Origin of the sequence: Alcanivorax sp. IL2 (assembly GCF_047495475.1) — a bacterium.
Taxonomy (GTDB): domain Bacteria; phylum Pseudomonadota; class Gammaproteobacteria; order Pseudomonadales; family Alcanivoracaceae; genus Alcanivorax.
In genome coordinates this window covers 803,462-916,262 of record NZ_CP179932.1, presented here as the reverse complement: position 1 = coordinate 916,262, position 112,801 = coordinate 803,462, and the positions used below count along the sequence as shown (strand labels likewise).

General features: G+C 59.7%; 112 protein-coding genes and 1 tRNA gene (2 of these 113 cut by a window edge). 43 read left to right on the top strand and 70 right to left on the bottom strand.

Translation table 11 applies throughout. From position 1 onward, the window contains the following. From yghU to ACMG4N_RS04270, 3 genes are all read right to left on the bottom strand, one after another. A protein-coding gene (gene yghU / locus ACMG4N_RS04280; RefSeq protein ID WP_414432970.1) for a glutathione-dependent disulfide-bond oxidoreductase crosses the window boundary here: on the bottom strand, nt 1-738 show its 5' portion. It extends 135 nt beyond the left edge of the window; only the first 738 of its 873 coding nucleotides appear in the window; its start codon is at nt 736-738; its stop codon lies off the left edge, out of view. A gap of 104 nt (nt 739-842) precedes the next feature. Beyond that, nucleotides 843-2,642, bottom strand: coding sequence for an ABCB family ABC transporter ATP-binding protein/permease (locus ACMG4N_RS04275; protein ID WP_414432969.1), 1,800 nt, complete (start codon nt 2,640-2,642; stop codon nt 843-845). Between the two features lie 109 nt (nt 2,643-2,751). Next, nucleotides 2,752-3,708, bottom strand: a complete 957-nt coding sequence (locus ACMG4N_RS04270; protein WP_414432968.1) for an MBL fold metallo-hydrolase — start codon at nt 3,706-3,708, stop codon at nt 2,752-2,754. Between the two features lie 240 nt (nt 3,709-3,948). Here ACMG4N_RS04270 and ACMG4N_RS04265 point away from each other — a divergent pair, with 240 nt between their 5' ends. Next, nucleotides 3,949-4,350, top strand: a complete 402-nt coding sequence (locus ACMG4N_RS04265; RefSeq protein ID WP_035245434.1) for an MAPEG family protein — start codon at nt 3,949-3,951, stop codon at nt 4,348-4,350. Nucleotides 4,351-4,471: 121 nt separating this feature from the next. Here the strand turns inward: ACMG4N_RS04265 and ACMG4N_RS04260 are convergent, their stop codons facing one another. Further along, a complete protein-coding gene (locus ACMG4N_RS04260) occupies nt 4,472-5,830 on the bottom strand; it encodes an amidohydrolase (protein WP_414432967.1) in 1,359 nt (452 codons plus the stop codon). A gap of 143 nt (nt 5,831-5,973) precedes the next feature. Then, nucleotides 5,974-7,050 carry an AraC family transcriptional regulator ligand-binding domain-containing protein gene (locus ACMG4N_RS04255; RefSeq protein WP_414432966.1) on the bottom strand — a complete coding sequence of 359 codons (1,077 nt, stop codon included), beginning with the start codon at nt 7,048-7,050 and terminating at the stop codon, nt 5,974-5,976. 108 nt (nt 7,051-7,158) lie between these two features. On the opposite strand from ACMG4N_RS04255, the gene ACMG4N_RS04250 reads away from it, so the two are divergent. Further along, nucleotides 7,159-8,064 (top strand): metal-dependent hydrolase, encoded by a 906-nt coding sequence (locus ACMG4N_RS04250; protein WP_414432965.1) that lies wholly within the window; start codon nt 7,159-7,161, stop codon nt 8,062-8,064. Nucleotides 8,065-8,177: 113 nt separating this feature from the next. Here ACMG4N_RS04250 and ACMG4N_RS04245 read toward each other — a convergent pair whose 3' ends face one another. Continuing rightward, nucleotides 8,178-8,723 carry a TetR/AcrR family transcriptional regulator gene (locus ACMG4N_RS04245; RefSeq protein ID WP_414432964.1) on the bottom strand — a complete coding sequence of 182 codons (546 nt, stop codon included), beginning with the start codon at nt 8,721-8,723 and terminating at the stop codon, nt 8,178-8,180. 97 nt (nt 8,724-8,820) lie between these two features. On the opposite strand from ACMG4N_RS04245, the gene ACMG4N_RS04240 reads away from it, so the two are divergent. Beyond that, entirely contained in the window at nt 8,821-9,771 is a 951-nt protein-coding gene (locus ACMG4N_RS04240) for an alpha/beta hydrolase (RefSeq protein ID WP_414432963.1), read from the top strand. Nucleotides 9,772-9,894: 123 nt separating this feature from the next. Here the strand turns inward: ACMG4N_RS04240 and ACMG4N_RS04235 are convergent, their stop codons facing one another. Then, nucleotides 9,895-10,317 carry a helix-turn-helix domain-containing protein gene (locus ACMG4N_RS04235; protein WP_414432962.1) on the bottom strand — a complete coding sequence of 141 codons (423 nt, stop codon included), beginning with the start codon at nt 10,315-10,317 and terminating at the stop codon, nt 9,895-9,897. A gap of 63 nt (nt 10,318-10,380) precedes the next feature. On the opposite strand from ACMG4N_RS04235, the gene ACMG4N_RS04230 reads away from it, so the two are divergent. Continuing rightward, nucleotides 10,381-10,881 (top strand): DUF2938 domain-containing protein, encoded by a 501-nt coding sequence (locus ACMG4N_RS04230; protein WP_414432961.1) that lies wholly within the window; start codon nt 10,381-10,383, stop codon nt 10,879-10,881. A gap of 126 nt (nt 10,882-11,007) precedes the next feature. Next, nucleotides 11,008-11,370 carry a DUF6164 family protein gene (locus ACMG4N_RS04225; protein ID WP_414432960.1) on the top strand — a complete coding sequence of 121 codons (363 nt, stop codon included), beginning with the start codon at nt 11,008-11,010 and terminating at the stop codon, nt 11,368-11,370. A 47-nt stretch (nt 11,371-11,417) separates the two neighbouring features. On the opposite strand, the gene ACMG4N_RS04220 is transcribed toward ACMG4N_RS04225, so the two are convergent. Both ACMG4N_RS04220 and ACMG4N_RS04215 read right to left on the bottom strand, forming a co-directional pair. Next, entirely contained in the window at nt 11,418-12,263 is an 846-nt protein-coding gene (locus ACMG4N_RS04220; RefSeq protein ID WP_335626798.1) for a lysophospholipid acyltransferase family protein, read from the bottom strand. A gap of 157 nt (nt 12,264-12,420) precedes the next feature. Continuing rightward, entirely contained in the window at nt 12,421-12,693 is a 273-nt protein-coding gene (locus ACMG4N_RS04215) for a hypothetical protein (RefSeq protein ID WP_052042477.1), read from the bottom strand. A gap of 237 nt (nt 12,694-12,930) precedes the next feature. Between ACMG4N_RS04215 and ACMG4N_RS04210 the strand changes: the two genes are divergently transcribed. Then, entirely contained in the window at nt 12,931-13,104 is a 174-nt protein-coding gene (locus ACMG4N_RS04210; protein WP_198030612.1) for a hypothetical protein, read from the top strand. 232 nt (nt 13,105-13,336) lie between these two features. Here the strand turns inward: ACMG4N_RS04210 and ACMG4N_RS04205 are convergent, their stop codons facing one another. Next, nucleotides 13,337-13,936, bottom strand: a complete 600-nt coding sequence (locus ACMG4N_RS04205) for a TetR/AcrR family transcriptional regulator (RefSeq protein ID WP_297764864.1) — start codon at nt 13,934-13,936, stop codon at nt 13,337-13,339. A 139-nt stretch (nt 13,937-14,075) separates the two neighbouring features. Here ACMG4N_RS04205 and ACMG4N_RS04200 point away from each other — a divergent pair, with 139 nt between their 5' ends. Next, nucleotides 14,076-15,086, top strand: a complete 1,011-nt coding sequence (locus tag ACMG4N_RS04200) for an SDR family NAD(P)-dependent oxidoreductase (protein ID WP_414432959.1) — start codon at nt 14,076-14,078, stop codon at nt 15,084-15,086. Nucleotides 15,087-15,096: 10 nt separating this feature from the next. Here the strand turns inward: ACMG4N_RS04200 and ACMG4N_RS04195 are convergent, their stop codons facing one another. Together ACMG4N_RS04195 and ACMG4N_RS04190 are read right to left on the bottom strand one after the other, a co-directional pair. After that, complete coding sequence (locus ACMG4N_RS04195) at nt 15,097-15,996, bottom strand: DMT family transporter (protein WP_414432958.1); 900 nt, start codon at nt 15,994-15,996, stop codon at nt 15,097-15,099. 294 nt (nt 15,997-16,290) lie between these two features. Beyond that, nucleotides 16,291-17,178 carry a metal-dependent hydrolase gene (locus tag ACMG4N_RS04190; protein ID WP_414432957.1) on the bottom strand — a complete coding sequence of 296 codons (888 nt, stop codon included), beginning with the start codon at nt 17,176-17,178 and terminating at the stop codon, nt 16,291-16,293. A 427-nt stretch (nt 17,179-17,605) separates the two neighbouring features. On the opposite strand from ACMG4N_RS04190, the gene ACMG4N_RS04185 reads away from it, so the two are divergent. Continuing rightward, nucleotides 17,606-19,207 carry a GMC family oxidoreductase gene (locus ACMG4N_RS04185; RefSeq protein WP_414432956.1) on the top strand — a complete coding sequence of 534 codons (1,602 nt, stop codon included), beginning with the start codon at nt 17,606-17,608 and terminating at the stop codon, nt 19,205-19,207. Between the two features lie 58 nt (nt 19,208-19,265). Here ACMG4N_RS04185 and ACMG4N_RS04180 read toward each other — a convergent pair whose 3' ends face one another. The 4 genes from ACMG4N_RS04180 to ACMG4N_RS04165 form a co-directional block, all read right to left on the bottom strand. Then, the gene (locus tag ACMG4N_RS04180) at nt 19,266-19,613 is read right to left on the bottom strand and encodes a hypothetical protein (RefSeq protein WP_035245456.1); all 348 of its coding nucleotides are present in this window, start codon (nt 19,611-19,613) and stop codon (nt 19,266-19,268) included. 148 nt (nt 19,614-19,761) lie between these two features. Further along, nucleotides 19,762-20,952, bottom strand: coding sequence for a zinc-binding dehydrogenase (locus ACMG4N_RS04175; protein ID WP_414432955.1), 1,191 nt, complete (start codon nt 20,950-20,952; stop codon nt 19,762-19,764). Between the two features lie 84 nt (nt 20,953-21,036). Further along, nucleotides 21,037-21,534: a hypothetical protein gene (locus ACMG4N_RS04170; RefSeq protein WP_414432954.1), complete on the bottom strand. Its 498-nt coding sequence runs from the start codon at nt 21,532-21,534 to the stop codon at nt 21,037-21,039. 64 nt (nt 21,535-21,598) lie between these two features. Next, entirely contained in the window at nt 21,599-22,405 is an 807-nt protein-coding gene (locus ACMG4N_RS04165) for a hypothetical protein (protein ID WP_414432953.1), read from the bottom strand. A gap of 479 nt (nt 22,406-22,884) precedes the next feature. On the opposite strand from ACMG4N_RS04165, the gene ACMG4N_RS04160 reads away from it, so the two are divergent. Both ACMG4N_RS04160 and ACMG4N_RS04155 read left to right on the top strand, forming a co-directional pair. Continuing rightward, nucleotides 22,885-24,207 carry an ankyrin repeat domain-containing protein gene (locus tag ACMG4N_RS04160; RefSeq protein WP_414432952.1) on the top strand — a complete coding sequence of 441 codons (1,323 nt, stop codon included), beginning with the start codon at nt 22,885-22,887 and terminating at the stop codon, nt 24,205-24,207. 5 nt (nt 24,208-24,212) lie between these two features. Further along, a complete protein-coding gene (locus tag ACMG4N_RS04155; RefSeq protein ID WP_414432951.1) occupies nt 24,213-25,382 on the top strand; it encodes an ankyrin repeat domain-containing protein in 1,170 nt (389 codons plus the stop codon). Nucleotides 25,383-25,576: 194 nt separating this feature from the next. On the opposite strand, the gene ACMG4N_RS04150 is transcribed toward ACMG4N_RS04155, so the two are convergent. The 6 genes from ACMG4N_RS04150 to ACMG4N_RS04125 all read right to left on the bottom strand — a co-directional run bounded on the left by ACMG4N_RS04150 (nt 25,577) and on the right by ACMG4N_RS04125 (nt 32,737). Continuing rightward, nucleotides 25,577-25,981 carry a hypothetical protein gene (locus ACMG4N_RS04150; protein WP_414432950.1) on the bottom strand — a complete coding sequence of 135 codons (405 nt, stop codon included), beginning with the start codon at nt 25,979-25,981 and terminating at the stop codon, nt 25,577-25,579. Between the two features lie 121 nt (nt 25,982-26,102). After that, nucleotides 26,103-26,303 carry a hypothetical protein gene (locus tag ACMG4N_RS04145; protein WP_290519017.1) on the bottom strand — a complete coding sequence of 67 codons (201 nt, stop codon included), beginning with the start codon at nt 26,301-26,303 and terminating at the stop codon, nt 26,103-26,105. 334 nt (nt 26,304-26,637) lie between these two features. Then, nucleotides 26,638-29,781: an efflux RND transporter permease subunit gene (locus tag ACMG4N_RS04140; RefSeq protein WP_414432949.1), complete on the bottom strand. Its 3,144-nt coding sequence runs from the start codon at nt 29,779-29,781 to the stop codon at nt 26,638-26,640. Nucleotides 29,782-29,792: 11 nt separating this feature from the next. Continuing rightward, nucleotides 29,793-31,001 (bottom strand): efflux RND transporter periplasmic adaptor subunit, encoded by a 1,209-nt coding sequence (locus ACMG4N_RS04135; protein ID WP_232222153.1) that lies wholly within the window; start codon nt 30,999-31,001, stop codon nt 29,793-29,795. A 142-nt stretch (nt 31,002-31,143) separates the two neighbouring features. Further along, on the bottom strand, nt 31,144-32,376 hold the full coding sequence (locus ACMG4N_RS04130; protein WP_035250551.1) for a TolC family protein: 1,233 nt from the start codon (nt 32,374-32,376) through the stop codon (nt 31,144-31,146). A gap of 67 nt (nt 32,377-32,443) precedes the next feature. Then, complete coding sequence (locus ACMG4N_RS04125) at nt 32,444-32,737, bottom strand: hypothetical protein (RefSeq protein ID WP_035250560.1); 294 nt, start codon at nt 32,735-32,737, stop codon at nt 32,444-32,446. 138 nt (nt 32,738-32,875) lie between these two features. Here ACMG4N_RS04125 and ACMG4N_RS04120 point away from each other — a divergent pair, with 138 nt between their 5' ends. From ACMG4N_RS04120 to ACMG4N_RS04105, 4 genes are all read left to right on the top strand, one after another. After that, entirely contained in the window at nt 32,876-33,298 is a 423-nt protein-coding gene (locus ACMG4N_RS04120) for a PaaI family thioesterase (protein ID WP_035250562.1), read from the top strand. A 191-nt stretch (nt 33,299-33,489) separates the two neighbouring features. Continuing rightward, nucleotides 33,490-33,939 carry a response regulator gene (locus ACMG4N_RS04115; protein WP_035250564.1) on the top strand — a complete coding sequence of 150 codons (450 nt, stop codon included), beginning with the start codon at nt 33,490-33,492 and terminating at the stop codon, nt 33,937-33,939. Nucleotides 33,940-33,984: 45 nt separating this feature from the next. Beyond that, nucleotides 33,985-35,430, top strand: a complete 1,446-nt coding sequence (locus ACMG4N_RS04110; RefSeq protein ID WP_232222154.1) for an ATP-binding protein — start codon at nt 33,985-33,987, stop codon at nt 35,428-35,430. After that, on the top strand, nt 35,420-36,103 hold the full coding sequence (locus tag ACMG4N_RS04105) for a DUF6901 family protein (RefSeq protein ID WP_035250567.1): 684 nt from the start codon (nt 35,420-35,422) through the stop codon (nt 36,101-36,103). Before ACMG4N_RS04110 ends, ACMG4N_RS04105 begins: the two co-directional genes overlap by 11 nt. 26 nt (nt 36,104-36,129) lie before the next feature. Here ACMG4N_RS04105 and ACMG4N_RS04100 read toward each other — a convergent pair whose 3' ends face one another. Further along, nucleotides 36,130-37,191 (bottom strand): transporter substrate-binding domain-containing protein, encoded by a 1,062-nt coding sequence (locus ACMG4N_RS04100; RefSeq protein WP_232222155.1) that lies wholly within the window; start codon nt 37,189-37,191, stop codon nt 36,130-36,132. A 29-nt stretch (nt 37,192-37,220) separates the two neighbouring features. Here ACMG4N_RS04100 and ACMG4N_RS04095 point away from each other — a divergent pair, with 29 nt between their 5' ends. After that, nucleotides 37,221-37,691 (top strand): hypothetical protein, encoded by a 471-nt coding sequence (locus ACMG4N_RS04095; RefSeq protein ID WP_414432948.1) that lies wholly within the window; start codon nt 37,221-37,223, stop codon nt 37,689-37,691. Between the two features lie 321 nt (nt 37,692-38,012). Here ACMG4N_RS04095 and ACMG4N_RS04090 read toward each other — a convergent pair whose 3' ends face one another. Both ACMG4N_RS04090 and ACMG4N_RS04085 read right to left on the bottom strand, forming a co-directional pair. Next, complete coding sequence (locus ACMG4N_RS04090) at nt 38,013-41,090, bottom strand: efflux RND transporter permease subunit (protein WP_414432947.1); 3,078 nt, start codon at nt 41,088-41,090, stop codon at nt 38,013-38,015. Between the two features lie 12 nt (nt 41,091-41,102). Then, a complete protein-coding gene (locus tag ACMG4N_RS04085; protein WP_414432946.1) occupies nt 41,103-42,263 on the bottom strand; it encodes an efflux RND transporter periplasmic adaptor subunit in 1,161 nt (386 codons plus the stop codon). A gap of 123 nt (nt 42,264-42,386) precedes the next feature. Between ACMG4N_RS04085 and ACMG4N_RS04080 the strand changes: the two genes are divergently transcribed. Then, complete coding sequence (locus ACMG4N_RS04080) at nt 42,387-43,034, top strand: TetR/AcrR family transcriptional regulator (RefSeq protein ID WP_277672507.1); 648 nt, start codon at nt 42,387-42,389, stop codon at nt 43,032-43,034. A 229-nt stretch (nt 43,035-43,263) separates the two neighbouring features. On the opposite strand, the gene ACMG4N_RS04075 is transcribed toward ACMG4N_RS04080, so the two are convergent. The 5 genes from ACMG4N_RS04075 to ACMG4N_RS04055 form a co-directional block, all read right to left on the bottom strand. Then, on the bottom strand, nt 43,264-44,226 hold the full coding sequence (locus tag ACMG4N_RS04075) for an outer membrane beta-barrel protein (RefSeq protein ID WP_414432945.1): 963 nt from the start codon (nt 44,224-44,226) through the stop codon (nt 43,264-43,266). Between the two features lie 110 nt (nt 44,227-44,336). Further along, nucleotides 44,337-45,704: a cell envelope integrity protein CreD gene (creD, locus tag ACMG4N_RS04070; RefSeq protein ID WP_414432944.1), complete on the bottom strand. Its 1,368-nt coding sequence runs from the start codon at nt 45,702-45,704 to the stop codon at nt 44,337-44,339. 141 nt (nt 45,705-45,845) lie between these two features. Next, nucleotides 45,846-47,255 (bottom strand): two-component system sensor histidine kinase CreC, encoded by a 1,410-nt coding sequence (gene creC / locus ACMG4N_RS04065; RefSeq protein ID WP_272974786.1) that lies wholly within the window; start codon nt 47,253-47,255, stop codon nt 45,846-45,848. A 6-nt stretch (nt 47,256-47,261) separates the two neighbouring features. Further along, a complete protein-coding gene (creB, locus tag ACMG4N_RS04060; RefSeq protein WP_272974785.1) occupies nt 47,262-47,924 on the bottom strand; it encodes a two-component system response regulator CreB in 663 nt (220 codons plus the stop codon). Nucleotides 47,925-48,011: 87 nt separating this feature from the next. Continuing rightward, the gene (locus tag ACMG4N_RS04055) at nt 48,012-48,455 is read right to left on the bottom strand and encodes a GAF domain-containing protein (protein WP_277672510.1); all 444 of its coding nucleotides are present in this window, start codon (nt 48,453-48,455) and stop codon (nt 48,012-48,014) included. 120 nt (nt 48,456-48,575) lie between these two features. On the opposite strand from ACMG4N_RS04055, the gene ACMG4N_RS04050 reads away from it, so the two are divergent. The 4 genes from ACMG4N_RS04050 to ACMG4N_RS04035 all read left to right on the top strand — a co-directional run bounded on the left by ACMG4N_RS04050 (nt 48,576) and on the right by ACMG4N_RS04035 (nt 52,002). Further along, the gene (locus ACMG4N_RS04050) at nt 48,576-49,193 is read left to right on the top strand and encodes a TetR/AcrR family transcriptional regulator (RefSeq protein WP_277672511.1); all 618 of its coding nucleotides are present in this window, start codon (nt 48,576-48,578) and stop codon (nt 49,191-49,193) included. Nucleotides 49,194-49,286: 93 nt separating this feature from the next. After that, the gene (locus tag ACMG4N_RS04045) at nt 49,287-50,252 is read left to right on the top strand and encodes an NAD(P)H-dependent flavin oxidoreductase (RefSeq protein ID WP_414432943.1); all 966 of its coding nucleotides are present in this window, start codon (nt 49,287-49,289) and stop codon (nt 50,250-50,252) included. Between the two features lie 12 nt (nt 50,253-50,264). Next, nucleotides 50,265-50,648 (top strand): nuclear transport factor 2 family protein, encoded by a 384-nt coding sequence (locus ACMG4N_RS04040; RefSeq protein ID WP_414432942.1) that lies wholly within the window; start codon nt 50,265-50,267, stop codon nt 50,646-50,648. A 184-nt stretch (nt 50,649-50,832) separates the two neighbouring features. Then, entirely contained in the window at nt 50,833-52,002 is a 1,170-nt protein-coding gene (locus ACMG4N_RS04035) for a YheT family hydrolase (protein ID WP_414432941.1), read from the top strand. A 212-nt stretch (nt 52,003-52,214) separates the two neighbouring features. On the opposite strand, the gene ACMG4N_RS04030 is transcribed toward ACMG4N_RS04035, so the two are convergent. The 3 genes from ACMG4N_RS04030 to glnK form a co-directional block, all read right to left on the bottom strand. Continuing rightward, nucleotides 52,215-53,414 (bottom strand): class I SAM-dependent rRNA methyltransferase, encoded by a 1,200-nt coding sequence (locus ACMG4N_RS04030; RefSeq protein WP_272980087.1) that lies wholly within the window; start codon nt 53,412-53,414, stop codon nt 52,215-52,217. Between the two features lie 183 nt (nt 53,415-53,597). After that, a complete protein-coding gene (locus ACMG4N_RS04025; protein WP_297764773.1) occupies nt 53,598-54,857 on the bottom strand; it encodes an ammonium transporter in 1,260 nt (419 codons plus the stop codon). Nucleotides 54,858-54,929: 72 nt separating this feature from the next. After that, nucleotides 54,930-55,268, bottom strand: a complete 339-nt coding sequence (glnK, locus tag ACMG4N_RS04020; protein ID WP_008930504.1) for a P-II family nitrogen regulator — start codon at nt 55,266-55,268, stop codon at nt 54,930-54,932. 371 nt (nt 55,269-55,639) lie between these two features. Between glnK and ACMG4N_RS04015 the strand changes: the two genes are divergently transcribed. Continuing rightward, nucleotides 55,640-55,888, top strand: coding sequence for an accessory factor UbiK family protein (locus ACMG4N_RS04015; RefSeq protein WP_297764770.1), 249 nt, complete (start codon nt 55,640-55,642; stop codon nt 55,886-55,888). Nucleotides 55,889-56,092: 204 nt separating this feature from the next. Beyond that, entirely contained in the window at nt 56,093-57,583 is a 1,491-nt protein-coding gene (locus ACMG4N_RS04010) for a YifB family Mg chelatase-like AAA ATPase (protein ID WP_414432940.1), read from the top strand. A gap of 645 nt (nt 57,584-58,228) precedes the next feature. Here ACMG4N_RS04010 and ACMG4N_RS04005 read toward each other — a convergent pair. The 3 genes from ACMG4N_RS04005 to ACMG4N_RS03995 form a co-directional block, all read right to left on the bottom strand. Next, a complete protein-coding gene (locus ACMG4N_RS04005) occupies nt 58,229-59,425 on the bottom strand; it encodes an acyl-CoA dehydrogenase family protein (RefSeq protein ID WP_414432939.1) in 1,197 nt (398 codons plus the stop codon). Between the two features lie 19 nt (nt 59,426-59,444). Then, entirely contained in the window at nt 59,445-60,200 is a 756-nt protein-coding gene (locus ACMG4N_RS04000) for an SDR family NAD(P)-dependent oxidoreductase (protein WP_414432938.1), read from the bottom strand. A gap of 73 nt (nt 60,201-60,273) precedes the next feature. After that, nucleotides 60,274-60,765, bottom strand: coding sequence for an NUDIX hydrolase (locus ACMG4N_RS03995; RefSeq protein ID WP_414432937.1), 492 nt, complete (start codon nt 60,763-60,765; stop codon nt 60,274-60,276). Nucleotides 60,766-60,834: 69 nt separating this feature from the next. Between ACMG4N_RS03995 and ACMG4N_RS03990 the strand changes: the two genes are divergently transcribed. Next, nucleotides 60,835-61,488, top strand: a complete 654-nt coding sequence (locus ACMG4N_RS03990) for a hypothetical protein (protein ID WP_297764757.1) — start codon at nt 60,835-60,837, stop codon at nt 61,486-61,488. On the opposite strand, the gene ACMG4N_RS03985 is transcribed toward ACMG4N_RS03990, so the two are convergent. After that, nucleotides 61,473-62,501 carry an AraC family transcriptional regulator gene (locus ACMG4N_RS03985; RefSeq protein ID WP_297764754.1) on the bottom strand — a complete coding sequence of 343 codons (1,029 nt, stop codon included), beginning with the start codon at nt 62,499-62,501 and terminating at the stop codon, nt 61,473-61,475. The two genes, ACMG4N_RS03990 and ACMG4N_RS03985, sit on opposite strands and share 16 nt — an antisense overlap. Before the next feature lie 133 nt (nt 62,502-62,634). On the opposite strand from ACMG4N_RS03985, the gene ACMG4N_RS03980 reads away from it, so the two are divergent. Then, a complete protein-coding gene (locus ACMG4N_RS03980; RefSeq protein WP_297764751.1) occupies nt 62,635-63,699 on the top strand; it encodes a fatty acid desaturase family protein in 1,065 nt (354 codons plus the stop codon). Nucleotides 63,700-64,067: 368 nt separating this feature from the next. On the opposite strand, the gene ACMG4N_RS03975 is transcribed toward ACMG4N_RS03980, so the two are convergent. Beyond that, a complete protein-coding gene (locus tag ACMG4N_RS03975) occupies nt 64,068-64,757 on the bottom strand; it encodes a pseudouridine synthase (RefSeq protein WP_414433300.1) in 690 nt (229 codons plus the stop codon). 116 nt (nt 64,758-64,873) lie between these two features. Between ACMG4N_RS03975 and rep the strand changes: the two genes are divergently transcribed. Next, on the top strand, nt 64,874-66,895 hold the full coding sequence (gene rep / locus ACMG4N_RS03970) for a DNA helicase Rep (RefSeq protein ID WP_414432936.1): 2,022 nt from the start codon (nt 64,874-64,876) through the stop codon (nt 66,893-66,895). Between the two features lie 188 nt (nt 66,896-67,083). On the opposite strand, the gene ACMG4N_RS03965 is transcribed toward rep, so the two are convergent. The 6 genes from ACMG4N_RS03965 to ACMG4N_RS03940 all read right to left on the bottom strand — a co-directional run bounded on the left by ACMG4N_RS03965 (nt 67,084) and on the right by ACMG4N_RS03940 (nt 72,807). After that, a complete protein-coding gene (locus tag ACMG4N_RS03965) occupies nt 67,084-67,431 on the bottom strand; it encodes a c-type cytochrome (RefSeq protein WP_297764746.1) in 348 nt (115 codons plus the stop codon). A 2-nt stretch (nt 67,432-67,433) separates the two neighbouring features. Continuing rightward, nucleotides 67,434-67,892 (bottom strand): c-type cytochrome, encoded by a 459-nt coding sequence (locus tag ACMG4N_RS03960; protein WP_035248751.1) that lies wholly within the window; start codon nt 67,890-67,892, stop codon nt 67,434-67,436. A 99-nt stretch (nt 67,893-67,991) separates the two neighbouring features. Continuing rightward, nucleotides 67,992-70,586 (bottom strand): CHASE2 domain-containing protein, encoded by a 2,595-nt coding sequence (locus ACMG4N_RS03955; protein ID WP_414432935.1) that lies wholly within the window; start codon nt 70,584-70,586, stop codon nt 67,992-67,994. A 3-nt stretch (nt 70,587-70,589) separates the two neighbouring features. Then, a complete protein-coding gene (locus tag ACMG4N_RS03950) occupies nt 70,590-71,672 on the bottom strand; it encodes a FecR domain-containing protein (protein WP_297764741.1) in 1,083 nt (360 codons plus the stop codon). 4 nt (nt 71,673-71,676) lie between these two features. Next, complete coding sequence (locus ACMG4N_RS03945) at nt 71,677-72,366, bottom strand: response regulator transcription factor (protein WP_062814841.1); 690 nt, start codon at nt 72,364-72,366, stop codon at nt 71,677-71,679. A gap of 117 nt (nt 72,367-72,483) precedes the next feature. Then, nucleotides 72,484-72,807 carry a DMT family transporter gene (locus ACMG4N_RS03940; RefSeq protein WP_414433299.1) on the bottom strand — a complete coding sequence of 108 codons (324 nt, stop codon included), beginning with the start codon at nt 72,805-72,807 and terminating at the stop codon, nt 72,484-72,486. 279 nt (nt 72,808-73,086) lie between these two features. Between ACMG4N_RS03940 and ACMG4N_RS03935 the strand changes: the two genes are divergently transcribed. Continuing rightward, nucleotides 73,087-73,163: transfer RNA gene (locus ACMG4N_RS03935), tRNA-Arg, on the top strand. Between the two features lie 58 nt (nt 73,164-73,221). Here ACMG4N_RS03935 and ACMG4N_RS03930 read toward each other — a convergent pair. Beyond that, nucleotides 73,222-74,238 (bottom strand): AraC family transcriptional regulator, encoded by a 1,017-nt coding sequence (locus tag ACMG4N_RS03930; RefSeq protein ID WP_297764725.1) that lies wholly within the window; start codon nt 74,236-74,238, stop codon nt 73,222-73,224. Between the two features lie 92 nt (nt 74,239-74,330). Between ACMG4N_RS03930 and ACMG4N_RS03925 the strand changes: the two genes are divergently transcribed. Then, complete coding sequence (locus tag ACMG4N_RS03925) at nt 74,331-75,239, top strand: fatty acid desaturase family protein (RefSeq protein WP_414432934.1); 909 nt, start codon at nt 74,331-74,333, stop codon at nt 75,237-75,239. A gap of 365 nt (nt 75,240-75,604) precedes the next feature. Further along, a complete protein-coding gene (locus ACMG4N_RS03920; protein ID WP_414432933.1) occupies nt 75,605-76,912 on the top strand; it encodes an OmpP1/FadL family transporter in 1,308 nt (435 codons plus the stop codon). Nucleotides 76,913-76,968: 56 nt separating this feature from the next. Here ACMG4N_RS03920 and ACMG4N_RS03915 read toward each other — a convergent pair whose 3' ends face one another. The 5 genes from ACMG4N_RS03915 to ACMG4N_RS03895 form a co-directional block, all read right to left on the bottom strand. After that, nucleotides 76,969-78,582: a PepSY-associated TM helix domain-containing protein gene (locus ACMG4N_RS03915; RefSeq protein ID WP_414432932.1), complete on the bottom strand. Its 1,614-nt coding sequence runs from the start codon at nt 78,580-78,582 to the stop codon at nt 76,969-76,971. After that, nucleotides 78,579-78,836, bottom strand: coding sequence for a hypothetical protein (locus ACMG4N_RS03910; RefSeq protein ID WP_414432931.1), 258 nt, complete (start codon nt 78,834-78,836; stop codon nt 78,579-78,581). Before ACMG4N_RS03910 ends, ACMG4N_RS03915 begins: the two co-directional genes overlap by 4 nt. After that, complete coding sequence (locus tag ACMG4N_RS03905) at nt 78,833-79,102, bottom strand: hypothetical protein (protein WP_297764710.1); 270 nt, start codon at nt 79,100-79,102, stop codon at nt 78,833-78,835. Before ACMG4N_RS03905 ends, ACMG4N_RS03910 begins: the two co-directional genes overlap by 4 nt. A 61-nt stretch (nt 79,103-79,163) precedes the next feature. Next, complete coding sequence (locus ACMG4N_RS03900; RefSeq protein ID WP_297764708.1) at nt 79,164-79,766, bottom strand: hypothetical protein; 603 nt, start codon at nt 79,764-79,766, stop codon at nt 79,164-79,166. Beyond that, nucleotides 79,766-80,377, bottom strand: coding sequence for a hypothetical protein (locus ACMG4N_RS03895; protein WP_297764705.1), 612 nt, complete (start codon nt 80,375-80,377; stop codon nt 79,766-79,768). Before ACMG4N_RS03895 ends, ACMG4N_RS03900 begins: the two co-directional genes overlap by 1 nt. 265 nt (nt 80,378-80,642) lie before the next feature. Between ACMG4N_RS03895 and ACMG4N_RS03890 the strand changes: the two genes are divergently transcribed. Next, the gene (locus ACMG4N_RS03890; protein WP_297764702.1) at nt 80,643-81,341 is read left to right on the top strand and encodes an HNH endonuclease; all 699 of its coding nucleotides are present in this window, start codon (nt 80,643-80,645) and stop codon (nt 81,339-81,341) included. Nucleotides 81,342-81,386: 45 nt separating this feature from the next. Here the strand turns inward: ACMG4N_RS03890 and ACMG4N_RS03885 are convergent, their stop codons facing one another. Beyond that, on the bottom strand, nt 81,387-81,617 hold the full coding sequence (locus tag ACMG4N_RS03885) for a hypothetical protein (RefSeq protein ID WP_035248566.1): 231 nt from the start codon (nt 81,615-81,617) through the stop codon (nt 81,387-81,389). 213 nt (nt 81,618-81,830) lie between these two features. Between ACMG4N_RS03885 and ACMG4N_RS03880 the strand changes: the two genes are divergently transcribed. Together ACMG4N_RS03880 and ACMG4N_RS03875 are read left to right on the top strand one after the other, a co-directional pair. Next, entirely contained in the window at nt 81,831-82,925 is a 1,095-nt protein-coding gene (locus tag ACMG4N_RS03880; RefSeq protein ID WP_297764697.1) for an alpha/beta fold hydrolase, read from the top strand. Then, nucleotides 82,891-83,562 (top strand): class I SAM-dependent methyltransferase, encoded by a 672-nt coding sequence (locus ACMG4N_RS03875; RefSeq protein ID WP_297764693.1) that lies wholly within the window; start codon nt 82,891-82,893, stop codon nt 83,560-83,562. Before ACMG4N_RS03880 ends, ACMG4N_RS03875 begins: the two co-directional genes overlap by 35 nt. Nucleotides 83,563-84,011: 449 nt before the next feature. Here ACMG4N_RS03875 and ACMG4N_RS03870 read toward each other — a convergent pair whose 3' ends face one another. The 6 genes from ACMG4N_RS03870 to ACMG4N_RS03845 form a co-directional block, all read right to left on the bottom strand. Continuing rightward, nucleotides 84,012-84,602: a GNAT family N-acetyltransferase gene (locus ACMG4N_RS03870; RefSeq protein ID WP_297764690.1), complete on the bottom strand. Its 591-nt coding sequence runs from the start codon at nt 84,600-84,602 to the stop codon at nt 84,012-84,014. 313 nt (nt 84,603-84,915) lie between these two features. Next, entirely contained in the window at nt 84,916-85,659 is a 744-nt protein-coding gene (locus ACMG4N_RS03865) for a sulfite exporter TauE/SafE family protein (RefSeq protein WP_297764688.1), read from the bottom strand. Beyond that, nucleotides 85,659-86,456: an SDR family NAD(P)-dependent oxidoreductase gene (locus ACMG4N_RS03860; protein ID WP_297764685.1), complete on the bottom strand. Its 798-nt coding sequence runs from the start codon at nt 86,454-86,456 to the stop codon at nt 85,659-85,661. The genes ACMG4N_RS03865 and ACMG4N_RS03860 overlap by 1 nt, the downstream gene beginning before the upstream one ends. After that, nucleotides 86,456-87,391 (bottom strand): SDR family oxidoreductase, encoded by a 936-nt coding sequence (locus ACMG4N_RS03855; protein WP_297764682.1) that lies wholly within the window; start codon nt 87,389-87,391, stop codon nt 86,456-86,458. The genes ACMG4N_RS03860 and ACMG4N_RS03855 overlap by 1 nt, the downstream gene beginning before the upstream one ends. Then, a complete protein-coding gene (locus ACMG4N_RS03850) occupies nt 87,373-88,281 on the bottom strand; it encodes a bile acid:sodium symporter family protein (protein ID WP_297764679.1) in 909 nt (302 codons plus the stop codon). Before ACMG4N_RS03850 ends, ACMG4N_RS03855 begins: the two co-directional genes overlap by 19 nt. 1 nt (nt 88,282) lies before the next feature. Beyond that, entirely contained in the window at nt 88,283-89,575 is a 1,293-nt protein-coding gene (locus tag ACMG4N_RS03845; RefSeq protein WP_414432930.1) for a flavin-containing monooxygenase, read from the bottom strand. Nucleotides 89,576-89,735: 160 nt separating this feature from the next. Between ACMG4N_RS03845 and ACMG4N_RS03840 the strand changes: the two genes are divergently transcribed. After that, nucleotides 89,736-90,713 (top strand): AraC family transcriptional regulator, encoded by a 978-nt coding sequence (locus ACMG4N_RS03840; protein ID WP_414432929.1) that lies wholly within the window; start codon nt 89,736-89,738, stop codon nt 90,711-90,713. 133 nt (nt 90,714-90,846) lie between these two features. Here ACMG4N_RS03840 and ACMG4N_RS03835 read toward each other — a convergent pair whose 3' ends face one another. From ACMG4N_RS03835 to ACMG4N_RS03820, 4 genes are all read right to left on the bottom strand, one after another. Then, on the bottom strand, nt 90,847-91,719 hold the full coding sequence (locus ACMG4N_RS03835) for a crotonase/enoyl-CoA hydratase family protein (RefSeq protein WP_414432928.1): 873 nt from the start codon (nt 91,717-91,719) through the stop codon (nt 90,847-90,849). Nucleotides 91,720-91,732: 13 nt separating this feature from the next. Then, nucleotides 91,733-92,491, bottom strand: a complete 759-nt coding sequence (locus tag ACMG4N_RS03830) for a helix-turn-helix domain-containing protein (protein WP_414432927.1) — start codon at nt 92,489-92,491, stop codon at nt 91,733-91,735. 44 nt (nt 92,492-92,535) lie between these two features. Beyond that, nucleotides 92,536-93,024 carry a DUF962 domain-containing protein gene (locus ACMG4N_RS03825; RefSeq protein ID WP_414432926.1) on the bottom strand — a complete coding sequence of 163 codons (489 nt, stop codon included), beginning with the start codon at nt 93,022-93,024 and terminating at the stop codon, nt 92,536-92,538. A gap of 156 nt (nt 93,025-93,180) precedes the next feature. Continuing rightward, nucleotides 93,181-93,588, bottom strand: coding sequence for a CBS domain-containing protein (locus tag ACMG4N_RS03820; protein ID WP_297764657.1), 408 nt, complete (start codon nt 93,586-93,588; stop codon nt 93,181-93,183). A gap of 155 nt (nt 93,589-93,743) precedes the next feature. Between ACMG4N_RS03820 and ACMG4N_RS03815 the strand changes: the two genes are divergently transcribed. Together ACMG4N_RS03815 and ACMG4N_RS03810 are read left to right on the top strand one after the other, a co-directional pair. Then, the gene (locus tag ACMG4N_RS03815) at nt 93,744-96,470 is read left to right on the top strand and encodes an AAA family ATPase (protein ID WP_414432925.1); all 2,727 of its coding nucleotides are present in this window, start codon (nt 93,744-93,746) and stop codon (nt 96,468-96,470) included. Further along, entirely contained in the window at nt 96,463-97,281 is an 819-nt protein-coding gene (locus ACMG4N_RS03810) for a mechanosensitive ion channel family protein (RefSeq protein WP_035248595.1), read from the top strand. Before ACMG4N_RS03815 ends, ACMG4N_RS03810 begins: the two co-directional genes overlap by 8 nt. Before the next feature lie 15 nt (nt 97,282-97,296). Here the strand turns inward: ACMG4N_RS03810 and ACMG4N_RS03805 are convergent, their stop codons facing one another. From ACMG4N_RS03805 to ACMG4N_RS03775, 7 genes are all read right to left on the bottom strand, one after another. Further along, on the bottom strand, nt 97,297-97,533 hold the full coding sequence (locus ACMG4N_RS03805) for a hypothetical protein (RefSeq protein ID WP_156964892.1): 237 nt from the start codon (nt 97,531-97,533) through the stop codon (nt 97,297-97,299). Between the two features lie 75 nt (nt 97,534-97,608). Beyond that, nucleotides 97,609-98,484: a metal-dependent hydrolase gene (locus tag ACMG4N_RS03800; protein ID WP_297764649.1), complete on the bottom strand. Its 876-nt coding sequence runs from the start codon at nt 98,482-98,484 to the stop codon at nt 97,609-97,611. Between the two features lie 144 nt (nt 98,485-98,628). Continuing rightward, nucleotides 98,629-99,594, bottom strand: coding sequence for a sensor domain-containing diguanylate cyclase (locus ACMG4N_RS03795; RefSeq protein WP_297764646.1), 966 nt, complete (start codon nt 99,592-99,594; stop codon nt 98,629-98,631). Beyond that, nucleotides 99,594-100,118: a methanogen output domain 1-containing protein gene (locus tag ACMG4N_RS03790; RefSeq protein ID WP_297764643.1), complete on the bottom strand. Its 525-nt coding sequence runs from the start codon at nt 100,116-100,118 to the stop codon at nt 99,594-99,596. The genes ACMG4N_RS03795 and ACMG4N_RS03790 overlap by 1 nt, the downstream gene beginning before the upstream one ends. A 183-nt stretch (nt 100,119-100,301) precedes the next feature. Continuing rightward, on the bottom strand, nt 100,302-100,901 hold the full coding sequence (gene rsmD, locus ACMG4N_RS03785) for a 16S rRNA (guanine(966)-N(2))-methyltransferase RsmD (protein ID WP_297764641.1): 600 nt from the start codon (nt 100,899-100,901) through the stop codon (nt 100,302-100,304). Continuing rightward, entirely contained in the window at nt 100,891-102,309 is a 1,419-nt protein-coding gene (locus ACMG4N_RS03780) for a M16 family metallopeptidase (RefSeq protein WP_414432924.1), read from the bottom strand. Before ACMG4N_RS03780 ends, rsmD begins: the two co-directional genes overlap by 11 nt. Further along, nucleotides 102,306-103,634, bottom strand: a complete 1,329-nt coding sequence (locus ACMG4N_RS03775; protein ID WP_335626753.1) for a pitrilysin family protein — start codon at nt 103,632-103,634, stop codon at nt 102,306-102,308. Before ACMG4N_RS03775 ends, ACMG4N_RS03780 begins: the two co-directional genes overlap by 4 nt. A gap of 242 nt (nt 103,635-103,876) precedes the next feature. Here ACMG4N_RS03775 and ftsY point away from each other — a divergent pair, with 242 nt between their 5' ends. The 8 genes from ftsY to trmB all read left to right on the top strand — a co-directional run bounded on the left by ftsY (nt 103,877) and on the right by trmB (nt 110,470). Beyond that, nucleotides 103,877-105,073 carry a signal recognition particle-docking protein FtsY gene (gene ftsY, locus ACMG4N_RS03770; protein ID WP_335626752.1) on the top strand — a complete coding sequence of 399 codons (1,197 nt, stop codon included), beginning with the start codon at nt 103,877-103,879 and terminating at the stop codon, nt 105,071-105,073. A gap of 125 nt (nt 105,074-105,198) precedes the next feature. After that, nucleotides 105,199-105,882 (top strand): cell division ATP-binding protein FtsE, encoded by a 684-nt coding sequence (gene ftsE / locus ACMG4N_RS03765; protein WP_035248610.1) that lies wholly within the window; start codon nt 105,199-105,201, stop codon nt 105,880-105,882. Then, nucleotides 105,872-106,900 (top strand): permease-like cell division protein FtsX, encoded by a 1,029-nt coding sequence (gene ftsX, locus ACMG4N_RS03760; RefSeq protein ID WP_414432923.1) that lies wholly within the window; start codon nt 105,872-105,874, stop codon nt 106,898-106,900. The genes ftsE and ftsX overlap by 11 nt, the downstream gene beginning before the upstream one ends. Before the next feature lie 325 nt (nt 106,901-107,225). Next, the gene (gene rpoH / locus ACMG4N_RS03755) at nt 107,226-108,089 is read left to right on the top strand and encodes an RNA polymerase sigma factor RpoH (protein ID WP_414432922.1); all 864 of its coding nucleotides are present in this window, start codon (nt 107,226-107,228) and stop codon (nt 108,087-108,089) included. A gap of 92 nt (nt 108,090-108,181) precedes the next feature. Next, on the top strand, nt 108,182-108,550 hold the full coding sequence (locus tag ACMG4N_RS03750) for a DUF423 domain-containing protein (RefSeq protein ID WP_414432921.1): 369 nt from the start codon (nt 108,182-108,184) through the stop codon (nt 108,548-108,550). Between the two features lie 8 nt (nt 108,551-108,558). Continuing rightward, entirely contained in the window at nt 108,559-108,756 is a 198-nt protein-coding gene (gene thiS / locus ACMG4N_RS03745; protein ID WP_414432920.1) for a sulfur carrier protein ThiS, read from the top strand. Nucleotides 108,757-108,808: 52 nt separating this feature from the next. After that, complete coding sequence (locus ACMG4N_RS03740; RefSeq protein WP_414432919.1) at nt 108,809-109,588, top strand: thiazole synthase; 780 nt, start codon at nt 108,809-108,811, stop codon at nt 109,586-109,588. A 165-nt stretch (nt 109,589-109,753) separates the two neighbouring features. Next, nucleotides 109,754-110,470, top strand: coding sequence for a tRNA (guanosine(46)-N7)-methyltransferase TrmB (gene trmB / locus ACMG4N_RS03735; protein WP_414432918.1), 717 nt, complete (start codon nt 109,754-109,756; stop codon nt 110,468-110,470). A 43-nt stretch (nt 110,471-110,513) separates the two neighbouring features. Here the strand turns inward: trmB and ACMG4N_RS03730 are convergent, their stop codons facing one another. Together ACMG4N_RS03730 and ACMG4N_RS03725 are read right to left on the bottom strand one after the other, a co-directional pair. Next, nucleotides 110,514-111,131, bottom strand: a complete 618-nt coding sequence (locus ACMG4N_RS03730; RefSeq protein WP_297764619.1) for an outer membrane beta-barrel protein — start codon at nt 111,129-111,131, stop codon at nt 110,514-110,516. A gap of 87 nt (nt 111,132-111,218) precedes the next feature. Further along, nucleotides 111,219-112,520, bottom strand: a complete 1,302-nt coding sequence (locus ACMG4N_RS03725; RefSeq protein WP_297764615.1) for an MFS transporter — start codon at nt 112,518-112,520, stop codon at nt 111,219-111,221. Between the two features lie 90 nt (nt 112,521-112,610). On the opposite strand from ACMG4N_RS03725, the gene ACMG4N_RS03720 reads away from it, so the two are divergent. After that, nucleotides 112,611-112,801 carry the start of a hypothetical protein gene (locus ACMG4N_RS03720; protein WP_297764612.1) on the top strand. It continues 325 nt past the right edge of the window, so the window shows 191 of its 516 coding nt (coding positions 1-191); its start codon is at nt 112,611-112,613; its stop codon lies off the right edge, out of view.

Here is a 112,801-nt window from a genome sequence, read left to right as displayed (position 1 = left end):
GATCTGCTCGGTCCAGCGCAGCACATTCTTGTAGGTGTGCGCTTCGATAAACTCCGCCGCTTCATAGACCTTGTTGGTGACCAGAGCGCCGTACCAGGGCCAGATGGCCATATCGGCAATGGTGTATTCATCACCGGCGATGTAGTCGTTGTCGGCCAGCTGGCGATCCAGCACATCCAGCTGCCGCTTGATCTCCATGGTGTAGCGATTGATCGGGTATTCGTACTTTTCCGGAGCGTAGGCATAGAAATGACCGAAGCCGCCACCGAGCAGCGGCGCACTACCCATCTGCCAGAACAACCAGCTGAGCGTTTCGGTGCGTTTTTCCGGGTCCTTGGGCAGGAACTCGCCAAACTTTTCTGCCAGGTAAAGCAGGATATTGCCGGACTCGAACACCCGGCGTGGCGGGGTAACGCTGTGATCCATCAAGGCGGGAATCTTGGAGTTGGGATTCACCTCCACAAAGCCGCTGCCAAACTGATCGCCATTCTGGATATTGATCAGCCAAGCATCGTATTCCGCATCCGTGTGGCCTTTCTCAAGCAGCTCTTCGAGCATCACCGTGACCTTTACCCCGTTGGGGGTGGCCAGGGAGTAAAGCTGCAGGGGATGCTTGCCCACTTGCAGGGCCTTGTCATGGGTGGGCCCGGCGATAGGGCGGTTGATATTGGCAAAGGCGCCGCCATTGGCCTGGTCCCACTTCCAGACACGGGGTGGGGTGTAGGTGGGGTCAGACATAGTTGCTCCCGATCGATGACAGGCATGGCCTGTGCACGTTGAATGTTGCCTCATCATGGCCAGCCCGGGCGCCGGGAACAAGCTGAAAAAAATGAACAAACGCTTCAGATTAATCGATCGGTTGACCCACTCTCATGCTGCTGCACGTCCCACAGGTGCGCATACAAACCGCCCCGGGCCAGCAACTCAACATGGCTGCCCTGCTCCGCCACCTGGCCGTTGTCCAGCACGATGATGCGATCCGCATCCATGATGGTGGACAGACGATGGGCAATCACCAGGGTCGTCTGCTGGTGGGAAATCTCGCGGATGGCCTTGAGAATGATCTTTTCCGAATGGCTGTCCAGGGATGACGTGGCTTCGTCGAACACCATGATCGGCGGATGCTTGAGCAACGCCCGAGCGATGGACACCCGCTGCTTTTCGCCACCGGAAAGTTTCAGACCCCGCTCACCCACCATGGTGTCCTCCCCCTTCGGCAGGGAAGCGATGAAATCCGACAGGTAGGCCAGACGAATGGCCTCGCGCACCTCCTCGTCGCTGGCATCAATACGACCGTAGCGGACGTTCTCGAAGATGCTGGTGTTGAACAACACGGTATCCTGGGGCACCACGCCAATCTGCTGACGCAGGGAGGTCTGGCTGACCTGGCGAATGGACTGACCATCAATGGTGATGTCGCCACTACTGACGTCATAGAACCGGAACAGCAGCTTGAACAAGGTAGATTTACCCGCCCCGCTGCTACCGACAATCGCCACCTTCTGTTTTGACGGCACGGTGAAGCTAACGCCGCGAATAATCTCCCGCGTATCGCCATAGCCGAAGTGCACATCATGGAAGCGGATCTCGCCGTCGCTCACTACCAGTTCGGTGGCGCCTTCACGGTCCACCACGCCGGGTTTTACGTCCAGCACCGCAAACATGTTTTCAATATTGGTCATGGCCCCTTTCATTTCCCGGTAAACAAAACCGAGAAAGTTCAGCGGCATGAACACCTGCATCATGAAGGCATTGATCAGTACGAAGTCACCCAGGGTCATTACCTTGTCGGTCACCTGCACTGCCGCCAGCACCATGGCCGCCGTCATGGCCGCCGCGATAATCAGCGATTGCCCTGCATTGAGGGCAAACAGTGACAAGCGGTTTTTGCCCCGTGCCAGCTCCCAGCGCTCCAGGTTCTCGTCGTAGTGACGGGCTTCAAATTCCTCGTTGGTAAAATATTTCACCGTTTCGTAATTGAGCAGACTATCGATGGCACGGGTGCTGCTGGAGGATTCCGCCTGGTTGGCCTCGCGGATAAAGGCCAAACGCCATTCCGTGGCGAACACGGAAAAGCCCACGTAGGCCGCCACCGATACCGCTACGATCAATGCGAACCAGACATCGTAATTCCACAGCAACAAGCCGATCACCATGCCGATTTCCAGCAGGGTGGGCAGGATATTGAACACCATGAAACGCAGCAGAAAACTGATGCCATTGGTGCCCCGCTCGATATCACGGGACAGCCCGCCGGTACGACGGTTGAGATGAAAATCCAGGTCCAGGGCATGCAGATGCCGGAACACCTGCAGGCCGATCCGGCGCATGGCGCGCTCAGTGACCCGCCCAAATAAGGTATCGCGCAGCTCACCGAACAGCACATTGGAAAAACGCACCACCCCGTAGGCCAGCAGCAGCCCCAGCGGCAGGGTGATCAGCTCACTGACATCCTTGGCGTCCAGCCCGTCGACGATGTGCTTGAGAATAAACGGCAGCCCCACGCTTGCCAGCTTGGCCAGCACCAGGCAGACCACCGCCAGAGCAATACGGGTACGGAACTCCAGCAGGTAGGGGAACAGGGTTTTCAGCACGGACCAGTCGATGGGCTTGGGGGTAACGTCCTGGCTCATACCGCGCATAAAAAGGCCTGTCTCGGAGAAAAGTGCCCGCAGTATAACAATGCCCGGCCACAACCGGGGGGCGTATCACGGCTTAAGATCGAATGGACGCCCGAGCTGGTATTCACAGTTAGTGGCGTGCCTGCAGCCACACCGCCAGGCCCTGACTGTTGAGCTGGATATCCAGCCCCAGCACCGCCTGCAGCTGTCCGTCGGACATGTCACAGCCGTGCTCCCGGGCACAGCGAAACAGATACTCTCTCATGGCAGTCATCAATGCCTGTTCCAGGGCATCACCGTCGGCGGTTTCTGCCACGGTTTCCGCCAGCGCCACATAGTCGTCCACCATGGTCAGCAGTCGCTCGCCCAGGGGTTGCGGGTTTTCCACCATGCTGTAATGGGTGAGGTAAATACGCTGGGGCTCCAGGGCCAGCAGCTTGCGGATGGAGGCCTTCAATGCCGGCGGATCAAACTGCACCGGGGTGGTGGTCGGGCAGATGAAGGGGCCGTTGACGGTGGTCAGGGGCGGATAGGACAGGCCAAAGGTGTCACCGGTGAAAATGCCACGGGACGTGGGGTCATACACACAGAAATGATGGCGGGCATGCCCGGGGGTATCGATGAATACCAGCTTGCGACCTCCCACGGTGGCCTCATCGCCGTCGTCCATGGTGCGCACCCGGCGTTCATCCACGGGAATGATATCGCCGTAGATCTCGGCAAACTGGGCCTCACCGTAGACCGCTGTGGCACCGGCCTTGAGTTTGGCCGGATCAATCATGTGGCGAGCGCCGCGGGGATGCACCAGCAGAGTCGCCACTGGCAGCGCCTGCATCAGGCCACCGACGCCACCGGCGTGGTCCAGATGCACATGAGAGGGAATCACATATTTCACTTTTGCCAGATCAATCTTGCGCGCTTTGAGCAGCGCCAGAATGGTCGGCACGGTGTTGTGGGTACCGGTTTCGATAATGGCGTACTCGTCGCCACCGCGCAGCAGATAACAGGCCGCAAGTCCTTCGTGCACCATGGCCGTATCGATACGGGTAATGTGCTGGCCGAGGTCGTCAAAAGTCTGGAACGCCATGCATGGCTCCTGAGGTCGATGAGTCCAACGACTATAGGCCACGCAACCGGGGCCAGCCACCCGCCCTTTGCTCAACCGGCCGCTCTTTTCAATCGGGGACACGCATCCGTTTTGGTACTGATGGGAAGACTGGCAGGCAGCGCCTGACGTAGCTGGTGCCAACGGGAAACGCCGGGCTTCACGCCATCTTGCCCTGCCACTCACTACGCTGTGATTTTATGCGTGGAAAAGGGCCACCCCATGACCGGAATGACTGCACTTCTGATTTATATCGTCTGGACGCTGATTCTTGCACTCAGCTACGCCACCTATCGGTTGCCACTGGTACTCACCGGCAAGAAGGCCGCGAATCATTGGGAGCGAGGCAAGGCGGTTGATGACCCGGCCATCCTGGTTCGTGCCAAGGCGGCACATCTCAATTGCCTGGAGAACCTGCCGCTGTTTGCGGCCCTGGTGTTGGTGGCAGCGGCCACCGGACAGAGCGATACCGTGAACGCGCTAGCAGGCTTTATTGTGGCGGCACGCATCGGGCAAAGCCTGGTGCATCTGATCGGCACCAGCTTCCCGCTGGTATTCATCCGCGCCAGCCTGTTTCTCGCCCAGGTGGCCCTGATGCTGTACCTGGCCTTTGCGTTGATGTAATCCCTTCGACCGGGGACACTCACACAACGACTCAATTCATGCGTGTCCCTGATTGCTGTGTTGCAAACAAAAAACAGCGGCCCAGGCCGCTGTTTTTGTATCACCACCCAGTGCATCGAGATTACTCGGCGTCACCGGCAAGAAAGGCATCCAGCAACAAGGTGCTGTTGGCCTGCACCGCGGTGGTAATCGCCAGGCCCGGATTTTCGATGCGGAATTTCGGGTTGTGATTGAGCGGCGGCAGTTCGCCGGTGCTCATGTATTTCTTCATCACATCCGGGGCGCCACCGCCCACTTCCACAAACAGGGTTTCGGCATCTTCAATGCCCGCCACCAGCATGGGGAAATCCTCGGAGCCCATCACCGGGGGGATGCCGGGCATGATCCGCTTTTTGCCCAGGGCGGCCACCAACGCTTCATTGGCCTTGGCTGCCAGGGCAGGCTCGTTAATCACCGGCTCCGCATAACCCAGCATGGTGATGGTGGGCTCGCGCTCCTTCGGCACTCCCGCTGCCACGGCAATACCCTTTGTTTCCCGGTCGATGGCATCCAGCATGGTCTGCCGCACGCCCTTGTCGAACCAGCGCAGGTTCAGTTTCAGGGTGCCGGTTTCCGGAATCACGTTATGGGTTTCGCCCACCTGCATGGCGCCCACGGTCAGCACCGCCGGGTCCTGGGCCGGGATGTTGCGGCTGACGATGGTCTGGTAGGCCATCACCGCCCGCGCGCCCATCACCACCGGATCAATGGTGCCTTCCGGGCGAGAACCGTGGCCGCCGATACCAGTGAGATGCACATCCAGTTGATCACTGCCGGCCATGCGGCGGCCAGCTTTCACCGCCACCGTGCCTGCCGGCCACACCGGGTAGACGTGGGCGGAAATCAGCAGGGAGGGCTTGGGGACCTTGTCGTACAGACCATCGTCGACCATGGCCTGGGCACCGGCGATCAGTTCTTCCGCCGGCTGGCCCACCAACACCAGGGTGCCGGACCAGGCATCGCGGGTTTCCATCATCACTTTGGCGATGCCCAGCAACCAGGCGGTATGGGAATCATGGCCACAAGCATGGGACACGTAGCTGGTGCTACCGTCATCCAGCTCCACCTGTTTCTTGCTGGCATAGGACAGGCCGCTCTCCTCTTTCACCGGCAAGGCATCCATGTCGCTGCGGAACATGATCACCGGGCCATCGCCGTTTTTCAGCACCGCCGCCAGGCCAGTTTCCGCAATCCCGGTATGCACCCGGTAACCGAGTTTCTTCAGCCGCTTGGCCACCAGCGCAGAGGTATCGTGCAGATCGAAGGCCAGCTCCGGGTTGGCGTGCAGCTGGCGGAACACCTTCTCCAGCTCCGGCTGCTGTTCCGCGGCCAGCTTGCCCACCTTTTCGCTCAGTGATGTGGGAATACCGGCCTGTGCCAGGCCGCAGGCCATCACTGCGCCAGCCAGAAGGCTGCTACGCAGCCCATTGATGAGTGACATGTGCTCTCCCGTTGTTTTTTGGAATATTGTTCCATTAATTGATCACAGGATGGGGGAGCGGGTCAAGCGCACACGCTTTCATCGGGGACACGCACACATCCGGAGGTCACCGGGATGCCACCGGAAAGGAGGAACAAGGTGAGTCAGTCGCCAGTCTGGCGCTTGCGCCATTCCCGGGGAGACAGCCCAGCCCAGCCTTTGAAGGCACGGGTGAAATTGGCCGGGTCGCCATAGCCAAGCGCCTCACCAATGCGGCGAATCTCCAGGTCAGGGTCGGCCAGCATCTGACAGCTGTCCCGTCGACGGGCGGCTTCCAGCAGCTGCTGATAACTGTAGCCCTGCTCCTGCAGGCGCCGACGCAGGGTGCGGGGCGTCAGATGCAGGCTATCGGCCAAGGCCTCCGGGGATGGGTACCCGTCAGCGCCCAGGGTCAGAGCGGCACGGGCACGGCGCAAGGTATCATCGGCGTCATCCACCAGCGCGCTTTCCCGTTCACACTGGGCCAGCGCCAGTGTCAGGGCTTCCGGGTTGGCGGTGGGCAGGGGCTGATCCAGCAGGGAGATATCCCCCGCCAGGGAAATACCGGCCTGGGGCATGCCAAAACGCACCGTGGGCAGCCGCCTTCGCCAGCGATCAAAGCCCGCCGGCTCCTGGCCATACAGCCAGATTTGCCGTTGCTCAGGCAGCTGCGGTATCAGGAACTCTATGCCGCGATACATGCTGGTCAGCATGGAGCTCATCAGCATGTCGCGCAGGGCATCCGGGGCGGAAAGCTCCAGCACCAGCTCCATGAACAGGCGATCCTCGCTTTCGCTCACCATCAACTGCGCCCCGCGCCCGCGCAGATGCCAGAAGCGCTCGAGAATGGCGATGGCTTCACGGGGCGTTCCGGCACACATCAGGGCATAACCCAGGTTGCCGTGGGCGGTGAGGGGCATGCGGTCGCCGGAGGCAAATCCCAGGCTGCCATTGCCAGTAAGCGATAGCGCCGCCGCCCCCAGCTTCCAGGTTTCCTGCAACGACAGCCGCCCGGCCGGATCGTCAATCTGGTCGGGGGTAATATCGGCCGCCTGTAATAACTGCTCGCGGGAGGCGCCGCTCTCCATCGCCGCTTCCATAAAGGCACGCGGGTAGGTGGCGGACTGATTACGCTGCCGCACCCAGGCCGGAAGCGCTGCCAGTTGCTGTGTGGTTGCTGCCAGGAGTTCGCTTTGCGGCATTTGGCCACCGATGACAAGTACAATGTCCGTGCAGAATCTCACGCCCTTGGGCCGTTCACCAGTACCGTATGAGCCATATTAAAAAATACCTCAACGAGGAGTTCTGACATGAATGCTGTGGTCCCTGTTCGTCCGGGCAAGGCAAAGGCTCGCAAAGGCCTCGCTGGCTCCCTGCGCACCCTTGCCGGCAAAACCCCCAAGGACATGATCCCCAAGGTTCGTCGCCCCCAGTTCACCTTCAGCGAGGCCGAAGACCTGCCGCGCTATTGGTGGGACAACGACCCGGTGAAGACCCTGCTACTGGCTGCCATGTCCGCCAGCTTCCCGCCCGGTGAGCGTTTTTTCATTGATTCGGTGCGTCACTATCAGGACCAGATCACCGACCCGGAACTGAAGAAAGCCATCAAGGGCTTTATCGGCCAGGAAGCCCACCACTCCCGTGAACACGAATTGATGAACGGCTTCCTGCAAGAGCGCGGCGTGGATCTGGCAAGGCTGGAGCGGGAAATCCTGGGTTTCATGAATCTGCTGCGCAAACATCTGAGCCCGGAACGTCAACTCGCCCACACCGTCGCGGTGGAACATTTCACTGCGTTGATGGCTGAAGAATTCCTGCTCAAGTACGACGCCCTGGAACAGATGGATCCACGCATTGCCCCTGTCTGGGCCTGGCATGCCATCGAGGAATCCGAGCACAAGGCGGTGGCCTTTGACGTTTACAAGGCCATAGGCGGCAGTGAATTCACCCGCGTCACCGAAATGATGATCGTCAGCGTGCTGTTCCCGGTATTCTCTGCCGTGCACCTGGTGCAACTGATGAAAGAAGACGGCCAGCTGGGCAACATGAAATCCTGGCTCGGCGCCGTGAACTACATGTGGGGCCGCCCCGGGGTGTTCCGCAAGCTGCTGCCCTCCTACTTCAAGTTCTACAGCCCCAACTTCCACCCGTGGGATCACGACGCCCGCGGCCTGGTGGAGAAAGCGAAGAAGAAATGGTTGGGCGACTGGGCCTGATTATTCAGCAAGTGAAAACAGAAAGCCCCGCTCAAGCGGGGCTTTCTTTTTCAGGGGGAGCAAGCATACGGTGCCTCTGTGTTTTCTATTGCTCCCTCTAGAGTCAGGCCGAGCTAGGCGGGTAATGCGCTCTCGGTAAACCACTGCAGGATGGCCTCGCGCTGGCGCTCACTGTGCGGATGGGCCAGCAACCCCTCCACCAGAAAGGTACCCACTGTCGCCAGCATGGCCGCGCGTTCCTTGGCGACACCATCCGCTTGCAGGGTATGGATCACCGCCGCCTCCACAAAGCGGTGAAACTGGTCATGCCATTCCCGGATCACCTCGGACTGTTCCAGCCGGGCATGCACCGTGGCCACCAACTCGCGACTCTGCTCGAACTCCCGCAACGCCCAGGCCATCTTCTCCTTCAAGGGTTTGTCCACGATGGTCGGCAGGCGGACCAGGGTCTGTGACATCTGCCGGTTGAGCACACCCACCAACAGTTCGTCCTTACTGGCGTAGTACCAGTACAGGGTATTCGGGGCGACTCCCAGCTCCCGGGCAATCCGGTTCATGGATGTGCCATCGTAGCCCAGTGAGAGGAATAGCCGGGATGCTGTACTCTCCAGCTCATCCTGCTTTACCTTCAAATCAATATCGCGCTTGTTCTTGGCCAAGGGGCCCTCTCCCATAGTCTTTCCGGTCATCTTGTATGGTATTCAAGAATGCTACTCTTTGCTCTTGAATGCCATACAAGAAACCCGGAGCCCAATCATGGATACCCTGCGACACAGCCCCCAAGACCTGACCTGCAACAGCCAGCGAACCGGCTTCTACTCAGGCGGAACCTGGTGTGCGGCTACCCTGCACCGGCCAGCGAAGGCCACGGCAGAAACACTGCCAGCTATCCTCATGCTGCACGGCTGGGGCGGGATTCAGGATGCGCTAACGGTGTCCTACTATGAGGAATTTACCCGCGCTGGCTACGTGGTCATGACCTTTGATTATCGCGGCTGGGGCGACAGTGCCGGCCTGCCGAGGCATGTGATTTCCGCTCGCCAACGGGTAGCCGATGGCGACGCCGCCCTGGCCTTCCTGAAAAGCCAGCCGGGCATCGATCCCCGTCGCATCGTGCTGTGGGGCTCGTCCTTTGGTGGCGGCCACGTGGTGGAACTGGCCGCCGAACACCCGGAACTGGCCGGGGCCATTGCCCAGGTCCCCATGCTCGATGGCATGGCCGCGGTGCGCGCCGTCCCCTTGCCACGACTGCTGCGTTTTGGGCTCTACGCCATGGCCGATCTGCTCAAGCCAGGCCATCCGCTCTACCTGCCCGTGGTCAGTGAACCCGGGGCGTTTTCCTCCATGGACCGGGATGATGCCGGCAAGGCACTGAAACTGGCCGAAACCAGCATCGGCCGTCGCTACGACAACCGCGTGGCGGCCCGCTCCATGATGACCATGGGCCCCTACCGTCCTTTCAAACGCCTCAAGGACATCCGCATTCCCACCCTGCTGATGGGGGCCAGCCAGGATTCCGTCGCCCCCTTTGCGGAAAGCGCCATCCTCAACGTCAACAACCCCAACCTGACTATCGCCAGCATTGACGCCAACCACTTCGAACCCTATTTCGAACCGGCATTCAGCAACGTGATCCGCCAGCAGCTGAAGTTTCTGGAAGGGCTGGACCGCTTCGTGCAGCCGGCAAACCACAGGAAGAGTGCCTGAAAGGCAAAGGCTGATTGGCTGGCGTCAATGTCGTGGCGTCATGCCTATCCAGCGCTTGAAGGGGCGGAAAAACTGGCTGTACCAGATCACCAGCCCTTTGCCTGTTCTTTTTTCTTTTCGTTTTTATTTTTCCTGAACGCCTCGTTTTTTCTCCACTTTCATTCGTGCCGAGGCAATGTTCATCAAGCGCCGAAACTGTCCGCATTCCAGGTGACTGGGCGCCGGGCATTTTGCCGCGTGGCGCAGGCCGTCACGCATGGCAGACAGTTTGCGGATGGTGTCATCCAGCGCATCGGCTTTTGCCGACAAGGCATGCCGGTCGATGCTGGGCTCGCCGCCGTCATCGAACATTTCGCCAATTTCATCCAGCGTGAATCCCGCTGCCCGTCCCAGGGCAATCAATGCCAGCTGATCCAGCACCCGCGGTGCGAATATTCGCTTTAGTCCTCTGCGCCCGGTGGAGAGGATCAGCCCTTTCTCTTGGTAATAGCGCAGCGTCGACGCCGGTACGCCCGACCGACGCACCACTTCGGTAATATCCAACACGACCTTGACCTCAAGCCAGCTTCAAGTTGCACATTACCAGCAAAGTCATCTTGAGGAAGCCCCATGGATAACGTTACAGAGACCTTGGCCAGCATGATCATCATCGGCATTTGCGCCACCCTGGTCATGGATGTCTGGGGCTGGCTTCGCCAGCCACTGCTCGGTGTCGCCCCACCCAACTACGCCATGGTGGGCCGCTGGTTGTTGCACATGGGCCACGGACAATTCCGCCACACTGCCATTGCCGCATCGCCAGCCATGCCTGGAGAAAAGGCCACAGGCTGGCTGGCCCATTATCTGACCGGCCTGGCCTTTGCCGGGATTCTGCTGGCTATAGAGGGGCAGAGCTGGATCCACCAGCCCAGCCTGGCGCCGGCTCTGCTGGTGGGTATCAGTACCGTTGCCGCGCCGTTCCTGTTGATGCAGCCAGGCATGGGCGCCGGCATAGCTGCCTGCCGCATGCCTGACCCCAACGCCGCCCGCCTGCAGAGCCTGCTGACCCATGCGATCTTCGGCATCGGCCTGTACCTGGGCGGCTGGGTGTCACACGGCATGCAAGGCTGAGCGTAATAACGATAAAACCGTACTGAACGGTGGTAACCATTGGCGCGCGCAGCCATGTATCCTGTATGCACCTCTACGCCCTGCCCGGCTCTACCCGGCAGGCCTGGACACATCATCAGGAGCACCATGACCACCTTACTGCTGAATCTGCGCCGGGTTCCGGACGACGAGGCCGATGAAGTTCGCACCTTGCTGGAACAAAACCAGATCCTGTTCTATGAGACCGCCCCAAGCATGTGGGGGATCTCTTCTGGCGGTATCTGGCTGAGCCGGCCCGAGGACCGGGAGCGCGCCAAGGCATTACTGGCCGATTACCAGCAGGAGCGGGCCCGGCTACAGCGGGAAGCCTATGAGGACGCACAACGGGAAGGAACGGCACCGACACTGGCAGGGCGACTGCGTGAACAGCCGCTTCGCGTGGCAGGATTGTTCGTGGTGGTACTGGTGCTGTTACTGGTAACGCTGCTGCCGTTCCTGACTCTGGGTTAGGGACACTCTGGGGAATTCCTTTTCTACCGTGCCCCCGGTCTTGTTGCTCAGTGCTTGCGCGCACCCAGCACTTTTCGCCACAGCGGCCGCGGCTGCTCCTTTCGCTCTTCATCCATGCGCGAGAGCATGCCGGTAATGGCATCAGAGACTTGTTCGCGCAATTGCCAAAGCACTGCAGGATCTTTTTCCTGGCCTTTCAGGTGCGCCGTCGCAATGGGCTTGCCAATGGCAAAACGGAAAGGCTCGGCTTTGGGCAATAAGGTAGGGCCGATGCCCTTTACCAACGGCATGAACAGATCACCACCGCGCATCAGAGAGTTGATCTTGTCGTTGCCCAGCAACCGCTTGCCAAGCCAGCCATTGGCAAAATCGTCACCGTCATAGACGATGTCGTAGGCCTCATCACAGCCCAGTGAGGCAAAGGGGATGATGTCGAACCCCTGCTCAATGGCCATATAGACAAAGCCGGTTCGTTTCTTCCATACCAGCTGGTTGATCTCGTCCCGACGCTTGGCTACCTCGCGGGCGCCGCCCGGAAAAACCAGCACATGCTGGCCGCTTTCCATTAGTCGGCGACAGTTTTCACGAGTACCCGGTACGGCGCCAAAACGGGTGACCAACTTGCCCCACACCGGCGTCGGGAAGTGGAAGTGATCCCCCAGGGAGCGTGGAAACACCCCGGTCTGCCGATACAGTTCGTAGACGAACAGCGGGGAGTCCAGCACGCCCATCAGCGCGTGATTCCCCACAAACAGGCCCGGTCGCTGCGGGTCCACATTCTCCGCGCCTTCCAGCGTCGCGTCGAAATAGCGGCGCTGCATGGCCGTCACCCCGGCCATGGTGCGCAGGGACGGCGGGCGGAAATCTTCAATGGGGATCTCGATATCGGACACGGTTACCTCGGTCTGTCTTCGCTGGTGTCAGCGCCAGGGTGGGCAAGACTAGCATTATACAGGCTGGATACCATGGCAGGGCCGCCGCTGACGGCCAGTCGACAAGGGCTTGAAATCAGCGACGAGAAGGGTTCCCGTCCGGAAGTGCCAGAGGTGATCACTCGGATGTATCGGCTTGTGCCAATTGCAGCAGGTCGCGGGCGTAGGCATTCACGTCAAAGGGCGTTTCTTCGTTCATGCTGACAGCAATATGCGCCGCCAGCACATCCGCCATTTTTTCCAGTGCTTCTTCACGACCCACCCCCTGGCCTATCAGGTCCATGATCACCAGCCCCGCCTCACGGGGGTGGCCATCGGCGATCTGGTTTTCCACCGCGTCCACCAGGGCCTTCTGTGCAAAATCGTCTTCTGCCTGTTCCATTTCCTGCATGATGCGTCCCGTTCTTTATTCACTTAGCGTCGCGCACAGGATATCACCTGGTGTTCCATCCCATAACAACAGACAAACCACCCTCGGCCTTTTAAGCGCCAAAGCATCGCCGGGCAGGGGCTGTCTCCTGAAAAATGTATATACATTGACTATCTATATGATAGCCGATAGGGTTGTTGAGTGCCGCGCTTAAACCGGCGAACATGCTGCCCTATTTTCTTAATGACGGTTATCGATATGTCGAAGACCAAAACGCCAAAGAAAAATAGCCAGCTGATCATTCGCATTAATGATGAAGAGCGTGCTCGGTTTGTCTCACTCTGTGAGGAGCTAGATACCAGTGCTGCACGCGAGGTACGCCGGTTTATTCGCAGCTTTATCAAGGACCAGGAAAAGCAGTCCGGCAATTAGCCCTGCTTGCCCGGCCCGCTACAACTATCCAGAAAAAGGAAACTGCGATCATGTCCAAGCGTAAAAAACTGAAGAAAGCGATCAAGAACAGCAAATCCAAAATCTCCAAGCAGGAAAACACGCTGAAGAAGTTGAAGAAGAAGCTCAAGAAGCTGTAAGCGCTTCAAGAATCAAGGGCCAGTTCCGCTGGCCCTTCTTGCTCCTGATCCACATCAGACCCTCCCTCCCCGGCTCAATCCTGAATCAACCAGGCAGTCAACTTTGACGCCAAGATATCCAGCACGGCCTCCTGATCCATCCCGGACGGTGCCATCAATACCAGATGCAGCAAGCTTCCTGCGGTTGAAGTCGCCATCAGGTAGAGCGAGTAAGGGTGCACGTTCACCCGATACTGCTGCCGGGTTTTCTGCACGCCGGTCTGCAACACTTCCTGTAATTCTTTCTGCAATTGCCGGGTCGCCGGCAACCGGTGCAGATACGGCACCTGAAACACCAGCACCCGCAACAGCTTGCGCTGCCTGCGCATCAGTGAATACAGCGCGCCCAGAAAATGACGCATGGCCACATGCAGGTCGTTACGGTTATCGGTCAGGTCCAGGCGGTTTTGCAGCAGGGACGTGGTTTCCGACAGCAGCTCTTCCGTAAGGCGTGCCACCACGGCTTCCTTGCCAGGGAAATACTCATATACCGAACCGATGCTGACCCCGGCTACCTCGGCGATCGCATTGGTGCTCAGCCCCGCATAACCATGACGCTCCATAATCCGAGCACAGGCGCCCACCATGGCGGCCACCGATGCCTTCGAGCGCACCTGCTTCGGTTCTTTTTTCATTTTAAAATCAGTAGCTTGCCACTTTCCTGTGCGCATGATTGACGGGCCTGTTCCAGTCAGCAAATCCGAGTTTTTCCGAGTATATGCTCAGATTAGAATGACTGCACGAATACCCCTTAGCGCAAGTCGTGAGACCCGTATGAGCAACGATATCCAGTTCAGACGCCCCAAAGTCAGCACCTACTTCAGCCGCTTCCGTCATCACTGGGCCTGGAACGCCAAAAGCCTGTTGGCGCCGAGGCAGGCCCTGCGAGACCGTGTGCAAGGCAAGGTGGTGCTGCTCACCGGTGCCAGTTCCGGCATTGGCGAAGGCGTGGCCGAGAAACTGGCCGATGCTGGTGCCACCCTGTTACTGGTGGCGCGCAATGCAGAAAAACTGGAAGCCATTGCCAGCAAAATAAAAAAACGTGGCGGCAAAGCCTGCATTTATCCTGGCGACCTGACCGACCTGGAAGAGTGCGACCGCATCTGCCAGCAGGCTCTGGCGGATCATGGGCGGGTAGATATTCTGATCAACAACGCCGGCCGCTCCATTCGCCGCTCGATCAAATTTACGGTGAACCGTTTCCATGATTACGAGCGCACCATGCAGCTCAATTATTTTGCGGCTTTGCGTCTGGCCATGAACCTGTTACCGGGTATGGAAGCCCGCGATGAAGGCCACATCATCAATGTGTCCACCATGGGCGTGCAGGCCAACCCGGCCCGCTTTTCCGCCTACCTGGGTTCCAAGTGGGCACTGGAAGGCTGGACCTGGGTCGCTGCCAATGAATATGCCCATACCAACCTGCGCTTTTCTTCCATCAACTATCCGCTGGTGCGCACGCCAATGATTGCGCCCACCAAAATCTATGACTACCTGCCGGTCATGTCGCCGGATACGGCGGTGAACTGGTTGCTGGATGTGATCATCACCCAGAACAAACGCAAGCTGGGCATCTTCGGCAAGGGCGCCCTGGCCATGTATTACCTGCTGCCAAAGACCTCGGAATCCATCGTCAACCTGAGCTATCAGAGCCTGTTTGAAACACCGCCAGCAGATTATCTGTCGCGCAAGGATCGCTCTGCAGACGACCACGCCATAGCAGACAGGGACAACGACAGAAAGGTGGCGCCGTTTCGTACCAGAGAAAACAAGCACCGGGCCTAAGCCCGTCTGCTCAGTGAACCCCCCAGCGGGCCGGGAGGCGGCCCGGACCGGAATACACGCTCAGTGCCGTCACCGCCACCAGTATTAATATGATGCCAAGCACCTGAGAGCCGGCCAGGCTCTCATGCAATATCCACACACCGAATAACGACGCGGTCACCGGCTCAACCATGGCCACGATAGACGCCACGGCTGGAGCCACATTCCTGAGACCGACCACATAAAGCACAAACGATAACCCGGCGCCCAGAACACCCAGACCGACAAATAGTGGCCAATCCGATGAATTGGCGGCAGCCATAATCTGCCCCACATCCGCTGGCCACACCAGCATCATGACCAGTACTGAAAATGCGATGAACAGAATCGCCTGGGGGCTGCCATGGGGTGCGGCATACTTGAATCCGAAAATGAATACGGCATAGCAGACCCCGGCCAACAAACCGGCTGCAACACCGATCGCCGTCACCCCTTGCGCCTCCATGTCATAAACGCGGGTAAGCAAAACGATACCCAGCATCACCACCGCAATGGCGGTCCACTTCATTACAGAGGGTTGCTCAAGTCTCAAGGCAAACGACACCAGGTAGACGAATACCGGGGCGCAATACATCAGCGTGGCTGCCACCGCCACACTGCCCTGGGAAATGCTGAGAAAATAGAATGCGAAATTACCCGCCACACCCAGACCGGCAACCACAGACCAGCACCATAGCCGCTGGCTCGTCAGGCCATGGCCTACCGGCTGCAACATCAGCCAGATCAGCACGAGGACCAAGCCAATCGCGCCCCGGTAGAACGACACCAGGTACGCCCCCCAGCCTTCGGTCATCAGCATCCCGCCGATGCCACCTGACAGCCCCCAGCACAGGGCCGCCAAAACTACCAACGCTGTGCTCACGCGCGCCATCTGCACTCCCGCCTGCCCGGCACCCCACAAGGCGCGCCAGGCGACAACGAACGAACCAACACGCAAGCCGCATTCTCATGGGCTCTCATCTGTCACTGAAACGCAGATTTTTTCTGTATGCAACATCCGCGCAAAGCGCCGCAGGAAGGAAAGAAGGAAGGAAACAGCACGCCGCATTATCATCACCGGGCTACTGAAACGTGATCACCGGTGAGAAACGGGAAGGTCAGAGGTCGGCTGGCAACCCGGTCATGCAGACCAGGATGCCAGCCTTGAAGGAACAAAGGGGGAATATCAGGCGGAGGCAGCCACTTCCTGCTCAGCCAAAAAACTGTCGATCTGCAGCAGCAACTCACGGTTGTCGTGATCCCAGGGATGGAAACCCGGGCGGAAGTAGTCCAGGTAGTTGCCAATCTGCTTACGCAGCATGCCGATATCACCGAAGGTGTAATGGAAAAACTTCTGCCAGCCCTTCCAGTCCGTCAGCTTGCCCTGCTCGCGCAACACTTCAAGGAAGACCGGAATCACCAGCCCCCAGAACACCACCGTCGCCAGACCCAGCCCGAAACAGCGCAGCCCGTAGGCTCCCACGCCTTTACCCATGACCGCCGTCCAGACATCAAAGGCCACCGCCTTGTGCTCGGTTTCTTCCAGCGCATGCCAACGCCACAACGCGGCATAGGCCGGGTCGGCCCCTTCCACCACGCGAGGATCACTCAACACGCTATCCGCGAGCAGGCCGGTGAAATGCTCCAGGGCAATAGTGCCACTCAGGGACACCGGCGCACTGTACTTATTGAAGGTCTTGAGTACGCCTTCCACAAAACGCTCGAATTTGGGCGCCACCGAAGACACCGCAAACAGGGCATCGTTATATTCTTCATGCTCCCGGCCATGCATGGCCTCCTGACCGATGAACGCGGTCACCGCCTTCTTCAGCTCGGGATCGGTGATCTGATCCCGGTAGGCGCGCACACTGTCGATAAAAAAGCGCTCACCCACTGGCAGGATGGTGGAGAAGGTGTTCAGAAACGCCGTCAGCACGGGCCCGCCCGGAGTGTGCCAATCTGAAATCCGTTTGGGATCCACGTTAAACCGGATACTCCTTCGCGTCGGCACCAACATGGGCTTTACGCGGGTATTATCTGTTACCAGACGTAGCGCTGCAGACAGCTTATTCATTGTAATCTCCAGTCATAATAATGCCCTCGGGCACACTGATCGCATGCCGGGAAAACAGGCGCCTCATCTAAACATACGCAGTGACCCTTGGCACGATGCTAAAACTTGCATCGCGAAAGCTATTACTCATCAGGCACCAGTAGCCGTTAAAGCCGCGTGAGGCCTGATTCAGCAGGCCGAAAATCAGCATTGGCAATGGCCTAATCAGGGTGATTTTTTTACTGTCTGGGTTTGTATGGAAAAGGTCTCAGGAGCGCCCTGTCGGTCACACAAACAGTACTTACCACCATAAAAACCCGGTGATAATCTGTTTCACTGACGTTGTGATGGATATCGGCACCAGCCCCCCCACCAGCGAACGCTTGCCGGAGCCAATGCCTCTGCCGAGCCTCACCGGCAATAACAGACAAGAAAAAGGGACCCAGCCATGGAAAACGACTTTGACTATCTCATTATCGGTGGGGGATCCGCAGGGTGCGCCCTGGCCGGGCGACTGAGTGAAGACCCTGATACCCGCGTCTGTCTGCTGGAGGCCGGGGGCCAGGGTGATGGGCTGCTGGTCAATGTGCCCTCCGGCGCCGTGGCCATGCTCTCCAAACCCATCAACAACTGGGTCATGGAAACTGTGCCGCAGAAAGGCCTGAACGGCCGCCAGGGCTTCCAGCCCCGCGGCAAGTGCCTGGGCGGATCGTCAGCCATCAATGCCATGGTGTATATCCGTGGCCACCGCGAGGACTACGACCACTGGGCCGCACTGGGTAATGATGGCTGGTCCTACAACGATGTACTGCCCTACTTCCGGCTCAATGAACACAACGAGCGTCTCGATAACGAATACCACGGCACCGACGGACCACTCTGGGTCAGCGACAGCCGCACCGGCAACCCCTTCCAGGATTACTTCCTGGATGCCGCCAGAGAATGTGACATCCCCATCACCGACGATTTCAACGGCGCCGAGCAGGAAGGCGCCGGTGTCTTTCAGGTCACTCAGAAGGATGGCGAGCGTTGGAGTAGCGCACTGGCTTACCTGTTCCCCCATATGGATCGCAGCAACCTGACCGTGGAAACCAATGCCCAGGTTCAGCGTATTGTCTTCGAAGGCAAACGTGCCGTCGGCGTGGAATTCAAGCAAGGCAAACAGGTACGTACCGTGAAGGCCAACAAGGAAGTGCTGTTGTCGGCCGGGGCCTTCCAGTCACCCCAGCTTCTGATGCTCTCCGGTGTCGGCGACTCCGACGAACTGAAAAAACATGGCATACCCGTGGTCCACCATCTGCCCGGCGTGGGCAAGAACCTGCAGGATCACCCGGATTTCATTTTCGGCTACACCACTGACAGCCCGGCCACCTTTGGCTTGTCGCCGGGGGGCATGTGGCGTGCCATGATGGCCATGGGCACCTACCGCAAGGAACGGCGCGGACTATGGACGTCCAATTTTGCGGAAGCCGGTGCCTTCCTGAAAACACAGCCGGATCTCTCTGCGCCAGACCTGCAGCTGCACATGGTCACCGCCCTGGTGGATGATCACGGCCGCAAAATGCATTTCACCCAGGGCTACTCCTGCCACGTTTGCCTGCTGCGCCCCCGTAGCCGCGGCAGTGTGCAACTGGCCAGCGCCAACCCGGACGATCTGCCCCTGATCGACCCGGCGTTCCTGGAAGATCCTCAGGATCTGGAAGACATGGTGCAGGGATACAAGATCACGCAGAAAATCATGGAAGCGCCGTCACTCAAACGGTGGATGAAAAAAGACATGTTCACCGCAAACGTGAAAACGGACGACGACATCCGCGACGTGATCCGCCAACGCGCTGATACCGTTTACCACCCGGTGGGTTCCTGCAAGATGGGCACCGATGAACACGCCGTGGTCGACCCGCAATTACGCGTTCACGGCGTGGAAGGCCTGCGCGTCATCGATGCGTCCATCATGCCCACTCTGATCGGCGGCAACACCAATGCGCCGGCAATGATGATTGCGGAAAAAGCAGTGGATATGATTCGGGGCAACAGCCGGGTGGCTTAGGCTTAGCCCCGATCAAACCGACAAGGCAGCCGCATTCTCATGCCACCGAGATACCCGCTCATGAATGAGCGGGCATATGCCTGCCAAGCAGCATTTTCCGGACATCCCCGTTTGTCTGCACACTGAGCACCAGCAGATAGCAGGAGAGGAACAGAGCTCCCCCGAAAAACGCGCACAGCGCCAGCCCGATCCCGGAAAGGGATATCCCCTGCCGCCACAGCACCCAGAGTGCCGAAAGCGCCAGCATGAACATGAAATCCAGGTTGAATTGGCCGGGCCACTCTATCGCCGCCATATCGGCGAAGAAGACCGTCAGCAAATTCATTCCGTGATTCCCCACCACAACCGCGGTGTACGCGGACAGAATCACGAGCATGGCGACAAGCAAACTGCGAAAAAAGATCATGAACCTCACCTCCCAGACGCCGAGAAAACGATGATTTTATCGGTTTTACGCTGGTATACCATTACCTGTGAGGTAATGGCACAGATTGCTTGCCCCCCGCCCTATTGCCTATGGAAGGGGGTAACGGATCGTGGCCCTCGCTGATGATTCACAGTTGGCCCGGATCAATCAGGATCTTGGCGTGCTGCTCCGGATTACCCAACGCGGCAAAGGCGTCGTCTACTCCGGACAATCCCACCGTGCCGGTAATCATCGGCCCCACATTCACTTTGCCTTCGGCAATCATGTGTAACGCATCGCGGAATTCGATGGGCATGTAGCCCAGGGTAAAACGCAGATCGATTTCCTTGTTGATGGCATTCACCGGGAAAAAGTGGTCCCGCTTCATGCAGACGCCCACCACTACAATGCAGGAACGCAACGGCGCATCCGCGACGATGCTCTCGATCATCCCAGGAATACCGACGCACTCGAAAATCACCGGCCGCTTCGGATTGGTCACCCCGGCCACTTCCGCCGCTCGCCACAGGGGCTCCCAGGGCAACGGCGTCATGCGCAGCATCGCCATGCCATCCAGGGCCATGTCGAACAGCTGCGGTGCGTTCACCACAAACCCCCGTTTCTCCAGGCCTTCATAAGGACTGCCTTGTGACGGGTCTACCACCACATGAGCCCCCATGGCCTTGGCCAGGTTGCGCCGCGTCGGCGAGTAATCGCTGGCAACGATATGACGCACCCCCTTGGCCTTGAGCATGGCAATCACGCCCAGACCGATCGGCCCACAACCGATCACAATCGCCGTGTCACGACGGCGGATCTCGGACCGATTCACCGCATGCAGAGACACCGCCATGGGTTCGGTCAAAGCAGCGTGGTCATCAGAAATGCCGTTGGTTACCGGAAAGGCCAGCGACTCTTCCACCAGCACACGCTCGGCATAGGCGCCGGGCGCCTGAGTAGACAAACCTGTCAGGTGTGCCACCCCGTTATTGCGACGCATGGGCATGGCCACAACACGTTTTCCTGGCTTCCAGCGACGGTGCGTTTTTGCACCGTAGTCTGCAATCTCCCCCACAAACTCATGCCCCAGCACCACATGCTCATGACTGCGCATGATATGCGGATAGCCAACGCGCTCGGTGGCCTCCGCCAGCTCATCCGCATGATGCCGGGCATGCAGGTCCGACCCGCAGATACCACAGCGCAACACGTTCAGCAGGATCTGGCCCTTGCCGGGCTCCGGCTCAGCCACATCCTGAACCTGAAAATCTCCGTGATGACAGACAACCGCTTTCATGGCCTCTCCTTCGGGCAGGGATTGATCTTGGGCTTGACTCATGGTTCCACCGGGAAGATCAGGAAGACAGGTCGGGGGGAGCCAATAACCTGTTTATCCGGAAAGCACCTCAATGCAATAGCCTTGCTAGACCACCCCAAAAAGGGATGCCAGCGGAGACAGTGCCGCCGGGCCGAGAAGGAACCAAAGCACCAGACACATGAACGATTCACGAATCCAGTTGCTCCAGTAAGACCAGCGGTCAGAAGACCGGTTTACCACTCGAGCTTTCCAAACAACCAACGCAGGCTCAATGCCTGCATTGTTAAGGAAATTAAAACGGCGAGTCATACAGCCTGACCGGTGCGCGATCCCCAGGCGCGCCAGCCAGAAAACGGGAATCAGGATGATGACTGACCGCCCGATGGCTTCCCCTAATGGCACTACCAAAGAAAGCATCAAAATAAAGAAACCTGACAAACCGACAGTCAGACCCCAGGTTTTGCCCAGCCCCGTGTTCACCGAATCCACTGCGCCGCTGTTGTCCATTACCTCACTACCCCATTTCGTCTCCCGCGCTGCCCCACCCTTCAGCATGGACCAAGAAACTTTTTCAATCGGTGAATCCAGTAAAGCACTGGCCATAGCCCCGGACAACGTCAAGAACAAAAGAAAGACAGGCTGCCCTGCATTTACCGGATTCCCCTTTTTATCGTCTATTCCATTTCAGAAAAATAAGCGTCAGCTTCAAATTTTCCAGCTCTTCCAGGCAGTAACTATCACGCCCCGGGGCGGGGTTTTCCACGCTGACCAGAACTGCATGGTAAGGGTCGGGAGCAATCCATTCCTCGGTGGCGAAGGTGTCAGCCAGTCTCGCCACTTCCCGGTCACTCAACGTATAAACAAAGTTAGGCGCGCTTCCATGCCTCCCCTGGGTGAATTGTCCGGCAGCGGAGAGCCGCTCATGGTATTCACGAAAGCTCAGATGTTCATCATCAATGATGGCCGAGGGGGCCTCTATCCCACTGTGGGGTGTGCCATCCTCCATTGTCGGCACGACTACCGACGGCGGCGCAAAATTCAGCCAGGCAATAAAGGGAGTGTCGGCCTGGCAATTGGCGTTATCAGTATCAGGGTGCGCCTCGCCACTGAGCGTTACCTTAATCAAGGTACGGGGCTGGCCATCCCGCGTGATTTCGCTTAAATCAAACAACAGCCACGCATGGTGTTCCACGTTCACATCAACCCGGCAGCGCGGTCGAGCGCTTTTGGGAAGATCCGTGCTTTCATAACCGACGACCGCCGCCGTGGGTTCCGTCAGCCCGGGATACGTCTGCCCAGGAAGGCCAGACACATTCACTCCGCAGAGCACATCTATACCTGCCATCTCCCCCTCATCGCGCATGAAAAGCTGCTGGCGAGCGGTAGGCTCCAGATATCTCACTTCATAACTGCGGCCTGGGTGGTGGCAGGCGGACAGTATTATCGCCGTTATCAACAACAGTACGCTTCGCATTGGTCGCTCCTTGTACCCGTTTTCCCCATATCCCTGGGGTTTCCTATCAACCCATGGGAGGCGGATGGAGTCCCCCACGCCCACGGCCTTTCAAGCTACCACCGGTATAGCATCCGGATAGCCAGCCAATCCGTGATGCCTTCCGCTAATTCGGCAAGGCGCCAATGCGGGACATGCATATATTTCTGCAGAACCACAAAAGAGGCCGATGAGGTATACAACGGGAGCCGCACAAAGACAGCAACGTACCCCAAATGAGGGATGCGAATGCCCCGGCACCCTGCCAAACTCGATTTGTAAAATAGCTTTTAATGTCACCATTCAGTGAAAAAGGGGGAGGGGATCCACCGACTGGATGCCATCAGAGGCTTCTGAATCATCAATAGGTTCATCGCAGCGCCGCTGTAGTTCCCGCCTGGGATGGCGGTGTTCAGCCACATTCGATACACAAACCCCAGTCATAAAAACAGGATCAATATATGTACCGCTCTTTCTGTCTGCTGATTTTCATCATGCTGCTTTCCGGCTGTACAAAAGAATGGTTTACCTTGATCCACGACGGGGATTTAGCTGCTGTACAGCAGCGCCTGGACAACGGTGCCGACCCGAATGGCACCGATGCCTACGGCACAACGCATCTTTGCGGGGCCCTCAAGTGGGGCAAAGACGAGCTGGTTTACGCCTTGCTCGAGGCTGGCGCCGATCCAAATCTTCCCAGCCGCAAGTGGCTGACCCCTCTGCATTATGCGGAATCACCGGAGATGGTGACCCTTCTTCTCGAATACGGCGCAGACCCTGAGCAGACTAATGAGCGAGGCTATCAAGCTGCCGACTATGTGGAATTCGACTTGATAAAAATGCGCTCGAAAGCTGCGAAATCCGATGACAGATACTACGTGCAACATATCCCCCGCCTTGAAGCCACACTGCAAGCCTACGGCCGCACACCCATCACCGAAGAACAGTCATGGGAAAAATGGCCAGGCCTGATGGCTCAGTATTACCCGGAGCAGGCGAAATCCCGGGCCATGGAAACGCTCACCGCCAACGGCACCATCGGCATCAAATGGAAGCAGGAAAGCGGCGCCCCGGTAGTGATAGCGCTGGTTCCGCAAGGGCCAGCAGCACGTAGCAAACAGATTCAGGAGGGTGATTTTCTTATCGGTGTGGCGACGAATGGTGGCGATGACATTCTGGATCTGGACGGCCTCAGCCTGGGCGACACCATGGAGCTGATTCGCGGTAAGAAGGGCCACCCGGTGACACTGGTACTGCAGAGAAAGGAAGCCCGCCAGCCCCACCAGGTCACAATGACGCGGGGCAGCATCACTCGTGAACAATGGCAGGCCTTTAATCAAGCACAACAACAAAAAACCATTCAGTCACTGGTGATACAGGACAACAGCGGTCAGTACCTGAGCCCCTACACCTCCGATGGGGTGGTGGCCGAGTGGGTCAACAAGGCCATCAACAACCAGATGGGTAGTGCTACCGGCTCCGCCGTGGGCGGCGCCGCCGGGGCCTACGCAGCCAACAAGGCGCTGGAGAGCGTGCCCGGAGGCAGTTTGATTGGTGGCTTCCTGGGCTCCAAAGCGGGCAAGGCCGTGGGCACCAAGATGGCAGACGATGTCTCTGGCGGTGACACCTACCGCCGCCAGACCTCGGATCTTTCCTTCCACAGCTTACGGGATATGGCCACCTGGTTGAGGGAAGAGCATGGCGACAAGGCTAATTTCGCGGAAGTTAGCAAAGCCGCCAACGCGGTCTATCCAGGATTGCTGGACGCCATTTCTGGTCAGTAACCGGAATGCAAATTTTTAAATATTTCAACTCGCTTTGGGGGAGTTACAGTATGATATTAACGATCAGATTAGCCCGCGCACTGAGGAATGCTCGAATATATTTTACGTTACCCGGCATTCTAATAATTACATGCCTGCATGGACTGTTATCCGGTTGCACTTCATATGCTACATATGAACTGCAAAATGCAGTAATACAGAACGATCTTCCCGCCGTCCAGCAGAGCCTCAGCCAGGGCGGCAACCCCAATGGCAAAGGGCGCACCGGTCTTACTCCCCTGATGTTCGCCTCTTTAAGTCATGCTCCCGAGCGGGAAAAAATAATACGAGCATTACTCGCCGACGGAGCCGATCCCAACAAACCCGTTACGAAAAGCGGCAGAATTCAAGGTCAAACGGCACTGCATATTGCGCGATCTTCTGAAGCGGTTGAGGCGCTACTGGAAAACGGCGCCGACCCCACCCTGCGAGATAAGCAAGGCAGGCTCCCGGCGGACGTGATTGAAATGTATATCGTATGGCGTCGTGACGCACCTGGACTTGAAGAAGCGGTAGCTCAGAGTGAGGCAGCACTGGAAATTCTGGGAAGAAAACCCATGTCCGAGACACAAGCATGGGAACAGCACCCGCAATTGATGGAAGAGCGAAAACAATGGATTGCCAAGCGCGTACAACGTGAAAAGTTGATGCAGCGCGCCAATGAGGCAAAGCCCGCCGTCGCCACAGAAAATACCTCTGAAAGAACGCCCGCGGACACCCCCATCATTCGGAATAACTCCGGTCGCTACCTAAGCCCCTACACCTCAGACGGTGTCGTCGCCGAGTGGGTCAACAAAGCGATCAACAACCAGATGGGCAGCGCTGCTGGTTCCGCTGTAGGCGCCGCGGCCGGCAACTATGCTGCCCAGAGAGCCTTGGAAAACGTTCCCGGCGGTGCATTGATCGGTAGTATCTTCGGCTCTATGGCGGGCAAGACCGCGGGCAACAAGGTGGCCGACGATATCTCTGGCGGTGACGCCTACCGACGCCAAACCTCGGACCTTTCCTTCCACAGCCTAAACGATATGGCTGCCTGGCTCAGAGCAGAACATAGCGACAAGGCCAATTTCGCGGAAGTCACCAAGGCAACCAATGCGGTCTACCCTGGATTGCTGGACGCTATAACGGGGCTGTGAGACTTTCCTTGCCTGCAGATTATGCGTGCTCTATTTTTTCTGCCTTTATGGATAGCCTCAATGAAAGCCTTTCTTGTACTCATGTCAGGATTCATTGAAACCTAAAGCCAGCCATAAGCGGCGCCCTGACAAGGGCGTCCGGTGGAGGGCCAAAGGCCCGGAACAACCTTAATGGCCTTGTTATGTGGCATGCCCTATAGCCCGAGCAACTTTGATGCAATCGAATCAAAATGAATGCCGAGATAGAGCAAAGCGGAAAGATTAGCAAACAAAATCGTTGGAACAAGCCAAAGAACTGCTGCAAGGGAACCTTCGTGTAAGTAGATGAAGACCTGAAACATAAAAAGCCCAAGATAAAGATCTATTCCTATCTGCTTACCCCAGTGAAACTCCGCAATCTTGCGAATGGTACGAAATATGTTTTCCTGAAAACTACAGTAAACGCTATATGCTAGAAATGCTGCGAATGCCACCCAGACGACAAGCTTTAAAATTCCCAAGTTACCAGTGAATGAGAAAATATCAGGATGCCAGTTAAGGTACAGGGCGGCGGTGGCAAATATCGAATAGACCGACCATGAAATCGTGTTCGCCGACATTAGGTGTATCCTCCTGTGTGTGCCACATAACGCCCGGCGCAGCGGGCAAATTGGAGTGAGGAACGAGCGGAAATTTGATCCGCCTGCCGCCGCTTGTTATGTGTAAACACAGAACTCTCAATCATGCCGCTGCCTCATAGAAAAGACCAAAAGCAAACAGAGCCATACTGATTAGTGACACGGCGCGGATATAAGATGCTTTATCTGCGAAATGGCCGAATTCGAAATACCCTAGAAACGTGCCTTCTAGCTTTTCGGCACCGCCAAAAAACGCGGCCCAAACTGAAATCAAGAATCCCGCCAGACAAAGCAACCACATCACTTATTCCCCCGATCACACATAACAGCGTATTAAATTGCAGATGCGATATATCACTTCGCTGTATATCCCAGACCTACCCCACCCGAAGGATCACAGCAAACTGGCTACCGATCAGCAGCTTACCGCAAAATTACGAATCGCTCTCAACAGATTTTTCTTGCACTTGCGTGTTGAACGGGAATTTTTACTCGGACTTTTCTTGCATCCGCTTTTGCTAAAACCAACCTTATCTCAACAACTTACAAAGTTCTGTAAGCCATATCTTACAAATTCAACTTGCGCGCTGATGAAAAACGGGACGCTACCCCCGACCTGGAAGGCCGGGGATATAAGATTATCGCTGTAACCCTGCTACCTTCTCCTTCGAAAACACCCCATAAAGACTCGGCAACACCAACAAGGTCAACGCCGTCGCCGATACCAGCCCACCCACGATCACCACCGCCAGAGGCCGCTGCACTTCACTGCCAACCCCGGTGGCCAGCAACATGGGAATCAGCCCCAGCATGGAAGTGAGCGCGGTCATCAATACCGGGCGCAGGCGGGATACGGCGCCTTCGAAGATCGCGGTCTCCAGCGCTTCGCCATCACGAAGCCGATGATTGATGGCTTCTACCATGACCACACCATTGAGCACCGCCACCCCGAACAGGGTGATAAAGCCCACGGAGCTGGGCACGGACAGGTATTGGCCGCTGATCGCCAGGGCGAGGATGCCGCCGATGAGGGCCAGGGGCACATTGACCAGAATGAGAGCCGCCTGGGCCACGGAACCGAAGGCGAAGTAGAGCAGCAGGGCAATCAGGCCCACGGCCACGGGCACCACCATGGCCAGGCGTTGCTGGGCACGCTGCTGGTTTTCGTATTGGCCGCCGATGTCCACGCTGTAGCCGGCGGGCAGGTCGACGTCGCTGTCGATGGCCTGCTGGATGTCGGCCACTACGGAGCCCATGTCGCGACCAGCCACATTGGCCTGGATAACCACGCGGCGTTGCACGTCATCGCGGCTGATCTGTGGCGGGCCGGAGACCAGGGATACGTCTGCCACATCCATGAGGCGCACCCAGGCACCGTCCGCCGCTTTGAGGCGCAGGTTGCGGATGGCTTCGGCATCCTTGCGGGCGTCTTGCTCCAGGCGCACATAGATGTCGTAGCGCTCGTTGCCATTGATCACCTGCCCGGCGCTGCCGCCGCCCAAGCCGTTGCTGACCAGATCCATGACCTGATCCACGCTCAGGCCGTAGCGGCTGAGGGCGTTGCGGTCCGGGGTGACCACCAGCTGGGCTTCCCCGGCGATCTGTTCCAGTTGCACGTCGGTGGCACCCTCCACTTCCTTGACGGCCTGGGTGATGGCTTCGCCTTTCTCCTGCAGCACGTCGAGATCCGGGCCGAACAGTTTGATGGCGAGCTGGGCCTTTACGCCGGAGAGCAGTTCGTCCACGCGCATGGCGATGGGCTGGGAAAAGTTGAGCAGCAGGCCGGGGTGTTTTTCCAGTTTCTGCTGAATCTTTTCCTGTAGCTCAAGGCGATTGCTGGCGCTCTCCCATTCATCTACAGGCTTGAGACCGATATAGATTTCCACGTTGCTCACCGGTTCCGGGTCGCCACCGATTTCGGCACGCCCTACCCGGCTGAGCGCGTAGGTGACTTCCGGGAAGGCCATGATTTCCTTCTCCAGTTTTTTCCCCACGTCCAACGCAGTATCAAGGCTGGAGGACGGCGCCAGCGTCACACGTAACGCCAACGTCCCCTCTTCCAGTACGGGCACGAATTCAGTGCCAATAAACGGCGTGGTAGCCAGCGCCAGGGCAAACAAACCCACCGCTCCACCGACCACCACTTTACGGGCCTGCATGGCTTTGCCCAGCAGGGTGCGATAGCGGGCTTCCAGCCACTGCATCAGTTTGTTGGGTTTTTCTTCCACGCCATTACGGAACAGGAACCCGGCCAGTGCCGGCACCACGATCAGCGCCACCAGTACGGCGGCGGTCATGGCAAGCATGATGCTGATAGCCATGGGCACGAACATCTTCGCTTCCACCCCCTCGAAGGCGAACAGGGGCAGGAACACCACCAGGATAATGCTGGCGGCAAAGAACACCGGCCGCGCCACTTCCTGGGCGGCGTCTTTGACTCTCAAGGCAATGCCGCCCTGTGAGTCGTGACTGCCCTCTTTCTGACTCAGGTGTTTAAAGATGTTTTCGACCATCACCACGGAGCCATCCACCAGCATGCCGATGGCCACGGCCAGGCCACCCAGCGACATCAGGTTGGCGGACATGCCCAGGCTTGCCATCGCCAACAAGGCCAGGCCGATGGAGAGCGGAATGGACAGCAGCACCAACGCGGTGGCGCGCAGGTTCATCAGGAAAAGAGCCAGCACGATGACGATAAACACGAAGGCCAGCAGCAAGGCGGTGACCACGGTGCTCACCGCTTTTTCCACCAGATCCGCCTGATCGTAGAACACCTCGAACTGCACACCGTCCGGCAGGGCCTGCTGGATGCGCGCTTCGCGGGCCTTGATGCCATCGATGGTGGCCTTGGTATTGGCGCCCATGCGCTTGAGCACGATGCCGGCCACCACTTCGCCCAGGGCTTCCGGTTCGCCGTTGGCATCGCGGCGGGTCATGGTGAGGGCGCCCTGACGAATCTCGCCGCCGAACTCCACCTTGGCCACATCTCTGACGCGCACCTGGGTGCCGTCCACTTCCTTGAGGGGAATGGCGGCGATATCACCGAGCCCTTGCTCACCGCTGCCTACCCAGCCCATGCCACGAATTACCAATTGCTCGGCGCCGCGATCCAGATACCAGCCACCGGCGTTGCGGTTGTTGGCGGCGATGGCGTCCATGACCTGTTGCAGTGACAAGTCGTAGGCCAGCAAACGGGTGGGGTTAACGTTGACCTGATACTGGCGCACTTCACCGCCATAGCTGAGCACATCGGTGACGCCGCCCACCGGCATCAGCAACAGTTTCACCACCCAGTCGTTGAGGCTGCGCAACTGCATGGCATCCACATTGGAGCCCGGCTCGGCGGTGAGCAGGTATTGATACACTTGGCCCAGGCCGGAAGTGTTGGGGCCCATTTCCGGGGTACCGACGCCGTCGGGGATATCTTCCCGTGCCGCCTGCAAGCGTTCGAACACCAGCTGGCGGGCGAAGTAGATATCCGTGCCTTCCTCGAACACCACGGTAACGATGGACAGGCCGGTCTTGGAGATGGAGCGCACCTCGGCCACCTGGGGCAACGCGTACATGACCGCCTCGATGGGATAGGTGATCAGTTGCTCCACTTCTTCCGCAGCCAGGCCTTCGGCTTCGGTGTTCACCTGTACCTGGACGTTGGTCACGTCCGGGAAGGCATCCAGTTTCAGGTTGGGGAGTTGCCAGCCGATCACGCCGATGGTGATGATCAGTAGTAGCAAGACAATGAGGCGGTTGTTCACCGCCCAATCGACAAGTCGATTAAACATGACGGTGATCCTCAGTGATTGTGAATATCGAAACCGGACTTGGCCATTTCACTGGCCAGGAAAAAGGCACCACGGGTGACCACGCGTGTGCCCGGTTTCATGCCAGTGACGATGCGGCGGTTTTCCAGTTGGCCGTTGAGTTGGATTTCCACGGGTTTGTAGTAACCCGGCTCTTCTTCCACGAACAGTTGCCAGTCGCCATCGGCGCTTCGAGTGAGCGCCTCTTCGGGCACGGTGAGCGCATTGTTGGGAGCAGCCAACGACAACGCCACATCGGCGAACATGCCCGGGTGCAACAGGTGGCCGGCATTGGGGATGGCCACGCGTACGGACAGGGTGCGGGTGACCGGGTTCAGGCGGTGGCCGGATTGGATCACTTGGCCGTCCACGGTGGTGTCACCCACAATGACCCGCGCCGGGGTGCCGGTGGCGATCTGCAGACCCGGCGTGGGAGGCAGCGCCGCTTCTGCCCACAGTTCGGATTCATCCACCAGGGTCACCAGGGCGCTGCCGGCGGTGAGCCACTGGCCTTGCTGAAAAGCATCTTCCAGCACCAGGCCGTCATCCGGGGCGGTGAGAGTGTAGACGCCCTTTTCGCTTTTGCCGGCTTCGATGGCAGCGATGGCTTCGTTATCCAGGCCATAGCCTTTAGCGCGGGCGCGCAGGGCCTGATAGTCGCCACGGGCATCCAGGTAACGCTGGTTGCCCACGGTGCGACGGCCCAGATTGTTGACCCGCCGCCAGGCATCGGCGGCCACCTGCAAATCACTTTGCAATTGCGCCATGGCCGGGCTGAACAGGGTGGCGATGGGCTCGCCCTTTTCCATGTGCTGACCCAGGGTAGCGCTGCGCGATTGCACCTGGGAGTCGATGCGTACCGGTACTACCCAGGTGCGATACTGGTTGCTGATAATTTCTGCCGGGACGGTCAGGGTCCGGGTGGCGTTGGGTTCCGGCTGCAGGGTGATGACCTGCAGGTTCAGCATGTTCTGCTGTTCGGTGGTTAGCTCCAGGACCGTTTCTTCCTCATGGGTATCTTCGGAGGCATCACCGTGGTCATGGCTATCGTGGCCGGCATTGTCGTCCGGTGCCAGTTGCTGGGCATGCTGCTGTGTTTCGTTGCTTTCGTTGTGGGCATGGGCGTGGTTTTCTTCGCCCCAGGCGGGGAGAGATAACGTCGCCAGCAGCGCTATCGCCAATGGCTTTTTCTGAAGTTTCATTTTGATTTTCATAAAATTTCCAATTTTTTTGTAGGAGCGCCGTTAAGGGCGCGAAGAAGTTGGCACCGCTTGTCGCAGAAACCATTCGCGCCTCAAGTGGCGCTCCTACAGCAATTGTTAAGGTCAGTCGTAACCTGATGGATTAGTTCGCCAGCTGATTCAGCCAGTCGTTGAGCTGGGCACTTTCCCGGAGCCATCGGACCCAAGCCTGTTGCATGGCTTCGCGCAGGGCGATACCGGACAGGCGGGTATCGAGACGCTGGTTAAGGGCCTGCAGGTAGTTCTGGGTGGTGAGCTCGCCTTGTTGCCAGACCCTTTCCAGCAGTGCGTCGCTGCGGGCCAGGGTGTCGCCGGTCAGTTGCTGCCAGGTTTGCCAGCGCTCACGACGCTGCTGGTAATCGCGCAGGGCACCGTCCAGGCGGGCGGCGATATCGGCGCGGGTTTTCTCCAGCAGGGCACGGCGGGCGTCGCTGTCGGCCAAGGCGGCCTGGTAGCCGGCTTTGCCGGTATTGAACAGTTTCAGGGGCAGGCTGATGTCCACGCCCCACAGGTTATCGTCGCCTTCCTTGCCGACACTGACACCCAGGGTGGGATCGGCCCGGCGCTGCCGGCCCGCCACGGTGGCGTCCTGCTCGGCCAGCGCCAGCTGCTGCTGGGCCAGACGCAGATCGAAGCTGGCCGGCAAGCGTTGTGAGGCATCGGTACTGACGGCAACCGCCTGCCAATGGCGAGCCGCCGGTAGAGGTTGGCCCGGCTGGGCACTGGCCAACACCTGCCGCAGCCGGGTGGCGGCAGCGGTGGCGTCACTTTCCGCTTGCGCCAGGGTCTGCTGGGCCTGGGCCAGCGATAGCCAGGCCAGCTGTGCATCCACCTGCCCCAGGTCACCGGCCTGTTCGCGGCGGCGTATCAGCTCGCTGAGTGCAGACAGCTGCTGTTCCTGTTGTCGGGTGGCCGCCAGGCGGGTACGGGCGGCATCGAATGCCACCAGGGCATTGAGGCTGTCGGCCAGCAGGCTGGCGCGGGCCTTATCGGCGCGCAGTTGTGCCAGGGTGTCGCGTACCACTACCGCATCGCGGCGGGCGCGGGCCTTGCCGGACCAGTCCAGGGTCTGGCTGAGGCCCACGGTTCTGGTGGTGTCGGCACTGTCTTCATAGCCGATGTTCAGTTCCGGGTTATAGAGCGGCTGGGCCGCATCGCGGTTTTCCGCCATCCAGCGCTCCTGCTCGGCATTGATGGCCCGACTGGCGGGCAGGCGGTTGAGTTGTTGCTGCAGCCAGCCGGCCCACTGGCCGGGGGGTGTTTCTGCCTGCGCGCCGGTGGCGCATAGCAGCAGTAGCAGTGCGCAACGGCGCACTACTGCGGACAGACTTTCCATGGGAAAGCTCCTGATCGATTATCCGAAATCTGTCGCGCTCAGGCGCGACACGGGGTCGGGAAAACGATCAGGCGATGGGAGGGCGGAACGGATTGTCAGCCGGGGCATCCGGCAAGGGAGGGCGCAGCGCCAGCACCCGGGCCGGCGGTGCGGGCAACCGTGCGGGGGCGCAATCCGCGCTGGCCATGAAACCATGGCACTGGCAGCAGTGATCACCACCGGCATCGAGCACATCCAGCTGAGCGGGAGCGGCGTCGAGCTGCTCCATGGCCACGTCGGCATCGTGCTCATGATGCATGGCATCAAGCACCAGCACGTGTGTGCAGATGATCAGCAACAATGTCCAGACCAGTGCTTTCATGGTGCCAGCCGTGGGTTAAGGGGGTTCTACTATGCGAATAGTGAAGACCCCGGTCAAGGGATTTAGTTTCATTCGGTCATTCACAGCCCGCATCGCACGAGGCAGAGTAATAGCCCCCTTTACCTGACGAGAGAGACCATGAGCCGCCTGGAAGAAGTCCATGATTCCGTTCTTGCCCACCCCCTGCATAGCGCCTGCGAGCTGGAATTGCTGAGCGCCGGCGAAGGCCGCAGCGAGGTGCGTTTTGCGGTGAACGATTTCACTGCCAATCCCATGGGCGCCCTTCACGGCGGCATTGTCTATGCACTGATGGACGTGGCCTGTTTTTTTGCGGTGGTGCCGTCGCTGTCCGAAGATCAGCAGCCAGTCACCGTCGAAACGCACAGCAGCGTCCTGCGTGCCGCCATGAAGGGCGAAAGTGTGGTCATCCGCGCCCGGCTGGATCGACTGGGCCGCACCCTGGCAGCCATGCGCGCGGAAGCCCTGGCGGTGAATGCCAGCGGCGAAGAGCGGCTGATTGCCACCGGCTCGGTGACCAAGGCCATTACCACTGTCCGCTAGCGACGATTTTCCGAAATCGGGACATCCCTGACCAACGGCAGAACAGGCAGCATGACTGGGACACAGCACGGCCTGCCATCAATTGTCAGCACCGACACCGGCGAGTATCGTCAAAGATGACGGCCCGGCGCAGCCTCCCCCAATGCATTATTTAGCACTGCGCCCACAAGGCCAAGGATGAGGATCGCGATATGTATCAGGTCATGCTTGTCGATGATGAGGATTACATCCTCAAGGCCCTGAAGCGCACCATCAACGCGTACACCGACTGGGACGTGGAAACCTACCAGGATCCACGAGAAGCCTTACGTCGGGCACGCACTACCGTTTTTGACGCGGTCATTACCGATTACATGATGCCGGAGATCAACGGCCTGGAGCTGTTGCAGGAACTGCGCGATATCCAGCCGGATACCATCCGCATCCTGCTCACTGGCGTGATTGATATTGAAACCGTCATGTCCGCTATCAACAAGGCCGGCGCATTCCGTTTTATTCCCAAACCCTGGGATGACGAACAACTACTCGACAATATTCGTGAAGGACTGAAGTTCCGGGATATTCTTCTGGAAAATCGCATCCTGGCGGAAACCGTTCGCGAACAGAAAAAAACCCTGCGCAGTCTTGGCTATGAAAGCTGATCACGGCTAGCCAAATACGGGAAGGCGTTTTCCATGGAAAGCATCATGAACAAAACCGATATCGGTTTCGGCATGGAGGCACAAGGACTGTTCCTGGTCTCCTCCACTGTCATTCTCCTTATCATTATCTTCTTTCTCTATAAAACCTATCGCACTTCCATCAATGTGGAAGCCAAGCTGTCCGAGTTCGCCTCCCTGACAGACAACCGTTTCGGGCGCAAAATGCATCTGATCGAGGTCAATGCGGACGAATACAAGCTCAACAAAAGTTTGCTTGGGCCTCTGGCACGTATCATTGATGAATACTGTGTGCTGACCACAGACAGCCAGGGCACCATCACGTTTGCCAATGGCAAGTTCCTGTCACTCAGCGGCCATACCTTTTCCCATCTGGTCAGCAAAAACGAAAGCATCAATCATCCACAAGGCCATGACAGCTGCCTCCCCATCATGCAGTGCAAGCATGCGGAGAACGGTGTCTGGAATGGCGAGGTCTGCAATCAGCGCGCGGATGGCAGCCTTTACTGGATGAACATGTTCCTGTTCCCGCTTTCCTATATTTCGGATGAGGACGATGGCTACATTTACTTCGGCACGAACATTACCGATATCAAGACAGAGAACAATCAGCTGATCCAGGAGGTCAAGGAGAAGGACCAGAAACTAAGCCATGTGGAAACCATGCTACTGCACTCTGAAAAAATGGCATCCCTGGGCACTATCTCTGCGGGCATTGCTCATGAAATCAACAACCCGATTGCCATGCTGTCATCCAACCTGAATCGCTCTCGGGAATATATGGATGCCATGTCGAAAGTGATCAGCGGTCTGCAGAAACGCATCAGCGAAGAGAAATTCGAGCAGTTTCTTCAGGCTGAGACCAAACTGAAAATTGATCACAAGAAACTTCGCTTTATTCTGGAAGACCACCCCGCGCTGATTGATGAAACCAGCGAGGGCATTGAGCGCATCAAGCAGATCATCCGCGACTTGAAAAACTTCTCTCACAATCAGCCGGAATTCTTTTCACCTACCAACATTGCCACCTGCATCGCCACGTCGCTGAATCTGGCCAAGCACGAGCTGAAAAACCGTATCAATGTCACCCATACCAACCTGGAAACCCTGCCATTGATTCCTGGCTCGGAAAGCCAGCTTTCACAGGTTTTCATGAACCTGTTCGTGAATGCGGCACAGGCTATAGAGGGCAAAGGCACCATCACCATTACCGCGGACTATGACGATCAGTGGTGCACCTTGAAGGTGGCCGATGACGGGCCCGGCATAGCCAGCGAGACGCTGGAGCAGATCTTCGAGCCTTTCTACACCACCAAACCCATCGGCAAGGGAACCGGGCTGGGGCTGTCGATTTGTCATGACATCATTCGCCATCATGGCGGCGCCATGACCGTGGAAAGCCACCCAGGTACGGGTACGGCTTTCTTTATCAAGCTGCCACTGAAACAGTCTGAAAAAGTTCATGCAGCCTGATTATGCGTACACCCTCACCACACCGGAAGGCGGGCAGCAACGCATTGCCATCGAGCTCGTCGATGACACCATTGCCATACCGGACAGTTTCACCCCGCCTGCATGGGCAGAGCTGACTTACCATCAGTGCAGCCACTGCCCGCTGGAAAAAGAGACGCATCGCTATTGCCCCATCGCGCTCAACCTGGCTTTTCTGCTGCCGGAGTCGGCGCTGGGTGACTCTTTTCAGCCGGTTTCCGTGCAGGTGGAGACGCCACAGCGGCAGTACAATCAGACCAGCACTCTACAGCGGGCGCTCAGCTCTCTGTTTGGTCTGATTTGCGGTCTCAGCGACTGCCCACACACGCGTTTTCTGCGCCCGATGGCCAGATTCCATCTACCGCTCAGCAATCAAACGGAGACCCTGGTGCGCACCGCCAGCTTGTATCTGCTACAGCAGTATATGAATGGCCATCAGGAGAACGACAAGTCACTGGCAGATCTCAACGCGCGCTACGCAGCGCTCAACGAGTTGAACCGTTGCTTTACCAAACGTTTGCGCGGCAAACGTCAGTCCGATGCGCCCATCAATGCCCTAATACTGCTACACGTGACGGCCCGGGAAATGCATTGGAATCTGGAGGAGGAACTGGCAAGCCTGGCGCCGCTGTTTGGTGATGACAGCGACGCCTGAAGCTTGTTAGTGACGGGGGCTCAGGACTACTGGTCTGCACCAAGATAACGATTCAGCACCAGCCGCCAGTCCTGAGAAGGCACGATATCAAGCATGGCCTGATCAATAGGTTCACGCAGCTGGCTGCCATTCGCCACCGCGAACGCATAGCTTTCCTCGCGTACCAGCTTGGGCAACACCAGCACCTGGGAGGTTTCCCGTTCGCGCAACATGTAGCGCATTACCGGGGCATCTGCCACGAGCGCGTCCACCTCACCAAGCACCACCGCACGCATGGCCTTTTCCAGGTTCGGGTATGGGCGGTAGTTGAGCCCTTCGCCCACCAGCCATTGCTCGCCACTGGTGTTTTCCACGACCGCAGTGTCCACCCGGGGCAGATCACCAGCCCCGGCCACCCGGGTCTGCAACTGGTTGACGGTGACGCTGGAGGCGATGGCGGCGGTGAAACCGGAAATGGTGATGATGCTGACGAACATCCACACCAGCCCGATAACGCGCCCGGCGGCACTGACCGGTGCCTTGTCACCATAGCCCACGGTGGTCATGGTCACTGCCGACCACCAGAAGCCGCTGCCGATACCCTGGCCCACGGAACCACCGAACTGTTCCGGGTTTTTCTTGCGTTCAAACAGCCACACCAGCAGCCCTACCAGCAGCAACACCAACCCCAGGGCGAGCACCGCGGAGAAGAACTTCCAGGAAAACAGACCTTGCAGGGTGGTCATCCAGCCGCTGGCTTCGGTGCGCGTGGCAATACCCAGGCCGCCCCGATACATGGGCTGGGTGAAGTCCAGCCGCCGCTCCCGGTCGGCGGTGACACTGATCGCGCCAATGGCCACATCCGCCTGGCCCAGCTCTACCGCTGCCAGCATGTCGGACACCGTCTTGTAGGGGCGGAAGCGGTATTCATAGCCGGCCTGCTCGGCGATCTGTTCCCACAGCTCAACGCTGACACCATCCCAGCGATCACCATTCTGGAAACTGAATGGCGGCGAGGCCTTCACTGCCACAGTGAGTGGTGCGGCACTGGCGCACGCCACCCACATGCACAGGCAAGCCATCAGCAAAACACGTATTCTTGTTCTCACAGAGATCCCTCCATTTCATACACGATGCCATGCCTGACCGACTGACATACCCTATTCTTTTGCTGCTGGCCGGCACGCTGTCTTTATCGCAGGGTAGCGGGGCCCATGGCTTTCTGCCAGACGAGATCCCCATGGCGGCGGGCACGGCACTGCGAAACCCGGTGGATTTACCTATCCTGGCGGCGAGTTTTTACAATTCCTGGACGCCAGCCCGCCTCGAGATCCCGCATCAACACAGTGTGCGGTTAAGCCTGACAAACCTCAGTGATGATTGGCACCTGTTTGCTCTGGGAGATGACACTGCCCTGCGCGATCAGGATCTGATCCACAAGCTGATGCCCGATCTGCGCAAGGATTACCCCAACACGCGCCTGAGCGAGCCGGGCACGACGGTAACCTTGCCATGGCGATTTGACCGGGCAGGAACCTTCACCCTCCGTTGTGTGAGGGCGGCACATCAGGTTCGGAGCGAGGCGCTGACTATCGAGGTTGCACCGTGATAACCCAGTTGCGAGAGATGAGGAGCGAGGAGCGAAAACCTGACTTCGCAACTTGCAGATTTTGACTTTCGAAACTCGCTTCTCGTGACTCGCCACCGTTGGGTGATCGCGCCGCGAGCGGCGCTCCTACAGGGGTGAACCCTGACTGATTGCGTAGGGTGCACTGAGCCTAAGGCGAACTGCACCGTTCGGGCGTTTGATAGTGCAGTTCGCCCTAGGCTCAGTGCACCCTACCTTTTGAAAAACCGTGGGCATTTGCGCCACAAAAAAAAGCCCCGGCAGTACCGGGGCAAGGGGAAGCCGGTGATGACCGGCATTTCATCAGCGTTCGTTGTGTGTGGCTGTTGCGTGCTCTTCCTTGACCCGGAACCAGGCGGCATAGAGCGCCGGCAAGAACAGCAGGGTCAGTGCTGTTGCTACGATCAACCCACCCATGATGGCCACCGCCATGGGGCCAAAGAAGACGCTGCGCGACAGCGGAATCATGGCCAGTACAGCGGTCAGCGCGGTGAGCACGATGGGCCGGAAGCGGCGCACGGTGGATTCAATGATGGCATCCCAGGTGCTGAGCCCCTGGTCCATGTCCTGGCCAATCTGGTCTACCAGAATCACCGCGTTACGCATGATCATGCCGGCCAGCGCAATGGTGCCGAGCATGGCCACGAAACCGAACGGCTTCTGGAAGATCAGCAGGAAGAAGGTCACACCGATCAACCCCAGCGGCGCGGTGATAAACACCATCAGCGACAACGGCATGCTGCGCAGCTGCAGCATCAGCAAAGTGATCACCACAAGGATGAATAGCGGCATACCGGCGTTCACTGATTTCTGCCCGCGAGCGGATTCCTCCACGGTGCCGCCCACTTCCAGCAGGTAGCCCGGTGGCAGATCGGCACGCACCCCTTCCAGTTGCGGCATGATCTGGCTGACCAGGGTGGCCGGCAGGGCATCGTCCTTCACGTCGGCAAGAATGGTCACCGTGGGCAGGCGATCGCGATGCCAGATGATGCCTTCCTCGAAACCATACTCCAGGGTGGCAATCTGGTTCAGCGGAACGCTGCGGCCGCTGTCGGTCTGTACCGCCAGGTTACCGAGCAGCCCCAGGGCGTGGCGTTCGTGGCTGTCGCCGCGCACTTCCACATTGATCAGCTCGTTATCTTCCCGGTACTGACTCACTGCCACACCCGACAGGGAAGCCTGCAGGGCAGTGGACAGCTCCGCAGTGGTGATACCCAGGGTTCGTGCACGATTCTGGTCCACGTTCAGGCGCACCACCTTGCTGGGTTCTTCCCAGTCCAGATGCACGTTCTGGGTGTGGGGATTATCGCGGACATGTTCCGCCACCCGCCGGGCCAGCTCACGAACCTGGGGAATGTGCTCCCCGGAGACGCGGAACTGCAATGGGTAGCCCACTGGCGGGCCGTTTTCCAGCCGCGACACACGGGTACGGACCATGGGGAAATCCCGGTCAAGGATCTCTTCCAGCCAATCCATTACCTGTTCCCGCTCCTCGATATTGCGCGTGAGGATCACGAACTGGGCCACCGATGCTGCCGGCAGCTTCTGGTCCAGAGACAGGTAATAACGGGGAGAACCACTGCCCATGTAACCCACGTAGTTATCTATCAACTCGTTCTCACCAAGCATGGCTTCCAGACGCAGGGCCTGCTCCTGGGTGGCGGTGAGCGAGGCGCCCTCCTCCAGCTTCATGTCGACCATCAGTTCCAGCCGGTTGGACGACGGAAAGAATTGCTGGGGCACCAGACTGAACAGCAGCAGGGAAAACACGAAGATGCCCACGGTCAAACCAATGACGGTTTTGCGGTAGCGCACACACCATTCCACCACCTGGCGAAAGCGATTGTAGAAGGGTTTCTGATAAGGGTCGTGCACGTCACCACTGGCATCACGTTTCGCCAGGTTCGGCAGCAGCTTTTCACCCAGATAGGGCACAAACACCACGGCAGTAATCCAGGAGGCCAGCAATGCAATCGTCACCACCTGGAAAATCGAACGGGTGTATTCGCCGGTACTGGATTGTGCTGTGGCAATTGGCAGAAAGCCGGCAGCGGTAATCAGGGTCCCGGTGAGCATGGGGAAGGCGGTACTTTTCCAGGCAAAGCCAGCGGCCTTGATGCGGCTGAAGCCCTGCTCCATTTTGATCGCCATCATTTCCACAGCGATGATGGCGTCATCCACCATCAGGCCCAGCGCCAGCACCAACGCCCCCAGCGAAATCTTGTGCAGGCCGATGTCGAAATACTTCATCGACACGAACGTCATGGCCAACACCAGCGGAATGGAAAGAGCCACCACCATGCCGGTACGCCAGCCCAGCGAGAAGAAACTCACCAGCAGCACGATCACCAGAGCTTCCATCAGCACCTGAACAAATTCACCCACTCCGGCTTCTACTGCCGCCGGCTGGTCGGAGACCTTGCGCAGTTCCATACCCAGCGGCAACGACAGCTGTAGCTCCCGAAAGGCCTGATCCAGATTCTCACCAAGAGCGAGAATATCGCCGCCGTCTTTCATCGACACAGCAATACCAATGGCATTTTCGCCCATAAAACGCATGCGTGGCTGAGGCGGATCACTGAAGCCACGATACACAGTGGCAATGTCGCCCAACTTGATGGTGCGATTGTCCACCTGGATGGGGAAGCGGCGAATATCTTCCACGCTGGTGAACTCCCCTGACACTCGCAGGCGTACGCGGCTGCTGGGGGTTTCAAAAAAACCGGCGTCGGCCACCGCATTCTGTGACTGCAACGCCTGCTGCACGGTAACCAGGGGGATGCCCAGGGACGCCAGCTTGGTGTTGGAGATTTCCACCCAGATCTTTTCGTCCTGCAGGCCGACCAGCTCCACCTTGCCCACGTCGTCCACCCGCTGCAGGGCAAGCTGCAGGCGGTCGGCGTAATCTTTCATGATGGCGTAGTCGAAGCCGGGCCCGGTGAGGGCGTAAATATTGCCGAAGGTGGTGCCGAATTCGTCGTTAAAGAAAGGCCCGCGCGCATCCTGGGGCAGGGTATGGCGAATATCGCCCACCTTTTTGCGCACTTGGTACCACAGGTCCTTGATCTCCTTGGAGCGCATTTCGTCACGCGCCATAAACATGACCAGCGACTCACCCGGACGGGAATAGGACGTGATGCGCTCGAAGTCGCCGGTTTCCATCAACTTCTTTTCGATGCGCTCAGTGATCTGCCGGGAGACCTCTTCAGCGCTGGCTCCGGGCCACTGAGTATTGATGGTCATCAGCTTGAAGGTGAACGGTGGATCTTCACTCTGCCCCAGGCTGCCATAGGAGATCGCTCCCATGACACCGAGAAGAAGCATGGCGTAGAGCACCAGAGCGCGGTTCTTCAGCGCCCATTCCGAGAGATTGAATGACATGGTGGCGCTCCCTTATTGGCTCTCGGTCTCGGCGTCGACATCCGTTTCCGGGCCAGCCGTATCAGCACTCGCCAACTCGATCTGTCGGTTCTGGCGATCCACGGGGATGACCGTTTGCCCTTCACGCAACAGATGGGTGCCTGCTGCTACCACCCAGGCATCCGCCGGCAGGCCGGACAGTACCGGCACGGTTTCCGAGCTATAAGGGCCGGTTTCCACCGGGGTTTTCACCAGCGAGGCGTCATCGGGATTGACCACCCACACATAGCGCTGGTCCCCTTCCGCCGTGACCGCCGGCAGGGGGAGAGTGAGCACGCCATTACCGGCGACACCGCTGGCAACCACCCGTGCCGACTGGCCCAGGTCTGCGCCCACATCATCGTTGTCGAAGGCCACCCGGGCTTCAAAGGTCCGCGAACGAGGATCCGCGGACGGGGACAGCTCACGCAGGGTGCCGGGGAACACCTTGCCCTTGCGCGACCACAGTTCGATGGCCACCGGCATGCCGATCACAAAGCGCCCTACATCCTGCTCCGGCAGATCGATACGCACTTCCCGGTCGCCATCCACCGCCAGCACAAACACCGGCTGCCCGGCGGCGACTACCTGGCCGGCTTCCGCCCGGCGCTGGGCGATCACCCCATCCTGGGGCGCTTGCAGGGTGGCGTAGTCGGTCTGGTTGCGGGCTACATTCAGGTTGGCGCGGGCCTGGCGCAACTGGGCCTGGGCCGCATCGAAACGACTCTCTACCGCATCGTACTGGGAGCGGCTGATCACCTGGCGTTCCAGCAGTGCCTGATGCCGATCCAGCTCGGTGCGGGCCAGCTTGTGGTCCGCCTGGGCGGAGGCAAAACGGGCACGGGCCGCATCCAGCTGCAGGTTCACATCATCGGTATCGAGGGTGGCCAGCACATCGCCCTTGCTGACGCGATCGCCCACATCCACCTTGCGCTGGCTGATCTTGCCGGCAATGCGAAAGCCCAGCTCCGGCTCGTAGCGGGCGCGGACTTCGCCAGGGAAAACATCCTGGCTGGCCCCGGCGGTCAGCGGCTGGACCACCAGCGCCGGACGCGGCGCCTCGGTTTTCCCAGACTCTGCATCGGAGCAGCCTTGCAGGCCGAGAGCCCCCACGGCTCCGACAATCAGCCCCGGTATCAACAGTGAACGAAACATGGCAGCTACCCTCTAGCCTTGCTAACCCGTGTATCCCTCGAAAGCCACCGACGGCGGCCTTCCCAGTATGCTATACTGTCCAGTATAGTAATTTTATTAAACTGAACCGTCCAGTATTGAAATATGACCGAGATGACAGACACCTCCGCCCCTGCCGCCCGTGGCCGCCCCAAGGATCCGGCCAAGCGTGCCGCCATTCTGGATTCCGCCAAGAAACTCTTTGTTTCCCAGGGATTTGCCGGCACCAGCATGGATGCAGTGGCCAAGGAGGCCCGGGTCTCCAAGCTGACGGTTTATAGCCACTTCAGCGACAAGGAAACGTTATTTTCCGCCGCTATCGAGGCGAAATGCCAGAATATGCTGCCGGTGCCGATCTTTGCATTGGACGAAAGCCAGCCCCTGCGCACCACCCTCACCAAGATCGGCCTGGCCTTTCTCGAGTTGATCCACAGCCCGGATGCCGTGGAGCTTCAACGGCTGATGAACAGCCAGGCCACCCAGGACCCGGAAATGTCTCGGTTGTTTTTCGAGGCGGGCCCGCAACGCACCCTCACCGCCATGGAAAATCTGATCCGCAGCGCCAACGCCTCCGGTCAGCTTGACGTCAGTGATCCCAAGCAGGCATCGGAAAACTTCTTTGCCCTGTTGCAGGGCTGCCAGCACATGCGGGTGATGATCGGCTATCAGCAGCCGATGACTGCCAGCGAAGCCCAGCCCCATGCGGAACAGGTGGTGGAAGTGTTTTTGCGGGCATACGGGAAAGGCAATTAATAATTAACAGTGAATAGTTAATAGTTCGCGCAATAGCACTTGTCGATACTGGAAACAAAGAGGCCGCGTTCCTCAATGACGGAGCGCGGCCTCTTTTTTTTAAAACCCAAAAGTTACTCGATCACTAAACCGGTGAAAGAAAATTTTCCGTTGACTGATAAAGATGGAAGTATTTTTCCTGGAGCAAGAAGAAAAACGGGATCCGCAAGCGGATCCCGGGCCAGGATGATCAGAAGGATTTTCTTACACCAATTGAGAAGTGATCGTAATCCAGATCAAGTTTATCGTTGTCGATCTCGAGTTCGTGGGTCGCATCAACGTACCCCAACACCAGCTCGGGCGCATCCGGGGCGAAGGAGATGGCCACATCCAACCCCAGCAATTCCGGGTCAATATCCAGGGAGTCCCCACCGATCTTGGTATCCGTCTCAGCCATGTTGTACCAAAGTGATGCGGTCACCATTTCAAAGTTGGCACGGGCGCCGACTTCCAGGCCATACCCCTCACCAGCAATGCCAATGAACGTTGGCCGGCTGAACCCGACTGCACCATAAAGGTCGACCATATCCGCCACCGGGATATGCGCACCAACACCAATAAACGTCATGTCGTTAAACACGGCATTATCAGTATCACCCAATGCAAAACCCAGGTCATCCTCATAGTCCAGCGACAAATGCCGGCCCATGACCATGACATAGTCACCGATTTCGAACCCGCCTTGCAGACCGAAACCCTGTTCAAGATCAAACGACTCGGACAGACCACCCTCGCTAACTTCCGAGTCACCGGATACCACATAGTCGAACTGCACGTAGTTGAAAGAAGGCGCTTCAGCCATGGCAGTCTGGCTGATGGCGCCGGCAAGCGCGGCAATCGCAAACACTGGAATTTTCTTATTCATGACTTTCTCCCTGATTAATAAAAGTGAACCAAGGCCATCCTGAGCCCGTTCATGGACTCCCTTGGTCCGCGTTAAGTAGTAACCCAATTGTAAAAAAACCGCAATATTCACAAGATTGCCTTTGGAGCCGAATTGATGGGTGGGTTTCGCGTTATCAAAAAGGCTCCACAGACCTGCGGAAAACAGGACCTCCAGGGGACCGATGGAGTGCTTTGAATATCTCCCGGCCTCGGCGCCTTGCCCCCAGCTGCCACCAGATAACACCCAGCCAAACAAGCGCGTCACCATCGTTAGCGTTTCCGGCAAGGGCCTGCTGGGTCAGGCGTAGAGCCCGCTCCAGCAAACCGCGACGGTGGGCGGGAAAGCGTCGACTGGCGCGCAACAACCGTGCAATGCGACTACTGCTCATGCCAGTCATCCTGGTCGTTTTTTGCTTTTGCCATGGCCTTGCCGGGGACGGCAAAGGCATACCAGTCAAGGTGTCGGGTAACGACCATAACCAGGGTCAGGGCAGCAAACAGCAACAGGGCGCCGAGTAGCAGGGCATAGTCTTCTGCCATCAGGATGCCGTAGATCAGGCCCTGTACCAGTAGCAAACTGACGGCAAAGATCCAGCCGGCTTTCGGTGATCGCAGTACGGCCATCAGGTAGACGCCGATCAGGGCACAGCAGGAAAGCGCCGCCACCAGGTAGGCCAGGGCAAAATCAATATGCTCGCTTAACGCCACCAGCAACAGATAGAACATGGCCAGCGCCAGACCCACCAACAGATACTGCATGGCGTGCAACGGGTAACGACGCAAGATCTCGAACAGGAAAAAGGCGGCGAAGGTCAGCCCGACAATCAGGTAGCTGTATTTCAGGGCCCGCTCGCTCGACAGCAAACCGGTTACCGGCTGCACCAGTCTTACCCGCAGGGCCTGACTGGCATCACCACAGGCACCATCACCCCTGGCACAGAGAATGGCACTGGCCGCTGCCAGGCTGTTGGTGCGCCACTGGCTGGTGAAACCATCCGCATTGATCTCTCTTTCCACCGGCAATACCAGCCCTTCGAAGCTGGGGTGCGGCCAGTCAGCGCGCAAGCCGATGCGGGTTTCTTTCGCCAGCGGCAAGGCAGCGAGGGATTCGGTACCGTTCAGGTTCAGGCGCACCTTGACGGTAAAGGCACCGGCCAGATCATCGGGCAATTGCACTGCCACCGCGTTGGCGCCCAGACCGGACGGCAACTGCTCGGTTTCCACCAACGGCAGGGGCACATCGTTAACCAGAATTTGCGGACGCTCCACCAGACCGCGCAGGTCGCTGATTTGTAGCACCAACAACGAGGGCCGCGACGCCAGGACTTGCTCCGCCTGTTTGATTTGCTGCCAATTGGCCGGAAACACCGCTTCCAGATGTAACAGGCTGCGATAGACCGGCGTGCCGTAGATGCCCCGGTAACGCATCTGCGTCTGTAGCTGGCCATCCACATTCAGCACATCAGGGATCTGACTTTCCAGTACGGTGCGTTTTTCCACCACGGTACAGCTGTCGCCGCGACGACAGTCCGCCTTCTCCACCAGTTGTTTGCGGACCCGCTGGGTAACAATCACCGGGCCACTGATCTGCTGCTCGCCACTGACCTGACGGGCGATCTGTTGTTTTACCTGCCAGGCTTCCTGGCTACGGTCGATAACCTTGTCCTGGATCATCAACAGGGGAATCACCAGCACCATGAGCAGGCCGGCAATGGTGAGCATCTTCAATAACAGGTTGGGTCGCATGGTTCCTCTCCCTCATTTGGAGAGGCCAGTTTGCGTAGTCAGCTTGGGGGTTTTGTGGGGATTGTGTGGGGGCAGGAGAGCGGCAAGCGTCAAGCTACAAGGAAAATCAAACCCCAAACCTGACTGACCCTAGGAGCGTTTTCAGTTCTGGGGGATTGTCAGGGTGGCGCGCACGCCGTTGTTGGTGTTGGTCAGTATCAGGCTGCCGCCGTGCAGGCTGGCGATTTCGGCCACCATGGTCAGGCCGAGGCCGGAGCTCTTGTCGTGGCCTGGGGCAGGCAAGGAATAGAAGCGTTCGGTGACGCGGTCCAGGGCGTAGTCGGGGATGGCCGGGCCGATGTTTTCCACGGTCAGGCTATCTCCTTCCACTTGTACTGTAAGGGTGGTTTCTGCGTTGGCAAAGCGCAGGGCGTTATCCAGCAGGTTGAACAGGGCCAGCTTGAGAGTTTCCGCTTCTGCCTGGAGTACACCGTCATTCACGCTGACCTCCAGATGTTTTTCTGCCAGCAAGGAATAACGGCTGCTCTGCCAGTCTTCGACCAGCGCCGAAATAGTCACGCGACTCTTGCGGGCGGGCAGGCTTTCCAGCTTTTCCAGTTTTGCCATGGCCAACAGCCGATCCAGCAGATCGCTGAGTCGCTGGCTTTCGTGGATCACGTTGTCGGTGAAACGCGTCAGTGATGGGTCGCTGATTTCATCGTGGAGAATTTCCCCAGCACCACGAATGGCCGCCAGCGGGCTTTTCATTTCATGGGTCAGCAGGCTCACGTTATCTTCCAGCCGCGCCCGCTCTTCCAGGCGACGACGCATGGCGGTAACCGCATCCGCCAGATCACGGATTTCATCGTTACCGCGAAACACCGGTGGTGCCGGGCGTTCGTTGTTGGCCACCGCCTCCGCATAACGGCGCAAGCGATTGACCCGACGGCTTAGCCACCAGGCAAGCAGCACACCCAACACCAGACAACCGAACAGGGCCAAACCGCCATACAGCATCAGATGACGCTCTGCCTGTTGCACAAAAGGCTCGATGGCCCGGCCCGGTTTGCCCAGGCTGATCACCCCGACCAGGCTGCCGCCATCACGGATCGGCGCGGCCACATACATCACCGAGGTGGATGGGTCCTCAGGGTCCGTACGGGTGGTGCGCGCTCCGTAGCGCCCCTGCAGGGTCAGGTGCACATCGTTCCAGCGGGAAAAGTCCTCGCCTTCATCTTTTCCTCTGGAGTCGAACAGCACCACACCGGTGGGGCCGGTGATGTAGATATGGGTATGAATGCGATCTTTTTTCAGACCCCAGATATCCGCATCCGGGGTACGGCCGGCGTAACGATTGAGCGCCTGGCGCAGGGACGGGGTAATCACGATCTGGCCGTTAGCGGCATCCTCGGCAACGATTTCCGCCAGCAGGTTGGCCGCGTCCACCAGGGTTTCTTCGGCGGACTGGCGCACCAGCGGCTTGGCCTGGCCGAACACCAGGTCCAGCACGAACCAGCCCACCAGCCCGAGAATCAGGAAGTAGAACACCAGTAAGCGCTGCCCGAGTTTCATCTGCGTTTAACTCTCCAGGTAGTAGCCGATGCCGCGCCGGGTGGCGATAAGACTCTCACCGTCCAGTGGCCGTAATTTTGCGCGCAGGGTTTTGATATGGGTGTCCACACTGCGCTCGAAGCTGTCTTCATCGCTGTCGCAGATATCCAGTAACTGCGCGCGGGTGAATACTTGCCCGGGATGTTTTAGCAGGGCAGACAGAATCCGAAATTCCGAACGGGTCAGCGTCAGTGAGGTGCCACGAAACAGAATACGCGCACCGGCCTCGTCCAGCTGCCACAGACTGGTGTTGCTGTCATCCGCGCGAGGGGAAAGCCGTTTCAGGATGGCGCGAATGCGCGCCACCACTTCACGGGGGCTGAAGGGCTTGGTCACGTAATCGTCGCCGCCCAGTTCCAGTCCGAGGATACGATCCACTTCATCCTGGCGGGCGGTGAGAAACAATACCGGTACCTGGCTGGTTTGTCGTAGCTGCTTGAGCACCTCGAAACCACTCAAGTCTGGCAGGCCCACGTCCAACACCACCAGATCGAAGGCCTGAGCGGCCAGACAATCCAGCGCCTGCTGGCCAAGCGGCACATGGTCCACCGCGAAATGCTCGCGCTCCAGCGCAAACATCAATGGCTCCGCGATGCGTGGTTCATCATCCACAATCAAGATTCGACTCACAGCCACCCCCTCCCAAGACCATCGCATCATAACCACAGAGGACAGTCAGCCCAAGGAAAGGGCACATGGATCATCACAATGACTTAATCAGGAGGCCTGTCGGACGGCCAGTTTCAATGCTTCCAGCAGATCCTTGCCGGCACTGTGCAACTCCCTTATATCCTTCAGGAAAAAGGTCTTCTTCGCTTCCGTCTGCACCACCAACACCCCGTAGAGCCGACCGTCCTGTTCCAGGGGAATACCCAGATAACTCTGAAAGCGCTCCTCATCGGAGCCGGGTACATAGTGATATTCAGCGTGGGCCTTGATGTCACGGGCCACCACCGGCCCTCGACTGCGGGCCACCTTGCCAGTAAGCCCCTGCTGGAAAGAGAGCATGGCGCCCCGCGCTTTCTGGTTGAGGCCACTGGTGGCAACTATCACCAGAATTTCCCGGATCTCATCCGCCTGGTAGAGACTACATACCGGCACATCCAGACGGTTCTTTACCGCATCCACGCGGGCCTGCATAAAATCCGGAGGTAACGACACAAGCGCCCCTTGTATGGCATTGGGAGTTCTCCGTTATCCATTCAATTTGTGTGCCGGTTTCGGTTGCAGGGCGCAGTTCGTTTACACTGTAAGCCCAAACCCCGGCACCGGAGCTACAGCTTGGCGAAGAAGCCCAAAACCGACGAGGAAATTGCCGCTTTCCGCGACAAGGTCTGTGATGTGGCCACCCGGCTGTTTATCGAGCGGGGGCCGCAGAATGTGACCATGCGTCAGATCGCCAGCACCCTCGGGGTCAGCCCGATGACCCCCTACCGCTACTTCCAGGACAAGGACGAGATCCTTGCCACCGTGCGCGCAGAAGCCTTTCATCGCTTTTCCGCCAACCTGGAACAGGCGGTGCAGCAGGCCCCGGATGCCCGCGCCAAGGCCCGGGCGGTGGGCGATGCCTATGTGGCCTTTGCCAAGACCTATCCGGCGGCCTATCAGCTGATTTTCTCTTTCACCCAACCCGACGAAGAGCGTTACCCGGAGCTGCGTCAGGCCAATCTCCGTGCCCAGGAAACCATGGTGGCCTATGTGCGCGAAATGATTGACGCCGGCCTGCTGGAAGGGGACGCCCAGCTGATCGGCTATATGTTCTGGGCCACCCTGCACGGCATCGTGGTACTGGAACTGGCCAGCGGCCTGCGCGGCATGGATGGCGATACCCTGCGCGAGAAGATCATGCGCACCCTGTATGCGGGTATGCGCGTTAACCCTCCCACCCTGGACCACTGACCGGTTCGCTCACCGGCACGGACAGGCGGGACTTGACCTTTATTATATACAATGTAAATTTTACAGGGTAAATCAACTATTGGAGGACCCATCATGTCCCTGCCCGCTTCCATTGCTGACCGCCTGCGCCTGCCCGTGATGGGCTCACCCCTTTTCATTATTTCCAACCCGGATCTGGTGCTAGCCCAGTGCAAGGCCGGCATCATCGGCTCCTTTCCTTCCCTGAATGCCCGCCCTTTATCGCAACTGGACGAGTGGCTGCATCGCATTACCGAGGAACTGGCCGCCTGGGACCGGGACCACCCGGAGCAACCCGCCGCCCCCTTTGCGGTCAACCAGATCGTGCACCGCTCCAACGACCGCCTGGAGAAAGATCTGGAGCTGTGTGAGAAATACAAGGTGCCGATGGTGATCACCTCACTGGGCGCCCGCGTCGAAGTGAACCAGGCAGTGCACGGCTGGGGCGGCCTGGTGATGCATGATGTGATCAATGACCGCTTCGGCCGCAAGGCCGTCGAGAAAGGGGCTGACGGCCTCATCGCGGTTGCCGCCGGCGCCGGTGGCCATGCCGGCACCCAGTCCCCCTTTGCCCTGATTCAGGAACTGCGCACCTGGTTTGATGGCCCGCTGGCCCTGTCCGGCTCCATCGCCAATGGCCGCAGCGTGCTGGCCGCCCAGGCCATGGGCGCCGATCTGGCCTATATCGGTTCCATGTTCATTGCCACCGAAGAAGCCAATGCGGCCCAGGGCTACAAGCAGATGATCGTGGACAGCCGTGCGGACGATATCGTCTACAGCAACCTGTTCACCGGGGTGCATGGCAACTACCTGGCCCCCTCCATCATCAACGCGGGCATGGACCCCAACGACCTGCCGGAAAGCGACCCCTCTGCGATGAACTTCGGCTCTGGCGGCGATTCCGACAAGAAAGCCTGGAAAGATATCTGGGGCTGCGGCCAAGGCATTGGTGCAGTGGACGCCATCCAGAGTGCCGGCGACGCCATCGCCAGGCTGACGGAAGAATATGAACAGGCCCGCCGCGCACTGAATGCAGCCTGAAGGAGGTCATCCATGGCGAATATTGATGCCTGGCACGCAGTGGTGAAAACCCGCGATCCGCAATTACTCAGCGATCTGATTGCCGACGAAGCCGTGTTCCACTCTCCGTTGGTGCATACCCCGCAAACCGGCAAGGCACTGACCACCGCCTACCTCACCGCGGCACTGCACGTACTGCTCAACGACAGCTTTCGTTATGTGCGCGAAGTGCATGACGGGGATCATTCCGTTCTTGAATTTGCCGTCGAGCTGGACGGCATCGCCGTCAATGGCGTGGACATGATCCAGTGGGATAAGGACGGAAAGATCGTCGACTTCAAAGTGATGATCCGCCCCTACAAGGCCATTGAAGTGGTACGGACCCGCATGGCAGCCATGCTGGAAAAACTGAAATAGCGGCCTCTTTCGCGCCAGAACAGCCACTCCCACAAACGCCCAATCGAATCACTGTGGGAGCGGCCGTTTGCTATGCCCTGCGGGTGCGGCCGCGATTATCCGGCTTCGCAGTGGCCGGTCCGCCCATTGACGATTCACCGGAAACCCGGCACGTTCACTTCCTACCGCAAGGAGCGCCGTACCCGTGACTCTCTTCATCGTCTTTCTGTTAGCCAGCCTTGCCGTGGCGTACTACCTGAAAACGGCCGCGCGCAAGCCGCAACTGGTCTACCGGAATACCGGCTTTAACCGGGACATGCTGGCTCGGCTACCGCAGTTGTCACAACGGTTTTTCCCCACGCCCTGGCTGTTCAACACGCACCTGCAATTAATATTGCTGGGATTGAAAAAAGCCTTCTCCCCGCCACTGGCTTATTCCCACACCGACATTCTCACCATGCGCGACGGCGGCACCACCTCGCTGGATTGGGTTGGCCTGGATGCCCCCACCGACACCCCCACCTTGCTGGTCCTGCATACCATTACCGGTTCACCGAAAAGCATGCGCGGCCTGGTAAGGGACCTTCATCAGCAAACGGGCTGGCGGGTGGTGGTCTGCACCCGGCGCGGCCACGGCGACCTGCCATTGACCGCACCGCGCATCAACACCATGGGCGACACCGATGACTTGCGCGAACAGCTCACTGTCATTCAGCAACGCTATCCGCAGTCCCCCTTGTATGCCGTAGGCATCTCGGCGGGTTCCGGGCTACTGGTCCGCTACCTGGGTGAAGAAGGGGAAAGCGCTCCGTTTCGCGGCGCCATGGCCTATTGTCCCGGCTACAACATCGAGGTGGCCTTCCGCCGGGCCCGACAACCCTACAACCGCATGATGGCCCGCAAACTGGCGCGCACCTTTGTCACCGCCAATGCCGAGACCTTCAGCAAACTGCAAAGCTATAACGCCTGCGCCAGCGCCCCGGATCTGCACGCCTTCCATGCCAACCTCCATGAAATGGCCGGTTACCCCAGCCACGCCGATTTCCTGCAAGCCAGCAATCCCATGGTGGTCATGAAGCGGATCAGCATCCCATTGCTGGTGCTGAACGCGGAAGACGATCCGGTGTGTGTGATCGGCAATGTGCGCGAATATGAATCGTTGGTGCGCGAGTTGCCGCGAACCCTGCTGGTAGTTACCCGCAGGGGCAGTCACTGCGCCTATTTTGAAGGCTGGCGACCGCGAAGCTGGGCCAACCGGTTAATCGCGGATTTTTTGATGAATCTGGAGAAGAATCCCGGCCTGACATCGGTGATGTCGAGGAGTCAGGCCGGGGCCTCTTTTGGGCGTACACACCCGCGGCATTTCAAGACGTAGGGTGCACTGAGCCTAAGGCGAACTGCACCATCAAACGCCGGATCGGTGCAGTTCGCCCTAGGCTCAGTGCACCCTACGCAATCTGCGGCGGTCAGGGATTCAGAGTTACGGTTTGGTCATCTGGAAGGGTGACCCCGGGGCAAGCCGCCTGACGCCTTACCCGGGAGCCGGTCGCTTCCGCTCACGCAATCTGCGATGAATCTGTTTCCAGACTACAGGGAAAAGTTGATCCGACAGAACCAGCTTTTCAGGTAAGAGGTTTCGGCAATGGCCGGGTGCACCGGATGGTCCGGCCCCTGCCCTTGATAACCGATCACCTGCACACTGCGGTCAATGTGTCGGGCGCTGCTGTGGATCACGTCCAGCAAGCGGTCCGCCGGCATATGCATGGAGCAGGACGCAGAGATCAGGTACCCCCCCGGCTTGATCAGACGCAGGGCCAGTTCGTTGATGGCGTGATAACCGGCCAGGCCGTTCTTGAAATCCTTTTTGCGCTTCACGAACGCCGGCGGATCCAGCACCACCAGATCATACTTTTCGCCATCGGCAATCAGCTGTTTCATGGCGGCAAAGGCATCGCCCTGGATGCTGCCCACCTTGTCCGCGACCCCGTTCAGCTCCGCATTGCGGTGCACATAGTCGGTGGCGGTTTCCGAGGCATCCACGCAGGTGACCGATTCCGCTCCGGCCAGTGCTGCCTGCACCCCCCAACCACCGCAATAGGAAAACACATCCAGCACCCGCGCCCCTTTTGCCAGTGGCACCATGGCCTGGCGGGCACTGCGGTGATCGTAGAACCAGCCTGTTTTCTGCCCTTCCGCCAGCGGCGCCACAAAGCGGGCGCCGTTCTCGGTGAGTGACACCTCGTCGACCAGGTCGCCTTTCAGCGCCTTGGTATAGCGCTCCATACCCTCGATTTCCCGAGCCGCCGCTTCGTTCTTGGCAATGATATGGGTCGGGTTGAGCACCGCATCCAGAGCACTGACGATGGTGTCCAGGTGCGCTTCCATGGCCCCGGAGCCGGTCTGTACCACCAGCACATCAGCAAAACGGTCCACCACCAGGCCGGGAAGGCCGTCGGCTTCGCCGAAGATCAACCGGTAGCTGGGTTCATCGAACAGGGTCTCGCGCAGGGCCAGCGCCTGCTCGATGCGTTTCTTGAAGAAACTGCGCGACAGCTCCTGCTTTACGTCACGGCTGTAAAGACGAGCCGCAATCAGCGAGTGGGGGCTGAGCAGAGCCCGACCCAGCGGCTTGCCACGGCTGTCTTCCACCACGCAGGCAACACCAACGGGCAAGTCCCGCAGCGGCGTTTGACGGGTATCGATCTCGTTGGCGTAGACCCACAGGTGGCCGGCCTTGAGGCGGCGTTCTTCGTTCTTACGCAGGCGGATAACAGTGGTTTCGCTCATGGTGCTCACAGAGGGCTGGCGGGAAAGGCGGCATGATAGCACAGGGCAAAGGCGCTACTGATCCCCCAAAAGGAACGAGCCGACAGAAGCGAGTATCGAAAATTAAAATCTTCTCGCTTTTTTTAAAACAAAAAAAGGGCGCCCGAAGGCGCCCTGTCATTTCAAGGAAATCGTTGTGAAGGATTAACCTTTCACGAATTCCGGGTAGGCTTCCATGCCGCAGTCGGCGATGTCCATGCCTTCGTACTCGTCTTCTTCGGAAACCCGGATGCCCATGACGGCTTTCAGGATGCCCCAGACGATCAGGCTGGCTACGAATACCCATACGAAGATGGTGATCGCGCCGATGATCTGGCCGGAGAAGGAAGCATCACCGTTGGTAACCGGCACCAGCAGCAGACCCAGCAGACCAACCACACCGTGTACAGAGATGGCACCGACCGGATCGTCGATTTTCATCTTGTCCAGGGTCAGGATGCTGAACACTACCAGCACACCACCAGCGGCACCGAACAGAGTCGCCAACAGCGGGGTCGGAGTGGACGGCTCGGCAGTGATCGCCACCAGACCGGCAAGGGCACCGTTAAGCAGCATGGTCAGATCGGCCTTGCCGAACAGGATGCGGCCAACGATCAGGGCAGCAACAGCACCACCAGCGGCAGCAGCATTGGTGTTCAGGAACACCATGGCGACAGAGTGCGCGCTTGCAGCATCACCCAGCTTCAGTACAGAGCCGCCGTTGAAACCGAACCAGCCCATCCACAGGATGAAGGTACCCAGGGTAGCCAGCGGCAGGTTGGCACCGGGGATAGCGTGCACTTCACCGTTCGGACCGTACTTGCCTTTACGAGCACCCAGCAGCAACACACCAGCCAGAGCAGCAGCAGCACCAGCCATGTGAACGATGCCGGAACCAGCAAAGTCAGAGAAGCCCAGGTCGCCCAGGTTATACATGCCAAACACGTCGGCACCACCCCAGGTCCAGGAACCTTCCAGCGGGTAGATCACACCGGTCATGAATACCGCGAAGACCAGGAAGGCCCACAGCTTCATACGCTCGGCAACCGCACCGGAGACGATGGACATGGCGGTAGCCACGAACACCACCTGGAAGAAGAAGTCAGACGCACCAGAGTAGACGGAGTCACCATCGAATCCGTTCTCGGTAGATGCGCTCAGCACACCGGCCAGATCGAAGGCGTCGATACCGTCCAGGAAGATGCCGCCGCCGTACATGATGGCGTAACCACACACCAGGTACATGATGCAGCTAATGGCAAACAGCGCCACGTTTTTGGTGAGAATCTCGGTGGTGTTTTTCGCACGCACCAGGCCGGCTTCCAGCATGGCAAAGCCGGCAGCCATCCACATTACCAATGCGCCACACACCAGAAAATAAAAGGTGTCCATGGCGTACTGAAGTTCAAAAATTTGATTTTCCACAATGCAACCCTCCGAAAATGGAAGCGTGTTCTCTAAAACCCTGGCATGGGTCGATTTACAACACGGTAAAACTTAAATCGCGTCCTCGCCGGTCTCGCCGGTACGGATACGAATCGCTTGCTCCAGGGAGGTGACAAAGATCTTGCCGTCACCAATCTTGCCGGTATTGGCAGCTTTCGCGATGGCTTCAATCACCTGATCCAGGGAGGACTCGGCGATGGCCACCTCGATTTTTACCTTGGGCAGAAAATCCACCACGTACTCGGCACCCCGGTACAGCTCGGTGTGACCTTTCTGGCGTCCAAAGCCTTTCACCTCGGTAACGGTGATGCCTTGCACGCCGATCTCGGAGAGTGCTTCACGCACGTCATCCAATTTGAACGGCTTAATTACGGCAGTAACCAGTTTCATTTCATTCTCCTCAGCTTTCACCGCGTCCGGTGTCGTCCGTTTCACTTCGAGCCCCGTTATGGTTCCCGATCCACAGTTTGCTCGAACGCTCTGACCCAATAAGTGCACGACCCATGCCAGGTTTAGAAAATCATGCATTTTCAGTGGGTTATATCCCGATCCCGATTCAGGAAACGAGTTCGGCGCGCCATTATAGCGCACCACCTTGGGGCGGGTTCCAACTTGGTGCAGAGCTGCTGCCCTGCACCGCCGGTGCCGCGCCAGCGGACACCGTGCTACCATCCGTCCACCAATACAAGCACCGCCGCCACAGACCGCATTCCCGGCGGCCCGGGCCAGCCACTGCCCCTGGTCCCCGATGGAGATTCAAGATGCCTGATCAACCCTTTATCGACCGCCTGATGGCCGACATCAGCGGGCGCCTGCCCACCGATCTGGGCGGCCTGCGCAACGAAGTGGAGCGCAATGTGCGCAGCGTACTGGCGGAAGCCGTCAGCCGCCTGGATCTGATCACCCGGGAAGAGTTCGATATTCAGCAGCAGGTACTGATGCGCACCCGGGAAAAGCTGGAAGCGCTGGAGAAGCAGGTGGCGGAGATGGAGAAGACGACGGACGCCTGACGCCCGGTATTCTCCCGTAGGAGCTATGCTTGCCCCCCAGGGGATCTACGACATGCGAACCTGCTCGCGATTGCCGTTGTTCGCCATGCAAGCATAGCTCCTACGAAAGTCCGATTTCCTACATCTGCAGCCGCCAACCTCGCACACGTACCAACACCGCCTCCCCGTACACTGCCTCGCAACCCCTGAATTCTGCGAGGAAACGTGACGCACGCATTGCTCTACAGCCGGGCACCGCTGGGCATTCAGGCCCGGGAAGTGCGGGTGGAAACCCACCTGGCACCGGGCTTGCCCGCCTTCACCATCGTCGGCATGGGTGACACCGCGGTGCGGGAAAGCCGGGACCGGGTGCGCTCGGCACTGGTCAACAGCGGCTTCGAGTTCCCCCAGCGACGCATCACCGTCAGCCTGGCACCGGCGGATCTGCCCAAAGATGGCGGTCGGTTTGACCTGCCCATTGCCCTGGGCATCCTGCTCGCCAGTGGCCAGCTCGGAAAGCTGGACAGCAACCAATACGAATTTATCGGTGAGTTGGCATTAAATGGCGCCCTGAGCCCGGTGCCCGGCATGCTGCCCTGCGCCCTGGCCTGCCAGCCTACCGGCCGCACCCTGATCGTTCCCCGCGACAACGCGGATGAAGCCGCGCTGGCCGGAGCCACCACCGTGGCCGGTGACCAGCTCGCCCAGGTGGCAGCCCATTTGGTGGGCCAGTCTCCGCTACCGTTCCATGATCACCCGGCACCGCAAACCATCACCCATGAGGGCGGCTGCCTCTCCGAAATCCGCGGCCAGGCCGCCGCCAAACGGGTGCTGGAGATTGCCGCGGCCGGCGGCCATTCCCTGCTACTCAGCGGCCCGCCTGGCGCTGGCAAAAGCATGCTGGCTTCACGCCTGCCCGGGCTGGTTCCGCCGCTGCATCCGAAACAGGCGCTGGAAGTGGCAGCCATTCATTCCCTGAAACAGCCGCGCCCGGCCCACCAGTTCCACCAACGCCCCTATCGGGCGCCCCACCATACCGCCTCAGCCACCGCCCTGGTTGGCGGCGGTAGCCACCCGCGCCCGGGAGAGATTTCCCTGGCGCATAACGGCATCCTGTTTCTCGATGAATTACCGGAGTTCGACCGGCGAGTACTGGAGGTATTACGCGAACCGCTGGAGACCGGCGAGGTGAGCATCGCCCGGGCCGCCCAGCAGCTGACCTTCCCGGCCCGCTTTCAGTTGATCGCGGCCATGAACCCTTGCCCCTGCGGTTACCTGGGCGACCCGGAGAAGGGCTGCGGCTATCGGTGCGACAAGGCCAAGCGCTACCAGAGCAAACTGTCCGGCCCGTTGCTGGACCGCATCGATCTGCATCTGGACGTGCCCGCAGTAGAGGCGCAGGAACTGCTCGGTGATCGTCAGGGAGAAACCAGCGACACCGTCCGCGCTCGGGTCCGCGAGGCCTGGCAACAGCAATGGCAGCGCCAGCGACGCCTGAATCGGGAACTGGGCAGCGACGACTTGGAGCCACTGTTACGCCCCCACCGGGACTGGCTGGCCAGCGTCATGACCCGCATGGGACTGTCCGCCCGTGCCCTGCATCGCAGTGCCCGGGTGGCACGCACCATTGCCGATCTGGCCGGTGCTGACACCGTCGACCGCGACCACCTGCGCGAAGCCCTGAGCTATCGGCAAACGGTAGCTGACACCCGCTAACCCTGCTCAGATTTCCTGCGGTCTCTTCACGGCTAATCAGCCGGCGATCAATATCGCCACCAGCACAGCCAGTAGTGACAATGGCACGATAATGAGTGCGCTCTTGAGGAGTTTCTCCACATAGAGGTGTCTAGTGTAATAATCCAGCATGATGTATTTCCCCACAACCCGTTGAAATGGCAACCGCGCCACTACCCCCGTAGAAAGGCGCTTTTCTTTTTATCGTCACTCAGCCCCCAGCCCACAGTCAGACAGCGCTCGACCTGCGGCTGAGCACCCTAGCTGTCAATTGGCACAACCAGAGGGACAAACGTGACTCATGTCACGTCAATTTTTTTGCAGCCTATCACAGTTATGAAAAAACAAGCATTGCCAGATTGACATTATCTGACAGCCGACATTGACCTAAGGTGACAGACGTGGGGCGCCGATACGGCAGTCAGGGAAGGAACGCAGTGTGTCGACAGCCCCGCGACGCGGAGCCGATGGCGCGGAGACATAGCGACTCAGCCACGACAAGCAATTGTTTTAAAATGGATTTACTGGCAGTGAACGGCTATCGACGAGATATCCCTTGCCGCCTCGCCCGCAGGGCGGTGCGCGACGGCAAGGGCTGGACGACAGGATTGTCGCTAGCAGACGACATTAACCCCATTGAAAGAAATCACGTTTCTCTTTCAGGTAGAACCGCGACAACACCATCTTGTGCACCTCGCTGGCACCGTCCACCAAACGCGCCTGGCGGGCGTAGCGGTAGATCCATTCCAGCAGGGTGTCCTTGGAATAACCACGGGCACCGCACAGCTGGATCGCGGTATCAGCGGCCTTGTGCAGGGTATCGGCCACGTGGATCTTGGCCATGGAAATTTCCTTCTTGGCAAAGTCCCCCTGATCCAGCTTCCAGGCAGCCTGCATGGTGAGCAGACGTCCCACCTCAATATCCTTGGCCACGTCACCCAGCATCCACTGCACGCCTTCGTGCTCGGCAAGCGTGGTGCCGAAGCTCATGCGGTTTTCCACATAACCGGCTGCCTCTTCCATGCAACGTTTGGCCAGACCCAGCCAGCGCATACAGTGCGTCAGGCGAGCGGTGCCAAGACGGATCTGAGTGACCTTCAGACCATCGCCCACTTCCAACAGACGGTTCTCATCGGGAATCACCAGGCCATCGAACTTCAGTTCGCAGTGACCACCATGTTCTTCCGGGCCCATGATCGGGATACGGCGCACCACTTCCCAGCCGGGCTGGTCCGCATCAAACAGGAAGGCAGTGAGTCCCTTGCGCGGGTCGTCACTGGTCTTGGCGATCAGAATAAACGTTTGCGCACCTTCTGCCCCGGTGATGAACCACTTGCGGCCCTTGATGATCCAGTTGTCACCGTCCCTGGTGGCGGAGGTATAGGTCAGAGACGGGTCGGAGCCACAGCCACCATCGGGCTCGGTCATGGCAAAGGCGGAACGTACCTTGCCGTCGATCATCGGTTGCAACCAGCGTTCTTTCTGCTCGTCGTTGAGGATCTTGTTGAGCAGGATCATGGTGCCGTCATCCGGCGGCGCACAGTTGAACACCACCGGGCCGAACGGACTGCGAGCGGCTTCTTCGTAGAGCACTGCCATACCGGCCACGCCCACATCCAGACCACCGCGTTCCTTGGGCAACTGAAAGCCCCACAGTCCTGCGGCTTTCGCTTTTTCTCGCAGGCTATCGACCACGCTTTCCTTGAAATTTTCGTGATCGTCGTAATTGGCCTTGTCGTTTTCCAGCGGCATGATTTCCGCTTCCACAAAGGCGGCCACTTGCTGGCGCAGGCTTTCCAGCTCCGGGCTCAGGGAGAAATCCATGGTCTGTCCTCGATCTAGGTTAGAGAGTATTACAGAGGTGACCGCCATCCACGGCGATCACCGAACCGGTCATGTAGGACGACGCATCGGACGCCAGCAGCATCAGCGGGCCAACCAGTTCATCGATCTGCCCGAGGCGGCGATAGGGAATGCGCTTGAGCATTTTTTCAGCCAGCGGACTGTTGAAGAAATCCCGATTGATATCGGTTTCCACATAGCCCGGGCAGATGGCATTACAGCGAATGTTGTAACGGGCAAAGTCCAGCGCCAGGGATTTGGTGAGCTGCACCACCGCCGCTTTGGAGGCCGTGTAAGGTGCCACCCGGCCTCCGACACGCAGACCGAGAATGGAAGCGATATTGATCAGGCTGCCCGGGCGCCCGTCGCGCCGCCATTGCTGGATGGCAAACTTTGACACCGCCCAGACTCCCTTCAGGTTGGTATCCACCACCGCGTCCCAGTCTTCCTCGCCGAGCTCGTCGGTGGGGCCTTCGTGGGACACACCGGCATTGTTGACCACCACATCCACCGCCGGCATATCGGCAAAGGCCGCTTCCACACTGGCGTGGTCACTCACATCCATCGGCACCACGGTGGCCTCACGGCCCAGAGCCCTTACCGCTTCGGCAGTGGCTTCCAGTTTTTCCACTCGGCGGGCCGCCAGCACCACGTCGGCTCCCTCTTCGGCCAGGGCAATGGCGAAGTGGGCACCAAAGCCACTGGACGCGCCGGTGATCAAAATGCGTTTACCGGCCACACTGAATCGTTGGGACATAACTTCCTCATCGTTCTCTGCATCAGTGAGAGAAGCTACCCAGCCAGCACGACGGCCACAAGGACGAAAACGCTCAGGAGGAAGATGACAACAGCAAGGAAAGTGCGTGACGGGTATCAGGAGTGGCATCGGGCAATAGCAGCGCGTCCCGGACCGGCAACCATTCAATGGCGACCACTTCATCGCTGAGCGATACCGCCTGCGGACACACCACCACAGATGCCAACGCGCCCCAGACCTGGTGATGGGGATTGGAGAAGAAGAACCATTGCCAACGGGAAAACTGGCGTTGCACGCCCACCTCCTCGAACAGTTCCCGTGACAGGTTTTCGCCCACGGTTTCATTGGGGCGCATGACACCACCGGCAGCCAGATCCCAGCCACCGGGGTAAAAATGTTTGTCGGCAGCACGCAGTTGCACACAAACCCGCCCGGCCAGATCACGCACCACCACGTAGGAGGCACGATGGATCAGCCGCTGACGCTGCATACGGCCACGCTGACAGCTGCCCTTGGGGTAGTTGTCCTGGCTGACCAGCAGTACAGGTTCAGAATTCCCTTTCATTGTGTTTTCATTCTTTCTTCGTCTAGGGCGTTAAACTCTGACAATACTGTAAGGTGAGGCAATTCCGGAATGTTCGAAAATATAAGATTTCAGTTTGAAACCTTTGACTGGGGAGGCGTATCCGGAATATCTGACATCCTGATGGTTGTTCTGACCATCGTTCTGCTCCTTGGACTGAGGCAGGGCTCACATAATATCCGTGAAGCCTCTCTCTCCCGCGATGCCGATATTCTTCGTTGGGCCATGGCGGAAATGGATACCCTCAAACCCTTGATACGTACTGTTACAGATGCACACCAGCGGCAACCCTACAACGAACAGAGCCGTGAAGAAAGCTGGCTTCCAGCGGAACTGGATGCCGCCCACCAAGTCAGCATCAAACTGCAACGTATCGGCTACATGGCTTGGAACAACCTGATATCACGCCAGCACTTCATGAACCTATGGGGGCCGATGTATCTTTGCTGCTGGTACGCTCTGGAACCATGGGTTATCGAAAAACGGCGCAAACTGGAAGAGCCAGATAGCATTGAAGACGGAGCCTTTTCCCGCCACTTCTTTGAAATATACGCACTCTATTGCGAAGCTTGGCTACCGCTGGGCTTAGTCAATAATGAACGCTCAAGGCTCGGGCTAGCGGTTATTGACAGTATTGATCAGCACCATAAACGCCAGCACAAGGCGTTGAAGCAAAAAAACGGTGGCTATTACGGCTGGAAATGACTGGGCGGGTGACCGGTCCATTTGCGGAAAGCGCGGGCGAAGTTGCTGGGGTCGGCGTAACCCAGTTTCGAGGCCACCTGCTGCACGGTGATATTGGCCTGCAGATACGCCATGGCCTTGGTCATGCGCACCTCTTCCAGCAGGGAGCGATAGCTCACTCCCAGGGCATTGAGATAACGGCGCAGGGTGCGGGAGGTAACGTGGAAGTTGCACGCCAGCTGCTCCAGGCTGGGCAGCATGCCCTCTGCCTGCATCAACCGGGCGCGCACGCGGCTGGCCCAGTCCTGATCCGCTTCCAGCCGTTGCAGTTCTTCCTCACATTTCTGTGCGGCCATCTGCCGGGACGCCGGATCGGAGAGGGTAAAGCGCTCACTGAGCAGGGCCTTGGGTAGCCGCAGCGCCGCCACCTCGGCACCAAACTCCACCGGCATGGCCAGCAGTTCCCGGTAACGATCCGCATGGGCCGGGGCGGCATAGGGCAACTCCAGCACCACCCCCTGGAAACGGTCGCCCAGCAGATAACGAATCCCGCCTACCACGGCAGCTACCACCACTTCCAGGTAGGTTTCACGGATATCGCCCAGCGGCACACTTTCCACCAGGCAGAAACGCACGCCTTCCTGTGAGGGTTCGATACGGGGAACACACAGGCGGGTACGGGTCCGGAAGTAGCGCTCCAGCAGCCTCAGGGCATCGCCCAGGTCGGCACTGCTGATGGCGGCATAGCCGAGCAGGCCATGGGCGGTGAGGGTCAATTGCTGGCCCAGCGCTAATCCCAGGGCCGGATCGCCGGTCATTTCACGGGCGCCCACCATGACCCGGCGGAACTGCTCGAAGCGCAGGGCCGGTTCCGGGTTATAGACCTCATCCTCGCTCAGCCCCACCTGAGAAAGCAGCCGACGAGTATCCACGCCAACCTCGGCGATCAGTTCCACCAGATTGCGCACATAGTTGACGGGGACCGGGGAACGACCCGTACCTGGGTCCAGCTGTATAAAGCGCTCATGATTCATAGGTCTACTATACGCTAATTTTACACCTGTCCGAAAATGACTGCTTTCTGTCCAGCCCTGCACTTCGCCCAAGCACAACTGTTCACCAGAATGCCTGCATCCGAATTCCCCGGCCCGACAGCCAAGGACAACCATGACCATGCAAGAACCTGCTTACAGCCGCCATTTCGGCGCTAATGACGCCCGCGCCATCCGCGATGCAGTGAAAAAGGATCTGGGCCCGGCCACTTTCAAGGCCCGCCCCCTGCGCGCCCTGTGGTTTATTCCCATGAGCGCCGTGATCATCGGCAGCATCGCCGCCATCCTGCTGTTGAGTCTGCCCTGGTGGGGCAACCTGCTACTGGGCATCCTCGCCGGCCACACCCTGGCCTGCCAGGCCCTGCTGGCCCACGAAGTGCTTCACGGCGCGCTGGGCATGAGTCGTCGCATGCAGGATTTTCTCGGCTGGGTCGGCTTTGGCCCGGCCCTGATCGCCCCGGAATTCTGGCGCCGCTGGCACAATGTGGCCCACCACGCCAACACCAATCTGGGCGACAAGGACCCGGATTCCTTCGGCACCCTGTACCGCTACGAGAAACACCCGCAGACCGCCAATTTTACCAAGCTGGCCCCCGGCGGGCGCACCTGGTACAGCTTTTTGTTCCTGTTTTATTCCTTCATGTTCCACGGCCAGCTGGTACTGCGCATGCAGACCCGCAAGCGTGAGGAGTTCAAAGGGTTCAACCGCAAGAAAGCGATCCGCCAGTCCTACCTGTGCATGGCGGCATGGATCACACTGGCCATCGTATCCGGCCCACTGGCGATCTTCACCGTGCTGATCCCGATGATGATCATCAACTTCATCGGCCAGAGCTACATTCTCACCAACCACATGCTGCGCCCGCAGATGGACAACAACCATCCGGTGGACAATTCAATGAGCGTGCGCGCCTGGCGCTGGATTGATCCGCTGCACTTCCATTTCAGCCATCATGTAGAGCACCATCTGTTCCCGAAGATGGGTTCCGACCAGGCCCCGAAAGTACGTGCCTGGCTGCAGCAGGAAATGCCTGAGCGTTACGTGTGCCCCAGCCATGTCAAAGCAGTGGCCATGCTCTACAAGACACCGCGTGTTTATCAGGATGCCAACACCCTGGTCGATCCCCTTAACCGGGAACGGACCGTGGATGTGATGGAGCTGCAGGGGCAGTTGAACTAAGCGGGTTCCCGTGGGATCTGCTGCAGAAACGGAGTGCAGCGGAGTAACGCAACTGGTTCCGTGCGGCCCGAAGGGTAAGCGAAGGGAATCACATCGCTAGCGGCGCGACCATTAGCGTAAAAATGCAACTCACACGGCCAAAACGAAGCCGCTGTAGGAGTTCCTCTTGAGGGACGAATCCGAGCCTAGGCGAGGAAACGGACTATGCTGATACCGCCAGATCACTCTGACGACGTCGCTCTCTTCTGATTGCCCGCGGGTGATTTCCACGCTGACGCGTGGTTCGTCCCTCAAGAGGAACTCCTACAGCGGCTTCGCTTTAAACGTCGCTGGTGATCGCGCCGCCAGCGACGCTCCTATGGAAAACCTTACAGACTGTGAATCTCTTCCTCGCTCAGGGCCCGGAACTCCCCCGGCGCCAGCGCCGCATCCAGCGCGATCTCGCCGATCTGCTCCCGATGCAGGGCCACCACCTTGTTGCCCCGCGCCGCCAGCATCCGTTTGACCTGATGGTAACGCCCTTCATGGATCGTCAGCAGCAACTGGTGCGTATTCACCCGTTCCGCCCTTGCCGGCAACGTCGGGGCGTCTTCGCCACGTAGCAGAATGCCGTCGCACAAGGCCTGCAGATCCGCATCGCTGATCGGGTCGGCGCAGCTCACCCGGTAGCGTTTGTCGCACTGGTGATTCGGCGAGGTGAGCCGGTGGGACCACTGGCCATCCGTGGTCAACAGCACCAGGCCGGTGGTGTCCCGGTCCAGGCGGCCGGCCGGGTGCAGGTCCTGGCGCAGCGCCACAGGCAGCAGGTCCAGTACGGTGCGATGCTCCGGGTCATCGGTGGAACACACCACCCCCGCCGGTTTGTGCAGCATCAGGTAACGGTGGCCCGGCAATTGCACCGGTTCGCCGTGCAGCCAGACGCCCTGCCCGTCCTGCAGCTGCAGGTTGGCTTTGGGGCGCGCTTCGCCCTCCACGGTGACCGCACCGCGGCTGATCAGCTGTTTGGCCTCCTTGCGGGTCAGGCCGGCACTGTGGGCGAGAAAATAGTCCAGACGCATGGGCAAAACCGTTACCGGGAAAACCGCCATGATAACCGACATAAGGTGTCTGGAGTGCAGGGCCATCGCTGGTATCATAGCGGCCCGATTTCACCCCCCAGATTTTCCGGAGCCCTATGAGTAAGCTCAACCCCCGCCAGCAGGAAGCCGTGCATTACGCCGATGGCCCGTTGCTGGTACTGGCCGGGGCGGGTTCCGGGAAGACCAGCGTGATCACCCGCAAGATCGCCTGGCTGATCCAGGAACGGGGCATGTCGGCCCGGCATATTGCCGCGGTGACCTTTACCAACAAGGCTGCCCGGGAAATGAAGGAGCGGGTGCAGTCGCTGGTGAGCCGGGACCTGACCCGGGGGCTGATTGTCTCCACCTTCCACAACCTGGGCCTGCGCATTCTCAAGTCAGAGCTGAAAGCCTGTGGCCTGCGCAACGGCTTCTCCATTCTCGATGGCGCCGACAGCAAGGAGATCCTCAAGGAGATCCTGCGCCAGGGGGAATCGGAACGGGACCTGGACGCGGTGGATGTAATCCACAAGCGCATTTCCGACTGGAAGAACGCGCTGGTGCTGCCGGAGGAAGCGGTGAGCACTGCCGAAACCGACGAGGACCTGCGCGCCGCCATGGCCTACGGCGGCTACGACCGCATGTTGCGGGTCTGCAACGCGGTGGATTTCGATGACCTGATCCTGATGCCGGCGCGCATGTTCCGCGAACAGCCGCGCATTCTGGAAAAGTGGCGCAACCGCATCCAGTACCTGCTGGTGGACGAATACCAGGACACCAACGGCGCCCAGTACGAAATGGTGAAAATGCTCACCCTGCCGGAAGGCAAGTTCACCGTGGTGGGCGATGACGACCAGTCCATCTACGCCTGGCGCGGCGCCCGCCCGGAAAACCTGGCGCAACTGCAGCAGGACTGGCCCACGCTGAAAGTGGTCAAGCTGGAGCAGAATTACCGCTCCACCGGGCGCATCCTGAAAGCTGCCAATACGGTGATCGCCAACAACCCCCACGAATTTGAAAAGAGCCTGTGGTCCGACTACGGCTACGGCGAGCCGATTCGCTTTTCCGCCCTGCGCGATGAAGAAGCAGAAACCGAATGGATCGCCAGCGATATCTTTCATCGCCGCCTGCAGCATGGTCTGAAGTGGAAAGACTTTGCGGTGCTGTATCGCGGCAATTTCCAGTCACGCATTCTGGAAATGAAACTGCAGAGCCTGTCGATTCCCTACAAGGTGTCCGGCGGCAAAAGTTTCTTCTCGCGCAGCGAGATCAAAGACCTGATGTGCTACCTGCGCCTGCTGGTGAACCCGGACGACGACAACGCCTTCCTGCGCATCATCAACACTCCGCGCCGGGAGATTGGCCCGGCCACCCTGGAGAAACTGGCTACCTGGGCGTTAAAGCGGGAACAGGGGCTTTACCATGTCTGTGACGACATCGCCCTCAGCGAAGTCATGAACCCCAAGGCCGCCGAGAAGCTGCAGAAGTTCAAGGCCTGGCTGGATGCCAAACGCCAGTTCTGCTTCGGCCACAACAGCCTGCAAGCGGTGCAGGAACTGATCCGCGACATGGACTATGAAGGCTGGCTAATGCAAAACGCCTCCAGCCCGCGCATCGGTGAAAAGAATATCGAAAATATCTGGCAGCTGGTGCGTAGCATCGAACGCATGCTGGAAAAACAGGAAGACGAAGAAGACGGCGCCAGCGATCTGGAAGCGGTGATCAAGAAACTGGTGCTGCTGGACATGCTCGAACAGCAACAGGAAGAGGATGATTCCGACCGGGTACAACTGATGACACTGCACGCCTCCAAGGGGCTGGAATTTCCCCACGTCTACATGATGGGCGTTGAAGAAGAATTCCTACCCCATCGCACCAGCATTGAAGAAGATAACATCGTCGAGGAACGCCGCCTGATGTACGTGGGCATCACCCGCGCCCGGGAAACCCTGGCCATGACCCAGGCACTGACCCGCAAACAGTACGGCGAGAAAATCGACACCACCGCCAGCCGCTTCGTGGACGAAATGCCGCAGGACGATATCGACTTTCTGGGTATCGGCATGATTAAAGACGAGGCAAAGGAAACCGCGGTGGCAGAGGCCAGCATTGCCAATCTTCGGGCGTTGCTGGATTGAACCTTACCCCCTTCCGTAGGAGCGTCGCTGGCGGCGCGATAATAGCCAAGGGCATTCTGCCCCAAGCTGCCTCGCTACGCTCGGTTCGCCCCTCAAGAGGGACTCCTGCAGCGGCGGCGTAGAAAGCATGAAGGTGTTTTCAAGATACGGGCTATCGCTCCGCCAGCGCCGCTCCTACAGGAAGGGGATTACTTGGCGCCGCTCAGCTGCAGCATGTAGATGACAGTGTTGCGGATTTCGTCGTCGCTGCAGTCGAAGCAGCCTCCACGAGGGGGCATGGAGTTGATGCCGGCGATGGCTTCCTGGACCAGGGTGTCGAAACCTTCTTCCTCGATTTCGTGGGACCAGTAAAGGCGGTGTTCCTTGCCGACACGGGGAGCGCCCAGGGCGCCGGAACCGTGGCAGGTAACACAGTATTGGCGATACAACTGCGCCCCGTCACGCGTCTGCGAAGCATCCGCAGTGGCCGGAGCGCTATCGTCGGAACAGGCTGCCAGCCACAGGGCCGACAGCAGAATTCCCAGAGGTCGCAGCAAGGTTACTGGCTCTGCTCAACCATATACTCGACGGCGGCCTTGATCTCGTCGTCAGAGCAATCCATGCACATACCCTTGGGCGGCATGGCGTTGAAGCCTTCAATGGCGTGCTTGACCAGGGTGGCATTCCCCTTGGCGATACGCGAACCCCAGGCTGCGGAATCGCCGGTCTTCGGGGCGCCCGCAGCACCCGTAGTATGACAGGCCGCACAGGCAGACTGGTGCACTTGCTCACCGCTGCGCGGGCCACTGGCCACTTGCTCTTCGGCAGCGGCAGCGGTGCCGCAATCTTCACCCTCGACACACACAGAACCCACCGGCTGAAGACGTTCGGCAATGGCCCGCTCACTGAATACAGAGCGTTCGCCCAGCGGATACGGGGAAATTTCCTTGGTGCTCTTGGCAGCCACGCTACCGGCGGCAAACAGGGTAGCGACCAGTACCAGGCTGGCAGTCAGCATCTTTTTCACGATTCCACCTCTATTCTCTGTGATTCGCCCGAGGGCGCTGCGGCGGGATTATACCCGCTCAGGGCGTGGGGACAAAACGCTTGCTGTTATTTAGTCTATCTCCACCCGAGGTAATGACAGGGTGAAGCGGCTACCTTCGTTTGGCACACTTTCTACCTGAATGTCACCGCCGTGGCGCTCCGTCACTACCTTGACGAAGCGCAACCCCATGCCCGCGCCCCGGGTGCGGGCGCCACCACTGGTGCTGGCGCGACTGAAACGCTGGAACAGCCGTTCCTGGAATTCCGGCGGAATGCCCACACCCCGGTCGCGCACTTCACAGAGCACGGCCTCTTCCCGGGCGTACAGGCGCACATCCACGGAACTGCCCGCATGGCTGTACTTGATGGCATTGGTGAGCAAATTCACCATTAATCGCTCGAGTAATTCGTTATTGCCCAGCACCCAGACCTCCTGATGGGGGTCATAATCAAAGCGCAGGGTGATACCGGCCTGCTGGGCCTGAATCTGCACCATGTCGATGGCGCTCTCCACCACATCGAGCATGTCCTGCTCGTTCATTTCCACCGATTCCACCGCTTCCACCCGGGCCAGCTGCAGGAACTGCTCGGCGATACTCAGGTTGCGCTGGGCATAGTGCTGCACGTTGTCCAGAAAACCCTCCAGGGACTGCCCATCCCCCTGCTGACGCATTTTCTCGGTAAGCGCCAGCACCGACACCATGGGGGAGCGCAGGTCGTGGGAGAGGAAGTCCAGCATCTCCGAGCGGGCGCGCATGGCCTGCTTCACGTCGCTGATATCCTTGAAAGAGATGATCATCATCCGCCCCGGGTTATCCCCGGCATGCACCAGCAGGATATCCAGGTAGAGGTCGTTCCCCTGGCGGTTACGGCACTCCAGTTGGGTCCGCCCCTCGGCCAAAGCCTGACGCAACAGCTCGTCCCAGCCATGCTCGCGCAGGTCCAGCTCCCGGCCCAGATCTGTCACCATGGGCTGGCCCGCATCCAGGGCACCCATTTCCAGACCGAGCAGAAAAGAAGCCTGGGGGTTGGCGTAGACAATCACCCCGCAGGCATCGGCGATGATCACCCCTTCACGGATCTGCGCCAGAGTCACCTGGAAGAAGCGGGTCAGGGCTTCCTGACGATCTTCTTCCCGGCGCAGCCGATCGATATGTTTTTCCAGCACTTCATAGCGCGGCCCCACGGTGGGGGCATGGGTGCGCACCCGTACCAGCATGGCCCGTACCCAGTAGTCATAGGTATCCGCATGCAGGGCCTGATGCCACACCAGGTCCAGTTCGTAGCGACGTCCCTCATGCTTGAAGCGGTACTGGCGCGCCAGCGACCCTTTCCAGGTAGATGCGGGGAGGCTGTCGCCGCCGCGCCAGGGCTTTTCCCCTCCCAGCAATCGCCAGGCACGCACGGGCAGCACCTGATCGAACATCCGCCCCATCTGCTCCAGGGTGGAGGGCCGGGTCAGGCGCTGATTCAAATCGCTGTATTCGGACAACCGCTCCAGGGCATGACGCATATAGGACAGGGAGTATTCCAGGCGTCGCCAGGTCCACAGCGGGTACCCCATCAACGCCGCCGCCATGGCACCGGAAGGCGGGAACCACAGCCGCAACACGATCAACACCACCATGCTTGTCAGCAGACAAAGCAGAATTACCCCGGCAACCAGAGGAATGCTCCAGCGCGGCAGTACATAGGGCAGCAACAGCGGCGCCAACAACGCCAGCACAGACCCCAGCACCAGCACACTGCTCATGGGCAGCTCCCGGATCAGCCGGTCCGAGCGCAGGGCATCCAGTAGATTGGCGTTGACCTCCACCCCGGCCATCAACTCGCCCTGGCTGGCCATGGGCGTGGGCAACATGTCACCCAGGCCGGCGGCGGTGGCACCAATCAGCACGATCTTGTCGCGGATCAGCTGTTCCGGAATCAGGTTATTAAGCAACTCCACCGCGGACACCTGCGGGTAGCTGTTGGGGCCGCTGACAAAGGGCACATAACGGTGGTAGCGACGGACATTGGCCAGCCCGGAGAATTCCTCGCCCTTGTTGGCCGGGAAGGTATTCTCCGGGAGCATCCCTTCCTGGATCAGCAGGGTCTGGGTGATATGCGGCCACCAGGCCTGACCGATGCCGGAGCGCATGTACACGGAGCGGGCCACACCGTCGCTGTCCAGCTCCAGATCCACGTGCCCAAGGCCGGCTGCGGCACGGGCAAATGGTGCGTAGGGCAAGACTTCGATGAGCTGGCCACCGGCCCGCAGTTGCTCCACGTGCACCGGCAGATAGACATGACCATTGGCCGCCATGGCCTGCACCAGGGCCAGATCGGAATCCGGGTTGTTGCGGTCCGGCTCGGACAGGATCAGGTCCACCAGTATCGCCCGCGCCCCCATCTCGGTGAGACGGTTGATTAACTGGGCGTGGACCTTGCGATCCCAGGGCCAGCGACCGATTTCCCGCAGGCTGTATTCGTCAATACCGACGATGACCAGATCCGGGGACGGGTCGTCCGGGAGGGTTTTGAGAAGGTTGTCGTAGATGTAGCGGTCAACGAAGGACAAGGCCCCGCTGATACTCAGCAGGGCGCAGAGGCCGACCACCAGAAACAGCACTGATATGTGTTCAGCCAGATAGCGGCGCTGATAGGTATTCAGGCGCGAGCGCATCCGTTACAGCGCCAGCAACAACGCAGCCCCGCCCAGAAAGACCCACAGATCCCATTTTGACTCTTTTTCCGGCTCCACCGGCGGCGCAGGCTCAATGGAGAAATGGGTCCAGCTCTCGTGGCCACGCAGGCCGTTTTCATCCACCGCACGTACCAGCAGACGGTAATCGCCTACCGGTAGATCCTGTTGCCAGTGGCCGGTCTGCAGGGATGCCTGCCCCAACAACAACGCATCCCGCTGGCGATACCACTCCAGCCAGTAGCTGTCCGCATCCGCCTGGGTAGGCCACGCTGCCGTCACATCCTCATGGGTCACTGCCAGCTCCACCGCCGGGGCCGGCAACAGGGGAACCGGCTCGATGGGCGGCTGGTCGAGCCGGGCCAGGGTGGCGAACCCGGCTTGCACATCACGGCGGGTGCCCCGGGCACTGACATCCACCCGACCATCCACGACTTCGTTGCGGGTGGTTTCGCCGGCGTCCACGCTGACGTAGTACTCGGTACCTCGCACCGCCGCGACCGCGCCGGGAGTGAAGACCTTGAAGGTACGATCATCGTTGCTGGCCGGGGTCACCGTGTTGCGAATATTACCGCGCTGCAGACGCAGTTCGGTCTGCTCGCCCTGCTGATCCAGGAAACGGCGATAGCGATTGACCACCAGCAGGCTGCCAGGCTTGATCACCACTTCGGACTGATCGGCAAACTGTAATCGGGCACTGGCTCCGGTAGCGGTTTCCAGCGCATCGCCAAAGGCGACCGTCTCGCCATTCTGCACCTGACGGGCCTCGCCACCCGCCGCGGGGTACAGCATGACCTCACCGCTGACTGCGACAATCCGCGCAGGAATGGGCTTTTCCTTCAGCCAGGCAATGGGCACAAGAAGGTTCTGGCCCGGCTCGACACTGTGAGGGTTTTTCAGGGAATTATGGCTGGCCAGATCGCGCCAGCAGGCTGCCGGCTCCTGGGCAAACTGCTGGCAGACCTTCCACAGGGTGTCACCCGGGCGCAGGGTGTAATGCCAGTCGTCGGATGCTGCTGCGGCAGTCGTCAGTCCCAGCAGCAAGGCTGCACACAACCAGACCCTCATAGCGTTATTCCTCAATCGGCTCCAGGCGGTAACCATGCTGGTAAACCGTCTTGATGCGGTAGCCCTGTTCCGGGCGTATCTGCAGGCTGCGACGGATGCGGCTGATATGCACATCCACAGTACGAGATTCGATCGGAGTCATGATACCCCAGACCTTTTCCAGCAGGTGGGCACGACTCATCAGCTTGCCCACATTCTGGAACAGATAGCTGGCAAGCTCATAATCCTTGTCGGTCAGCTTCACCGGCTCGTCCGCCAGCAGGATCTGCCGCCGCGACCGGTCCACCGTCCACGGCCCCACTGTCAGGGCTGTTTCATCATCCATATCCGATACCCCCGCCCGGCGCCCTAACGCGGCTATCCGGGCCAGCAATTCCGCTTGCTTGGTAGGCTTGACCATATAGTCGTCCGCACCCTGGGACAGGGCTCCAACAATGGAGGACTCATCGTCCCGCTGGGTGGCAAACAGCACCGGGGTGCGGTTGCCGCTGGCCCGAACTTCCTCCAGCACGGCGTAGCCATTCATATCCGGCACTTCCCAATCGAGCACCAAAATGTCGAAGGTGTCGCGCCGCAACAGGGACATGAACTCGCGCCCGCTGGCCAGGTGAATACAGTTATGGCCCGCTTCCTTAAGCCAGTGAGTGACAAGCTCAGCCTGAGCCATGTCATCTTCCAGATAAGCAATGCGCACAGTTTTCTCCATCAGTTGGCGGCCAACATCTGCCCGCAGAGGGTACCGATTTATCGGGGGATTCATGGGAAAAGATTGTAAAATGGACAGCACACGCGTGCGAGCCGAAACTCGCCATCAGGCTGACGATGCGGTCAACTTGAGACCGATAATACCGACCACCACCATCCCCATGAAGGCCAGCCGTGACAGGCTGGCAGGGTCCTTGAAGAACAGAATGCCCAACACGGTAATCCCCACTGCCCCGAGCCCGGTCCAGACAGCATAGGCGGTACCCACCGGAATGCCCTTCATGGCATAGGACAACATCAGCATGTTCAGGGCGGTGAGCACCAGCGCCGTGCCGATGGACGCCACACCGGGCTGCATCTGAATCCATTTGAGGCTCATGGCCCAGGCAATTTCCACGATCACTGCCAGTAATAGCACAATCCAGTACAGGTTCATCCTGTTTCCTCCGATACACTTGCCTGTTGTTACAGACACGGGCTCGTTGGGGGAAACAGCACTGCCGGAAACCCGAAAGAGGCAGACTGCCGCGAAATGACTGCCGTGATCGCACGGCGCGCGCAGATTATAAGCATCTGCGTCCACAATGCATCCCATCCATGGACGCCAACGCCACAACCGGCTATCATTCGCGCCCGTTGAACCCCCAAGTTCTTCATCTGCAGACCGCCGGCACTGACCAACCTCATTCGGCTATCTGCAATACGTTTTGCGCCCGTAGCTCAGCTGGATAGAGCGTTGCCCTCCGGAGGCAAAGGTCAGAGGTTCGAATCCTCTCGGGCGTGCCAAATAAAAGAAAGGGGCCTCCCACCCGGGAGGCCCCTTTTTTGTGCCCCATCGCGGATATCACCCAGGCAAATCCTCCCTGTACTCGCTGGGCGAGCAGCCCTGCCAGCGCCGAAAAGCGCGCACGAAGCCGCCGGCGTCGTTATAGGCCAGGTGGGCGGCGACCTCTTCGATTTTCATTGTGGTGTTGCCGAGCAGCTGCAAGGCCAGTTGCCGGCGCTCCTCTTCGACCAGGTCGCGGTAGCTGGTGCCTTCCTGTTCCAGTTTGCGACGAAGACTGCGCGTAGAGAGGGCCAGCTCGCTGGCCATGTCGTTAAGGGTAGCGCCGAGGCCCAGCTCTCCGAGCAGTTTCTGGCGAACCTTGCCGGCGACGCCACTGCTTTCCACGGTGTCCATACGCTGCCGGCATTGCTGCTCTAGCATGCGGGTCAGCACCGGATCGTAGCCGGGGAACGGCTGGTTGGCCCCGGCACGGCTGACCAGGATACGGTTGGCGCGGGCATGAAAGGTGGGCATCACCCCGCACAGCTCCGCCACGGCGGACGCCGCCACATCCGGTTCGCCAGTGAACTCGATACCCGTAAACGCCACCCCCTGAAACGTGATTTCCCTGACCAAATTGAGAGCAGTGGCCATGTCCCGCTCGAGCAAAAACTGGCGCAAGTGCGCCGGTATCGGGTCGGGATCGAATGTCACGCCGAACGTATCGCCCTGCTCACAGACCGTAATCCGGCAGTAGGCGGTGCTCAACGGCAGGTAACGTACGCCCAGAGCGGCGGCATCGCGCAGGGTCTTGCAGGTGCGCAGGGCGAACCCCCATACCCCGAAGGTGGCCAGGTTGTATTGCCGGCCCAGCTCAAAACCGCCCACTCCTGCTGCCGGCAGTGCCAGCATGAGGTTTTCGATCAGGCGCATTTCCTGGGTGCGGGTCACCAGACCCTCGCCACTGGACAGGGCTTCGTCGGCAATGCCGGTGCCGAGCAGGCAGGTTTGCCGGTCGATGCCATGTCGTTGGGCGAAGTTGAGCATGACCTGACTGATGGCCACCGGGTGAAGCTTGTCGTCTGAATGCTGCATTGCCCGTCCCGTCACACTCTGGCCACTTAGGCAGGGCGATTGGCCACGGCGGCTATTCTGGTTGTTGTGGGAGCACCGTAGTGTTGAGCCTGATGATACTCACAAGAGGCAACACCATGGATGCGGCCACATTGAACAAGCAGGCCATTGCCTGCGCCAAGCACTATATGGGGAAAACCGCCTGGCCGACAATCTTGCTGACCCTGGCCGTGGTCACCGCCGTTGTTGTCACTCTCGTTCTGTTTGCCAGTGGCACCCTGCCGGCCTGGGGCGCCTATCTGTTGGTGGCGGCGCTGACTTATATCTCCTACACGCCGCTGCATGAGGCGGCCCATGGCAACATCCACGGGCAAAATGACCGCCATAAATGGGTCAACGATCTGTGCGGGTATCTGGTGGCGCCGATCATTGCGATTCCCTATGCCTCCCACCGCATCGAGCACTTTACCCACCACCGCTATACCAACCAGCCGGACAAGGATCCGGACTTCATTATCAGCGGAATGCAGAAAGGCCCCCTGGGCCTGTTGGCCGCCGGCCTGCGTTTCCAGTGGGTGCAGAATACGTTTTTTATTCAGCACAGCTGGGGCAGCGCGTCGCTGAAGGAAAAACTGATTTATTGCGCCGAGCTGGTGGTCTCACTGGGCTGGCGGATTGCCTTTCTGGTCATGGTGGACCAGCCCGGCACGGTGGCGGTGATTCTGCTCGGCTACTACACCGGCGGACTCTTCACCGCCTACTGGTTTGCCTATCGCCCGCATCACCCCTACAAGGTCAGTGACCGCTATCGCAATACCAACAGCCTGATTATGCCTCGCTGGATGAAACCGCTGGAGTGGTTCTGGCTGGGGCAGAACCTGCATTCCATCCACCACCTGTTCCCACGAGTGCCATTTTATCGGTACCACGCCCTGCATCGGGACATCGAGCCGATTCTGCAGGCACAGGGCACACCGATCATCGGGGTGTTCTCGCGCAAACCGGTAACAGGCCGCTCCTGACAACAGCCACCCCTCCATTGCCCCAGTCTGGCGCGGCAACCCCGATTGACGCGCCCATGCCTTCTCGCTGCCCTGACCAACGCATTCGCCAGCACCTTACTGGCGCCGAAAAGGGCTTCCTGCCGTCCACGCTACTCGCCCCATCACTGTGCCATTGCGCAACACCAGCGGGCCTCCATCCACAAAGCAAAAAGCGGTAAACACTCAATTTGTTTTCGAATCACCTTCACAACAATAAACATCATGTTTCCGCAATAATGACGCTTTTATCCTGTTTTTTCGGCGACATTGACGACAAACACTCTGTAATAATTTGTGTCCGAATGTTAACTTGCGCGCGCAAAAAACAACTCGGGAAAGCTATCATGAAGTATTCGAACAACGTCCTGCTGGCAGCAGCCATTGCCGCGGCTTCCGGCCAGGCCCTGGCCAACGGCCTGGCCCTCAACGAACAAAGCGCCAGCAGCGCCGGCTCCGCCTACGCCGGTCGCGCTTCCACCGCTGCCAACGCCAGCACCCTGTATGGCAACCCGGCCGGCATGAGCCGCCTCAAACGTGCCGAGATCAGCGGTGGTCTGGCCTTTATCGACGCCAGCACCGACATCCGTAATCCCCAGGGAAAACTGGGCCAGGGCGGCAGCAACGACGGTGACATGGTGCCCTTCACCACCATTCCTTTCGGCTATTACGTCACCCCGCTCAACAACAAATGGCATGCCGGCATCGGCCTGTACGCGCCCTTTGGCGTCATCAGTGATTACGAGGATGGCTGGCAGGGCCGCTACAACGGCCTGAAAAGCGAAGTACAGGTTGTGACCATCCAGCCAACCCTGAGCTACGCCTTCACCGACAAGGTATCGGTAGGCTTTGGCCCCACTCTCAACCGCATCGACGGCGCCCTGAGCAGCAACGTGCCCAACGCTGCCGTGCCCGGCCCGATAGCCGGCAGCGGTGACGCCGAGGTGGATATCGAAGGCGACGATCTGGCCGTGGGCTATACCCTGGGCCTGCTGGTAGCAGTGAACGACCGGCTGGACTGGGGGCTGACCTATCACTCCAAGACTGACTACTCCCTGGAAGGTCGCACCAAGGTCAGTGGCGCCAACGGCATGCTGGGCCCGATTCCACCCAACCCGATGATTCCCACCGGCCTGCCCGGGCTCAATGGCAGCTACGATGCAGAGCTGGATATCACCATGCCGGAGTCCGTGGATACTTCCGTCAGCTTCCGGGCCACCGACAAACTGACTCTGAATCTGGGCACCACCTGGACCCGCTGGAGCCGCCTGAGAGGCATTGAAGTGAACAACAGCGGCGTACACCCGGCTTACGCGGGCAGCTTCGCCACCATTTCCGAAGAGCTGAAATGGGAAGACACCTGGGCCGTTGCCTTCGGTGGCGCCTACCAGATGAACCCGCAATGGGTGGTGCGTGCCGGCTACGCCCGGGACAACTCGCCCACCAAAGATGCCCATCGCACCGTGCGGATTCCGGTCAGCGACCGGGATATCTTCACCCTGGGCGCCGGCTGGAGCCCCACCGCCGATCTGACCCTGGATGCGGCATACGCGTACCTGCAAGAGAAGAAAGGCAAGGTGGATCAGTCAAGCTACCGCGCCGAGTTTGAAAACAGCGCCCACGGCTTGAGCCTGCAGGCCACCTACCGCTTCTGAAGCGGGAACAAAAAAGGGCCGGAATATCCGGCCCTTTTTTTGTGCAAGCGTCTGCGTTATCTGGCCGAGTGCGAGGCCGCCGCATCGGCTTCCCGCTCGGTGTCGGCAAGATGCTTGGGATCGCCCTCGGAGACCTTGCCCACCCACAGCGGATGGGGCTCGGCCTGGCGTATCCGCTTGCGGAACTGGCGCCGCACCACCCACAGGCTGGCCGCCACGACCAGCAACAACAGATTCACCAGCCGGTTATCCGCTTCCAGCCAGGCATGGCTGCCTTCCAGTACCGTCTGCAACAGCGGGATGGCGAGATAGCAGAACGGCGCGATGCGCAGCATCTGGCTGCTGAATCGCAGCGGCGACGCGCGCAGACTCCAGACCACCAGCAACACCAGGATCAAGGCAAACACGCCCCGTTCCGCCATGGCCACCAGCCCCGCCAACGGGGTATGGGGCAACAGCTTGCTGGCCAGGAAACTGAAGGCAATACCGATCACCACGCCGGCACAGATCCCCACAGTCAGACGCAACAGGAAGGCCGAGGAACGCCCCGGACCGGTGCGATCCGAACGGCGCTCGCACCAGAGAATATTACCGGAAACAAACAGCAGCGAGCCCAGCAGCCCCAGGACGAAATACAACAGTTTTACCAGCAGGCCGCCGTAATCACCGAAGTGCAGGGAGTAAACCGGCGACAGGCTGGCAAAGTTGAGGCTGCGCTGCCCCGGCGCAATCACGCGCAACGGCCCCAAGGTCGGGTCCAGCACCACATGGGCATGGTGCCCCACATACCCGGGCACGGAGCCGGCCACATCAATCCAGCCGGCGGCATCGCCATAGCCACGAATTTCCAGCCAGTCCACGGTCAGTTCCGGCAGCTCATTGCGAGCGGCGGACAGCACATCGTCCATGCGCGGCATGATCACGCTGTTGCCCTGGCTCTCCACCGCAGACCACACTTCGGTTTGCTCGGTGATCACCCCGCGCAGCTGGGGTCCGAACACCAGCGCCCCCAGCAACACCGCCACCACCGTGAACATGCCCATGGCAGCGCCGGTCACCGACATGATCAGATGGAACGGGAAACTGATAATGCCGATCACGTTGTGCAGGTTTTTCCAGTAACGGCGCATGTTGCCCTCGTGCTTGAGAGCAAAGAATTCCTTGCGGAGTTTCGGCCAGTGAATCAGCAGCCCGCTGAAAAGCGCGACCCCGTACATCACCGAAATCAGCCCCATAAACGTCATGCCGATATTGATCGGCCAACCGGGATTGGGAATCCCCAGGGCAAAATGCAACTCGTTGATGAAATCCGCCAACGCCGAACGGGGAGCGTCTTCATGCACTCCCTGGGCATTGAAATCAGTGGCATGGGCGGTGACCCAATCGTCCTTGGAGGACTCCAGCCACATCACCCCGGGGTCTTCATCGTCGGGAAGCAGGTAGAGACGTTTGCGGGCATCCGGGTATTGTTCGGTGACCTGCTCCAGCAGCCGGTCCATGCCCATGGGCGTGGCGGCCTGCTCCGCGAAATGCGGCTCCTGCCAGTGATGCAGCTCGTGGTGAAACACATTGATGGCGCCAGCGAAAAAGGCCACAAACAGCGCCAGACCGCTGGCCACGCCCAGCCAGGCATGCAGGTCGATCATCCGGCGCAAGCGCTCTCCTTTCATGCGCCCACTCCGTACAACGGTGTGGCCTGCAGGGCCAGCCAGGCAGCCAGATTGCCCACCAACAGGGCGATCAGCGGCGGCCAGGTCTTTGTCGGCAGGGCCACCAGCAATGCCAGCAGCATCCACAGCACGATGGCCGCAATCAGTTGCAGCACCAACCAGCCTTGCCAGGGCATCGGCAATACCGCCGCTACGAGCCCGATCAGCATCAACGACAAGGGAAGACTGAGCAGCACGCCCAGAAAATATCTCATCCGCGCTGCCCCCGCTGGAAGCTGTCGCGATAATGCCCGGCCATCAACGGCAACAGCATCGCCGGCAGGGCAAACACCCAGAGCCCCACAAAGAGCCCGACACCCACTCCCAGAATTACCACCCAGAGGGCGGTGGCTGCGACCAGCAACAACAAGGCCAATAGCCGCGACAGCCCCGGTAGGGGCTGATCCAGCCAGCGCTGTTGGCGATCACTGAGATAAAAAAGGACAACACTGGCCAGGGTGGCCAGAACGGCAAACCACATGGGAGAAGAACCCTGAAGACCTGATAATGGTTCTCATTTAATAACAGTCCGGCAGGCCCCGTCAATCCGTACGGACACCACTCTCCTCACGCAACGGCAATAAGTGCTGGGTAGCTTCACTCAGTTTGGCGGTGGACAGCTGGTTCCAGTCCACTGCGCCCCGGTCCGGCATCCACACATCCTGGAACGCCGCCGCATCGGCCAGCGCCATTTCCGGGGTCAGCATGGCCACGCCGTGGTGATCACCGGCAATACCACCGGCCTGCCGCACCGCCGCCCACCATGCCGGGGGCCGCCAGCGCAGGGCCACGCCCGGCAGGTTGCAATTCAATTCACGCTCCGACACACAGCATTCCAGGAGCGTGTCGCGCTGGGCACTGAGGCCCTGCCGCCAGAGGACCGAGCCTGCCACCATCACCAGCGAGGGAAAAGCCCGCAACAGGCCACGGCAGCGATCCGCCTCATCCAGTTCCTCGCCCAGTATTACCTTGAAGAAAACCGGCCGCGGTGGCGCCACCTGCTTGATGACGCCAGCTTCCAGCCAGCGCAGGGCCACATCCAGAGCCTGGTCTTCCTCTCCGGGCAACAATTGCTTCAGGTCTGACAGGGCAAACACCCGCGGCAGGCTTTCCAGAGCCGGGGACAGTCGATTCGCTGCCAACATTAACGGTCCACCAGATTAGCCAGAGGTAACTGCAGACCCAGCCACTGGCGCATCGTCATTACCCGATGCAGAAGATGACAGATCGCGGTCAACCGGCGCGGCTCGGGCAAGCCGCTGCTGCGCAGGCCCGCCACTTCTTCCAGTTGTCGCTGCAACATGTTGATCTCTCGACTACGGCTGTCCGTGGGGCGCTGATACTGGGCCAGCCGCAGGGTCAACAGCTGCCCCTGGAGATCGTCCTCAAGCGCCGCATAGGCCCGTTCGATCAGGCTGTGGCTGGTCAGGTGGCGCAGCATCCCGGAAGAATGGCGACGCCGCCCGGCACGGCGCACCGGGCTGACAAACATCGCCAGCAAGCCCACCACACGATGCAACAGCGGCAACCAGGAAGCGCCTCTGCGGGTCGCCTGCAGGTACCACCACCAGGCCCGCAATCGACCAATGTCCTTGCGCAGCATCCGCACCCTGGCGTAATGGCGCCCCTCACCGCTGGAGGCATAACTGGCGCGATAAACCGCCAGATACTCACCCAGCGCCTGAAGGCGATGTTCTACGGCGGTAAGCGCCAACTCCTGCTGACGCCACCTCTCCGTTTCCGGTTGGCTTCCCATAGCCGAGACTCCTGCAACTGCTACTACTTGAAATGCACTGCAAACAACACTCTGGACAGACCGCACGCATGAAGCGGCCACAGCCCGGCAGCTTCACTCTAGCGACGACCCGGAGCTATCCACAGTGGAATTTCGTTTTGCCTCGTTGCCGTTTGTATCTTGTTGCTATCGGATCATTGCCTGAATTTGCAGTGTAAGATATCGCCTACATATTTGCGGGGTGATATCCTGATCATATTGCCGCTCCCCTCCCAGGACTTCCCTTTTGCCCAATCGACTCCTTGCTGGTTTCCTGATCGCTATCGCCAGCCTCGTCCACAGCCACCCCGGGGGGCTGGACAAGCAGGGCGGCCACACCGACCGGACCAGCGACCAGTACCACTGCCATCGCGAACCCTGCCTGACCCTGCATCGCCAGCAACAACAGGCGGAACAGGAAGCCCGCCAGCAGCAACGGGCTTTTTCCGGCCTTTACGAGCGACGTGACTGGCCCCACTGGCTGGATGAGGATGGCGACTGCCAGGACACCCGGGCAGAGATCCTGATTGCCACCAGCCAGGTCCCCGTGACCTTTACCCGGGATGACCGCTGCACCGTGGCCAGCGGACGCTGGCACGACCCCTATAGTGGCGAGACCTTTACCATCGCCGGCGACCTGGATATCGACCACCTGGTGCCACTGCGCCATGCCCACGGCCATGGCGGCGATGGCTGGGAAGAGCGCCACCGGCGTCAGTTTGCCAATGATCCGGCCAATCTGTTGCCAGTATCTGCCAGCGCTAATCGCAGCAAGGGCGCGGGCAGCCCGGACCAGTGGCTACCGGAAAACCAGGATTACTGGTGTCAGTACGGGCAGCACTGGCAACAGATCAAGCAGCGCTACCGGCTACTGATCACGCCACCGGAACAACAAGCCATCGACAGATTACTGGCGACCTGCCAAGTGGCAGAAAGGCGCCCATAAAAAAAGCCGCCCGAAGGCGGCTTTTTCAGCATGTATCCGCTGCCATTACTGCTCGGCGGCGTCCTTCATGCTCTCGGCTGATTCTTCAGCGCTGTCATAGGCATTGTCCAGATCTTCGCCCATTTCTTCCATGGGACCTTGCGGGTTCATGGAGTCTACCGCTTCGTCCACTTTTTCACCGGCCTTTTCCACCGGCCCGTCGCTGCTGTCACAACCCGCCAGCAGGGCGGAAGAGGCAAACAATGCTGCTAAAGCTGCTTTACCGAAAGTATGCATAGACTCACTCCTTGAAATATCAGCCATTAAGACAATCTAGACTGTATCGTCATCTCGGGCTACTCACCAAGAACAAACACGCAAAGCCCGGGCATTTTACGAATCATTACGTTGCCAGCCCAATATGCCGAAGGATTTTTACGCAGCCACGCCCTGTCGTTTCCGACAGACTGGCAGCGCCCTGCTATGATGCGAGCAAGATAAGGAGAACCCATGAAGCAATTAGGCCGAAATGTGGGCGGGCTGGCGCAACTGGTTACCCGTGTGGGCAACGAAATCACCCAGGTGGTGCAGGATATTCATGGCACTGTGGCCAATCCGTTCGGCCTGCGCGGCAACGACTACACCCCCGCGCCGATGGTCTACAACCTGATCCGTTACGGCTTTCGCCAGGCGGGCAATGTGGCAGGCATGGCGGACCTGCTGGCGGACCCCAACCGGGAACTGCGCGACAGCCTGGATCTGCAAAGCATCGTCAACGGGGTTTTCGGGCAATTACTGGCCGAACAGAACAGCCCTTATGCCCTGCCGATGAAGTTACTACCCACCGGCCCGGCGCAAGGCGACACCCTGGTGGTGTTTGTCCATGGCCTGTGTATGAACGATGCCTGCTGGAACAACCCGGCGGCTGATGCCTTCAGCCACTGGGCCCGCGGTGAGCTGAAAGCCGATGTTCGCTATCTGCGCTATAACACCGGCCTGCACATCTCCGACAATGGCCGCAAACTGGCCGGGCTGCTGGCCCATACTGCCCTGCCCCGGAGAGTCATCCTGATTGGCCACTCCATGGGTGGGCTGGTGGCCCGCAGCGCCCTGCATCAGGGCCGCCAGCGTGGCGACGCCTGGACCGACAAGGTCACTCATCTGGCCTGCCTGGGCTCCCCCCATCAGGGCGCCCTGCTGGAGCGCGCCGGCAACCAGGCCAACCGCCTACTCGGCGCGACTCCCTACTCCCGCCCGCTGATGCGGCTGGCCAATCTGCGCTCCGATGGCATCCGCGACCTGCGCTTTGGCTATGTGCTGGAAGACCAGTGGCGCGACCGCCCCCTGGACGAGCCACGCCCCAGCAGCAAGGTGCCACTGGACTCTCAGGTGGAGCAGTTGTTCATCGCCGGCAGCGTCAGCGAACCCGGCCACCCACAACCCCGCGGGGACTGGCTGGTAACCGTTGACAGCGGACTCGCCACCCGCCTCTATCCAGAGGCTGAGGGACTCACCCGAGAGCTGTTCTACCAGATGGGGCATATGACCATGATCGAGGAAAGCCGGACTTATGCGCGCATCCAGCGGTGGCTGGAATCAAGCTGACATGCAGCATTGCACGCTTTGCGGCAACCTCGCACAACCGTTTGCCCAGCTGGATGCCCGTGACTTTTTTCGTTGCGACACCTGCCACCTGACCTTTGCAGACCCGGCCACCCTGCCAGACCCGGAAACCGAAAAAGCCCACTACGACCATCACAACAATGCCCCGGGGGACGCCGGCTATCGGCGATTCCTGTCACAGCTGGCCGACCCGCTAGGTGAGCGCCTGAAACCCGGTGACTGCGGCCTGGACTTCGGCTGCGGACCGGGCCCGGCGCTGGCACAGATGCTGACCGAGCGCGGGTTTGCCTGTCGCACCTATGATCCGATCTACGACCCGGACCCGGCACCGCTGGATCAGCAATACGACTTTGTCACCTGCACGGAAGTGGTGGAGCATCTACATCGCCCCGAACGGGAATGGCAGCAATTCACCCGGCTGGTGAAACCCGGTGGCTGGCTGGGCATCATGACCCACTGGCTGGTCGACGATAACGCCTTCGCCCACTGGTATTACCACCGCGACCCGACCCATGTGTGTTTCTGGCAGCCGCACACCTTCGCCTGGCTGGCCCGCGAACAAGGCTGGCACGTCACGCTGGTGGACAACCCGGTGGTATTGATGCAGAAGGCGCCGTAGGTCGATCAGTGGAGAAACGCCCCCCCGACATATTGCATGCTTCGAATTTTTTCCGACGTCCTGTATCGAACCTGTCGCTACCCAGCCACCATCACCGCCACCCCCACCGCCAGCAATGCCAGCGGCACGATAATGATAGCCTGGCGGGCAAAGCGAGCTGCCCAGTGTTGATGCGTGCCGTAATCCCGTTCCATGAAGCCCCCTTCACAACAAATTCACACCCGAGGCACCGAGTATAGGAGGCACAAGTTGACGGTTAATCGCCCATATGGGTGAAAGATTGATGGCAACGCCACACAAACGCACTACGCAATTATTGTATTAATGGGTTCATCGCAACGCTTCATATCAGGCAAAATAAAAGAAAGGCCTGTAAAAGCAGTAGCTTGCAGTCAGCCCTCCACCGGCGTCACGTCGCCGAACCCCCCCCCCTTTTTCCTTACTCCAGATTAAAGGCTATGGAGCCAGAACTGCATGGCCTTGCGGGTCGGCGCGGCCTCACCCACGTCAGTCCAGTCGAAATGGGCTACCAGCTGCTTCTGGGGGAAATAGCCCCGGCCGCGCCAGAAATCATCCAGTGGGCGATAATTTTCAGGGCGCAGCGGGTGGTCATGCGGACGTTTTACGGCGCAGAAAGCCGTGTGCAGAAAGCCAAAATCCGCCGCGTACTGCTCGCGTAGATCAAAGAAGCGGTGGCCAACCCCCTCACCCCGATAGGGCTGGAGCAATACCGACTCGCCAAAATAGAACACGGAACCCAGCTCCGCGCCCAGTTGCCGGAAAGGTGCCTGAAATTCCTCATCCGCCTCCAGCAACGGCAACGCCGTGGCCGCCCCCACCAGCCGGTTGAACTCCAGTGCCAACACAAAGACGCTGCGATCAGACTGGGCATACCGATCCAGATAACGACGCTCGTAGTCCCGGTTCCCCTCGTACAAATAGGGAAAATCCCGAAACACCTGAATGCGCAATTCAGCCAGCTCATCCAGCCAGGGCTCTACGGCAAAACCGGTAACCGGACGAATTTCCACATGGGACATGAGGGCTCCTGAACATCAAACGGACGACAGGAAACCAATAGCATGATGAAAGAGGAAAGGAAAATTGCCTTTTGGGGTAAGAGTGGAGCCACGAAGTACATGCCACCAGGCAATCCACATTGGCCTGAGGTCGTGCTGGTTGCGTTTGGATAGCCCTGTCGAGTGCTGAATGGCCTGATCGCCCTACGGTCGATTTCCGCGCAAGCGCGGTTCGCGGCTCAAGCGCCGCTCCTACAGCGGCTTCGTCGAAATGACGAAGCACGAGGAATTTTCCAGACCTTCCCTATCGAACCAGCGTAGCTCGTAGCTCAACTCACCCTGGCCAGGCCAGAATCCCCCCGGTCACCGCCAGCACCACAAACACTGCCTGACGGAAACGCTGCTCGTTGACCCGGTGATGCAGCACCTCCCCCAACACCATGGCAACGATGACCACCGGCACCAGCATGGCAATGCGCGGCGCCGCCGGCAGCAGACTGCCATCCAGCAGGAATACCAAGGTGAGCAGACTGTTGAGGGCCAGCCATACCAGAATCAGGGTGGCGCGAAAGCGTTGTTTGTCCAGGGACAGACCGCTGAGGGCATAGACCAGCAGCGGGCCACCGGAGGCAAACAAGCCATGGGTGATACCCGCCAGAAACATCCACACGCGGGCCCACAGGCCGCCATGGGCCGAGGCGGTCGCACCACGCCACATTCGCCACAGCTCCCGGCCGCTGAACCACAGCACCAGCACACCGAAGGCATTCTTGAGCAACTGATCCCCCAGCCAGGGACGCAGCCCGTAACCGGCCAGCGTCCCCACCACCATCAATGGCAGAATCAGTTTCCACAGGGTGGGCCAGTGAATGGCGTGGCGGTGCCGCCAGCTCAGGGTGCTGCTCATGACGATATTGAGTGGCACCAGCACCGGCAGGATCTCCGCGATCGGCAGCACCAGCGCCCCCAGCGACAGGGCGATGACGATGCTGCCAAACCCGGTAGCGGCTTCGGTGGTAAAGGCCAGAAAAATAAACAGCCCCAGCAGCAGCCAGGGTAGCGTGGCCATGTCTGCCATTAACGGGCTTCCAGTTCGGCAGCAAACTTGCGCACCATCATGCGCTGGTAGACGTCTGGCGCCAGCCGCCACAGCAGGCTGGCGAACCAGGTAAAGCGATCCGGGAACAGTCGCTTTTTCTTGCGGTAGTAGGCCTCGAACACCCGCTCGGCCATCCACTCCGGCGTCTGCATGGCCCCCACCATGGAACGGGGATGGGCAGCGGGCTGACCATCGTGACCCAGGGCATTGGTTTCAATAGGCGTGTCCAGGAAGCTGGGATACACCATCAGGATATGCACCCCGTACTGCGCCACTTCACCGCGCAGCACCTCGAAAAACTGGCTCAGGGCACTTTTCGCGCTGCAGTAGCCGGCTCGCCCCAGCACCGGCATCCAGCCGGCCATGGAACCGATATTGATGATGCCACCACCGCTACGCTTGAGCAGCGGCAAGCAGGCCACGGCCATTTCTACCGGCGCCTGCCAGTCCACCGCCATGACCTTGCGGAACACGGCAATGTCGGTCTTGTCTGCCAGCGAACGGTGGGTAATCCCGGCGTTGTTGATCAGCACATCCAGGCCACCCTCCTTTTCCTTGAGCAAGGTCACCAGTGCGGTGATCGCATCACTGTCCGTCACGTCCAGCCGGTGAAAGGTGACGCGGGATGGGTCCTGGCTGGCCAGTGCATCAGCACGCGCCGCCAGCAGCAAGGCATTCATGTCGGTCATGATGACCCGATGGCCCAGCGAGAAGGCCTGCTGGGACAGGGCCCAACCGAGGCCGGATGCGGCACCGGTAATCAGTATGGTTTTCATTAATCCTTCCTCTGTTGTTGGCCGGCCATATAGAAGCGAAACACCTGCTCAGAGGTCTTGCGCGGGATATAGCCGAACTCTTCCTTGAGTCGTCGATTATCCAACACCGGCCGATAGCGCAGGAAGTTCACCTGCGCCGGGGTGTAGTTAGTCAAGCCCAGCCGATTACCAATCCACAAGGCGGCGCGAATCAGCCCGGCGGGCACGGAGACCACCGGCTTATCCAGCAAGCGGCCCAGCTCATGAATACTGAGGGCGCCGTCACCGGCCAGGTTGTAGCGACCGGCTTTGCCTTCCAGTACGCCTTTCTGAATGATCGCCACCACATCCTGATCCCAGATAAAGACAAAGGGCGATGGCGAACCGGCCACCGCCACCAGGCGGGGTTTCTCGAACAGACGGGTAATCAGGTTACGGGTATTGGCGCCCAGCACGGTGCCCGGGCGCAGCACCAGTTGCTTCAGTGCCGGGTGTGTCTGGCGATACTCCGCCAGCAGGGTTTCCACCTGGCGCTTGTGATCCGAGTAGGGGAATTCCGGGTTTCCGCGCAAGGCATCATCCTCATCCAGCCAGGCGGGATTATCCGGGTGATAGCCGTAGGCGGCGCCGGAACTGGTCACGACCAGTTGCTCCACGCCCGCCGCCACACAAGCGTCCAACACGTTACGGGTACCATTCACATCGATGTCAAAATCCCGTGCCCGGTCGCCGGAATCCTCCAGCACGGCGGCCAGGTGGACCACCTGCTGAATGTCGTGCTCACTGAGCAGGCGCCCCAGATCCGGGTTACGGATATCCATCTCGTAAAAGGGAAAGTCGGCACTGTCATCCGCGCGAATATCCACCCCTACCACATGGTGGTCCTGGCTGAGTCGGCGAGCCACCTGGCTACCGATATAGCCGGCGGCGCCGGTAATCAGGATGCGTCGTCGCATGGGCCCTCCTCACGGTCATGGCCTCGTGACCACCACCAGGCCAGCAACAATCCGGAAATCAGATGCCAGACACCCCAGAAAGCGGCGATCAGGATCATGCCACTGGCTTGCGGGAAAAACGTAAACAGGATGGCCAGCCCCAGGCCGGAATTCTGAATCCCCACCTCCATGGTGATGGCACGACGATCCTGCCGGGGCAGCCCCGTAAGCATGCCGGCAAAGGCCCCCATGCCCAGCGCCAGCATATTCTGCAACACCACCAGAATGACGATGCGATCCGCCGTGGCCAGGAACACATCCATGTTGTTGCTGAACGCCACCCCAACAAACAACAGCAATACCAGCAGCGTGATCACCCGCATGGGCTTCTCGGCTTTCGCGGCAAAGCGCGGAAACAGCTTGCCGGTCATCATTCCCACCAGCAGCGGCAGCCCCAACACCAGCACCACCAGGATCAGGATGTTCATGCTGTCCAGCTGGATTTCGGTGAGCATGGACCGGGTATGGGGGTTGAGCCAGCCATAGAGGGCAAAGTTGAACGGTGTCATCACCATGGCCACCAGGCTGGAGATCGCGGTCATGCTTACCGAGACCGCCACATTGGCCCGCGCCAGCCAGGTCATGATGTTGGAAAACGAGCCCCCCGGGCAGGACGCCACCAGGATCATGCCCAGCGCCATTTCCGGGTCCACTTCAAAGAACCAGGTGGTCAGGCAGGTGGCGGCGGGCAACAGTACGAACTGGGCAAGCAGACCGACAATGGGCGCATCCGGGCGCTTGAGCACGCGCCGGAAATCCTCACCGGTGAGCGACAGGGACACCCCGAACATCATGAACGCCAGGATGACGTTGAGAATCAGCAGATTCTCGCTACTGAACTGCACCTCCACCTCACACCCCCTGTTTCAGGTCGGCGATGTGGGCGTTGACCGCCTTGCGATAGCTGTCCTTGTGCACGTAGTAAGCCATACGTTCCAGCTTCAGGTAGTCGAAGCCGCCATCCAGGGTCTGCCCCGCTTCCGCGCAGGCTTTCTTCTCCAGCTTGTCTGCCTCCGGGTGCTGGTTCTGCCGGGCCTTGATGTAGAGCGCCACCATCTCCGCCTGCTCATTGCGCCCTTCCCAGCCCAGTCCGGCGGCTTCCACCATGCCCATCATGAACAGGTTACGGTACTGCGGGTGGAACACATTCAGGTATAACTGCGGCGCATCGGCGTTGTGCCAGTTCAGCTCCGAGGCATCGATAAAGGGGTAATCCAGTTTGTAGCCAGTGGCCATCAGAACCAGGTCATACACCCGGGATTGACCGTCGGCAAAGGTCACCGTGTCACCCACCACCCCGACAATGTCGCCGTGGGGTGTGATGTCACCATGACCAAGATGGTGCAGTACCAGGGAATTGATCACCGGGTGGGATTCATACATCCGGTATGACGGCTCCGGCAGGCCGTAATCACTGGGTTTGCCGACGATAAGACGAATCAGCCGGGCATCCAGTCGCTGCTTGAGTCCGCGAGGCAACTTGAGCTTGCCACCGATGCTGTCGGTGGGTTTGCCGCCGATAAACTTGGGCAGGAAGTAATACCCGCGACGTACGGACAGATCCACACTGGCCGCCCGGTGCACCGCGTCTACCGCAATATCGCAGGCAGAGTTGCCACAGCCCACGATCAGCACCCGCTTGCCATCAAACACCGCCGCATCGCGATAATCGCAGGAATGCATCAGCTCACCCTCGAACTTGCCTGGCAGGCTGGGCTGGTTGGGTGTGTGCAGGGTGCCATTGGCGATCAGCACACCGTCGAAATAACGACTTTGCGTTTCGCCATCGCGTTCGGTAGTGATCTGCCAGCCGTCACCGTTGCGCTCCACACGCACCACCCGGGTGGAAAGCTCGTAGTGCCGATACAGGTCGAAATGGCGCGCATAACTCTGGAAGTAGCGCTTCATTTCACTGTGATGAGGATAAGTCGCTACCTCATCGGGCATGGGGAATTCACTGAATTCGGTCATCCCCTTGGAGGAAATCAGATGCGCGGACTGATACATGGTGCTGTGGGGGTTATCGATATCCCACAGGCCACCCACATCGCTGTTCAGATCGAACCCGATGAAAGGAATATCGTACTTGTTAAGATTTCTGGCGGTGGCCAGGCCCATGGGGCCGGCGCCTATCACTGCGTACATGGCTGTCCCGATAACTATTATTATGAACCCGGATCCGGGTTGGCCGAGTTGGACTCAGCATTTGGTATGATGTCTACTCTACGGTCCACCGGGTGCAGGCTCACGGCCAATTCGGGACCTTGCCACGGTTAATTCGGGACCTCATGGACCTCATAGCAGCATGACGCACACCCCCACCGTTACAGTGCGCTTTACCCAGGCCATCAGCCACGCAGCAGAACAGCTGGGCTTCGCCCTGCCCACCGCGCTGCAACAGGCGGTCGGGGAACAGGACCGTGTCAGCCTGACGCTGCAGGGAAAAATCTGGGAAAGCTTCTGCGAACAGGCCCGCGACCCGCTGGTAGGCATCCAGTTCGGCCTGGCCCTGCAGGTCGGGCATCTGGACACCGTGGGCATGGTGCTGATGAGCTGCGATACGGTGGAAGATGCCCTCGATTCACTGATGGATTACTACCCCATCGTTGGCGAAGGGGGCGCCTTTTCGTATCAGGTGCACAACGACGAATGCGAGATTCGCTACCAGCCCGAGTACACGGTGCGCCAACGAGAGCGGGTGGAAGCCGCGATGACCGCCCTGCTGCAGCTGTCACGCTGGACCACCGGCGATCACCTGCAGGCCTGTCGCATCAACTTTGCCCACCCGGCGCTGGACGACAATCGGCGCTACGAATCCCTGCTCGGATTACCGGTACGTTTTGCCGCCGACCATAACACCCTGGTACTGCCCGCCAGCGATCTGAGCCTGCCACTGATTCATGCCAACCCGTCTCTGTGCCATCACCTGCGCACTCTCGCCGACCAATTGCTGGATAACCTGGGCAGCCAATCTCTCAGCGCCACCGTGCGTGACCTGCTCCGCCAGCACCCGCACTGGGGCAAGGAAAAAGTGGCCGACCAGCTGGCCATGAGCGGGCGCCATCTGGTGCGCAAACTGGGCGAGGAAGGCAGCAGCTTCAAGTTGCTGCGCGATGCGCTGCTGCAAGGCATGGCAGAAACGGAATTACAGGCGGGTACCCGCCTGGCCGACATTGCCGACAAGCTGGGCTTTTCCGATGAAAGTGCTTTTTCCAAGGCCTTCAAACGCTGGACCGGCACGACGCCGGCGCAATACAGGGAGAAGGCAGTTAATAGTGAATAGTTAACAGTGAACAGCGGCGCGGGGCAGCGGCGCAGTGTTTCAAACGCAAGAGGCCGCGACCAAAGTTTGGTCGCGGCCTCCTCGCTTTCAGCAATCACGAATCATGATCGCGCAGCTATTAACTGTTCACTGTTCACTGTTCACTAACCTTCTCTTCTTTCCAGAAATCGAACTGTGTCGGAATATCCGCCATCGCCGTTTCGAAACACGGCTCGCGTTTTTCCAGGAAGGAGGTGAAGCCGTCGCGGCCGTCCCAGAATTCGTTCGACCAGTAGATCATTTTTGATTCCACCGCATGGGCCTGCATGGGGTGGGCAAAGTTGGGGTTACGCCAAAGCATTTGCTTGGCCAGCGCCACCGCCACCGGGGAACTCTTGGCGATCATTTTGCGGGCAATGCAGCGAGCCACATCCACCACTTCACCCTTGTCATGGGCACTGTGGAACAGCCCCGCCTCCACGCCTTCTTCGGCCATGAAGATATCACCGCTGATCACCCATTCCATGGCTTTCTGAATACCCACCACCCGCGGCAAGAACCAGGAGGAACAGGCTTCCGGGGTCAGCCCCCGCTGGGTGAAGACAAAACCAATCTTGCTGTTGGCGGCCACCAGGCGAATATCCATGGGCAGGGTCATGGTGATACCCACCCCCACGGCAGCGCCATTGATGGCACCGATGACCGGTTTGCGGCAGTTGTAGATGGCCAGGGACACCTCACCACCGGAGTCACGAATCTGCTCCAGCGGCGGATTCATCCCTTCGGCGTCATCGTAGCCGAACACATTGCCGCCCTCTTCCGGCTGCATTTCCATGCCGGCACAGAACACCTTGCCGGCACCGGTAACGATCACCGCGCGCACCGCGTCATTCTGATCCGCCTCGCCAAAGGCATGTACCAGCTCATCCTTCATGCGCAGGGTAAAGGCGTTGAGCCGGTCCGGGCGATTCAGGGTAATGGTAAGAATGTTTTCATCCAGATCGGTGCGAATATGCTGGTAATCCATGGGGCCTCCATAATTATTCTTTCAGGTGCAGTACCTGCACCGGCAGACTTCGAGCATACCGCGAAGGCAGGGCGTCGAACATGGCGCGCAGGGTACGATTGAGATGAGGTTGATCGTAAAAGCCGGCAGCCACCGCCAGGTCGGTGAAATTCATGCCGCTACGCCATAATGCCAGCGCTCGCTGACACTTGAGATGCAGCTGATAACGCTTGAGGGATACGCCGAGCTGCTCGCGAAACAGATGCCGGAACCGGGAGGCAGACAGGTTGGCGTGCTCCGCCAGGGTATCCATGGATGGCATCGTCTCGCCGACACGCATCAGGCTGCAGGCATCAGCGATACGCGGGTCCAGTGGCAAGGGGTCGGCCAGGCCGCGCAGACCGTGCAGAAATTTCCGCACCCTTTCCTCACTGCCAGTCTGCACCAGGGCCGTCATCTGTTCACCGCACCAGCGCTGCTGCGGTTCATCCAGCCCGTCCAGACAGGACAGCGCCCGCCAGGCCGGCTCATCCGGATCCAGGTGAACCACCGCCACCGGCCCCTGACTGTGCAGGCTCTGGGACACATCCGGCGGCACCAGCACCACCCGTTGCTGGCGCAGACACCCCTCCACGGTGACCCGAATCGGCTGGTCCAGGCCCACCAGCAGGGACGCGGCCACATGCTGGTGGGCCTGGTTGGCGATGGCAGGCATCACCATCAGCCAGCCCCCCTGCCAGAGAAACAGGGGGGTTAGCGGCAAATCCGATAAAGGCGGGGTGTTGTCATCCATAACCGCCGATCATGCCCGCCCGGCCACGGGCGGGCAATGGACGATCAGGCCGATACGCGGCGGCCAAAACCCAATTTGCGTGCCAGCTCGATACTGACAAACATGGGCCCCACCAACAGGAACACCAGATCATCCACAAAGGACGGCTTCTTGCCTTCCACCTTGTGGCCCCACACCTGCACCGCCCAGGCCAGCAGCCATACCGCCGCGGCGCTCCAGCCAAGCGACAGGGCACTGCGATCCACGGCGACGATCACCGCCAGGGACGCCGCCAACCAGCCGGTCATCAGCATCGTCATGCCCAGGGACATGCGCAGATAAAACGGCATGCAGATTAGCGCCAGCAGGGTGCCACCATTGACCCAATAAGCGGCAGCACCCTCCAGGCCCAGCCAGCGCCCCAGGGGCAGCAGCCAGAACAGGCCGAGGGTGGAGATAAAGATGGCCGGCACACAGAGGATATGGACCCACTGGTTAACCGGGTTCTGGTGACTCTCGCCGTAATCGGCCAGAAAGGTTTGCAGGTTACGCATGACAGCTCTCCCGAGTTGTTGTTTTGAGCTGTCATCGAATGTAATGCGGGGAGTGAATACAGGATTGTACGCAGGGGTCACGGGTTCGAGGTGCGAGAAACAGACCCTGCGCCTTACCTTTCGCTCCTTTTGACTCGCGACTCGCGACTGATTTCGTCAATCGCAGCCCCGCCGACTGTCCTTGAGAGCCCGCAGCACCTGTTCCCGGGTCAGCAAGCCCACCAGAATGCCCTTGTCGTCCACCACCGGATAGATCTTGGGTTTCTGGGTGACCATCAACTCGGCCACATTCACCGCGGAATCGTCCTCGTGCACGGTGAGAGGCTGGCCATGCATGAATTCTTCCACCACCAGACTGCCCTCGCAGTGATAGCTGGATATCAGCAGCTTGCGCAGGCAATCCTGTTCGGACACAAACCCGACCACCTTGTTGTGATCATCCACCACCGGCAGGCCGGTAAATTTGTGCTGCAACAGGATGTCCACCACCGCCGTCAGCTCCGTGCCGGTCTTCACCGCCGCCGGGTGCTTGGCCATCAGGGCCCGCACAATCAGTTCGCTCATGGCTGTCTCCTTGGATTGAGCCTTCCTTGACTATAACACCCCGTTTCCTTGGCCAGGGAGCCCAGGGAGCCTCAATAACCCATGGGCAATATCAATGGATGACGGCATGGCTACCGGTTCCTACAATGGACTCTGCTGAGGAGAAGGAATTGCGAATGGTATCGCCATGTTTACGGCTGTGTGTTGCTCTTATCGTTCTGGCCCTGACCGCCACGGTGCAGGCCAACGGGGTGGCCGCCTGCGAAGCGGCTGGTCAAACCCTGGAACAGCTCCAGCAGGAGAAGCAGCAGCAGGCAGGGCAGCTGCAGCAGCTACAGGGCTACCTCAATGGTCAGGTACCGGACCCTGTTCAGCTGGCGGCCTTGCTTGGCCATCCCCTTGAGGAGACCGCCCCCCTGTCCCAGCGCCGACCGGGTGAGCGCAGCGTGCCGGACAACAAGTGCGACGCCCTGCAAAACGACATTGATACCCTGCTGGGGCAACTGAGCCGGCAGGACCAGAAACTGCACACTCTGCGCCAGCAATTTACCCAGCTCCCCGACACCCAGCGCCAGGCCTTCTCCTCCCTGGCAGCGCTTTACCAACATCTGCAGACACTGATCGACCCGCAAGACACCCAGGAGGCGGTGAGCCTGGCGGCCACCACACTCAGCGACCATGTCCGCCAGGCCTGGGCCATTCTTCCGCTGCTCGGGTTATCACCCCAACAGGCCCTGCAACAACTGGATCAACTCTGGTATCGGAGCCCGTCCCTGACGCCGCCCCCCCAGCCCACGGCACAATGGCGCGATCTGCTGCGCACTCGCCTGGAAATGCAGAGCCAGCTGCGCCAGCTGCGTGCAGACCTGTGGCAGCGACGCTCCCTGTGGAGCCAGATTGACGCCATGGGCGGCCCCGCCCAGGCGCCGGCATTGCTCCACCACGAAGCAGAGCGCATCGGCCAGCGGCTGCTGGATACCGCCCATGTGATCGATCTGGATCTGCAGGAATCGGCACAGAACAAACGCTTTCTGCCGCTGGTGCAGAACAGTGTGGCGCTGATCCTCGGCATCGCCGGCTTCATGCTGCTGATCCGACTGGCCCGGCGCACTCGCCAATGGACCCTGACCCTGCACGAATCCGTGGTCCGGGCCAGCGGTGAGCACCGGTGGCTGCGCAACGCCAGCCGCCTGATCAGCGGCCTGGCGCCCATGCTGCCCTGGGTGCTGTTATGGCTGATGCTGGATCTGCTGGCCCCGTATCTGGACACCCCGTCCACCCGCATTCTTGTCTGGCTGCTACCGCTGGCCCGGCTTTATGTGATTTACGGCTTGTTCTGCCTGGTCGGCGAATGGCTGGTGATCCGGGTGGCACAAAGCGCCAATGCCTATCTGAGCAGCGATCAGTCCCGACAGGTCCATGACCACGCGCGGTTTATCTCACGCTGGCTGATACTGCCCTGGTTGCCGTTGTTGATCGTGTGGGAAAGCCTGGGCCCGTCACTGCTCTATTACCTCTGTCTGGGCATTTTACTGGTAGCCATTTACTGGGGACTGGGCCGACTACTGGCGCTTCGCCCCCAGGATTATCAGCGTTGCCTGCAGGCCATCCTCCCTTCGCGGCTGGATCCGCTGGCGGAAAAATTGCTCACCCCGATCCTGTTCTGGCTGTTTGCACCGTTGCTGCTGCCGGTGGCCCTGGCCAGCTTCTTGGTCGGTTTTATGGACCGGGTGCTGGCAGATTTCGACTGGTACATGCGCTTCAAGGCCCGCCTGTTTCGGCTGCGCACCCGCATCAACAACGATGAAGAAGATCCCGACAATGAGCAGCCGGTGGATGAACATTACGAACGCTGGTTTGCCACCGCCCTGCCAGAGGGCAGCAAAACACCCTTTGTGGATACCGGCCTGGTGACGGCCATGGAAAAGAATATCCAGCGCTGGCACGAGGACAAGACCGACGAAAATGCCCAGGTGGTGGCGGGCGAAAAGGGTTGCGGCAAAACGGTCAGCATTGATCGCCTGGAACGGGCGCTGGCGGAAAGCTGCAAGGGCCTCAACCTGGTCAAGCTCACGGTGCCGGCCAAGACCATCGAGCCGGACGCCATTCTCGCCCTGGTCGGCGACGCCCTGGGCGTGGACCTGGCCGGCGAAGGCCCGGCGGCCCTGGTGAAAAGTGACGAGGAGCGCCAGCCCACCCTGGTGGTGCTGGACGAAGCACAGAACTTTTTCCTCAAGGAAATCGGCGGCCTGGAAGGCTGGCGCACGGTGCTCAGCCTGGTCAATGCACGGCTGGACAATGTGTTCTGGTTGCTGATGATCAACAACCAGAGCTGGGCCTATTTGTGCAATGTGTTCGGCCGTGATTACCAGTTCCGCAACGTGGTGAAGGTGAAACGCTGGGGGCAGACGGATATCCGCTCACTGATCCTGGCGCGCAACCACCTCAGTGGTCATCGGGTGCGTTATGACGAGGTGCTGCTGTCTTCCCGTGGACCGGAGGCGGGCAATGTACGCAACGCGGAGCAACGCTATTTCAGCCTGCTGTGGGATGCCTGCCGCGGCAACCCCATGGTGGCCCTGCGACTATGGCTGACCTCGGTGAAACCCCAGGGTCGACAGGTGCTGGTGGGGCTACCCACACCGCCCTCTGCCAGCATTCTCGACAGCATGGGCGAGAACGCCCTGTTCGTGTATGCCGCCATTGCCACCCATGAAAATCTGACCAGCCAGGAAATCAGCCATGTGACCAATCTGCCTGGCAATGTGGTGCGCTACGCCCTCAAGGGTGGCTTCGATGCCGGTTTCCTGAATAAATCCGAGGATGGCCGCTACCGGCTGAAGCCCCTGTGGTATCAGCAGGTGATCAGTTACCTGACAAGGAAGAATCTGCTCAATGAATGAAGGCAATATCGTCAATGATCTGGCGGTGGTGGTTGAGCTGTTCAACATCTACGCCCTGTTGCTGCTGTTTATCGGCGGCTTTGTGCTGTGGGCACTGAACTGGGGCATCAGCAAGGCCAGCCTGAAGATCACCGAAAAGCTGCCCACCCGGCGCTTCCTGATTCTGCAGATCACCACCCTGATCGGCTTTGTGCTCTACACCGTAGGCTCCGCCGCGCTGATCATCGGCGTGCTGCAGCCGCCCAAGGAATTCATGCTGGCCGCCGGCGGCTCGATTGCCGTGGCCCTGGGCTTTGCCCTCAAGGACATCGCCGCCTCCCTGGTGGCCGGCCTGCTGCTACTGTTCGACCGCCCCTTCCGGGTGGGCGACCGGGTCAGCTTCGCGGATGTCTACGGAGAGATCGTCTCCATCGGCCTGCGTACCGTGCGCCTGCAAACCCTGGACGACAATCTGGTCACCATCCCCAACTCACGCTTCATCACCGATGTGGTGGCCTCCGGCAATTCCGGCGAACTGGACATGATGATCGTCACCGACTTTCACGTGGGCCTGGATGCGGACCTAGAAGACGCCAAAGCGATTATCGAGGAAGTGATTGTCACCAGCCGCTACGCCTATCTGAAAAAGCCGGTGTCTTTTGCCATTGAGGAAGTGGAAATCGGCGACATGCTGGCCATTCGCCTACGCTCCAAGGCCTACGTGCTGGACGTGCATTACGAGAAGGCCTTCCAGAGCGATATTGTGGTGCGGGTTTCCAAGCGTTTTCAGGAACAGCAGATTCCCCGGCCTCGCCGCGGCAGCGATGCCTGACACCCTTGGCCGGGGCTACTTTTTATCTTTGCGGTTTTTCGACAGGGCCTCTTCCAGCTCTTCGCGGGGCATGTAATCCAGATCCCAGTGGCTGGTAAAGGTTTCCTTGATTCGGTGTCGGCCACGGTGCAGATCATCCGGGGTTTCCCCTTCATGGGCCGGGTGATAGTCCAGCGGCTCGTGGGCCGACTCAGCATCGGGCTGATGACGAGAGGGAAAGAGCTTTTCTTTCAATGTAGTAAACCAGCGCATAAACACCTCCATGGTGTTTTCCCACCGTAACACGCCAGCACGACAGGAAAACATGAAGGGCCTGGGCAGGGCTGATCAGCCAGTCAGGTCCGGGCGATCCAGAAGCCGCGACAGCTTCTTCAACCCCTGTTTGCGCAGGAAGGTGCTGTCGCGCTTGCCGGGATGAAAATCCCGCTTGTAATACGCCAGGTAGGATTTTCCCAGTTTACGCAGCCAGCCCGGTTTGCCGAGCAGCCAGTTGATGCCGCCCCGGACGGATCGCCAGTCGGTGGGATCGTCCATGTCCTTGCGCAATTGGTAGTAGTGGAAAATGGTAAAGCTGATGAATTCCACCGTGGTAAGCGCCATTTCCGAGGTGCGCACCCAGTAGCTGTCCACCTGGTCCTGGTAGACATCAAAGGCCACGGCCTTGTGCTCACTTTCTTCCACCGCATGCCATAGCCACAGTGGCAACATGCGCTCATCCATGCCTTTGAAAAAATCCGGATGTTCCAGCATCAATTCCGCCAGCATGGCGGTGAAGTGCTCCAGGGCACAGGTCTTTGCCAGCTGCCGTTGCGGTGACAGGTGCTTGGCCATGAAACGCATGCCGCGATTGACGAACTCATCCACCTTGCCGGTGGGCACGCCCTTGGACTCCATGAAGTGATTGAAGGCATCGTGCTCGTTGCCATGATGGGCTTCCTGGCCAATAAAGCCTTTTACCTGCTCGCGCAGCAGCGGGTCCTGGATCTGTTTCTGGTAATGGCGCACGGAGCGCACGAAGAAGCGCTCGCCTTCCGGGAAGGTGCAGGACAGGGCTGTCAGCAAAATGGTCTTGAACTGGTCGTCGTCAAACCAGTAACGCGGCATGGCCGGATCGAAGGAGAAATCCATCTTGCGGGGCTGAATATCACTGTTGTTCAGTTTCTTTGGCGTTTTCGGCGATGTCGCAACCGCTTTGCTAGTCATGGCAAACCCTCCTGCGTATAGGCACAGTATTCGCCAGTCAAAAATGGGACACTAGTTCAGGTTGTGCCATTTCCTGCCTGCCGACGACGCGCGAAGGGCATGGATTGTGGGTGACCGCAGGGTGATTGTGCCTGCGCGCCACCATTACCCCGCGTCCGCCTTGGGTGGGTCTGACTGGCCGGACAGGGCCGCATGCACCGCCTGATCCCGCCCGCGCTGCTTGGCCAGGTACAGACCCCGATCCGCTTGACGCATCAGCTCGCGGCCGGTGATGGCAGTGCCAGGAGTACGAGTCGCCACGCCCACGGACAGGGTAACCGGCTGCCAACTGTCACCGGACGGGCAGCCCGCATTGTGATTGCGCAGGGTCATCACCAACCGCCAGGCCACTTTCAGGGAGGCATGGATATCCGCCCCCGGGAGCAATACCCCGAACTCTTCTCCGCCAATACGGGCCACCTGATCATCACGACGGGTAAGGGTCCCGCTCAGCAACCGGGCCACACGCTGCAGCACCTGGTCGCCCAGATCATGACCGTGGGTGTCATTGATGGCCTTGAAGTAGTCCAGATCCAAAATCATCACGGACAACTGTTGCTGTTGATCGGCCAGTGCCGCCGCCAGCCAGTCATCAAATGCGCGACGATTGGCAATACCGGTCAGCGCATCCCGGGAAGCCTGGGTCTGCGCCACCAGCGCGGTTTTCTCCGCGGCCGCTCGCTCCCTTTTCAACGCCGTCGTCCGCTGGACCATCTGGGAAAGTTGATGCATGCCGCCCACCACCCATTGTCTTGGCAGCAGCTCCAGCAACCAGAAATCCAGGACTTCGCCTTGTCGGGCAATCCGGGTGCTGGCGATATAGCTATCTTGCAAGGGCTCAACAAGACGCAGGGCCAGATGGGAAAAGGCCTGATTGCGGCGCATGGCCCGCAGAAACTCCTCACTGCGTGAGGGCGACGCCAGCAGACACTTGATCGTTTTCGGGGCGCGATCGCCGAGTAACTGGTTGGCCCTGCGATTCAGCCACTCTATCTGGCCATCGGCGTGGACCACGAACACCGGCATAGACATGGCATTGATCAGGGCTCGGCAGTCCGCCGACCACGGCATCACTCACCGGAGCGAAAATATTCCCGCCCCGCCCCCGTTTCGCTGGCTTCCAGAGAAATGACCACATGACAGTGGCCATCGCCATTGGCAATGGATTTCTGGATATCCACGCGGCCATAACCGGCATTTTCCGCCGCGATCACGCCGAACACGTTGGAGGTCATCATACAAAGCGCCGGACGGCCAATCACCTTGTCGCCGAACGGGCAGCGCCGATTGCCCAGCACCAGTTGTCGCTCATCCGCATGGATCAGGTAAAAGTCGCCGTCGATACGACGCTTGAGATCAACCAATACTGCCGGAATTTGAAAACGATCCAGCGTGGTCAGATTCAGGGATTGCAGGTAGTGACCATTCAGCTCATCGCCAATTTTCTGCCCCACCAGGGAGATGAACCCTTCCGCCTGATCCATGCCGGTGACCTCCTGCAGAGACTCGGCCAGATAGCCCAGCAGCTGTCGCAGAAAGCGATCCTTATCCAGACCAATCGATACAGTGTGAATCCGTTCCGGTATCTTTTCCATTGTGCTGCCCCGCCCGATCCATGTGCCGTGTATCCACCATCCCCAGCCATGCCTAATGGCTTAATACACATGATTCACCGGCATGACTGCGACATCAATCACGTTCACTGAAGTGGTCATACCGTTTACACGGGTAATTGTGCCGATTGTCCGTGAAGTCGACACAAACCCGACGAATGGGAGTCAAATTTCTTCCCGGCGGAATAAACGGGCACGAATATCCCCACCGCTTTTTTCCCGGTGCAGCTGCCAGTTCGATGGCACAACCGGTTCTTCAGCGTGCCGACGGCTTTCCACATAGACCCAGGCTTGTGCCGCCAGCAAGCCTCTTTCTTCCAGCGCGGCACAGGCCGGCTCCGCCAGCCCCAGGTCGTAGGGCGGATCCACAAACACCAGGTCAAACTGCAAGGCGCTTTGCCCTGCCCATTGCAAGGCATCCGCAGTGTGGATCTCGATGCGATCACCAAACAGGGGCAACAACTGGCGCTTCAAGTCGGCGGCCCGTTCGCGCTTTTTTTCCACCAACACCGCCCGCTGAGCGCCGCGACTCAGCGCTTCTGCCCCCAGCACGCCGGAACCGGCAAACAGGTCCAGCACCCGCAGGCCCGGCAGCTCGAACTGCAACCAGTTAAACAGGGTTTCGCGCATGCGATCGGAGGAGGGGCGCAGATCGCCCCCCTGATCCACGAACTGCAGGCGATGGCCGCGCCGCTCACCGCCGATAATCCGCACCTGACCCTTGCTGGTGGCACCGCCTTTGCGATTCGGGCCTCTATTCGCCACTGCGCTCTCCCTGTTCCGCGGGGGGCTCATTGTCCTGACTCTGGAGGATTTGTGGCGCCTCCGGACCGATACTGACGATGGCCAGGTCCTCCACATCCAGGGTTCTGCGGAACGCATCGCGGATATCCGCCACGGTGACCTGGCGTACCTGGCGGTTAAACCACTGCAGGTAATCCAGCGGCAGATCATAGAAACCGATGGCTCCCAATTGGCCAATGATGTCGCTATTGTCGGCGGTGCTCAGGGCAAAGCTGCCAAGGATATTGGCCCGCGCCTGTTCCAGCTGCGCCTGGGTGGGCCCTTGCTCGACAAACTCACGGATCAGATCCAGCGTCAGGGTCAGTGCGTCGTCGGCATTCTCATTGGCGGTCTTGAACTGCACCTGGAAAGGGCCGCCCGCCGCCATGGCCGAGAAACCGCTGCCGATGCCGTACACATAGCCACGCTTCTGGCGCACCTCGTCGGTGAGGATGGACGCGAAGCCGCCACCGCCGAGAATCTGGTTGCCCACGTGCAGCGCCACATGATCCGGGTTGCCCCGCCAGGTGGCCTGGTTGCCCAGCAGGATATGGGTCTGGGCGGAGGGGAAGTCGATGTGCTCGCGTTTGCGCTCGCTGAGCGTTTCTGCCCGGGGCAGCTGCGGTGCCGCCGGGCCCGCCGGCAATGCTGCGCTGATCTGTGCGGCAATCTCCTCAGCCTCACTGCGCGACAGGTCCCCGACCATGGCAATCACGGTATTGCCGGCGGCGTAATAGGTGTCATAGAAATCCACCAGCTGCTGCCGCTGGATCTGCGGCAGGCTCTCCAGGGTCCCTTCGCTGGGCTGGCCATAGGGGTGGTCGGCAAACACTGTGGCCATGAACGCCTTGCTGACCTGCGGCCCGGGCACCTGCTGCTCCATGCGCAGCCCCTGCATGGCGCGGGTACGCAGACGGTCCAGCGCATCCTCAGGGAAACTGGGCGAACCGATCACCTGATTGAACAGCGCCACCACCGGCTGGCGATACTCCGCTGCCGAAAGGGTACGCAGGCTGATGATGCCCATGTCCCGGTAACTGCTGGAGGAAAAGCTGGCGCCGCGATCTTCAAACCCCCGGGCGATGTCATCCACACTGAGGGCCTCGGCGCCCTGGCCGATCAGGGCACTGGTCAGGGAGGCCACGCCGGGCAAGCCGTCATCCTGGGAACTGCCAGCGGCCATTACCAGACGAATATCCAGCATGGGCAAGGCATCGCTTTGCACGAACATGACCTTGGCGCCCTGCTCCGTCTGCCAGGACTGGATATCCAGCTGCGGCGCCTGGGGCTCGCTGGCCGCCACTTGTTTTTCCGTGGTCGGGAAGCTGGTACAGGCGCTGAGCATCAGCGCCGCCACCGCGGCCCCCATCATTCCTGGTAACCGCATCATTGTTCTTCCTCCTGCTCCGGCACCACATGGGCCACCGCCAAGCGCTCCGGCACCAGCCACTGGCGGGCCACCCGCTGCACATCCTCGGCGGTGACTTTGCCCAACTGTTCCTCGAACTGCTCGGCCAGATCGATATCCAGACCCAGGGTACTGAGCATGCCCAGCTCCATGGCCTGGCCCATCACCGAATCCTTTTCAAACACCTGGCTGGCCAGCACGCCGGCCCGTACCCGCGCCATTTCGTCCTCACTCGGCAAGGTGGTCTGCAAGGTCTTGATCTGCTCACGCAGAGCCTGCTCTACCTGATCCAGGGTGACACCCGGGTTCGGGGTCGCGGTAAGAGTAAAGGTGCCATCGCCGCGCTGGATGCCGCTGTAGCTGGCACCGGCACCGGCCACCAGCTTCTCGCCGCGAACCAGTTCGGTTTCGATGCGGGCACTCATGCCGCCATCGAGTACCCCGGCGAGCATGGTCAGGGCGTAGAAATCCCCTTTCTGCTCGGCAGTCACCAGGGAGGGAACGTTATAAAGCATGTAGAGAGCAGGTACCTGCACGGCCATGGCCAGATCCAGGCGGCGTTCACCGGCAGCGGGGGTGACCGTCTGCGTCGGCCGTGGCGGCGTGGTACCGGCGGGCAGATCACTGAAGAAACGGCGAACCAGCGGCTCCACCTGATCGCGGGTCACGTCACCGGCAACCACCAGGGTGGCATTGCCCGGTACATAGAAGCGGTCGTACCAGCTACGTGCCTGTTCCGGCTGCAGCTGGGCCAGCAGGGAGCGCCAGCCGATGATCGGGTGGGCATAGCCGGTACCCGGGCGGGCCACCGCCTGGAATTTTTCCCAGGCCAGGGCATTGGGGTTGTCGTCGGTGCGGGTGCGGCGCTCTTCCAGCACCACCTGCAACTCGCGATGGAACTCGTCATCGTCGATCTTCAGGTTACCCAGCCGTTCCGCTTCCAGCTCCAGGGCCAGCGGCAGGCGCGACACCTCGTACTGCTGGAAATAGGCGGTGTAGTCATAACTGGTGAAGGCATTGTCGCTGCCCCCATAGCGGGCCACCAGTTTGGAGAAATCCCCCGGCCCCAGTCGCTCGGTACCCTTGAACATCATGTGCTCAAGCACGTGGGCCAGGCCGGTTTCATAGGGCGCTTCGTCGAAACTGCCGGCCTTGAACCAGACCATCACGGTCACCACAGGGGCGCGATGATCTTCGCGGATCAGCACCTTGAGGCCGTTATCCAGGGTAAAGGCATGGGTGGGCAGCTCTGCCCGGGCGGTCAGACTCCAGAGAATGGCCGCCAGTGCCACCATGAGTTTTCTCATGCATTGTCCTCATTGTGTTGCGTACCGCCCCCCGGAAGCTGCTCCCCCGTGAGCGAAGTGTTAGGATAGCCGCGCGTTCGTTGGCAGACTGTTGAACAGCATGCATGACGAACGTCCAGCCTGCAGGAGGGCGCATTTTATTTATCGCCGGCATAGCATACCGGTTTACCGCCCTGTCCTTGCAGCCTCATTGCAAAGGAAGAGGCCCGATTTACCCTCTTCGCGATTGGATAAGACTGAACATGAGCGACGAAGTTTCCCGCGACGACGACAACGCGCCCAAGCCGGAAGAAAAAAAGACCGGTTTCTGGAAGCGCATGTTTACCGGTGTGGATGCCGATGAACTGAACGACACCAACACGGCGCCCGCCCCGCAAGACGATACCTCTGGCGAACCCGAGCCCGCTGTCACGCCCCCGGCCACTGCCTCCGTTGAAGCACCTGCCGCTGAGCCGCAACCATCGCCACAGGCCGAGAGCCAGGCGGAACCGGCGGATGACAGCGACAATGAAGAAGGCTTCTGGACACGCATGAAGCTGGGCCTGGGCAAGACCCGCAAGGGCCTGGGCAAGGGTCTGGCAGACCTGCTGGTGGGCGCCAAGGAAATCGACGACGAGATTTTCGAGGACATCGAGACCCAGTTACTGGTCGCCGATGTGGGCGTGGAAGCCACCGACGTGATCATCGAGGCGCTGACCGGGCAGGTGAGCCGCGAGGAACTGGTCGATGCTGACGCCTTGTACGAGTCCCTGCAGAACGAACTGCGCAAGCTGCTGGTGCCGGTGGACCAACCGCTCAACATCGACGGCAGCAAGAAACCCTATGTGATCCTGATGGTCGGCGTGAACGGCGTCGGCAAGACCACCACCATCGGCAAACTGGCCTGCCGCTTCAAGGCAGAAGGCAAGAGCGTGATGCTGGCGGCCGGCGACACCTTCCGCGCCGCCGCCGTGGAACAGCTGCAGGTATGGGGCGAGCGCAACGACATCCCGGTGGTGGCACAGCACACCGGCGCGGATTCCGCCTCGGTGGTCTATGACGCGGTCCAGGCCGCCCAGTCCCGCGGCGCGGACGTGTTGATCGCCGATACCGCCGGCCGCCTGCACACTCGCGGCAACCTGATGGAAGAGCTGACCAAGGTCACCCGGGTGATGAAGAAGCTGATCCCGGATGCGCCCCACGAAGTGCTGCTGGTACTGGACGCCGGCACCGGCCAGAATGCCATCCAGCAAGCCGAACAGTTCCGCGATGCCGCCGGCGTGACCGGGTTGGCACTGACCAAGCTCGACGGCACCGCCAAAGGCGGTATCCTGTTTGCCTTGGCCAAACGCACTGGCCTGCCGATTCGCTTTATCGGCGTGGGGGAACGACTGGAAGACCTGCGCCCCTTCCATGCGGAAGAGTTTGTGCAGGCCTTGTTTGAAGACGTGGCGGGGTAGCAACACCACTCCTCGCCGATAGCACTGTAGGAGCGCCGCTTGAGGCGCGAACTGTACTCGCGACAACGGCTGTTCGCGCCTCAAGCGGCGCTCCTACTGCGACATAACACATCCCAAGGGACGTCATGATTCAGTTTGACCGGGTCAGCAAACGCTACCCGAACGGCAAAGACGCACTCAGCAAGGTGAGCTTCACGCTTCCCGCTGGGCAGCTGACGTTTTTGACCGGTCATTCCGGTGCGGGCAAATCCACCCTGTTGAAACTGATCATGATGCTGGAGCGCCCCACCCAGGGGCAGGTGCTCATTGATAACCAGAATCTCAATGGCTTCGGCAACAGGCAGATCCCTCTGCTGCGCCGCAAGATCGGCATGGTTCACCAGAACCACCAGTTGCTGTTCGACCGCACCGTGTTCGACAACGTGGCCCTGCCCCTGATCATCGCCGGCTACGCCCGCAGTGATATCGGCAAACGGGTGCGCGCCGCCCTGGACAAGGTCGGTTTGCTGGACAAGGAAAAGCTCAACCCGATCATGCTCTCCGGCGGCGAGCAGCAGCGCGTGGGTATCGCCCGGGCGGTGGTCAACAAGCCGCCGTTGCTGCTGGCGGACGAGCCTACCGGCAACCTGGACCCGGCCCTCTCCGAGGAGATCATGGACCTGTTCAAGGATTTCGCCCGGGTCGGCGTCGCCGTGCTGATCGCCACCCACGACCTGAGCCTGATCGCCCGCTATAACCACCGCCTGCTGACCCTGCGTGAGGGGCGCCTGATCCACGACGGCGACGAAGGGGGCCACCATGGCAGCTAACAAGGGGCCCAGAAACGCCACCCCGATCAAGGCCAGTCGCCAGAAGCCGGAGCGAGTGCGCCGGGTGGCCGGGGCGCACAGTGCCCGCACCTCCCTGCAGGACCGTTTCCGCAGCTGGCGCCAGCACCATCAGGACTCTTTCAAGGATGCCCTGCAGCGGCTTAACGCCGCACGCACCAGCAGTGCCATGACCATTCTGGTCATCGCTATTGCCCTGGCCCTGCCCGCCGGGCTGGCGGTACTGCTGGATAATGCCCGTGCCATTACCCGCGGCTGGGACGGCAATGCCCACCTGTCCGTGTTTCTGGACATGGAGATCAGCGAGCAGCGCCAGCGAGACCTGGCCAGCGACTGGCAGGGGCTGGATAACATCAGTCGCACCGAGGTAATCACCCGGGAACAGGCACTGGCAGAGTTCAAGGCCCTGTCCGGTTTCGGTGACGTCCTGGAAGCCCTGCCGGACAACCCGCTGCCACCGCTGATCGTGGTCTACCCGGACGAGACCGACCCGGTCACCCTGCGTGCCCTGGAAAACCGCCTGGCGGAGGCGAACGGCGTCGATCTGGTGCAGCTGGATGTGGAATGGGTGCGCCGTCTGCATGCTCTGATCGAGCTGGGCGAACGGCTGATTTCCGCCCTCACCCTGGCGCTGGCCGCCGCCGTGGTACTGGTGGTGGTGAACACCATCCGCCTGGCCATCGAAAGCCGCCGGGAGGAAATCGTGGTGGTGAAGATCGTCGGCGGCACCGACGGCTTTGTGCGCCGCCCCTTCCTCTATTCCGGTTTCTGCTTCGGCTTTGCCGGCGGCGCAACGGCGGTCATCCTGGTACAGGTGGCCCTGTGGTGGCTAGGCGGGCCCATCGACGAACTACTGGCCCTGTACAATAGTGAGGAGTCACTCACCTCCATGGCCGCATCCAGCCTGATCATCCTGCCCGTATTCAGCGGCATCCTGGGGCTTCTGGGCGCCTGGTTGGCCGTGGGCCGGCACCTGGGCGATATCGAGCCGAATTTTTAACCCACGACTCCTCAACTCTCTGTAGGAGCGGCGCTCGAGCCACGAATAGACTGGCGACAAACCGTGCCAGGCATTCGCGGCTCATACCCACTGGGCACAGAGAGCGCCGCTCCTACAACAGATTTCCCCGGAACCTTCCCCCCTCCATCCGTGTCCAATTCCCTGTTCATCCCCGGTTCACATGGCCGGCCTAGACTCGGTAACTGCCCAATCGACCCTCTCAATCGGCGGGAACCTTTTTCCCTATTAGCACTCCAAACAACCGAGTGCTAATATCATCGGCACAAAAGGACACAGACTGGTCTTCAACGAGGAGACAACGCGCATGACAACCCCTTCAACACAAGCACAGGCGCTTATGCTGGCAGTACCGGGTAACAACCTGGACGCCTACATGCGAGCCGTTAATGCCGTGCCGGTACTCAGCGCAGACGACGAGCAACGTTTGGCGGAACAGTATTACCATGAGCAGGATCTGGATGCCGCCCGCAACCTGGTGCTGGCCCATTTGCGCTTTGTGGTGCACATCGCCCGCAGCTACACCGGCTACGGCCTGCCCCTGGGCGATCTGGTCCAGGAAGGTAATGTGGGCCTGATGAAAGCGGTGAAACGCTTCGACCCCACCAAGGGCGTACGTCTGGTGAGCTTCGCGGTGCACTGGATCAAGGCGGAAATCCACGAATATGTGATCAAGAACTGGCGCATCGTCAAAGTGGCCACCACCAAGGCCCAGCGCAAACTGTTCTTCAACCTGCGCGGCCAGAAGAAGCGTCTGGGTCGTCTGAGCATGGAAGAAGCCCAGCGAGTGGCAGATGATCTGGGCGTTACCGCTGCCCAGGTAAAAGAAATGGAAGGTCGCCTGGGCGCCTATGACGCCAGCTTCGACGGCCCCACCAACGACGACGAGGACAGCACCGTGGTGTCCCCGGCCGCCTACCTGCACAGCGACAACAGCGATCCGGCGGATCTGCTGGCAGAACAGGATCAGCAGGAACGGGAAAGCCGACAGCTGGGCTCCGCCCTGATGGCGCTGGACGAACGCAGCCGCGACATTCTTGAGCGTCGCTGGCTGGCCGATCAGAAGTCCACCCTGCAGGATCTGGCCAACGAGTACGGCGTGTCCGCCGAACGTATCCGCCAGCTGGAAAACAATGCCATCAAGAAGCTGCGTAACGCCATCGCCGCGTAACGCTGACAGCAAAGCCCCTCATTCTCGAGGGGCTTTTGATTTTCACCGGTTACGGGCTGCGTGCATGCCTGCAAGCGGGTAACATACCTTCCATGAAAATTCTGCTCGTACTCGGCGCCCTGAACGGCGCATTGGCCGTTATCCTTGGTGCCTTCGGCGCTCACGGTCTGAAATCCCGCGTGGACGAATCCATGCTTGCCGTGTGGTCCACCGCCAGCGAATACCATTTCTACCATGCCCTGGCCATGCTGCTGTGCGGGCTGCTGGCCAAGGCGTTTGGCGCCAGCGGCATGGTCACCGCCGGTTGGGTGCTGTTTGCCGGCACCCTGGTTTTCAGTGGTAGCCTGTATGTACTGGTGCTCAGCGGCCAAAAGTGGCTCGGCGCCATTACCCCGCTGGGCGGCACCGCACTGATCATTGGCTGGCTGATGCTGGCCTGGTCCCTGTTCAAGGCAGTTTGATCTCTATCATGAAGCTTACTGTCAACGGCGATACCCTGACTCTTGATGGCACCACCATCGCGGACCTGGTCACCCAGCTGAATCTGGCCGGCCGCCGCCTGGCGGTGGAAGTGAACCGGGACATCGTTCCGAAAAGCCAGCATGGCGATTTCACCCTGAGCGATGGCGATGTGGTGGAAATCGTCCATGCCATCGGCGGTGGCTGACACCATCCGGCCCCTATTTATTACGCAGTAACCTGAACCGAGGCGAGGCCCCATGTCCGACCTGCTCACGATTGCCGGTAACACCTATTCTTCCCGACTGCTGATCGGCACCGGCAAGTACAAGGATTTCGACGAAACCCGCGAGGCCATCGAAACCAGTGGCGCAGAGATCGTCACCGTCGCCATTCGCCGTACCAACATCGGCCAGAACGCCGACGAACCCAACCTGCTGGATTTCATCAACCCGGACAAATACACCATCCTGCCCAACACCGCCGGCTGCTTCTCCGCTGAGGATGCGGTGCGCTGCTGCAAGCTGGCACGGGAGCTGCTGGACGGCCATGATCTGGTGAAGCTGGAAGTGCTGGGCGACCAGAAAACCCTGTATCCGAACATCACCCACACCCTGCGAGCGGCCCGGGAACTGATCGATGACGGCTTCAAGGTGATGGTCTATACCAACGACGATCCGATTGTGGCCAAGGAACTGGAAGACATGGGTTGTGTGGCGGTAATGCCGCTGGGCTCACTGATCGGCTCCGGGCTGGGCATTCTCAACCCACACAACATCCGCCTGATTATGGAAGAAGCCAACGTGCCCATTATCGTGGATGCCGGTGTCGGCACCGCCTCCGACGCCGCCCTCGCCATGGAAATGGGCTGCGACGGCGTGCTGCTCAACTCCGCCGTAGCCCATGCCCAGAAGCCGGTGTTGATGGCCTCCGCCATGAGAAAAGCGATCGAAGCGGGGCGTGAGGCGTTCCTGGCCGGACGCATGCCCCGAAAAGCCTATGCCTCAGCTTCTTCACCGCTGGACGGCATCAGTCGATAAAAAAAAGGCGCCGATCTTGGGGGAGAGTCGGCGCCGGGGTAACGGGGTTTTCAATACCATGACTTGCAGGATCATAATCACCTGCCTGCCATCAAGGTGACGTGAACTCCACCCTCTCGCGGTTTTTGCTACAATCGCCCCCCGCTCAACTCACCTGGCAGCCCCATGCTCGACTTCATCAAACAGGATAAAGACCCGGAAACCGGCAAGGTCATGCGCAAAGTGCGCAGCTTTGTGTTGCGAGAGGGCCGCCTCACCGCCGGACAGCGTAATGCCCTGGATAGCCTCTGGCCGCAATTTGGCCTGGAACGCGCCGATGGGCTGCTGGACCCGCAAGCGGTCTTCGATCGCGACGCCCCTCGAGTGCTGGAAATCGGCTACGGCATGGGCCACTCCCTGGCGGATATGGCACAGGCCGATCCAGAAAAGGATTTTATCGGTATCGAAGTGCATCGCCCTGGCGTGGGAGCCCTGCTGATGGAAATCCAGCAGCGCGGCCTGGGCAACCTGCGCAGCTACTGCGATGACGCGGTGGAGATTCTCGAGCTGTGTATTCCCGATAACAGCCTGGCCCGGGTCCAGCTTTATTTCCCCGACCCCTGGCACAAGAAAAAGCACCACAAGCGCCGCATCGTCCAGCCCGCCTGGGTGGCTCTGGTGCATCGCAAGCTGCAACCCGGCGGCGTGCTGCACATGGCCACGGACTGGGAGAATTATTCCGAATACATGATGGAAGTGATGAACGGTGCCGAAGGATTCACCAACACGGCCGGTGCCGGACAATTCTCACCACGGCCGTCATGGCGCCCGGAAACCAAGTTTGAACGCCGCGGAGAAAAGCTCGGGCACGGGGTGTGGGATTTGTTGTTCGAGAAGTCGTAGGGCCTGATTCTGCCAGGCCCTACCGGCCCTACCTCTGCAAACCTTAAAAGAAATACGCTTCCAGACCCAACTGAAGGCTGCTGTATTTCAGGTCATCTCCTCCCTCAACCTCAAAACTGTAACGGTTATAGCTAGCTACCAGAGCGGCGCGCCCCTCATTGATAAGGTATTTGGTACGCAGACCAAAGAAGAAATCCCTGCCATCTTCAGAAAGCCGATCCCGAACACCGGGAGCACTCAGAGTGATGTCACCATCCCAGTTCTGTAGCCCCAGGGTTCCACCCAGGTAGAAATTTTCACTGAGCGGGAACAACAGATCAGCCGCCAGGTATGTACCATCCGCTTCCACGCTGTAGCCACCGAAACCGAGGCCCGAGACATTGATATCGCCGCTCTGCTCACCGAATTTCCGGTAGCCGAAACGCAGGCTGGAAGCCCCTCCGAAGGCGTAGCCGATATAGGCATCAAGGCCGGTATCGAAGCCATCATCATCGGTGGTAATGTCCTGAGACACGAACGCCTGAAACTCATCTTCCAACTGTTCCCCGAAATCCCCCCGGTCCAGCGACAAGCCACCACCAACCATGAAGCCGGAAGGCTCTTGAGCCAGTACAGCCGACGTCAGCCCCAGCAAACATACCCCCACAAACACATTTTTCATCGTTCCCTTCCCTTCGTTTGAAATAACGAAGGAGCCTAGCCGGTCCATCCGGAATGTAAAGTTTTGCACATCGTTTTGAGATATCACTTACACGTCTTTCAGCAATCTCCCACTGACGACCCCTGTCGCTCCCATCCCCCCCAGCACCAGCAAGGCCCAGTCATTCCCCAACAGCGCCACCCCGGCACTGATGCCACCCACCGCCAACAATAGAACGCCGATAACGGTATTACTGACGGCGGTGTAGTCCGTGCGTTTGGTGCCACCGGCCATGTCCACCATGTAGGTCTTGCGGCCGATACGCACGCCGGCATGGGCAATGGCGAGCACAAAGAAGGCCAACGGGTACAACCAGTGGAGCCAATCCGCTTGCGGCCCCCACGCGGCAAGCCCACCGGCCAGCAGACAGACCAGCGCCGCCAGCGCCCCACCCCGCACCATCACATTGCGGCTGGAGGTATCAGCCATATAGCCCCAGACCGTGGCGCTGACGGTGCTGGCCAGACTGGAGGCCAGTACAAAGCTGCCCAGCAGCAGCGGTAGAGAAGCCTGCTCCTGGGCCACCAGCACCAGGAACGGTGAAGCCAGCGACGAGGCCATCAGCAAGGCGCGGGTGATCACAAAGCGGCGAAAAGGGGCATCGGTTTTCAGCAAGCCAAGGCTGGCCAGCGCTTCCTTGAAGGCGTTGTTGCCGCCTTCGCTGGCCCCAGGATACTCATCGACGGTAAAGAACACCGCGGCAGCCACCAACCAGGCCACCCCTGCCGACGCCAACAACGCGCCATAGAACGCCATGGACGGGTCCTCACCCCCGCGGAAGATCACCAGTGACAGCGCAAACGTGATCGCCCCCGACAGCGTGGCGGACAACCCGGTAAGGCGACCACGGCGAGACTTGGGGATGCATTTCCCCTGCACATCCTTCATGGCCACTGAGCAGAAGCCGCGACTGATACTGAACAGCACCAACAAACCGATAATCGTCAGACCTGCCTGCATTCCCTCCAGTAACCAGACCGCGGCGGCCATTGCCAGCACGGCAATCCCCTGCAGCGCCGCCCCCAGGGTCCAGAAGCCCTTGCGTACCGGGTAGCGACGCACCAGGGCGCCGATCATCAACTGGGGGATCAGCGAGCCGGATTCCCGAATGGGCACCAGTAACGCCGCCAGGTAAGACGGCGCTCCTACCGCGGTGATCAGCCAGGCCAGCACGGTTTTCGGGTTGATCAACAGATCGCCGATCTTGGTCAGGGTGTTCGCGCTGATGATACGAAAGAAATTCCCGGGCACCTCCCGACAGGCGGCATCACTGATGTCCGTGCAGGTTCGGGCGTCTTCCTCATTGGCCACCTGGGCGTAGAGGCGGTCGAGAAGATCCTGTTTTGCCATGCTTCACCCCATCTTGATCACTTTTTGACCCGGCACTCACTGTGGCAGGCTTAGCGTGAACCCAACATATAACGACGGAGGGTAAGACGCATGTATCGGGTTTACTATCTCGTCCCCAACCTGCAACAGGTCAGCAACGCGATCACCCGCCTGGATACCGCCGGTATCAGTGGAGATCGTATTCATGTCATGGCACGGGATGCCGGTGAGCTGGATCGCCACGGCATCAACGCCACCACCCCCTGGGAAGATACCGACATCATGAGTAATGGCTATAGCGG

What these genes read in the sequence shown, in the direction of transcription:
- ACMG4N_RS04275 (WP_414432969.1), bottom strand. Translation starts at nt 2,642, where the DNA reads ATGCGCGGTATGAGCCAGGACGTTACCCCCAAGCCCATCGACTGGTCC.
- ACMG4N_RS04270 (WP_414432968.1), bottom strand. Translation starts at nt 3,708, where the DNA reads ATGGCGTTCCAGACTTTTGACGACCTCGGCCAGCACATTACCCGTATC.
- ACMG4N_RS04265 (WP_035245434.1), top strand. Translation starts at nt 3,949, where the DNA reads ATGACCGGAATGACTGCACTTCTGATTTATATCGTCTGGACGCTGATT.
- ACMG4N_RS04260 (WP_414432967.1), bottom strand. Translation starts at nt 5,830, where the DNA reads ATGTCACTCATCAATGGGCTGCGTAGCAGCCTTCTGGCTGGCGCAGTG.
- ACMG4N_RS04255 (WP_414432966.1), bottom strand. Translation starts at nt 7,050, where the DNA reads ATGCCGCAAAGCGAACTCCTGGCAGCAACCACACAGCAACTGGCAGCG.
- ACMG4N_RS04250 (WP_414432965.1), top strand. Translation starts at nt 7,159, where the DNA reads ATGAATGCTGTGGTCCCTGTTCGTCCGGGCAAGGCAAAGGCTCGCAAA.
- ACMG4N_RS04240 (WP_414432963.1), top strand. Translation starts at nt 8,821, where the DNA reads ATGGATACCCTGCGACACAGCCCCCAAGACCTGACCTGCAACAGCCAG.
- ACMG4N_RS04230 (WP_414432961.1), top strand. Translation starts at nt 10,381, where the DNA reads ATGGATAACGTTACAGAGACCTTGGCCAGCATGATCATCATCGGCATT.
- ACMG4N_RS04225 (WP_414432960.1), top strand. Translation starts at nt 11,008, where the DNA reads ATGACCACCTTACTGCTGAATCTGCGCCGGGTTCCGGACGACGAGGCC.
- ACMG4N_RS04215 (WP_052042477.1), bottom strand. Translation starts at nt 12,693, where the DNA reads ATGCAGGAAATGGAACAGGCAGAAGACGATTTTGCACAGAAGGCCCTG.
- ACMG4N_RS04210 (WP_198030612.1), top strand. Translation starts at nt 12,931, where the DNA reads ATGTCGAAGACCAAAACGCCAAAGAAAAATAGCCAGCTGATCATTCGC.
- ACMG4N_RS04205 (WP_297764864.1), bottom strand. Translation starts at nt 13,936, where the DNA reads ATGAAAAAAGAACCGAAGCAGGTGCGCTCGAAGGCATCGGTGGCCGCC.
- ACMG4N_RS04200 (WP_414432959.1), top strand. Translation starts at nt 14,076, where the DNA reads ATGAGCAACGATATCCAGTTCAGACGCCCCAAAGTCAGCACCTACTTC.
- ACMG4N_RS04195 (WP_414432958.1), bottom strand. Translation starts at nt 15,996, where the DNA reads ATGGCGCGCGTGAGCACAGCGTTGGTAGTTTTGGCGGCCCTGTGCTGG.
- ACMG4N_RS04190 (WP_414432957.1), bottom strand. Translation starts at nt 17,178, where the DNA reads ATGAATAAGCTGTCTGCAGCGCTACGTCTGGTAACAGATAATACCCGC.
- ACMG4N_RS04185 (WP_414432956.1), top strand. Translation starts at nt 17,606, where the DNA reads ATGGAAAACGACTTTGACTATCTCATTATCGGTGGGGGATCCGCAGGG.
- ACMG4N_RS04180 (WP_035245456.1), bottom strand. Translation starts at nt 19,613, where the DNA reads ATGATCTTTTTTCGCAGTTTGCTTGTCGCCATGCTCGTGATTCTGTCC.
- ACMG4N_RS04175 (WP_414432955.1), bottom strand. Translation starts at nt 20,952, where the DNA reads ATGAGTCAAGCCCAAGATCAATCCCTGCCCGAAGGAGAGGCCATGAAA.
- ACMG4N_RS04170 (WP_414432954.1), bottom strand. Translation starts at nt 21,534, where the DNA reads ATGGCCAGTGCTTTACTGGATTCACCGATTGAAAAAGTTTCTTGGTCC.
- ACMG4N_RS04165 (WP_414432953.1), bottom strand. Translation starts at nt 22,405, where the DNA reads ATGCGAAGCGTACTGTTGTTGATAACGGCGATAATACTGTCCGCCTGC.
- ACMG4N_RS04160 (WP_414432952.1), top strand. Translation starts at nt 22,885, where the DNA reads ATGTACCGCTCTTTCTGTCTGCTGATTTTCATCATGCTGCTTTCCGGC.
- ACMG4N_RS04155 (WP_414432951.1), top strand. Translation starts at nt 24,213, where the DNA reads ATGCAAATTTTTAAATATTTCAACTCGCTTTGGGGGAGTTACAGTATG.
- ACMG4N_RS04150 (WP_414432950.1), bottom strand. Translation starts at nt 25,981, where the DNA reads ATGTCGGCGAACACGATTTCATGGTCGGTCTATTCGATATTTGCCACC.
- ACMG4N_RS04140 (WP_414432949.1), bottom strand. Translation starts at nt 29,781, where the DNA reads ATGTTTAATCGACTTGTCGATTGGGCGGTGAACAACCGCCTCATTGTC.
- ACMG4N_RS04135 (WP_232222153.1), bottom strand. Translation starts at nt 31,001, where the DNA reads ATGAAACTTCAGAAAAAGCCATTGGCGATAGCGCTGCTGGCGACGTTA.
- ACMG4N_RS04130 (WP_035250551.1), bottom strand. Translation starts at nt 32,376, where the DNA reads ATGGAAAGTCTGTCCGCAGTAGTGCGCCGTTGCGCACTGCTACTGCTG.
- ACMG4N_RS04125 (WP_035250560.1), bottom strand. Translation starts at nt 32,737, where the DNA reads ATGAAAGCACTGGTCTGGACATTGTTGCTGATCATCTGCACACACGTG.
- ACMG4N_RS04120 (WP_035250562.1), top strand. Translation starts at nt 32,876, where the DNA reads ATGAGCCGCCTGGAAGAAGTCCATGATTCCGTTCTTGCCCACCCCCTG.
- ACMG4N_RS04115 (WP_035250564.1), top strand. Translation starts at nt 33,490, where the DNA reads ATGTATCAGGTCATGCTTGTCGATGATGAGGATTACATCCTCAAGGCC.
- ACMG4N_RS04110 (WP_232222154.1), top strand. Translation starts at nt 33,985, where the DNA reads ATGAACAAAACCGATATCGGTTTCGGCATGGAGGCACAAGGACTGTTC.
- ACMG4N_RS04105 (WP_035250567.1), top strand. Translation starts at nt 35,420, where the DNA reads ATGCAGCCTGATTATGCGTACACCCTCACCACACCGGAAGGCGGGCAG.
- ACMG4N_RS04095 (WP_414432948.1), top strand. Translation starts at nt 37,221, where the DNA reads ATGCCTGACCGACTGACATACCCTATTCTTTTGCTGCTGGCCGGCACG.
- ACMG4N_RS04090 (WP_414432947.1), bottom strand. Translation starts at nt 41,090, where the DNA reads ATGTCATTCAATCTCTCGGAATGGGCGCTGAAGAACCGCGCTCTGGTG.
- ACMG4N_RS04085 (WP_414432946.1), bottom strand. Translation starts at nt 42,263, where the DNA reads ATGTTTCGTTCACTGTTGATACCGGGGCTGATTGTCGGAGCCGTGGGG.
- ACMG4N_RS04080 (WP_277672507.1), top strand. Translation starts at nt 42,387, where the DNA reads ATGACCGAGATGACAGACACCTCCGCCCCTGCCGCCCGTGGCCGCCCC.
- ACMG4N_RS04075 (WP_414432945.1), bottom strand. Translation starts at nt 44,226, where the DNA reads ATGGTGACGCGCTTGTTTGGCTGGGTGTTATCTGGTGGCAGCTGGGGG.
- creD (WP_414432944.1), bottom strand. Translation starts at nt 45,704, where the DNA reads ATGCGACCCAACCTGTTATTGAAGATGCTCACCATTGCCGGCCTGCTC.
- creC (WP_272974786.1), bottom strand. Translation starts at nt 47,255, where the DNA reads ATGAAACTCGGGCAGCGCTTACTGGTGTTCTACTTCCTGATTCTCGGG.
- ACMG4N_RS04045 (WP_414432943.1), top strand. Translation starts at nt 49,287, where the DNA reads ATGTCCCTGCCCGCTTCCATTGCTGACCGCCTGCGCCTGCCCGTGATG.
- ACMG4N_RS04040 (WP_414432942.1), top strand. Translation starts at nt 50,265, where the DNA reads ATGGCGAATATTGATGCCTGGCACGCAGTGGTGAAAACCCGCGATCCG.
- ACMG4N_RS04030 (WP_272980087.1), bottom strand. Translation starts at nt 53,414, where the DNA reads ATGAGCGAAACCACTGTTATCCGCCTGCGTAAGAACGAAGAACGCCGC.
- glnK (WP_008930504.1), bottom strand. Translation starts at nt 55,268, where the DNA reads ATGAAACTGGTTACTGCCGTAATTAAGCCGTTCAAATTGGATGACGTG.
- ACMG4N_RS04015 (WP_297764770.1), top strand. Translation starts at nt 55,640, where the DNA reads ATGCCTGATCAACCCTTTATCGACCGCCTGATGGCCGACATCAGCGGG.
- ACMG4N_RS04005 (WP_414432939.1), bottom strand. Translation starts at nt 59,425, where the DNA reads ATGGATTTCTCCCTGAGCCCGGAGCTGGAAAGCCTGCGCCAGCAAGTG.
- ACMG4N_RS04000 (WP_414432938.1), bottom strand. Translation starts at nt 60,200, where the DNA reads ATGTCCCAACGATTCAGTGTGGCCGGTAAACGCATTTTGATCACCGGC.
- ACMG4N_RS03995 (WP_414432937.1), bottom strand. Translation starts at nt 60,765, where the DNA reads ATGAAAGGGAATTCTGAACCTGTACTGCTGGTCAGCCAGGACAACTAC.
- ACMG4N_RS03990 (WP_297764757.1), top strand. Translation starts at nt 60,835, where the DNA reads ATGTTCGAAAATATAAGATTTCAGTTTGAAACCTTTGACTGGGGAGGC.
- ACMG4N_RS03985 (WP_297764754.1), bottom strand. Translation starts at nt 62,501, where the DNA reads ATGAATCATGAGCGCTTTATACAGCTGGACCCAGGTACGGGTCGTTCC.
- ACMG4N_RS03980 (WP_297764751.1), top strand. Translation starts at nt 62,635, where the DNA reads ATGACCATGCAAGAACCTGCTTACAGCCGCCATTTCGGCGCTAATGAC.
- ACMG4N_RS03975 (WP_414433300.1), bottom strand. Translation starts at nt 64,757, where the DNA reads ATGCGTCTGGACTATTTTCTCGCCCACAGTGCCGGCCTGACCCGCAAG.
- rep (WP_414432936.1), top strand. Translation starts at nt 64,874, where the DNA reads ATGAGTAAGCTCAACCCCCGCCAGCAGGAAGCCGTGCATTACGCCGAT.
- ACMG4N_RS03960 (WP_035248751.1), bottom strand. Translation starts at nt 67,892, where the DNA reads ATGCTGACTGCCAGCCTGGTACTGGTCGCTACCCTGTTTGCCGCCGGT.
- ACMG4N_RS03955 (WP_414432935.1), bottom strand. Translation starts at nt 70,586, where the DNA reads ATGCGCTCGCGCCTGAATACCTATCAGCGCCGCTATCTGGCTGAACAC.
- ACMG4N_RS03950 (WP_297764741.1), bottom strand. Translation starts at nt 71,672, where the DNA reads ATGAGGGTCTGGTTGTGTGCAGCCTTGCTGCTGGGACTGACGACTGCC.
- ACMG4N_RS03930 (WP_297764725.1), bottom strand. Translation starts at nt 74,238, where the DNA reads ATGCAGCATTCAGACGACAAGCTTCACCCGGTGGCCATCAGTCAGGTC.
- ACMG4N_RS03925 (WP_414432934.1), top strand. Translation starts at nt 74,331, where the DNA reads ATGATACTCACAAGAGGCAACACCATGGATGCGGCCACATTGAACAAG.
- ACMG4N_RS03920 (WP_414432933.1), top strand. Translation starts at nt 75,605, where the DNA reads ATGAAGTATTCGAACAACGTCCTGCTGGCAGCAGCCATTGCCGCGGCT.
- ACMG4N_RS03915 (WP_414432932.1), bottom strand. Translation starts at nt 78,582, where the DNA reads ATGAAAGGAGAGCGCTTGCGCCGGATGATCGACCTGCATGCCTGGCTG.
- ACMG4N_RS03910 (WP_414432931.1), bottom strand. Translation starts at nt 78,836, where the DNA reads ATGAGATATTTTCTGGGCGTGCTGCTCAGTCTTCCCTTGTCGTTGATG.
- ACMG4N_RS03905 (WP_297764710.1), bottom strand. Translation starts at nt 79,102, where the DNA reads ATGTGGTTTGCCGTTCTGGCCACCCTGGCCAGTGTTGTCCTTTTTTAT.
- ACMG4N_RS03900 (WP_297764708.1), bottom strand. Translation starts at nt 79,766, where the DNA reads ATGTTGGCAGCGAATCGACTGTCCCCGGCTCTGGAAAGCCTGCCGCGG.
- ACMG4N_RS03895 (WP_297764705.1), bottom strand. Translation starts at nt 80,377, where the DNA reads ATGGGAAGCCAACCGGAAACGGAGAGGTGGCGTCAGCAGGAGTTGGCG.
- ACMG4N_RS03885 (WP_035248566.1), bottom strand. Translation starts at nt 81,617, where the DNA reads ATGCATACTTTCGGTAAAGCAGCTTTAGCAGCATTGTTTGCCTCTTCC.
- ACMG4N_RS03880 (WP_297764697.1), top strand. Translation starts at nt 81,831, where the DNA reads ATGAAGCAATTAGGCCGAAATGTGGGCGGGCTGGCGCAACTGGTTACC.
- ACMG4N_RS03875 (WP_297764693.1), top strand. Translation starts at nt 82,891, where the DNA reads ATGCGCGCATCCAGCGGTGGCTGGAATCAAGCTGACATGCAGCATTGC.
- ACMG4N_RS03870 (WP_297764690.1), bottom strand. Translation starts at nt 84,602, where the DNA reads ATGTCCCATGTGGAAATTCGTCCGGTTACCGGTTTTGCCGTAGAGCCC.
- ACMG4N_RS03865 (WP_297764688.1), bottom strand. Translation starts at nt 85,659, where the DNA reads ATGGCAGACATGGCCACGCTACCCTGGCTGCTGCTGGGGCTGTTTATT.
- ACMG4N_RS03860 (WP_297764685.1), bottom strand. Translation starts at nt 86,456, where the DNA reads ATGAAAACCATACTGATTACCGGTGCCGCATCCGGCCTCGGTTGGGCC.
- ACMG4N_RS03855 (WP_297764682.1), bottom strand. Translation starts at nt 87,391, where the DNA reads ATGCGACGACGCATCCTGATTACCGGCGCCGCCGGCTATATCGGTAGC.
- ACMG4N_RS03845 (WP_414432930.1), bottom strand. Translation starts at nt 89,575, where the DNA reads ATGTACGCAGTGATAGGCGCCGGCCCCATGGGCCTGGCCACCGCCAGA.
- ACMG4N_RS03840 (WP_414432929.1), top strand. Translation starts at nt 89,736, where the DNA reads ATGACGCACACCCCCACCGTTACAGTGCGCTTTACCCAGGCCATCAGC.
- ACMG4N_RS03835 (WP_414432928.1), bottom strand. Translation starts at nt 91,719, where the DNA reads ATGGATTACCAGCATATTCGCACCGATCTGGATGAAAACATTCTTACC.
- ACMG4N_RS03830 (WP_414432927.1), bottom strand. Translation starts at nt 92,491, where the DNA reads ATGGATGACAACACCCCGCCTTTATCGGATTTGCCGCTAACCCCCCTG.
- ACMG4N_RS03825 (WP_414432926.1), bottom strand. Translation starts at nt 93,024, where the DNA reads ATGCGTAACCTGCAAACCTTTCTGGCCGATTACGGCGAGAGTCACCAG.
- ACMG4N_RS03820 (WP_297764657.1), bottom strand. Translation starts at nt 93,588, where the DNA reads ATGAGCGAACTGATTGTGCGGGCCCTGATGGCCAAGCACCCGGCGGCG.
- ACMG4N_RS03815 (WP_414432925.1), top strand. Translation starts at nt 93,744, where the DNA reads ATGGTATCGCCATGTTTACGGCTGTGTGTTGCTCTTATCGTTCTGGCC.
- ACMG4N_RS03810 (WP_035248595.1), top strand. Translation starts at nt 96,463, where the DNA reads ATGAATGAAGGCAATATCGTCAATGATCTGGCGGTGGTGGTTGAGCTG.
- ACMG4N_RS03805 (WP_156964892.1), bottom strand. Translation starts at nt 97,533, where the DNA reads ATGCGCTGGTTTACTACATTGAAAGAAAAGCTCTTTCCCTCTCGTCAT.
- ACMG4N_RS03800 (WP_297764649.1), bottom strand. Translation starts at nt 98,484, where the DNA reads ATGACTAGCAAAGCGGTTGCGACATCGCCGAAAACGCCAAAGAAACTG.
- ACMG4N_RS03795 (WP_297764646.1), bottom strand. Translation starts at nt 99,594, where the DNA reads ATGCCGTGGTCGGCGGACTGCCGAGCCCTGATCAATGCCATGTCTATG.
- ACMG4N_RS03790 (WP_297764643.1), bottom strand. Translation starts at nt 100,118, where the DNA reads ATGGAAAAGATACCGGAACGGATTCACACTGTATCGATTGGTCTGGAT.
- ACMG4N_RS03780 (WP_414432924.1), bottom strand. Translation starts at nt 102,309, where the DNA reads ATGATGCGGTTACCAGGAATGATGGGGGCCGCGGTGGCGGCGCTGATG.
- ACMG4N_RS03775 (WP_335626753.1), bottom strand. Translation starts at nt 103,634, where the DNA reads ATGAGAAAACTCATGGTGGCACTGGCGGCCATTCTCTGGAGTCTGACC.
- ftsY (WP_335626752.1), top strand. Translation starts at nt 103,877, where the DNA reads ATGAGCGACGAAGTTTCCCGCGACGACGACAACGCGCCCAAGCCGGAA.
- ftsE (WP_035248610.1), top strand. Translation starts at nt 105,199, where the DNA reads ATGATTCAGTTTGACCGGGTCAGCAAACGCTACCCGAACGGCAAAGAC.
- ftsX (WP_414432923.1), top strand. Translation starts at nt 105,872, where the DNA reads ATGGCAGCTAACAAGGGGCCCAGAAACGCCACCCCGATCAAGGCCAGT.
- rpoH (WP_414432922.1), top strand. Translation starts at nt 107,226, where the DNA reads ATGACAACCCCTTCAACACAAGCACAGGCGCTTATGCTGGCAGTACCG.
- ACMG4N_RS03750 (WP_414432921.1), top strand. Translation starts at nt 108,182, where the DNA reads ATGAAAATTCTGCTCGTACTCGGCGCCCTGAACGGCGCATTGGCCGTT.
- thiS (WP_414432920.1), top strand. Translation starts at nt 108,559, where the DNA reads ATGAAGCTTACTGTCAACGGCGATACCCTGACTCTTGATGGCACCACC.
- ACMG4N_RS03740 (WP_414432919.1), top strand. Translation starts at nt 108,809, where the DNA reads ATGTCCGACCTGCTCACGATTGCCGGTAACACCTATTCTTCCCGACTG.
- trmB (WP_414432918.1), top strand. Translation starts at nt 109,754, where the DNA reads ATGCTCGACTTCATCAAACAGGATAAAGACCCGGAAACCGGCAAGGTC.
- ACMG4N_RS03730 (WP_297764619.1), bottom strand. Translation starts at nt 111,131, where the DNA reads ATGAAAAATGTGTTTGTGGGGGTATGTTTGCTGGGGCTGACGTCGGCT.
- ACMG4N_RS03725 (WP_297764615.1), bottom strand. Translation starts at nt 112,520, where the DNA reads ATGGCAAAACAGGATCTTCTCGACCGCCTCTACGCCCAGGTGGCCAAT.